At 63.5% G+C, this 115,343-nt stretch carries 86 protein-coding genes, 1 tRNA gene and 5 pseudogenes (1 of these 92 running past the window's edge); 45 read left to right on the top strand and 47 right to left on the bottom strand.

The window, feature by feature from the left end:
• Positions 1 to 33, top strand: the 3' end of a protein-coding gene (locus tag ABEA12_RS08355; RefSeq protein ID WP_210101609.1) for an alpha/beta hydrolase. Its footprint begins 939 nt before the window's first position; the window shows 33 of its 972 coding nt (coding positions 940-972); the start codon falls outside the window, past its left edge; the stop codon is at positions 31 to 33.
• 54 nt (positions 34 to 87) lie between these two features.
• On the opposite strand, the gene ABEA12_RS08350 is transcribed toward ABEA12_RS08355, so the two are convergent.
• Entirely contained in the window at positions 88 to 354 is a 267-nt protein-coding gene (locus ABEA12_RS08350) for a hypothetical protein (protein ID WP_210101610.1), read from the bottom strand.
• A gap of 105 nt (positions 355 to 459) precedes the next feature.
• Positions 460 to 1,362 (bottom strand): N-acetylglucosamine kinase, encoded by a 903-nt coding sequence (locus ABEA12_RS08345; protein WP_210101611.1) that lies wholly within the window; start codon positions 1,360 to 1,362, stop codon positions 460 to 462.
• 305 nt (positions 1,363 to 1,667) lie between these two features.
• Between ABEA12_RS08345 and ABEA12_RS08340 the strand changes: the two genes are divergently transcribed.
• The 5 genes from ABEA12_RS08340 (at position 1,668) to ABEA12_RS08320 (ending at position 12,266) form a co-directional block, all read left to right on the top strand.
• On the top strand, positions 1,668 to 4,712 hold the full coding sequence (locus tag ABEA12_RS08340; RefSeq protein WP_210101612.1) for an alpha-mannosidase: 3,045 nt from the start codon (positions 1,668 to 1,670) through the stop codon (positions 4,710 to 4,712).
• 105 nt (positions 4,713 to 4,817) lie between these two features.
• Positions 4,818 to 5,402: an SOUL family heme-binding protein gene (locus tag ABEA12_RS08335; RefSeq protein ID WP_210101613.1), complete on the top strand. Its 585-nt coding sequence runs from the start codon at positions 4,818 to 4,820 to the stop codon at positions 5,400 to 5,402.
• Between the two features lie 749 nt (positions 5,403 to 6,151).
• Entirely contained in the window at positions 6,152 to 8,080 is a 1,929-nt protein-coding gene (locus tag ABEA12_RS08330; RefSeq protein ID WP_345467594.1) for a biotin carboxylase, read from the top strand.
• A 54-nt stretch (positions 8,081 to 8,134) separates the two neighbouring features.
• Complete coding sequence (locus ABEA12_RS08325; protein WP_345467591.1) at positions 8,135 to 9,448, top strand: serine hydrolase domain-containing protein; 1,314 nt, start codon at positions 8,135 to 8,137, stop codon at positions 9,446 to 9,448.
• 82 nt (positions 9,449 to 9,530) lie between these two features.
• Positions 9,531 to 12,266: an aminotransferase class I/II-fold pyridoxal phosphate-dependent enzyme gene (locus tag ABEA12_RS08320; RefSeq protein WP_210101614.1), complete on the top strand. Its 2,736-nt coding sequence runs from the start codon at positions 9,531 to 9,533 to the stop codon at positions 12,264 to 12,266.
• A 39-nt stretch (positions 12,267 to 12,305) separates the two neighbouring features.
• On the opposite strand, the gene ABEA12_RS08315 is transcribed toward ABEA12_RS08320, so the two are convergent.
• The 5 genes from ABEA12_RS08315 to ABEA12_RS08295 form a co-directional block, all read right to left on the bottom strand.
• Positions 12,306 to 13,718, bottom strand: a complete 1,413-nt coding sequence (locus ABEA12_RS08315; RefSeq protein ID WP_345467587.1) for an alanine racemase — start codon at positions 13,716 to 13,718, stop codon at positions 12,306 to 12,308.
• Positions 13,672 to 15,336: an FAD/NAD(P)-binding protein gene (locus ABEA12_RS08310; protein ID WP_210101616.1), complete on the bottom strand. Its 1,665-nt coding sequence runs from the start codon at positions 15,334 to 15,336 to the stop codon at positions 13,672 to 13,674. Before ABEA12_RS08310 ends, ABEA12_RS08315 begins: the two co-directional genes overlap by 47 nt.
• A complete protein-coding gene (locus ABEA12_RS08305) occupies positions 15,333 to 16,331 on the bottom strand; it encodes a pyridoxal-phosphate dependent enzyme (RefSeq protein WP_210101617.1) in 999 nt (332 codons plus the stop codon). The genes ABEA12_RS08310 and ABEA12_RS08305 overlap by 4 nt, the downstream gene beginning before the upstream one ends.
• Before the next feature lie 460 nt (positions 16,332 to 16,791).
• Positions 16,792 to 17,016 (bottom strand): hypothetical protein, encoded by a 225-nt coding sequence (locus ABEA12_RS08300; protein WP_210101618.1) that lies wholly within the window; start codon positions 17,014 to 17,016, stop codon positions 16,792 to 16,794.
• Positions 17,017 to 17,219: 203 nt separating this feature from the next.
• A complete protein-coding gene (locus ABEA12_RS08295; protein ID WP_210101619.1) occupies positions 17,220 to 17,561 on the bottom strand; it encodes a carboxymuconolactone decarboxylase family protein in 342 nt (113 codons plus the stop codon).
• A gap of 406 nt (positions 17,562 to 17,967) precedes the next feature.
• Here ABEA12_RS08295 and ABEA12_RS08290 point away from each other — a divergent pair, with 406 nt between their 5' ends.
• Positions 17,968 to 18,327 carry a DUF488 domain-containing protein gene (locus ABEA12_RS08290; protein ID WP_210101620.1) on the top strand — a complete coding sequence of 120 codons (360 nt, stop codon included), beginning with the start codon at positions 17,968 to 17,970 and terminating at the stop codon, positions 18,325 to 18,327.
• Positions 18,328 to 18,392: 65 nt separating this feature from the next.
• On the opposite strand, the gene ABEA12_RS08285 is transcribed toward ABEA12_RS08290, so the two are convergent.
• Positions 18,393 to 19,196 carry a hypothetical protein gene (locus ABEA12_RS08285; protein ID WP_210101621.1) on the bottom strand — a complete coding sequence of 268 codons (804 nt, stop codon included), beginning with the start codon at positions 19,194 to 19,196 and terminating at the stop codon, positions 18,393 to 18,395.
• Positions 19,197 to 19,764: 568 nt separating this feature from the next.
• Between ABEA12_RS08285 and ABEA12_RS08280 the strand changes: the two genes are divergently transcribed.
• The 6 genes from ABEA12_RS08280 to ABEA12_RS08255 all read left to right on the top strand — a co-directional run bounded on the left by ABEA12_RS08280 (position 19,765) and on the right by ABEA12_RS08255 (position 28,280).
• Positions 19,765 to 21,492: a carbon starvation CstA family protein gene (locus ABEA12_RS08280; protein WP_210101622.1), complete on the top strand. Its 1,728-nt coding sequence runs from the start codon at positions 19,765 to 19,767 to the stop codon at positions 21,490 to 21,492.
• A 4-nt stretch (positions 21,493 to 21,496) separates the two neighbouring features.
• Positions 21,497 to 21,790, top strand: coding sequence for a cory-CC-star protein (locus ABEA12_RS08275; protein ID WP_210101623.1), 294 nt, complete (start codon positions 21,497 to 21,499; stop codon positions 21,788 to 21,790).
• Positions 21,781 to 22,749, top strand: coding sequence for an ArsA family ATPase (locus tag ABEA12_RS08270; RefSeq protein WP_210101624.1), 969 nt, complete (start codon positions 21,781 to 21,783; stop codon positions 22,747 to 22,749). The genes ABEA12_RS08275 and ABEA12_RS08270 overlap by 10 nt, the downstream gene beginning before the upstream one ends.
• A gap of 298 nt (positions 22,750 to 23,047) precedes the next feature.
• Positions 23,048 to 23,749, top strand: a complete 702-nt coding sequence (locus ABEA12_RS08265) for a class I SAM-dependent methyltransferase (protein ID WP_210101625.1) — start codon at positions 23,048 to 23,050, stop codon at positions 23,747 to 23,749.
• A 727-nt stretch (positions 23,750 to 24,476) separates the two neighbouring features.
• Complete coding sequence (locus tag ABEA12_RS08260) at positions 24,477 to 24,995, top strand: GNAT family N-acetyltransferase (RefSeq protein WP_210101626.1); 519 nt, start codon at positions 24,477 to 24,479, stop codon at positions 24,993 to 24,995.
• Positions 24,996 to 26,933: 1,938 nt separating this feature from the next.
• Positions 26,934 to 28,280 carry an NAD(P)/FAD-dependent oxidoreductase gene (locus ABEA12_RS08255; protein ID WP_345467576.1) on the top strand — a complete coding sequence of 449 codons (1,347 nt, stop codon included), beginning with the start codon at positions 26,934 to 26,936 and terminating at the stop codon, positions 28,278 to 28,280.
• A 204-nt stretch (positions 28,281 to 28,484) separates the two neighbouring features.
• On the opposite strand, the gene ppsA is transcribed toward ABEA12_RS08255, so the two are convergent.
• From ppsA to tdh, 4 genes are all read right to left on the bottom strand, one after another.
• Entirely contained in the window at positions 28,485 to 30,896 is a 2,412-nt protein-coding gene (gene ppsA, locus ABEA12_RS08250) for a phosphoenolpyruvate synthase (protein ID WP_210101628.1), read from the bottom strand.
• Between the two features lie 149 nt (positions 30,897 to 31,045).
• On the bottom strand, positions 31,046 to 31,864 hold the full coding sequence (locus ABEA12_RS08245; protein WP_210101629.1) for a pyruvate, water dikinase regulatory protein: 819 nt from the start codon (positions 31,862 to 31,864) through the stop codon (positions 31,046 to 31,048).
• A gap of 134 nt (positions 31,865 to 31,998) precedes the next feature.
• A complete protein-coding gene (locus ABEA12_RS08240) occupies positions 31,999 to 33,198 on the bottom strand; it encodes a glycine C-acetyltransferase (RefSeq protein WP_210101630.1) in 1,200 nt (399 codons plus the stop codon).
• 51 nt (positions 33,199 to 33,249) lie between these two features.
• The gene (tdh, locus tag ABEA12_RS08235) at positions 33,250 to 34,296 is read right to left on the bottom strand and encodes an L-threonine 3-dehydrogenase (protein ID WP_210101631.1); all 1,047 of its coding nucleotides are present in this window, start codon (positions 34,294 to 34,296) and stop codon (positions 33,250 to 33,252) included.
• Positions 34,297 to 34,427: 131 nt separating this feature from the next.
• Between tdh and ABEA12_RS08230 the strand changes: the two genes are divergently transcribed.
• Positions 34,428 to 35,339 carry a LysR family transcriptional regulator gene (locus ABEA12_RS08230; protein WP_210102632.1) on the top strand — a complete coding sequence of 304 codons (912 nt, stop codon included), beginning with the start codon at positions 34,428 to 34,430 and terminating at the stop codon, positions 35,337 to 35,339.
• On the opposite strand, the gene ABEA12_RS08225 is transcribed toward ABEA12_RS08230, so the two are convergent.
• The 10 genes and pseudogenes from ABEA12_RS08225 to ABEA12_RS08185 form a co-directional block, all read right to left on the bottom strand.
• Positions 35,336 to 35,548, bottom strand: a complete 213-nt coding sequence (locus ABEA12_RS08225) for a hypothetical protein (RefSeq protein ID WP_210101632.1) — start codon at positions 35,546 to 35,548, stop codon at positions 35,336 to 35,338. The two genes, ABEA12_RS08230 and ABEA12_RS08225, sit on opposite strands and share 4 nt — an antisense overlap.
• 208 nt (positions 35,549 to 35,756) lie before the next feature.
• Positions 35,757 to 36,554: a sulfatase-like hydrolase/transferase gene (locus ABEA12_RS08220; protein ID WP_425571758.1), complete on the bottom strand. Its 798-nt coding sequence runs from the start codon at positions 36,552 to 36,554 to the stop codon at positions 35,757 to 35,759.
• Positions 36,529 to 36,756 (bottom strand): annotated as a pseudogene (locus ABEA12_RS18660) (sulfatase-like hydrolase/transferase); the annotation flags it as partial. The gene ABEA12_RS08220 and the pseudogene ABEA12_RS18660, both read right to left, overlap by 26 nt.
• A gap of 136 nt (positions 36,757 to 36,892) precedes the next feature.
• Complete coding sequence (locus ABEA12_RS08215) at positions 36,893 to 38,074, bottom strand: Gfo/Idh/MocA family protein (protein WP_345467733.1); 1,182 nt, start codon at positions 38,072 to 38,074, stop codon at positions 36,893 to 36,895.
• A gap of 114 nt (positions 38,075 to 38,188) precedes the next feature.
• Positions 38,189 to 39,226, bottom strand: a complete 1,038-nt coding sequence (locus ABEA12_RS08210; RefSeq protein WP_210101635.1) for an ABC transporter ATP-binding protein — start codon at positions 39,224 to 39,226, stop codon at positions 38,189 to 38,191.
• On the bottom strand, positions 39,219 to 40,250 hold the full coding sequence (locus ABEA12_RS08205) for an ABC transporter ATP-binding protein (RefSeq protein WP_345467566.1): 1,032 nt from the start codon (positions 40,248 to 40,250) through the stop codon (positions 39,219 to 39,221). Before ABEA12_RS08205 ends, ABEA12_RS08210 begins: the two co-directional genes overlap by 8 nt.
• The gene (locus ABEA12_RS08200) at positions 40,251 to 41,162 is read right to left on the bottom strand and encodes an ABC transporter permease (RefSeq protein ID WP_210101636.1); all 912 of its coding nucleotides are present in this window, start codon (positions 41,160 to 41,162) and stop codon (positions 40,251 to 40,253) included.
• Positions 41,159 to 42,082 carry an ABC transporter permease gene (locus ABEA12_RS08195; RefSeq protein ID WP_210101637.1) on the bottom strand — a complete coding sequence of 308 codons (924 nt, stop codon included), beginning with the start codon at positions 42,080 to 42,082 and terminating at the stop codon, positions 41,159 to 41,161. The genes ABEA12_RS08200 and ABEA12_RS08195 overlap by 4 nt, the downstream gene beginning before the upstream one ends.
• Before the next feature lie 108 nt (positions 42,083 to 42,190).
• Positions 42,191 to 43,783: a peptide ABC transporter substrate-binding protein gene (locus ABEA12_RS08190; protein WP_210101638.1), complete on the bottom strand. Its 1,593-nt coding sequence runs from the start codon at positions 43,781 to 43,783 to the stop codon at positions 42,191 to 42,193.
• A gap of 258 nt (positions 43,784 to 44,041) precedes the next feature.
• Positions 44,042 to 45,271 (bottom strand): ROK family transcriptional regulator, encoded by a 1,230-nt coding sequence (locus tag ABEA12_RS08185; protein ID WP_210101639.1) that lies wholly within the window; start codon positions 45,269 to 45,271, stop codon positions 44,042 to 44,044.
• A gap of 254 nt (positions 45,272 to 45,525) precedes the next feature.
• Between ABEA12_RS08185 and ABEA12_RS08180 the strand changes: the two genes are divergently transcribed.
• Positions 45,526 to 46,200: a hypothetical protein gene (locus ABEA12_RS08180; protein ID WP_210101640.1), complete on the top strand. Its 675-nt coding sequence runs from the start codon at positions 45,526 to 45,528 to the stop codon at positions 46,198 to 46,200.
• Between the two features lie 88 nt (positions 46,201 to 46,288).
• On the opposite strand, the gene ABEA12_RS18655 is transcribed toward ABEA12_RS08180, so the two are convergent.
• Entirely contained in the window at positions 46,289 to 46,882 is a 594-nt protein-coding gene (locus ABEA12_RS18655; protein ID WP_425571757.1) for a phosphotransferase, read from the bottom strand.
• A gap of 464 nt (positions 46,883 to 47,346) precedes the next feature.
• Between ABEA12_RS18655 and ABEA12_RS08175 the strand changes: the two genes are divergently transcribed.
• Positions 47,347 to 49,110: an HNH endonuclease signature motif containing protein gene (locus ABEA12_RS08175; protein ID WP_210101642.1), complete on the top strand. Its 1,764-nt coding sequence runs from the start codon at positions 47,347 to 47,349 to the stop codon at positions 49,108 to 49,110.
• Positions 49,111 to 49,196: 86 nt separating this feature from the next.
• On the opposite strand, the gene gatB is transcribed toward ABEA12_RS08175, so the two are convergent.
• The 5 genes from gatB to ABEA12_RS08150 all read right to left on the bottom strand — a co-directional run bounded on the left by gatB (position 49,197) and on the right by ABEA12_RS08150 (position 54,047).
• Complete coding sequence (gene gatB, locus ABEA12_RS08170) at positions 49,197 to 50,711, bottom strand: Asp-tRNA(Asn)/Glu-tRNA(Gln) amidotransferase subunit GatB (protein ID WP_210101643.1); 1,515 nt, start codon at positions 50,709 to 50,711, stop codon at positions 49,197 to 49,199.
• 1 nt (position 50,712) lies between these two features.
• Positions 50,713 to 52,260, bottom strand: a complete 1,548-nt coding sequence (gene gatA, locus ABEA12_RS08165; RefSeq protein WP_210101644.1) for an Asp-tRNA(Asn)/Glu-tRNA(Gln) amidotransferase subunit GatA — start codon at positions 52,258 to 52,260, stop codon at positions 50,713 to 50,715.
• 3 nt (positions 52,261 to 52,263) lie between these two features.
• Positions 52,264 to 52,560 (bottom strand): Asp-tRNA(Asn)/Glu-tRNA(Gln) amidotransferase subunit GatC, encoded by a 297-nt coding sequence (gatC, locus tag ABEA12_RS08160; protein WP_210101645.1) that lies wholly within the window; start codon positions 52,558 to 52,560, stop codon positions 52,264 to 52,266.
• A gap of 133 nt (positions 52,561 to 52,693) precedes the next feature.
• The gene (locus tag ABEA12_RS08155; protein ID WP_345467558.1) at positions 52,694 to 53,290 is read right to left on the bottom strand and encodes a maltokinase N-terminal cap-like domain-containing protein; all 597 of its coding nucleotides are present in this window, start codon (positions 53,288 to 53,290) and stop codon (positions 52,694 to 52,696) included.
• A 232-nt stretch (positions 53,291 to 53,522) separates the two neighbouring features.
• Entirely contained in the window at positions 53,523 to 54,047 is a 525-nt protein-coding gene (locus tag ABEA12_RS08150; protein WP_210101647.1) for a GNAT family N-acetyltransferase, read from the bottom strand.
• A 316-nt stretch (positions 54,048 to 54,363) separates the two neighbouring features.
• On the opposite strand from ABEA12_RS08150, the gene ABEA12_RS08145 reads away from it, so the two are divergent.
• The 6 genes from ABEA12_RS08145 (at position 54,364) to ABEA12_RS08120 (ending at position 61,298) form a co-directional block, all read left to right on the top strand.
• The gene (locus tag ABEA12_RS08145; RefSeq protein ID WP_345467554.1) at positions 54,364 to 55,524 is read left to right on the top strand and encodes an ROK family transcriptional regulator; all 1,161 of its coding nucleotides are present in this window, start codon (positions 54,364 to 54,366) and stop codon (positions 55,522 to 55,524) included.
• 77 nt (positions 55,525 to 55,601) lie between these two features.
• Positions 55,602 to 56,963, top strand: coding sequence for an extracellular solute-binding protein (locus ABEA12_RS08140; protein WP_210101648.1), 1,362 nt, complete (start codon positions 55,602 to 55,604; stop codon positions 56,961 to 56,963).
• Between the two features lie 92 nt (positions 56,964 to 57,055).
• The gene (locus tag ABEA12_RS08135) at positions 57,056 to 58,024 is read left to right on the top strand and encodes a carbohydrate ABC transporter permease (RefSeq protein ID WP_210101649.1); all 969 of its coding nucleotides are present in this window, start codon (positions 57,056 to 57,058) and stop codon (positions 58,022 to 58,024) included.
• Between the two features lies 1 nt (position 58,025).
• Positions 58,026 to 58,865 (top strand): carbohydrate ABC transporter permease, encoded by an 840-nt coding sequence (locus ABEA12_RS08130; RefSeq protein WP_210101650.1) that lies wholly within the window; start codon positions 58,026 to 58,028, stop codon positions 58,863 to 58,865.
• Positions 58,865 to 60,364, top strand: a complete 1,500-nt coding sequence (locus ABEA12_RS08125) for a glycoside hydrolase family 3 protein (protein ID WP_210101651.1) — start codon at positions 58,865 to 58,867, stop codon at positions 60,362 to 60,364. Before ABEA12_RS08130 ends, ABEA12_RS08125 begins: the two co-directional genes overlap by 1 nt.
• Before the next feature lie 145 nt (positions 60,365 to 60,509).
• A complete protein-coding gene (locus ABEA12_RS08120; RefSeq protein WP_210101652.1) occupies positions 60,510 to 61,298 on the top strand; it encodes a glucosamine-6-phosphate deaminase in 789 nt (262 codons plus the stop codon).
• Positions 61,299 to 61,428: 130 nt separating this feature from the next.
• On the opposite strand, the gene ABEA12_RS08115 is transcribed toward ABEA12_RS08120, so the two are convergent.
• The 7 genes from ABEA12_RS08115 to ABEA12_RS08085 all read right to left on the bottom strand — a co-directional run bounded on the left by ABEA12_RS08115 (position 61,429) and on the right by ABEA12_RS08085 (position 70,034).
• Complete coding sequence (locus ABEA12_RS08115; RefSeq protein WP_210101653.1) at positions 61,429 to 62,463, bottom strand: inositol monophosphatase family protein; 1,035 nt, start codon at positions 62,461 to 62,463, stop codon at positions 61,429 to 61,431.
• Between the two features lie 74 nt (positions 62,464 to 62,537).
• Positions 62,538 to 64,892 carry an NAD-dependent DNA ligase LigA gene (gene ligA / locus ABEA12_RS08110; RefSeq protein WP_425571756.1) on the bottom strand — a complete coding sequence of 785 codons (2,355 nt, stop codon included), beginning with the start codon at positions 64,890 to 64,892 and terminating at the stop codon, positions 62,538 to 62,540.
• 83 nt (positions 64,893 to 64,975) lie between these two features.
• The gene (locus tag ABEA12_RS08105; RefSeq protein WP_210101654.1) at positions 64,976 to 66,088 is read right to left on the bottom strand and encodes a PP2C family serine/threonine-protein phosphatase; all 1,113 of its coding nucleotides are present in this window, start codon (positions 66,086 to 66,088) and stop codon (positions 64,976 to 64,978) included.
• Entirely contained in the window at positions 66,089 to 67,165 is a 1,077-nt protein-coding gene (locus tag ABEA12_RS08100; RefSeq protein WP_210102636.1) for an adenylate/guanylate cyclase domain-containing protein, read from the bottom strand.
• A 196-nt stretch (positions 67,166 to 67,361) separates the two neighbouring features.
• Positions 67,362 to 67,976, bottom strand: coding sequence for a hypothetical protein (locus ABEA12_RS08095; protein WP_210101655.1), 615 nt, complete (start codon positions 67,974 to 67,976; stop codon positions 67,362 to 67,364).
• A 172-nt stretch (positions 67,977 to 68,148) separates the two neighbouring features.
• Positions 68,149 to 69,105: a biotin--[acetyl-CoA-carboxylase] ligase gene (locus ABEA12_RS08090; protein WP_210101656.1), complete on the bottom strand. Its 957-nt coding sequence runs from the start codon at positions 69,103 to 69,105 to the stop codon at positions 68,149 to 68,151.
• A 68-nt stretch (positions 69,106 to 69,173) separates the two neighbouring features.
• On the bottom strand, positions 69,174 to 70,034 hold the full coding sequence (locus ABEA12_RS08085) for an SDR family oxidoreductase (protein WP_210101657.1): 861 nt from the start codon (positions 70,032 to 70,034) through the stop codon (positions 69,174 to 69,176).
• Positions 70,035 to 70,229: 195 nt separating this feature from the next.
• Here ABEA12_RS08085 and ABEA12_RS08080 point away from each other — a divergent pair, with 195 nt between their 5' ends.
• From ABEA12_RS08080 to ABEA12_RS08065, 4 genes and pseudogenes are all read left to right on the top strand, one after another.
• Positions 70,230 to 71,843 (top strand): acyl-CoA carboxylase subunit beta, encoded by a 1,614-nt coding sequence (locus ABEA12_RS08080; protein ID WP_210101658.1) that lies wholly within the window; start codon positions 70,230 to 70,232, stop codon positions 71,841 to 71,843.
• On the top strand, positions 71,840 to 72,076 hold the full coding sequence (locus ABEA12_RS08075; RefSeq protein ID WP_210101659.1) for an acyl-CoA carboxylase subunit epsilon: 237 nt from the start codon (positions 71,840 to 71,842) through the stop codon (positions 72,074 to 72,076). Before ABEA12_RS08080 ends, ABEA12_RS08075 begins: the two co-directional genes overlap by 4 nt.
• 90 nt (positions 72,077 to 72,166) lie before the next feature.
• The gene (locus tag ABEA12_RS08070) at positions 72,167 to 73,834 is read left to right on the top strand and encodes a DUF885 domain-containing protein (protein WP_210101660.1); all 1,668 of its coding nucleotides are present in this window, start codon (positions 72,167 to 72,169) and stop codon (positions 73,832 to 73,834) included.
• A 282-nt stretch (positions 73,835 to 74,116) separates the two neighbouring features.
• A pseudogene (locus ABEA12_RS08065) lies at positions 74,117 to 75,514 on the top strand (IS1380 family transposase).
• A 502-nt stretch (positions 75,515 to 76,016) separates the two neighbouring features.
• Here the strand turns inward: ABEA12_RS08065 and ABEA12_RS08060 are convergent.
• Positions 76,017 to 78,398, bottom strand: coding sequence for a helix-turn-helix transcriptional regulator (locus tag ABEA12_RS08060; protein ID WP_345467540.1), 2,382 nt, complete (start codon positions 78,396 to 78,398; stop codon positions 76,017 to 76,019).
• A gap of 433 nt (positions 78,399 to 78,831) precedes the next feature.
• Between ABEA12_RS08060 and ABEA12_RS08055 the strand changes: the two genes are divergently transcribed.
• The 8 genes from ABEA12_RS08055 (at position 78,832) to ABEA12_RS08020 (ending at position 88,333) form a co-directional block, all read left to right on the top strand.
• Positions 78,832 to 80,238: a dicarboxylate/amino acid:cation symporter gene (locus ABEA12_RS08055; RefSeq protein ID WP_210101661.1), complete on the top strand. Its 1,407-nt coding sequence runs from the start codon at positions 78,832 to 78,834 to the stop codon at positions 80,236 to 80,238.
• A gap of 173 nt (positions 80,239 to 80,411) precedes the next feature.
• Positions 80,412 to 81,071, top strand: coding sequence for a TetR/AcrR family transcriptional regulator (locus tag ABEA12_RS08050; protein WP_210101662.1), 660 nt, complete (start codon positions 80,412 to 80,414; stop codon positions 81,069 to 81,071).
• Between the two features lie 2 nt (positions 81,072 to 81,073).
• Positions 81,074 to 81,334 carry a hypothetical protein gene (locus tag ABEA12_RS08045; RefSeq protein ID WP_210101663.1) on the top strand — a complete coding sequence of 87 codons (261 nt, stop codon included), beginning with the start codon at positions 81,074 to 81,076 and terminating at the stop codon, positions 81,332 to 81,334.
• 9 nt (positions 81,335 to 81,343) lie between these two features.
• Entirely contained in the window at positions 81,344 to 84,580 is a 3,237-nt protein-coding gene (locus ABEA12_RS08040) for an MMPL family transporter (protein ID WP_345467536.1), read from the top strand.
• Positions 84,577 to 85,299, top strand: coding sequence for a Maf family protein (locus ABEA12_RS08035; RefSeq protein ID WP_210101664.1), 723 nt, complete (start codon positions 84,577 to 84,579; stop codon positions 85,297 to 85,299). The genes ABEA12_RS08040 and ABEA12_RS08035 overlap by 4 nt, the downstream gene beginning before the upstream one ends.
• A gap of 175 nt (positions 85,300 to 85,474) precedes the next feature.
• A complete protein-coding gene (locus ABEA12_RS08030) occupies positions 85,475 to 85,684 on the top strand; it encodes a hypothetical protein (RefSeq protein ID WP_210101665.1) in 210 nt (69 codons plus the stop codon).
• A 193-nt stretch (positions 85,685 to 85,877) separates the two neighbouring features.
• Entirely contained in the window at positions 85,878 to 87,647 is a 1,770-nt protein-coding gene (locus tag ABEA12_RS08025; protein WP_210101666.1) for an acetyl/propionyl/methylcrotonyl-CoA carboxylase subunit alpha, read from the top strand.
• A gap of 152 nt (positions 87,648 to 87,799) precedes the next feature.
• Positions 87,800 to 88,333, top strand: a complete 534-nt coding sequence (locus ABEA12_RS08020) for a DinB family protein (RefSeq protein ID WP_345467529.1) — start codon at positions 87,800 to 87,802, stop codon at positions 88,331 to 88,333.
• A 125-nt stretch (positions 88,334 to 88,458) separates the two neighbouring features.
• Here the strand turns inward: ABEA12_RS08020 and ABEA12_RS08015 are convergent, their stop codons facing one another.
• Positions 88,459 to 89,856 carry an MFS transporter gene (locus ABEA12_RS08015; protein ID WP_210101667.1) on the bottom strand — a complete coding sequence of 466 codons (1,398 nt, stop codon included), beginning with the start codon at positions 89,854 to 89,856 and terminating at the stop codon, positions 88,459 to 88,461.
• A gap of 256 nt (positions 89,857 to 90,112) precedes the next feature.
• On the bottom strand, positions 90,113 to 91,519 hold the full coding sequence (locus tag ABEA12_RS08010) for an NAD(P)H-quinone dehydrogenase (RefSeq protein ID WP_210101668.1): 1,407 nt from the start codon (positions 91,517 to 91,519) through the stop codon (positions 90,113 to 90,115).
• A 144-nt stretch (positions 91,520 to 91,663) separates the two neighbouring features.
• Here ABEA12_RS08010 and ABEA12_RS08005 point away from each other — a divergent pair, with 144 nt between their 5' ends.
• From ABEA12_RS08005 to ABEA12_RS07985, 5 genes are all read left to right on the top strand, one after another.
• Positions 91,664 to 92,473, top strand: coding sequence for a purine-nucleoside phosphorylase (locus tag ABEA12_RS08005; protein WP_210101669.1), 810 nt, complete (start codon positions 91,664 to 91,666; stop codon positions 92,471 to 92,473).
• Positions 92,474 to 92,520: 47 nt separating this feature from the next.
• A complete protein-coding gene (locus ABEA12_RS08000) occupies positions 92,521 to 94,266 on the top strand; it encodes a phospho-sugar mutase (protein ID WP_210101670.1) in 1,746 nt (581 codons plus the stop codon).
• A gap of 60 nt (positions 94,267 to 94,326) precedes the next feature.
• A complete protein-coding gene (gene deoC / locus ABEA12_RS07995) occupies positions 94,327 to 95,010 on the top strand; it encodes a deoxyribose-phosphate aldolase (RefSeq protein ID WP_210101671.1) in 684 nt (227 codons plus the stop codon).
• A gap of 48 nt (positions 95,011 to 95,058) precedes the next feature.
• Positions 95,059 to 95,307: a hypothetical protein gene (locus ABEA12_RS07990; protein WP_210101672.1), complete on the top strand. Its 249-nt coding sequence runs from the start codon at positions 95,059 to 95,061 to the stop codon at positions 95,305 to 95,307.
• A 294-nt stretch (positions 95,308 to 95,601) separates the two neighbouring features.
• Positions 95,602 to 96,027, top strand: a complete 426-nt coding sequence (locus tag ABEA12_RS07985) for a universal stress protein (protein ID WP_210101673.1) — start codon at positions 95,602 to 95,604, stop codon at positions 96,025 to 96,027.
• A 92-nt stretch (positions 96,028 to 96,119) separates the two neighbouring features.
• On the opposite strand, the gene mfd is transcribed toward ABEA12_RS07985, so the two are convergent.
• On the bottom strand, positions 96,120 to 99,734 hold the full coding sequence (gene mfd, locus ABEA12_RS07980; protein ID WP_210101674.1) for a transcription-repair coupling factor: 3,615 nt from the start codon (positions 99,732 to 99,734) through the stop codon (positions 96,120 to 96,122).
• Between the two features lie 173 nt (positions 99,735 to 99,907).
• On the opposite strand from mfd, the gene ABEA12_RS07975 reads away from it, so the two are divergent.
• On the top strand, positions 99,908 to 100,405 hold the full coding sequence (locus tag ABEA12_RS07975; protein ID WP_210101675.1) for a DUF2505 domain-containing protein: 498 nt from the start codon (positions 99,908 to 99,910) through the stop codon (positions 100,403 to 100,405).
• A 277-nt stretch (positions 100,406 to 100,682) separates the two neighbouring features.
• Positions 100,683 to 102,035 (top strand): Na+/H+ antiporter NhaA, encoded by a 1,353-nt coding sequence (gene nhaA, locus ABEA12_RS07970; protein WP_210101676.1) that lies wholly within the window; start codon positions 100,683 to 100,685, stop codon positions 102,033 to 102,035.
• 87 nt (positions 102,036 to 102,122) lie between these two features.
• On the opposite strand, the gene sufU is transcribed toward nhaA, so the two are convergent.
• The 7 genes from sufU to ABEA12_RS07935 form a co-directional block, all read right to left on the bottom strand.
• A complete protein-coding gene (gene sufU / locus ABEA12_RS07965; protein WP_210101677.1) occupies positions 102,123 to 102,572 on the bottom strand; it encodes a Fe-S cluster assembly sulfur transfer protein SufU in 450 nt (149 codons plus the stop codon).
• Positions 102,569 to 103,885: an aminotransferase class V-fold PLP-dependent enzyme gene (locus tag ABEA12_RS07960; RefSeq protein WP_210101678.1), complete on the bottom strand. Its 1,317-nt coding sequence runs from the start codon at positions 103,883 to 103,885 to the stop codon at positions 102,569 to 102,571. Before ABEA12_RS07960 ends, sufU begins: the two co-directional genes overlap by 4 nt.
• Before the next feature lie 381 nt (positions 103,886 to 104,266).
• Entirely contained in the window at positions 104,267 to 104,848 is a 582-nt protein-coding gene (pth, locus tag ABEA12_RS07955) for an aminoacyl-tRNA hydrolase (protein ID WP_210101679.1), read from the bottom strand.
• A 21-nt stretch (positions 104,849 to 104,869) separates the two neighbouring features.
• On the bottom strand, positions 104,870 to 105,451 hold the full coding sequence (locus tag ABEA12_RS07950) for a 50S ribosomal protein L25/general stress protein Ctc (RefSeq protein ID WP_210101680.1): 582 nt from the start codon (positions 105,449 to 105,451) through the stop codon (positions 104,870 to 104,872).
• 307 nt (positions 105,452 to 105,758) lie between these two features.
• Positions 105,759 to 106,739 (bottom strand): ribose-phosphate diphosphokinase, encoded by a 981-nt coding sequence (locus ABEA12_RS07945; protein ID WP_210101681.1) that lies wholly within the window; start codon positions 106,737 to 106,739, stop codon positions 105,759 to 105,761.
• A 46-nt stretch (positions 106,740 to 106,785) separates the two neighbouring features.
• Positions 106,786 to 108,258 carry a bifunctional UDP-N-acetylglucosamine diphosphorylase/glucosamine-1-phosphate N-acetyltransferase GlmU gene (gene glmU / locus ABEA12_RS07940; RefSeq protein ID WP_210101682.1) on the bottom strand — a complete coding sequence of 491 codons (1,473 nt, stop codon included), beginning with the start codon at positions 108,256 to 108,258 and terminating at the stop codon, positions 106,786 to 106,788.
• Between the two features lie 98 nt (positions 108,259 to 108,356).
• A tRNA-Gln gene (locus tag ABEA12_RS07935) sits at positions 108,357 to 108,428 on the bottom strand.
• A gap of 151 nt (positions 108,429 to 108,579) precedes the next feature.
• On the opposite strand from ABEA12_RS07935, the gene ABEA12_RS07930 reads away from it, so the two are divergent.
• From ABEA12_RS07930 to ABEA12_RS07920, 3 genes and pseudogenes are all read left to right on the top strand, one after another.
• Positions 108,580 to 109,203, top strand: coding sequence for a TetR/AcrR family transcriptional regulator (locus ABEA12_RS07930; RefSeq protein ID WP_345467513.1), 624 nt, complete (start codon positions 108,580 to 108,582; stop codon positions 109,201 to 109,203).
• A 603-nt stretch (positions 109,204 to 109,806) separates the two neighbouring features.
• Positions 109,807 to 110,692: pseudogene (locus tag ABEA12_RS07925) on the top strand (IS110 family RNA-guided transposase); the annotation flags it as partial.
• Positions 110,693 to 111,147: 455 nt separating this feature from the next.
• A pseudogene (locus ABEA12_RS07920) lies at positions 111,148 to 112,391 on the top strand (IS110 family RNA-guided transposase).
• 18 nt (positions 112,392 to 112,409) lie between these two features.
• Here ABEA12_RS07920 and ABEA12_RS07915 read toward each other — a convergent pair.
• Complete coding sequence (locus ABEA12_RS07915) at positions 112,410 to 113,768, bottom strand: sugar transferase (protein ID WP_210101683.1); 1,359 nt, start codon at positions 113,766 to 113,768, stop codon at positions 112,410 to 112,412.
• A 779-nt stretch (positions 113,769 to 114,547) separates the two neighbouring features.
• Here ABEA12_RS07915 and ABEA12_RS07910 point away from each other — a divergent pair.
• Positions 114,548 to 115,210, top strand: a pseudogene (locus ABEA12_RS07910) (IS110 family transposase); the annotation flags it as partial.
• Positions 115,211 to 115,343 lie beyond the last annotated feature (133 nt).

The raw sequence follows: 115,343 nt of genomic DNA, 5'->3' as shown, positions 1-115,343 counted from the left end.
AGTCTCGCATTCGTGCGATCACTAGCGAAATAATCTGGGGGTTTCCTGTCTTTTCCGCAGTTGCAGGCAGGAAACCAAAAGTTGTGGCTACTCGGACAGCCCCGGTGATACCGGAACGAAGCCCACTGCGTTCTTGCGGTGGATGTTGGTGGCCGGCGAGCGCGAAAAACCCTTGGCATCGAGGTTGTTTTGTAACCTGTAGTTGGCCAGTGCCGCATCGTAGTGCTCGTTCATCGTGCTCCCCTTAACCACTTCTTGGGTTCCATCGGCGAAGGTGACGGTGATGTCCACCGTCCGGGGAAAACGTTTGGGCATCCGGACATTTCCGTCGGAGTCCTGCTTGAGGTGGATCATGGGTTTCCTGCTTTCGTAAACGGGTATCCCCAGTCTTCACCACGCACGCCGTTTTTCACCGTGCGCCACCACCGTCGGCGGTCATTTTCTTGATGCGCCATGCCCTCAGGAATCCGGTTCTCCTGCGAGAAAGAGCGCACCGAGCACCGGGTCCACGTCAAGGAAGCGGAGGTCTTCCAATCCCCAGGCCGATAGCGCCGTCCTCAATCGTTGCTGGTAGACCGGCTCGTTGGCTCCCAGGCCTCCTCCGATGACCACGGGGCCCTTGATGGCCAGGATTTTCGAGACATCGCCAAGCGCCTCGAGAACATAGCCGACTGCCGCATCGATGATCCCTGCGGCCTGGGGATCTGTATGCGCGTGGGCGGCGAAGACCAACGACGCCTGCTGGGCCCAATAACGCCTGCCGGTGGGCCCGTGGAAAAGCCCGATCAGTTCATCGGGCGAGGACACATTGTTGGCTTCGAGCACGAGCCGGGCAAGTTCACCAGGGGGTTCTTCGCGGTTGAAAACGCGCAATGTGCTGCGCACCGCTTCCCGGCCCATCCAGTAGCCGCTTCCCTCATCCCCCAGCAGGTAGCCCCAGCCGCCGGCACGCGCTTCCTGCCCCGCAACGTTGATCCCCCAGACCGCCGAACCGGTGCCCAGGATCACTGCCATCCCTGCCGCGGCCCCTCCTGCGGCAAGGATGAGCCGTGAATCGTGGACCACCTGGATCAGGGCATTCGGTGCGTGGAGGGCGATCATCGCACGCAGCCGCTCGGCGTCCTGCTCGGTGTCGATGCCGCCGGCGCCGGCCACCACGCGGTCGATCGCTCCGGCATCGAGTTCCTGGAAAACCTGCGCAATACTGGCCCTGGCCTCGACGAGGCTGACGTTCTGGATATTGGCGCTGCCGGCAGTGGCCTCGGCAACGACAACTCCGCCTTTCCAACTCATCGCGTGGGTCTTGGTGCCGCCGATATCCAAGCCGACCAGTGTGCTGGCTTCACTCCGCCGAGGGGTCATGGTTTCCTTCTGTCGTTTTTCAATTGCACCACCGGCCCCCATGTTCAGGAGCCGGATCACGCATCCAAGCCGGCCACCATTACATCACCGAACAACGATCCGCTGGCGCCTTGAGGCCCGGGCACACGGTGCGCCATGGTCCGCGACTCGCTGCAGTTTTCCCCAAGCCATCGAACCTGTCTCCGCTAGTGTTGGCCCAAAGGTGGTGCTTCATCCTCATACATTTTCCTTGGAATCGTATAGTTCTTAGTCACCGGCGACATCAGCGCTACCCCGGAAGTCGAACGAACTTGTGAAAGGCATCCATGCACGACGACACAGCACTGAGCACCGCACGCGCCCGGCGGGTCCTGGACGAACGCATCCTCCCTGCCATCTACCCCTTCCGCGCCGCCCTGGAGGTTGCTTCGCACCAGCTTCCCGCAGAGCCCATCGACCCGGCCGAGGCCATGGGCCTGGGTTATGCCCCGTACAGCGTCGGCACGCCATGGGGCCCTGCCTGGGGAACCACATGGTTCCGGGTCCGCGGCGAAGTGCCCGCCGACTGGGCAGGCAAGCGGGTCGAGGCTCTCATCGACCTCGGGTTCGACCCCTCAATGACCGGCTTCCAATGCGAAGGCCTGGTCCACCGCCGCGACGGGCATACGGTGAAGTCGATCAACCCGCGCAACCAGTGGGTTCCGGTCGCCGAATCCGCCGAGGGCGGGGAGTCGGTTGAGTTCTTCATCGAGGCTGCGTCCAATCCGGTGCTGCTGGAGCACCACCCGTTCCTGCCCACAGACGAGGGAGACATCCTCACCTCCTCGCCCAGGCCGCTCTACACCACCGGGGCCATGGACCTGGCCGTCCGGGACACCGCGGTGTACGAGCTGTCGCTGGATATCGAGGTGCTGCTTGAGCTCCAGGCCGAGCTGCCCGAAGGCCCGCGCCGTGCGCGCATCCTGCAGGGCCTTGACGACGCGTTGGACGTCCTTGACCTGACGCGCATCGGGGCGACCTCCGCGGCGGCCCGCGCCGTACTGGCCCCGATCCTCGCGCAGCCGGCCGGGGCAAGCGCCCACAGGCTCGCCGCCATCGGACACGCACACATCGATTCCGCGTGGCTCTGGCCGATCCGGGAGACGGTCCGCAAGGTCGCCCGCACCACCTCCTCGATGCTCGAGCTGCTCGATGCCGACCCCGAATTCATTTACGGCATGTCTAGCGCCCAGCAATACAAGTGGCTCAAGGAGCACCGTCCCACGCTCTTTGGGCGGGTGAAGCAGGCAGTTTCCGACTCACGCTTTGTGCCGTTGGGCGGCATGTGGGTCGAGTCCGACACCGTGATGCCCTCGGGTGAATCCCTGGTGCGGCAGTTCTTGCACGGGCAACGCTTCTTCGAAGAGGAGTTCGGGATCACCTGCCACGGAGCATGGCTCCCGGATTCCTTCGGCTACTCCCCCGCGTTGCCACAGATCATGCGCCGGGCAGGGCTTGATTGGTTCTTCACCCAAAAAATATCCTGGAACCAGACCAACATCTTCCCGCACCACAGCTTCGACTGGGAAGGAATCGACGGTTCCCGCATTCCCACCCACTTCCCTCCGATGGATACCTACAACTCTCAGCTATCCGGCCACGAGGTCGCGCTGGCCTCACGCCAGTTCCGCGAGTCACGCCGGGCGACCGGTTCCATCGCCCCGGTGGGGTGGGGAGACGGCGGAGGCGGCACCACCCGGGAGATGGCGGACAAGGCAAGGCGCCTGGCCAACCTCGAGGGCAGCGCGAGGGTCGAATGGGAACACCCCGACGCGTTCTTCAAGCGCACCGGAACCGAAATGCCCGATCCCCCGGTCTGGGTCGGGGAACTCTACCTGGAGCTGCACCGCGCCACGCTCACCTCCCAGCACCGGACCAAGGAAGGGAACCGGCGCAGCGAGCACCTGCTGGTTGAAGCCGAGCTCTGGGCCGCCACCGCGGCAGTGCGCACCGGCTTTGGCTATCCGCATCAAGAGCTCGACGCATTGTGGGAGAGCGTGCTGCTTCACCAGTTCCACGACATCCTTCCCGGGACCTCCATCGCCTGGGTACACCGTGAGGTCGTGGCCGAATATGAGCGCATCATCGCCACCGCCGAATCCATCATCGCCGCCGCGCACGCTTCGCTCCTGGGCTCCGGGGCCACGTATTTTGTCCTGAACCCCGCCGCCAGCACCCGCAACGGAGTCCCGCCCGGCGGGTCCCTTCCCCTGTCCGGGCTTGGAACACCGGGCCCCGCGGTGGACGCGAGGCAGCAGCCCGAGGGCTTCGAACTGGACAACGGGCTCATCGCCATCCGGATCACGTCCAACGGGCTGATCTCCTCCGCCATCGACCTGTCCACCGGCAGGGACGCCATCGCCCCGGGCCAACACGGGAACCTGCTGCAACTGCATCAGGACTTCCCCAACAAGTGGGACGCCTGGGATGTCGACGCCTTCTACCGCAACCGCGCCACCGACCTGCGCGACGTGGACGCGATCTCGCTGTCCACCGATCCCGACGGCTCAGCAAGGCTCACCGTGGCGCGCAGCTTCTCGAACTCCACCCTCACCCAGGAACTGGTGCTCTGCCCTGGCTCGCGGATGCTCAAGATCGTCCAGCACACCAACTGGCGGGAAACTGAGAAGTTCCTCAAGGTGTCCTTCCCGCTGGATATCCGCGCCGAGCAGTCGATTGCCGAAACTCAGTTCGGATACCACCGGCGTCCCACCCATGTGAACACCAGCTGGGAAGCGGCCAAGTTCGAGACCTCGATGCACCGCTTCGTGCTTCTGGAGGAGCCCGGCTTCGGCGCCGCCCTGATCAACGACTCGATCTACGGCTTCGACGTCACCCGCGAGGTGGAGAATGCCCGCACCACCACCACCGCCCGCCTTTCGCTGCTGCGCGCCCCGCGCTTCCCCGACCCGCACACCGACCAGGGGGAACAAACCCATCGCTACGGGTTACTGGTCGGCGCGGACACCGCATCGGCCACCGAGGCCGGGATCCTGATGAACGCGGCACAGCGCGTGGTCTGCGGCGCGCATGGCTTCGACCCGCTGGTGGACCTTCAAGGCGAGGGGTTGCTGCTCTCGGTGGTGAAGCTCGCTGCCGACCGCAGCGGGGACGTCATTGTGCGTCTCTACGAATCCCTCGGGCGTCGCGCCAGCGGCACCCTTGGCATCAACGCCGACGTCGAGTCGGTGTCAACCGTCTCGCTGCTCGAAGATCCACTGTCCGGCGCCCCCCACACCAGCGCGGACCTCCTGGACCGCATCGACGGAAGGGTTGAACTGGCACTGGGCGCGTTCGAGGTGCGGACCCTGCGGCTGCGCTTGAGCACCTGAGTCCCGCACCGCAGGCGGCCCCCGTTGGCTCCGCTTCCCGGGAATCCCGGATTCCGGGGTGCCATACCGATGCCGCCAGGGGTCCTGCAGGAGTAGCGTGGTGGCATGACCGAGCAACAGCCCTACGCGATAGTGCAAAGCCATGATGATTTCGAGGTACGCCGGTATCCCGAGCACATGTTGGCGGAGGTCATCACGGAGGGCACCTTTGAGGAAGCCGGCAACCGGGCGTTCCGCTGCCTGTTTGCTTACATCAGTGGAGAGAACCGTGCGAGCCGGAAGGTTTCGATGACAGCACCGGTGGTTCAGGATGACGCCGCAGAAAAGATCTCGATGACGGCACCGGTCGTGCAGCAGGGGAACGGGGAACCAGGCGATGACCATGGCACATCGAGTTTCCGGGTGGCTTTTGTCTTGCCTGAAGGCTTCACCCTCGAGAACGCCCCGGAGCCCACCAACCCGAAAGTCCAGTTGCGAGTGGTGCCCGAGAGCCTTGCTGCGGTCATCAGCTTCGGTGGGCGCTGGAGCTCGGCAAGCTACCAGAAGCACCTTCAGACACTCAGGATCGCCGTGAGGTCCGAAGAACTCGTTACCGTGGGGACACCGCGTTTTGCAAGGTTTGATCCGCCATTCAAACCGTGGTTCCTCCGGCACAATGAGATATTGCTCGATCTTAGGGATCCCGCCTGACTTCGTCTTGGTGCCGGAAGCGCACGCGGGTGGTCGTATCGAGACGGTGCAACCGCGCACCTGGTCTCCGTTCCTTCGGCCAGCGCCTCCGCAGGCGCCGCGTTCATCGGCCGACACAGGCACCCGTCACTCCCTGGTGCCATGGGGACCCGGGCCCGCGCCAAAACGGGCGCTCCCCGGTCGCGCTTACGTGCCGGGCGCACCGGAGTCAACCGGTCGAATAGCAGCGGTAACAATCGGGCCGCTCCCCGCTCCGCCAAGGCACTGTGAAGACACTCATCGCCGGTGAACATCCACCATCCGGAAACTCGAGCGGAACCGGCGGAAGCATCCGGGGGGAGGTCTCCAGAAAATCATACGGACTCATGTCAACGTCGGTTTATGTAGAGTACGTGCCAACATCTGCACTGGGCGCTTCTGCGCAACCGGAGAACGCTTGCGCCGCCGCCGGGGCCCCGCGAATCCATGGTTCAACCCCAAACCGCACAATAGTGACGTTCGTCACGAAGCACGAGGTGTGTGCACCCTCAGCGGAAGCACAGTAGGTTGGCTGGACTTGAAGAATGGACATGGTGGATCCGAAGTGGTTGGTCCGCGGCACTGCCGCGTACCAGCCAGGGGGATTGGTGCCCACCTTGCTGCAGGGCGTTTCGGGAGCTTCCCTCTGGGGTTCGGGCTTTGGGGTCCCTGCACACGGTTTGGGTCTTCTCTGCAGGCTTCCGCCTCGTCCCGAGGTAAGGAGCAAGACGATGCCCGAACGTGCCACGGACGCCAGCAAAGAAGTTGTTCAGCCGGCCAAGACCAACAAGACGTTGGCGGCCAAGTCCGCTGCTATGAAGGAGCCTGCGGGCAAGAAACCTGAGCCGGCCAAAACCGCGAAGGGCAAGAAAACCGCCACGGCAAGCACGCCCAAGGCTAAGGCGCCAGCCCCGCGGAAATCGGTCCCCGCCACGACGGCACCGAAATCCAAGACGGCGGCGGCCGCAACCAAACCTGCCGAGGCGAAGAAGACCGCAGCCCCCACCTCTCCCGAAACGATGGCAGCACCGGCGTCGACGCCCTCGGTGGCTCCCGATCCCACGGCGACCGAACCGGCCGCCACCGAACCGGTCATGCCGCGCGCTACACCCACAGGCCCGGAAGCACCCGAGGCCACCATCGGCACGGATGCCGCCTTCGCCACCGAAGCCCCGCCCACGGCGGTGCAGCACACGGTGCGTAACATCTCCGAGCTGCGCCATTTCTTCCGCACCAACAACGTGCCGATCTTCTTCATTGGCGCCACCCCGTTCAACTTGCTGGGGCTTGACCGTTGGGTACGAAACTTCTCCTACATCAGCTACTACGACTCCTGGGACGGGGCGCACCCGCGCGTCTTCACCCCGGTCAACAAGCCCTACGTGGAATTCGAGTCCGGCGAGGACATCAACAACTGGCTGCTGCTCAATGCCGAGGTCAGGGCACGGATGAACCTGAACGTGCGCCCGGGGGTGCGACCCAAGGTCGCCATGGTCTTCTTCAACGAGGAGACCGAACGCATCTGCCGCGAGCTGGGCTACGACCTGATCCTGCCGGCCGCGGAACTGCGCCACCGCCTCGATTCAAAGATGGTCACCACCAAGCTCGGAAACGATTTCGGGGTCCCCAGCGTTCCGAACGTGCTCAGCAAGGGAAGCACGTACGCCGCGCTGCGCGCCGATGCCGATGCGGCGTCCCTGGGTAAAAACCTGGTTGTCCAAACCCCCTACGGAGACTCGGGCAAGACCACCTTCTTCATCTCCAACGAAGCGGAATGGGACAACCACTGCGAAGACATCATCGGCGATGACATCAAGGTGATGCGCAGGATCAAGAACTTGCCGGTGGCCGTCGAGGCCGTACTGACACGCTCCGGTACCCTCGTCGGGCCGTTCCTCACCGAGCTGGCCGGATACAGCGAACTCACTCCGTACCCCGGAGGTTGGTGCGGCAACGAGATGCACCCTGAGGTGCTCTCGGCAACCCAGCGCACCCGGGCCATGGAGCTGGTCAAGGCCATGGGCGACGGACTCTCCTCCGAGGGCTACCGCGGGTTCTTCGAGGTCGATGTGCTGGTGGACCTGGACACCGACGAGGTCTACCTGGGCGAGCTTAACCCGAGGATTTCCGGCGCCTCGGCCATCACCAACGTGACCGCCGGAGCCTATGCGGATGTCCCGCTTTTCCTGTTCCACCTGCTTGAGTACATGGACGTGGAATTCGAGCTGGATATCGACGAGATCACCGAACGCTGGGAAGCGCTCTCCGGTGCCGATGTGTGGAGCCAGATGATCATCAAGGAAAACTCCGACGTCGTCCAGCAGCTCACCCAAACCCCCGCCACGGGCCAGTACTACCTCGATTCCAGCGGGGCGATGGTCTTCAACCGGGCCGCGCTTGACTGGCATATGCTGCAGAACGAGTCCGAGGCGTTCTTCCTGCGCATCCACGGCCCCGGAGACTACCGGTGGCACGGTTCGGACCTGGGGGTGCTGGTCACCAAGGGCAGGTTGCAGGTCGAGGAGGGTGGGGTCTCCAAGCTCAATATCCGGGCCAAGCACTTCATCGACTGCCTGCGCGCCGGATTCGACGGGGTGCCCCTGGACGAGGACGGGCTGGCGATCTTTACCCCGGGGCCGGGAGTGAAGTCGCAGTGGTAGTGTCCCGATAGGAACACGCCGCATGTCTTTGTGCGGCAATTGAAAGGAATGATCGTGGACATCGCAAACGTAGGTTGCACGCCACCGGCCGTGGATCTGCCAGCAGTCGGGGCCCCCGCCATGGACGTGCCGGCCATGGGTATCCCGGCGGCCGGGGACATGCCCCCGACGGGCATACCCCCGGTTGCCGGGATCTTCCCGGCGGGCACGCCGTCAGTTGATACGAAGAACTGGCAACTGCCCGAGAACCTGCGCTGGTCCTTCCAGCACATCGCCGATTTCCTTCCCACCGCGGCGATCTGGCGCGGGGTCGGACCAACGGCGGTGCTGCCCTCGACCCCCACGGATCTGGACAGCGTCATGGTGCCCTCGGGTTCCCTCCACGATCCACCGACCAACGTGGGATCGATCATGGCATCCACGGACACCGACGGCTGGATGCTGATGCACCGTGGCCAGGTGCTCGCCGAGCAGTACTTCGAGGGAATGTCCCCCGCGTCCTCGCACCTGTTGATGTCCGTGAGCAAGTCGCTGGTCGGAGCCGTCTGCGGGGCCATGTTCGATGCGGGGATACTCGATCCCTCGGCCCCGCTCACCGCCTACATCCCCGCGTTGGCGGACACCGGCTACGGAGGGGCCTCGGTTCGCGATCTGCTTGACATGCGCTCGGGCATCGCGTTCTCCGAGGACTACCTCGACCCCCGTGCCGAGGTAAGGATGCTTGAGGAAGCCATCGGATGGGCGCCGGCGGCGACCTCCGGGCCCACCGGCATGTATCCCTTCTTGATGACGCTGGCGCAAAAAAGCGCCCACAGCGGGGTCTTCGAATACCGTTCTTGCGAGACCGACATGCTGGGCTGGATCTGCGAGGCAGCAGCGGGGGCCACCATGCCCACCTTAATGTCCCACCTCTTGTGGTCAAAGCTCGGTGCCGAGGCCGACGCAGTCATCGGGGTCGACCAGTACGGCACCGGGATGTTCGATGGCGGGATCAACGCAACGATGCGCGACATGGCACGCTTCGGTTCGCTCTTCCTCGGTGACGGCACCTCGCTGACCGGAGAGCGGGTCCTCTCCCCCGCATGGATCGAGCAGACACTGGCCGGAGCGCCGGACTCCCGTGCCGCCTTCGCCGCAAGCCCCGGGGACAACCGGATGCCCGGCGGGATGTACCGGAACCAGATGTGGTTCCCCTACGAGGGCAACGACGTGGTTCTGTGCCTGGGGATCCACGGGCAGATGATCTACATCAACCGGCCCGCGCAGGTGGTGGGCGTGAAGCTTTCCAGCTGGCCGTTGCCGCAGGACGCCGCAAAGCTCTTCGGCACGCTGCGGGCCTTCGATGCGATGGTCCGGACCATGTCATGACCGGTTGTCCTGCCATGGCGATTCACACCTTTTCCCGGCTCGCGGGTTCAACGCGCCCGCGCCACCTACGAAGGACGGCGATATGAAGACCCCCACCACGGCGTTCAACGACGCCAGTCACTCGACGCCCAGCAATGTGTGGAGGCTGCGCACCGACGCATGGGAATACCTCGGCTTTGCAGCAAAGCAGCTTTCCTGCGCCCTGGATGTGGATCTGGACCGGAAGGGCCTGCGCACCGAGGTCGGCCGCCAGCTGGGCATCCTTGAATCCATCGAAGCCTATTGGGCCGTGCCGGGAGAAGCCCACGTGCGCGGCCTGCGCCGGGAATTCGAGAATTCCGGATACGCAGCTGCCCTTGCCATGATCGAACCGGTCACCCGCGGATTCGCCCACTTCGCTGCGGACCTCAGCGAAAGCGGTCAGCAAGCCACCGAGCATGGCTATCACAGCGATGACCCCCAGTCTTCGCACAGCATCGTGAACGATCCGCGGTCCCGCTTCGAGGTCCTGGTCATCGATGACGTCTCCGAGACGGTACGCGAGGAATTCATCGCCGAGATGAGGCGCCAGCGACGGCACACCGACGAATTTGTCTACGACGTCAACGTCGTGCCCAGCTTCGAGGACGCAATGGTCGCTGTGCTGCTGAACCCCACGATCCAGGCATGCATCCTGCGCCCCGGGTTCACGGTACCCGCCGCGCACACCCTGGGAACGGATCTGCGCACGTTCCTTGATTCCCACATCGCACCGGACATCGGCACCTATACGCCCAAGCGGCGCATCCTCCACCTGGCTGACAAGCTCAAGTCCCTGCGCCCGGAACTGGATCTCTACCTGGTGGCTGATGTTTCCATCGAAGAACTGGCCACCTTGGTCGAGAGGCGGTTTGCCAGGCTCTTCCGCCGTCAGGAGTCCATGGAGCTGCACCTCTCGCTGCTCAAGGGACTCTCCGACCGCTTCGAAACCCCGTTCTTCGATGCCGTGCAGCAGCACAGCCGCAAACCAGCCGCGGTGTTCCATGCACTTCCGATTTCCCGCGGCGGGTCCGTATCGAGTTCCCGCTGGATCACCGACATGGGCGAGTTCTACGGCATGAACCTGCTCCACGCCGAAACCTCCGCGACATCCGGCGGGCTCGATTCCCTGCTGGAGCCCATCGGTTCCATCAGGGAAGCCCAGGAGCTGGCCGCCCGTGCCTTCGGTGCCCGGCGGTCCTATTTCGTCACCAACGGCACTTCCACTGCCAACAAGATCGTGCACCAGTCCATCCTGGCCCCCGGCGACGTGGTCCTGGTTGACCGCAATTGCCACAAATCCCACCACTACGCCCTGATGCTCGCCGGGGCACGGGTCGCCTACATGGAGGCCTACCCGCTGGATGAGTTCTCCTTCTACGGTGCAGTGTCCCTGAAGACCATCAAGTCAATGCTGCTGGACTACCGTCGAGCCGGGCGGCTTGACGAGGTCAAGATGATCACATTGACCAACTGCACCTTCGACGGGATCGTCTACGACGTCGAACGCGTGATGGAGGAGTGCCTGGCCATCAAGCCGGACCTTGTCTTCCTCTGGGACGAGGCATGGTTCGCCTTTGCGCGCTTCCACCACATCTACCGCCAACGCACGGCAATGGCGGCTGCCACCGCTTTGACGATCAAGTTCAAGGACCCCGCCTACCTGGCACGCGTGCGCAAGCAACGCGCCACGCTCTTCGATACGAAGACCGGCCAGCCTGTTGATGACGCCACCTGGCTCGCTACCCGCCTGTTGCCGGACCCCGACATCGTCCGGCTGCGCGTCTATGCCACGCAGTCCACGCACAAGACCCTTACCGCACTGCGCCAGGGATCGATGATCCACATACACGACCAGGACTTTGCCCACCACAACGGGGAATCCTTCCGCGAGGCCTACATGACCCACACCTCGACCTCCCCCAACTACCAGATCCTGGCCTCGCTGGACATCGGACGGCGCCAGGCGGAGCTGGAGGGCTACGAGCTCGTCCAGCGCCAGGCCTACCTTGCCCTTTCGGTGGCCCAAGCCATCGGTCGGCACCGGTTGCTCAAGAAGTACTTCCACGTCTTGGACACCCACGAGCTCATCCCGGCCCAGTTTCGCGAAACCACCAGGCCGATGCCGTTGCGTGACGGGCTCTCGGCCATGGACGAGGCCTGGAGCACCGACGAATTCGTTGTCGACCCCAGCCGGCTGACCTTGCACATCGGCCAGACGGGCGTGGACGGGGACACCTTCAAGCACAAGTACCTGATGGACTTGCACGGCATCCAGGTCAACAAGACCAGCCGGAACACCGTGCTGTTCATGACCAACATCGGCACCTCGCGCAGCGCCGTCGCCTACCTCATCGACGTGCTGGTCAAGCTGGCCGAGCACTTCGAGCGCAAGCGCGAGGACATGGGCCCGCGCGCCCTGCAGGCTCACCAACGCACGGTGTCGGGACTTGTTGGCACTCCCCCGCCAATGCCGGACTTCAGCAGTTTCGCCCAGCGTTTCAAAAACGACGACGACACCGTCGACGGGGACATCCGCGGCGCGTATTTCACCTCGTACAAGACGAGCAACTGCGACTACCTGATGCCGAACGAGCTGGCCAAGCGGGTGGCAGCCGGGAACGAGGTGGTCTCCGCCGGGTTCGTCACGCCCTACCCGCCGGGCTTCCCGGTGCTGGTCCCCGGGCAGGTCTTCACCAAGGAGATCCTGGATTTCATGGCGGCGCTGGACACCCGCGAGATCCACGGTTTTGACCCAAACCTGGGATACCGCATCCTCAACACGGCCCCGGATCACTAGACCGGGGCACCCCGAAACACCGAGTCGATACCGTCCGGCTCAGGGACGCAGCTCGTGTTCCCCGATCTCATCGGGCACCCAGTTGCGCCCGTCCCACAGCGCGTTGGCCGCCAGCGGCAATTGGTGCGAGGCGCTCTCCACGATGTGCATGAGGTAACCCGCCGTGTTGGGAAACGCGACGAGGTCACCCGGTGCCGCACCGTACGGGAAATCGAACCTGCGGCGCAAGATCAGCTCCTCCTCGATGCAGTAGGCGCCAACCAGGAACCCGCGAAAAGGCGTCCGCGGGGTCCGGGGTTCGGCACCCTGGATGAGGATCGGGTCAAGCAGGAAATCGGCGGAGGTGGACCGGCACTGGGTCCTGTTCATGTGCAGGCCCGCCAGCGGCACCCCGTCGCTGCGTTCCTTCACGAAGGCGACCTTGGCCAGGCTCAGCCCGCACCCGTCGAGCAGCGAACGCCCCGGTTCGCAGCGCAGTTGCAGGTTCCGTGCCGCCAGCTGCTCGGCGATGCTGCCTTGGGCCTTGTCAGGGCGTGCGCCAAGGATAGTTTCGAGCCATTGGCCACCAACCGGGCGCTGGTGGTAAGGATAGACATCCTTGCTTGGCCCGGGCCCGGTGGCCCCCAGCGAATCGGACTTCCAGGTGATTTCCTCGCTGCCGACAGGTTGCCCGGCGAGCGCCTCCCAGAAGTGTTCCCATTGCCCGGCATCATCGAGGTAGGACATCGGGATGCCGCCGCCCATGTCAATGAAACCCGGCGACTGCCCAATCCCCGTCAAGGCATCAACTAGCCGAACAGACTCGGCCAGGATGAGTGCCCGGCCTTGCGCGCTGTAGCCGTTGAGGTGGAAGTGGATCCCGGCAACTTCCAGCCCCGCCGGTTCCGCCAGTCCGCCCAGGAACTCAAGCCAAGCCGCGGCCCGCAGGCCGAAGCGCGTGGGTGGCAGCCCGGGGTTACCCGAGGCAAGGCGCAGCGCGACGCATGGTTTCAGCCCGGCCGCACCGGCCATTTCCAGCAGGTCCGCTGCCTCGTCGAGGTTGTCCAACGACACCACAACCTGGTTCTCCAGCGCCAGGCGCAGCAGCGCAGCGGACTTGACGGCCGCGGTAACGATGATCCGCCCGGGGTCAACGCCGCGGCGCAGGCATTGGTCCAGTTCGTTCAAGCTGGCCACGTCCAGCCCGCAATCGGCTCTCACCGCGGCATCGATGGCGCCGATTGTCTTGTTGGCCTTGCGCGCCAGGTACACCTGGAGAGCCACCGAGTGCTTGGCAGCTGCCGTGCGCAGCTCCTGGGCATTGCGTCCCAACGCGGAGAAGTCGTGGAGGTTCACCGGGGAACCAAAGCGCTCCACAAGCTCGCCGCAGGCAACGGTATCGGCCAGCAGCCGCTCCATCCAGGGTTCAAGGCGTGCGGTGAGCGGTGGATTGCCGTGCATCAGGGGATTCATGTTCTCTCTCCAAGGTGTTGGGCATGCAGAAGGCGGCGATGCGTTGGGCCCAGAGGCGGGGCTCGTCATGCAACGCCCGGTTCAAGGTGTCGTGGCCCAGTGTGGGTCCTTCGGTGGGCCGTCCCAGCGCCCACAGGGATTCGTTGCGGTTGCCGCCTTCATCGATGCAGCTCCCGTCTGGATCCGTCAGCAGTCCGCGTTCGGCCTCGCGCACCATGACCTCGCCGGCGGACAGAAGGCCTGCCATGAGCGAGGACATGGGCCGGCCGGCCGGCGCCGGGGCGGCCAAGACTCCCGACGGAGGTGTCACCGCATCAACAAGGATCGTGTCCGCCGGAAGCATCGCAGGGAACGGGCCCTGTTGAAGCAGTCCGTTATCGAAGAGCGCCAGCAGCTTCAGCGCCGTGCGTTCGGGAGGACCGAAGGCCAGACGCTCAAGCGACTTGGACACGCGCCCGAATTCACGGCACGCCGCTGGCTTCCAATACACCCGGGAGACCGCCTGGACCATCTCGGGGTACAGGCCGGACCACACCCGTGCCCACAGCCATTCCGTACCCGGCACCGCGTTGCCCCGGTTCACTTCGATGCTCCGGCGGATGTGTTCGGCGCTCGATCCGGTGTCGGGGCCGTGGGTCCCACGCCCGGTAAGGGCGGTGCGCCAGAACCCAAGTGGCGTGGTTGGAGCACCGCACATCCTCGCGCATTCACCGGCACAAGCCAGCAGGATCCGCCACAGCCCGGCGTAACCGGCTCCGGGCCCCGACGGGCGAGCCGCCAGATCCCTGCCCCATTGCCGGACCTCTCCGCGGTACTCTTCGAGGCACGTGCCGATCCATGCGGGCACCTGCCCCGGCTTGGGGTCCATGGGCAAGGTGCTCCGTGAGGCCATGGTGATCCTTGCTGGTTCCCTGCCGGAAGGAACATATTCCAGCCACGGACCCCCCGCACCCTCGAGCTCTTTCCACCGGCCGTCGCGACCCTCGGTCAAGAGCAGCACCGCATCGTAGGCGGTCAAGGCCGCACCGCGGATGAGGACATCACTTCCCTCAGGGAGCTTCTCCTCTCCCAACGACGCGTACCGGGCGATCAACGGGATCTTGTTGCACGCGGGGCCGCGGGGTGTTCCCGAGCCTTCGTCGGGCAGCCCATGACCGGTTGCCAGCACCACCTGGTCGTAGTACCCGGACCCGGCATCGCTGGAGACCTCCCATTGGTCCCCGGTGCGCACCACATCCGTGACCCGGGCCGGAACATGGACCAGGGAGAACCCGGCGGATTCCGCCAGAAGCCCGAACTGCGCGGACAGGTACCTACCAACCACGGCCCGGGGCGGATACTGCTCGGTGGAATACCGCGGTTCCGTCCGCGCCAACCAGTCGGCGAAGGACTCGGAGCCGGGCAAGGACGCCGCGGAGGCGTCAACGATGCGCGCTGAAACATTGAGCCGCAGTTCAGGAGGCTGGCCCGCCTGCCAGACCCTGCCGGCACCGGGCGGATAGGGGTCGAATACCTCGACGCGCAGGTCCCCGGCCGAGGATGCCGGATACCGCTCATGGAGTTCAAGCAGGGCAAACAGTGCCTTGGGTCCCGCCCCCACGAAGGCTATGCGCCTCATCTCGGACTGGTGTCCTGCATCCGGGTCGTGGTCCCTGAATCCGCTTCGGCTTCGGCTTCGAGGTTCTCGCGCACCCAGTCATCGTTGTACACGGTGTGCAGGTAGGGCACGCCCGAGTCATGGACCAGGAATCCAATGCGCGAGCCCATTTCCAGTCCCGGCAGCAGCTGCTCCATCGCCGCGACAATAGCGCCCGTCGAGGCACCCGCCAGTATCCCTTCGCGCTTGGCAAGCTTTCGGCACCCGCGGACCATGTCGATTTCCTTGATCCGGCACACCACGTCGGGATCGGCCTGCAACGCCAGCTCCGGGATGATTCCCGCGCCGAGCCCGGGGAAGCGCCGAAGCCCCGGTTCACCGCCGAAGAGCACCGACCCAAGTGCATCCACAGCCACCAGCTTGGTCTGTTTGTGGTGTTGGCGCAGATATCGCTGGCAGCCCAGAAGTGTTCCGGTGGTGCTGGTCGCCACGAACAACATGTCCAACCGTCCGTCCACGGCATCCATGATTTCCGGCATCGTGGTGGTGAAATGCGCATCGGGGTTGTCCGGGGACCCGTATTGGTTGGTTGTCACCGCTCCTGGGTTCTCGACCAGCAACCGTTGCACCCTTTCCCGCCGGGCCGCCAACCGGTTGCCGTCCGGCGGAGTAGGCACCATATCGATGCTTGCCCCGTAGGCGCCCATGACCTCGATCGCCGATCGGTTCGCCGCCTCGTCGACAACGGCAACAAACCCGATCCCGCGGACAGCCGTTTGGCGAGCCAGTGCGATGCCCAGGTTCCCGGAGGTCGATTCCACGATCATCCCGCCGGGCGCAAGGCGCCCCGACGCCAGCAGCGCCTCAATGAGGCTGTTGGCTGTGCGTTCCTTGGTGCTGCCCGAAAGCTGGAGCAGGTCAAGCTTGGCAAAGACCTCGAGGCCGGGATTCTCGAAGAGGCGCTGCAGCTTCACCATCGGGGATTGGAAAGGACTCAATGTTCCAACGGTGTACATGTTCGCTCCTCGAGCATTTTTGGATCGCTCCAACCGGCTGCGCCACCGCGGGCCGGATGGCGGCCATTGGATACTCGGTGTGCGCAACACCGATTACCAATCGCTGACCGGTCCCTGACCACGGGCAACCGCTGAAATCAGTCTAGGATCGAGGGCGAGTTCTGGAAAGGGCCAAGCGAAAACTCGCTCATCGGGGCGGGAGCGGTTGAATCACTGCGCGCTTCCGGCCGTCCGCAAGACCGTTCCTGCTGCGTTCCGCCCGCGGATTCGCGGGCCGGGAAGCCTCGACACCAAAGAGTTCGCTCGCGGTGTGGGCAACTTTGAGCAGCATGGACGTCGAGGCCGCTTCCTCCATCGCGGAATCGGATCCCAGCATCCGTCAGCCTTGGTACGGACCGTGGTCAACGGGCCCGCCATGGACGCGCATCCATCCATGAGGTGTTGGTGCCGCACCGGACCATCAGTAACCTTGGGCAAGCCCTTCCATTTTGTTCTGTTCCTGGAGCTGGACAGATCCCGTTTCGCGGAAGTGTTTTCGTTTTTGCAGTAACGGTCGTGGTGCAGCGGACAGTATCAGCAGGTTTTCGAGTTCCTTGGCATCGCCAATGACCACGGTGATTGCAAAGCGGCGCACGATCTCCTCGCGAGGCACGTTGCCACAGTTGGGTTCGGTGTGGACCTGCATGGCGCCAGGGTGTGGTTCTTGGGAGGTCCTCCCATTTCTCCTGGTGCATAAAGGTCGGGCAAACGAAATCTACCTTCATCCCCGGCATCGGCGCGGGGGTCCGGCCGTGCTCGTTGGCGGGAAGAGGTACCTGCCCACCTTCCGCGGAGATCGGGGCACAGGTACCGTCTTTTCCGTCATTTACATCTATCCCCGATCACGGATCAATGATCGTGGGGCACTTCACCGATCGCGTTGAGGGCAAGTGTGGAGTGCGCGTAGGCGCCACCTGCCCGCATCTCGGCCGCCACCCAGATGGCCTCCATGATTTCCTCGGCACTGGCGCCCTTGCGCTTGGCCAGTTTGCTGTGGCCGTTGATGCAGTAGGGGCACTGGGTCACGTGGGCGACCGCGACGGCTATCAACTGCTTGGTTTTCTCATCCAGGGCGCCCTCGGCGAAGACCGCCTTGCTGAAGGCTTCGAAGGCCTCCGTTGCGCTGGGCGTCAGTTCCTTTCGTCGACGCGCCACCTCCGGGGTGGCCTTCGGGTAGAGGTCCTCTGACATCGGCTTGTCCTTTCATCTGTGCGGTCGACGGCGGAAAATCCGGAACCCTTCAGCCCCGTTTCCACGGGCCAAGTGACCGCGGGCGCCGCGGGTATGCGGCGGTTACCCCCACTGTAGGGAGTTGGCCCATACAAAGTCACTGGTTATCGGCCAGCCGGCATCGCTGGGACGGCTCAACGCACGGCACTGCCCGTGCGAGGGAAACGACCGGATTCCAAGCCCCGGACCGGGCATTGGCCGCCCACCGCCCGGGGTATCCACGGAGGCCGCGGCAGCACCGCACAGGCGCACGGCCTTCGACGTCAAGGCCTCCACCGGAGTCGGGAACAGCTCGCGGGATGCTATACCCCGGCATGCTCACGCAGGTACGCTTCGAGGACGAGCAAAGGGACGAGAGAGGTGCACCATGGTGTTCAGTGTGTGGGTCCGTCGGGTCCAGGAAGAACCGAGCCACAACGACGGAACCCGGGTCCTCGTGGACCGGATCTGGCCCCGTGGCGTCAAGAAGTCTGACGCCGCCCTTGATGATTGGAACAGAGACGTCGCCCCGTCGACCGAATTGCGCAAGTGGTACGGCCACGACCCGGAAAAATTCGACGAGTTCTCCAAGCGGTACCATTCCGAGCTCGATACCGCGGCAGGGCGTGAAGCGTTGCAGAGACTCCGTGACAGCGTGCGCGGCAAACGACTGACGTTGCTCTCAGCCACCAAGGACATCGACCACAGCCAAGCAGCCGTGCTGGCCAAGATGCTTGACGGCTCCTGAGCGCTATTGGCCACCTGGTCCAATGGCGGCGGGTGATTGAACCGCGTATTCCTGCAGATCCGCGGCTACGGTGCAGCAGGGGCTTCCGGCACGGGGGCCTGTTGCAGCGGCTCTGGTGCTTGCTGCTGCGGCTCTGGTGCTTGTTGCTGCGGTTCTGGTGCTTGCTGCTGCGGCTCAGGGGTCTGTTGCTGCTCAGGTTCCTGCTCCTGAGGCGCCGGCTCGTTGCTCTGCTGGGGCTTTTTTTCTTCTTGCGGAGGCTGTTCCTTGTCCGGAACCCCGTCCTTCTCCGGGTCGCTGGTGCCGGAGTCTTCGGAATCATCGGTGGCGGAGTCGTCCGGGTCGCTAGGGGAAAGGCTGACCCCGGGGATCGATGTTCCACCCGTTCCGTTGGTGCCTCCGGTAAAGGAAGATACTGCCCGCCCGGTCGTCAACTCAAACACGAGAATCAGGGCCATCACGACGGCGAACAGCGCAGCGGTTACACCTATGATCCGCTTCCACGGCAGTCCGCGCAGGATCCCACGCTTAGCCATGTTCGGTGGTTTTATCGGTTCGGCGGTGAGCGTGCTTACGCGCGATGCATTGACCGTGCCCACCGGGTTTGCCTCGGTGGATGCGGGGTTCTGGGGGGTGTTGCTTGGAGACCCGGCCTTGCGTGCGTTACCGAAGCGTTCTCCGACATGGGTCTTGGTGCGTTGCATTGATTGGGCGTATATCGAACCACCGACGGTGATCGTCAAGCTACCAAGTGCGGCACCGATCAGCGTGCCACCGACACCGAGCGTGGACAGCAAAACAGCCGAGGTCACCGCTCCCAACGCCGACCCGGCTGCAGGGATCCAACTGATCTCAAGTTTTCGTTTACTCATTAGTGTCATTGTCCCTCGCTTTGCTCCCGCGCTCAAATCGCAGCAGTGTTCATCCTTCACCCAATGCTGCCTTCCACCGACCAGGACGCACACCAAGCTCCAAAGCGTTGATTCCAGGCTGGATCCTGAGCGTCACGAAGCCTGTTCGAACCAGCGCGTCGGTGATTGGACTTAGCTGCACAACCAAACCCAATCGGTACAACCATGCCCGGCCGCGCGGCGCCGAGACTCCACAGGCATGGGTTTGTCTTGGAAACATGTACCTATTTCGAGCCACGATTCTCTCGGTCCACGGAGAGATCCAGCGCGCATGGCTTAACACGTCGGATGCATTCCGGACCGGGAAACCCGGATGGAAGGAAACCCTCTTCATTGACGGCTACTTTTCCGATTTACTCGTAACCTTTGGAGGAAATATTGATTTGACCTGATAACTTGATTCCATCTATGACCGGCATCACTCTGGTCACCATCGCAAACCTGTGTCGCTTCACTCGCACCAGCGGACACAGCCGGGCTGCTTCTGAGACAGCCGTCCGCGGCGACTCAACAAGGAGGGGAGAGCCTCATGGGTTCCCTGATTCTCATGATCATCGGCCTGGCCGTCATGGCGGCCGGCTATTCGTTCTATTCGAAGTATCTCGCACGCAGGGTTTACAAACTCAACGAGAGTTTTGTGACTCCCGCGCACGAACTCAAGGACGGCGTGGACTTCGTGCCCACGAACAAGTTCATCTTGTGGGGCCATCACTTCACCTCGGTCGCCGGCGCCGCCCCCATCGTCGGTCCGGCGATTGCCGTGATCTGGGGCTGGCTTCCAGCCCTGCTCTGGGTCACCCTCGGTACGGTGTTCTTCGCCGGGATGCATGACCTTGGCACGCTGTGGGCCTCGACGCGCAACAAGGGACGCTCCATCGGCGCCCTGTCCGCCCGCTACATCGGCAAGCGCGGAGCCAACCTGTTTTTGGTCGTGATTTTCCTTGTCCTGCTGATGGTGATCGCGGCCTTCGCCGTCGTCATCAAGAACCTCCTCATCAGCACCCCGGGTGCGGTCATCCCGGTGTGGGGTGCGATCGTCGTTGCCCTGCTGGTGGGTGTTGCCGTGTACCGGCTGCGCTGGAACCTGCTGCCCGTCACCGTCGTTGGCGTCATCGTACTTTATGCACTCATCGTAGTTGGCGACAAGATGCCGGTGGTCCTGCCCGCATCAACACTCGGCATGACCCCGGCCACCTTCTGGATCGTGGCACTATTCGTTTACGGAGCGATTGCTTCCCTCCTTCCGGTGTGGGTCCTGCTTCAGCCGCGTGACTACATCAACGGCGTTCAGCTCTTTGTCGGTTTGATCCTTCTCTTCGGCTCCGTCTTGCTGGCCACGCTCTTCTCCGCAACGCCACCGAACATCGTCGCTCCGGCCATCAACATGAACGTCCCCGACGGCACGCCAAGCATGATCCCGCTGCTATTCGTGACTATCGCCTGTGGCGCCATTTCCGGTTTCCACGGCATGGTGGCCTCGGGCACCACCTCGAAGCAGCTCGACAAGGAAACGGATGCCCGCTTCGTCGGATACTTCGGTGCCGTCGGCGAAGGACTGCTCTCGCTGGGAACCATTCTCGCGGTTATCGGCGGATTCAAGTCTGTTGCCGAATGGAACGAGATCTACAGCTCGTTCGGCGCAGCCGGAGTCAATGCCTTTGTCGAAGGCGGCGCGAACCTGATGCAGAACGGTATCGGCCTTCCGGCTTCACTCAGCGCCACGGTGCTGGCAACCATGGCCGTGTTGTTTGCAGCAACCACGATGGACACCGGAATGCGGTTGCTGCGCTTTGTGGTCCAGGAAGCCGGCGAGGCCTTCAAGCTCAAGATCGGCAAGTACCCTGCGACCCTGATCGTCGTGGTCCTTGGCCTTGGCCTGACCTTCTCTCAGGGCCTGGGAGGCGAGGGAGGACTGCGCATCTGGCCGTTGTTCGGCACCACGAACCAGCTGATGGCATCGTTGAGCCTGTCGATCATCGCGGTCATATTGATCCGCAAGGGGCGCAACCCCATCGCCGCATTGATTCCGCTGGTGATCATTTTCGTCATGGCCTTCTGGGCGGCCATCGCGCAGCTTGGCAGCTTCATGAACCCAAGCGATCCGGACTGGATGCTCTTCGCACTTGACGCCATCGTCATCGTGGCCAGCGTGTGGGTCGCGATCGAAGCGGTCACCGCCATGCGCAAGGCCAGGAACATGGTTCCCGAAGCCGAGGACGCCGACGTCGAACTATCCAGTGCGCGGGAAGACGCGTAGCTAAATGGAACCATCACTGCCTGAGCAGCGCCGGGAGAAGTTCTCCCGGCGCTGGTCGGCTTTCACCCAAGGCCTGCAGGAGTTCTATGTGGGTCCGTATCGCCAGATGTTCAAACGGGAGCAGCAGGACGAGGACGACTTGTTCATGGTCGTTGTCCTGGGTGAAGCACTCGGCGTGCCCGACCCGGCCGCGTACTACACGGCCGAACTCATGCCCGCCCTCTGGGAGGACTTCCATGCCTGGCACCGCCGCGCCGGAATCCCCCGCTCGCCATTGGACTATATTGGATGCTGCTAACACTCGCGGGTCAACGGAAAGTGCTTTTCGTCGGAGGCAAGGGCGGAGTAGGCAAAACCTCCGTGGCATCGGCGCTGGCCTTGGCCCGCGCCCGGAACGGCGGACGGGTGCTGCTCGTTTCGACAGACCCCGCACACAACCTCGGACATATCTGGGATCGGGCGCTCTCGGATGCTGCCACACGGGTTTTCACGTCGCCAACTGGGTACGTTGATGCTGTTGAGATAGATCCCCAGGCCACCATCGAGCGTCATTTCACGGCCGTCGCGGCCACCATGATGAAGCTCCTTCCCGATCGGCTGCACCGCTCGGCCAAGCAACACCTTGAGCTCGCGAAAACAGCGCCGGGCAGCCATGAATCTGCCGTGCTGGAACGGATCGCCGAGCTCATCGACCATGGCCTCGAGGCCTATGACCTGGTTCTCTTCGACACCGCACCATCGGGCCATACCCTGCACCTGCTCGCCCTGCCGGCAAAGCTGAGCGGGTGGACGGAATCGTTGCTCGCCAGCCGTTCGCGATCGGAGCGGTTCGCTGCCGCGGCCCGTGGGATTGTCGGCCGCGAGGACCAGGAAGCGGCAGCGGACTCCGAACTGCGGCGCACGCTGGTCGCCCGTCGCGACCGCTTCGCCCGGATGCGCCAGATCATCACCGATGGCAGCGACACAAGCTTTGTTGTCGTGACGGTCGCGGAAAGGATGCCCGTCGCTGAATCCCTGGACATCATCAAGCAATTGCACTTCTTGGGGATCGACGTCGCGTCCATCGTCGTCAATCGCCGCTCCCCCGTGGACGCAGGCGCATTCCTCGCCGAACGCCCCGAACGCGAAGATACCTGCCTGTATGAGCTCCACGAGCACCTCGGCACCGTTCCCATGACCGAACTGCCACTGCTGGGTAGAGACATGACCGCCGAAGATGCCCTGGACGAACTCGCCGAGCTGCTCGAAACGACGTAGCGCTGCTGCACACTGCAGCACTCGACGCACGCTCTGCGGTCTGGACTGCGAGGGAATAGTGGCCCACGCTAAGCCGTGGTCCGATCGGTACGGAATTTCGCCCGGAGGAGCAGGCCATAGCCCAACCATCCACGCGAGGCACCCTCGTCGGAAGATGGAGTTTCAGGCGCTTCGAGCGGGGCAACCCCGGAGGGCAACTTGCTCGTGGGCGTTTCGACATCAACCAGTAGCGGTGTGACAAGACTGTTAGCCTCATAGAAATGCGTGCTTCCACGCTGCGCTCCGGAGGAAATGACAAATGACGCAGGACACCAATTACGACAGCTTCGCAGAGGCTTACTCGGCCGAAAATGAAACCAGTCTGATCAATGGATACTACGAACGACCCGCCATGATAAAACTCGCTGGAGATGTCCGTAGCCGCCAAATTCTTGACGCTGGTTGCGGTTCCGGGCCGCTGGCGAAGGCGCTCTGTGATCTCGGTGCCACCGTGACAGGGTTTGACTCCAGTAAAGCCATGATCGACTTGGCGCGGAAAAGACTCGGTGAGGGTGCGCAACTTTTGGTGGCTGATCTAGGCCAGCCGCTTCCGTTCGCCGATGACTCGTTCGATGATGTAGTTGCCTCGTTGGTTTTCCACTATCTAGAAGACTGGCTGGGCTCGCTAAATGAGATACGGCGCGTCCTGCGGCCCGGAGGCCGACTCATCATGTCTGTAAACCATCCGATCCTTTACCCGTGGACAAATCCCGGGGCCGACTACTTCAAGCCCACGAAGTACTCAGATGATCACACCTTCAATGGACAACTAGCTACTCTCACCTATTGGCACCGACCATTGCAGGCCATGACGGAAGCGTTTACCAAGGCAGGGTTCCAGATCGAGGTAGTCAGTGAGCCGCCTTTCTCTGCCGACGCTCCTGCGGAAATCATTCCTCCACAGTTTGAAGGCCGGAAATCGTTCCTGAGCTTTATTTTCTTCGTGTTGCGGGCACAATAACGGCGATTCCCACCCGTTCGCAGGTGAGAACAAAAATCTCCGCTGGGGGCCTGCCGATGGTGGCAACGAACCCAACCTCGTGGCTTTGAAACCTCACATCGGCGGCGCTCAACAAGGGGGATGCCCGCATGACGGTCCGCTGATGTTGGCGCATGAGAGGTCGCCTATCCACGATTGGTGATTCGCATGTAGTAGCTCCTTGGGTCAACCACGCGGAAATCAGTCAAGTTCCATGGGCGCTCGATCGGATCCTCGGCCGGCAGCCAGCCTGCCGAGTAGAACGCGTTCTCGTTCTTCTCGCACGTCGTCGGCGTCCGGCACAAGTTCGACCCCCATGGACGGCAGATTTTCCCCGGTGTCCGGTGACCGTGAGTGCTCTGATATGCCGGTCCGAACACGGTCCCGTCGAAGACTCAGATTCCCCGCGGCGTCATCTCATCGGCCGGTAATCTCGAATCCGAGAACCCGTACATAGGAGTCTGCGGTCACGTCAAGGTCATCGGGGAGGATCTCCCATTGCGAAGTCATCGGAATCCCACCACTATTGCGGGAGACGGTGCCCTAATCCAGAGCCTTTCGCCCCGCAACGGGGACCTCTTTCGCGACTGAAATTCGTTCGGGATATCTCACGGGACCCGGGTGCGGTATCACAACGCCCTGCGATCAGTGCCGCGGACTTCATCGAGTTCCTTTCGGGTCGCCCGCACTGATTGGTATGATCCTGACCATGTCCAGCTCACGATCCATCACGCTTCGTGCCCGTTCCGAAGAGGACTTCGACATGCTGTTCCAACTATCCGGTGACTTATGCACTTGGGAGGAACGGAACGCGGAATCCCCCGCTCCGCTGAATCGGCTCGCCTACAAAGCTCGGCTGGCTCACGCCGAGACCGACGGTTCCGCCAAAAGCGCGTGTTTCGTGATCGACGTCGACGGTACCGCAGTCGGCAGCGTTTCGCTCTTCGATTTCGACGAGCTCGCCCGTCATGCGGAAGTCGGAATCTCTTTGGTCGCCGACGCTCGCGGAAAGGGCATCGGGACGGCCGCCGTTTCGCAGGTTGTCGAGTTCGCCTTCGTGCGCTGCAACTTGCGCCGCGTCCACCTGCAGGTGATTGGGTCGAACCTTGGCGCGATCCGCGCCTATGAGAAGGCGGGCTTCGTGATCGAGGGGCGTCAGCGCCAACACGCATGGGTACGCGGAAAGTATGAGGATATTCTCGTCATGGGGATACTGCGCTCGGAGTAACGAGACTCCCGGGAGACAGCTGCAATCGGTGGTTACGCGTACCCGCAAGATCACCGCTCATTGGACCAATCGGCTGCGCTCGATGAATTGGTCCGGCGGAACGGACCGCGCTGGGCGCTAGTTGGCCAGAGTGCATCGCTCGGCATCTGTGATCAGGCGAATCGTGGGCGCCTGGGTGCTTGTTTCACCGCCCACTGGGCTCCTGGAAAAATTCATCGATTGCCACCCAACCCAAGGGAACGTTTCCAACAGTGGCGGTGGTGTAGGTGCCATTTCTTATCGAATCGTGAGTTCCCCATCGGCTCCCAGAACCTTGGCGTTGCAAAAATCGTCTACGTGGCCGGGAAACATGGCTCTGGCTTCGACAACGACGTTTCCAACGCCAGCATCTGCGGCGCAACCGCCCAAGGTGCAGGCAACCAAAAACACGGCCATGACTCGGATGAAGGAATGACGGTACATAGATTCAGTTTCCCTATGGGATGCTGAACCACCAGGAAGCCATTGGCGGCGGTTCCCTCCCGTGGGAGCCGCATCGGGATGGGTTGCTTGCACGGTGCCGAGAGTCTTGGGTTTGAGGGAACGAGACCGTCAGTGCAACAGCGCCTGGTCTTGACGAACACACTCCACCGCCGTGGTGGACCCTGCCGGTATGGATGACTTCGGCAGATGAGACCTTGCTTGCTCCCTAGGATGATTGATATGTCATTTGAAGATACTGCATTCATGCCGATTGGTGACGATGAGCAACTTCCAAAATGGCCTTCGGACCCAGGCGGCTCATCGCCTGTCGTCACGGCAGTCTGTGCGTGGTGCGATGTCGAACGCAATGGCGAGATGCAAGCAGGACGTAGATACTTCCCAGTGCGGATAGATGAGTTCGTTGAAATGTCCAACGGGGTTCGTATTTCAATTCGGTGGGATCGTGGAGTCACTGTATCTTGGGGTCGAGATGACGGCGGCGATGAGGGGTTGCCCGAAGAAGAGCTTCTCGGGCACCTCGAATGCGGCCTTCTTCCGGACGACGGGGAAACCGAGGATGCCGGAGAGCTACGGTCGTGGCACGAATATGCTCTGCTACTTCGAGCACGCGGGATTTTGGCAACTGCGAAATTTCTCCGAGACCTTCTTTATCTCACCGAACTCTCTTCAGGGCTATCTAGTCTATTGACCTATACCCATAATCCTCCGTCCAGGGATAGAAATGACGGTCCGTGCTGCTGAAGTCCAGCTCGTGCCGCCCACCTACTGAGCCACGAACTCGATACGGGCGGCAAGCTGGCCAACTACCCTGCCCTTCCCGGAACGCGCGTGGATTCTGACAGGCTCCTCGCTGCCGACGGATCGAAGCCACGCCAAACTCCGTGCCGCGTGCCCGACGGGATTAACCGACGGTGGCGCAGCTTCGTCCCCTACTGGCCAGAAACACCACGCCCGTAGAGCGAATGCGAGCGGGCGGCTACCGGATCCAAGGAACAAGACGCCAGCGTTCTTGGGATCCCTCAACTTTCGCGACACACGATTGAGCACGGCTCAGCACTTTCCCGAGAACCTCCCGTTGGTTGGCCCCGGACGTTCACACCGCAGCAACCACCGGCAATGACATCACATAGCAATGATGAAATTCGGACGACTTCGGGAGTGGATCATAGATCTCTTTGGCGTTGCACAGCAGCTCGCGGCCACTGGTTCAGAACAGCAGCTCGCGGCCACTGGTTCAGAACAGCAGCTTGCGCCTTCCGCACTTCGTCGTATCCGGAAGGAATTGCAACTACCAGGCACATCACGTAATCTCTACAGACGGAGAATATAAGCGTGATGCAGCCCACGCCGAGTCGGTTTCGACAATCAAGAAACATGAATTCCAGTCCGACCCCACCAAGCAACGTCGCATCAAGTTGCCCCGCAAACCATAACCACACCAAGAAAGTAGGCCCCATGTCTGCCAAGGTCCTTATTGTCGGAGCCGGCTTTGCCGGCTTGGTTGCCGCTCGCGAGCTGCAAACCGCTGGAGTCGAGGTGGAAATTTTCGAGGCACGCGACCGGATCGGCGGGCGCGCGTGGACCGAGGAACGCATGGGCCACACGTTGGAGATCGGCGCTACCTGGGTGCATTGGATGCAACCGTTTATCTGGACGGAGATTGTCCGCTACGGCCAAGAAATCTTCCCCAGCCCGGACTACGAGCGTGCCTACTGGCTCAGCGGAGGAACGGTCCATGAAGGCACCGAAGCCGACCTCGACGGCAAGCTGCAGCGGCCCCAGGCAAGGGTCTTTGAGAACTCACGCGAGTTCTTCCCCTACCCGCATGAGCCGTTGCATGTTCTCAGTGACGATTATAAGGGTCCATCAGAGCTAGTCGACCGTTTCCGCGAAGCCGACAAGGGCAGCGTGCTCGATGCCTTGCGCAACGGGGACTTCAGCCAGGAAGAGATCGACTTGGCTGACGCATATTGGTCGGCGGGCTACAACGGTCACACCGCCTCAGCCTCACCGCTGATGGCCAAGCACTGGGCGGCCTTGAGCGATCACCGTCTCTCCCTGTTGGATGAGCAAACACTGAAATTCAAGCTCAAGAACGGCATGCGCGGACTCTACGAAGCGATGGCCACGGACCTGTATTGCCCCATCCACCTGAACACGGCCATTGAAGAGATCCAGCATTCGGCCGACGGCGTGCACCTGACGACTACCGATGGCGTGGTTCACCATGGCGCTGCAGCAATCGTCACCGCCCCCTGGGGCGCACTGAAGAACCTAGCCTTCTCCCCCGAGCTTTCGGCCGACCAGCAACGGCTTGTCACCCAAGGGTCGAACTCCACCGGGTTCAAGATCTGGATCAAGGTCAAAGGACACCACAACATCATCGCCACCGCCCCGTCGGGCAACCCGTTAGCCATGATGAAGAGCGAGTACTTCTTGGAAGATGACACAACCATCCTGGTTGGATTCGGACCGGACCACGCCAAGATCGACCTGCACGATGCCGCCGTAGTCCAAGAACTAGTCCAGCGCTGGCGCCCGGACTTGGAAGTCATCGAGACCACGGGACATGACTGGGTCGCAGACAAGTGGAGCGGTCAAACCTGGTCCACCATTGCCTCGGAACAGTTCACCAACGGCTGGCACCATTTCAGCTCCACCGGCACGCGACTTCATTTCGCCGGCGCCGACTGGGCCAAAGGCTGGAACGGCGTCGTTGTCGACGGTGCGATCGAAACAGGGATCACCTCGGCCCGGACAATCCTGCAGGAAATGGGTATCCTGCCCGCCACCCGGAGCTGACCCGCCCTCGGTCCGTCATCCCGCAGTGCGGTTGCCGCACCACACCAGATGGCTTGAACGCAACCAGCCTGGCGGCCCGCCGGATCTTTCCGGCAGGCGGCCAGGCTGGCGCGGCTAAAGCTGCTCGACCACTGCGAGTGCCGAGTGCCATTGCCCCGTCGGCTTCTTTTCGGTGGCCCGAGGGGACATCACCCTGCGCTTATCTCAGAGCGGGGCCGTTTCCCTGCGTTCTTCGGACCCGCTGGCTGCACCTGCCAGAGCAAGCCAGGTCTCCACGACGGTGTCGGGGTTCAGCGAAACGGAGTCGATACCCTCCTCGACCAGCCACTGGGCAAAGTCCCCATGGTCACTGGGACCCTGCCCGCAGATCCCGACGTATTTCCCCCGGGCCTTGGCCGCTTCGATCGCCATGCTCAACAGCTTCTTGACCGCCGGATTTCGTTCGTCAAACCCGTTGGCCACCAAGGCGGAATCGCGGTCAAGACCCAGGGTCAGCTGCGTCATGTCGTTGGAACCAATGGAGAAGCCGTCGAAGTGGTCCAGGAATTCATCGGCCAGCAGCGCGTTGGCCGGCAGCTCGCACATCATGACGACCTCCAGCCCGTTTTCTCCGCGGCGCAACCCGTTTTCCGCAAGCAGGTCGATCACCCCGGCCGCTTCTTCCAAGGTGCGCACAAAGGGAATCATCAGCTTGACGTTTGTCAGGCCCATTTGGTCGCGGACAAAGGACAGCGCCTCGCATTCCAAATCAAAGCAGTCCCGGAACGCTGGATCCAGGTAACGAGAGGCACCGCGGAATCCGATCATCGGGTTTTCTTCATGCGGCTCATAAGCCGACCCGCCCAGCAGGTTGGCATACTCGTTGGACTTGAAGTCCGACATGCGCACGATCACCGGCTTCGGCGCGAACGCGGCCGCAATGGTCGCCACGCCCTCGGCCAGGCGCTTGACGTAGAAGTCGCGGGGGGATTCATAGGCACCAATCAGCTCCCGGATTTCCCCGGCGATCTCGCGCGGCTGGTCATCAATGTTTAACAGCGCCTTGGGGTGGATGCCGATCTGGCGGTTGATGATGAATTCGAGCCGGGCAAGGCCAACCCCGTCGTTGGGAAGCTGGGCAAAAGTAAAGGCCTGCTCCGGTGTGCCGACATTCATCATGACCTTGACCGGCGCCTCTGGCAATTGCGCAATCTCGGTTTCCTCGAGGTCGAAGTCCAGGAGCCCCGCGTAGATGAAACCGGTCTCGCCCTCCGCGCACGAGACCGTCACCTCGGTGCCCTCGGCGATGATCTCGGTGACTCCTCCGGTGCCCACGACGGCGGGAATCCCGAGTTCACGGGCGATGATTGCCGCGTGGCAGGTGCGCCCTCCTCGGTTGGTCACGATGGCCGAGGCCCGCTTCATGATCGGTTCCCAGTCGGGATCGGTCATGTCTGCGACCAGGACATCCCCGGTGGCGAAGGAGGCCATTTGATCGATGGACGAAAGGATCCGCACCCGTCCCGAGCCGATGCGCTGTCCGATGGCGCGGCCCTCGCACAGCACCCGGCCGGTTTCCTTGAGGCGGAACCGGCTCAGGCGTCCGGCACCGCGTCGGGACTGGACGGTCTCCGGGCGTGCTTGCAGGACGTAGATATGTCCGTCGGTCCCGTCCTTGCCCCATTCGATGTCCATCGGACGCCCGTAGTGCGCCTCGATGGCCAGTGCGTGGGATGCAAGGATCTCGACATCCTCGTCGTTGATGCTGAATTGGCTGCGCTGTGCCTCGTCCACCGCAACGAAATCGATGGTCTGCCCGACCTCCTCGTTGGAGGTGTAAATCATCTTCAGTGCCTTTTCCCCCAGTCCCCGCTTGAGGATGGACGGCTTCCCGGCGCGCAGTGCGGGCTTGTACACGTAGAACTCATCCGGGTTCACCGCTCCTTGGACCACTGCCTCGCCCAGTCCGTAGGAGGAGGTGACGAAGACCGCGTCCTGGAACCCGGATTCGGTATCCATGGTGAACATGACCCCGGAGGAACCAATGTCCGAGCGCACCATGCGCTGGACGCCGGCGGAAAGCGCGACCTCGGCGTGCTCGAACTTGTGGTGCACACGGTAGGCAATGGCCCGGTCGTTGTACAGCGAGGCGAAGACGTCCTTGATGGCCAGCAGGATGTTCTCGATGCCGCGGATATTCAAGAAGGTTTCCTGCTGCCCGGCAAAGGAGGCATCAGGCAGGTCTTCGGCCGTCGCACTGGAGCGCACCGCCCATGACAAATCCGTGAAGGAGCCGTGCTTGTCCACCAGTTGCTGGTAGGAGTCGCGGATCTGCGCCTCGAACTCGGGCTGGAACGGGGTTTGGATCATCATCTCGCGGATCTCCTGACCCGCAGCTGCCAGGGCAATGACATCGTCGGTGTCCAGGCCCTCCATCCGCGCAGCGATCCTCACATCCAGTCCGGAACCGGCCAGGAACGTGCGGTAGGCCTGCGCGGTGGTGGCGAATCCGTCCGGCACCCGCACGCCCGCCGTTCTCAGGTTCGTCACCATCTCCCCCAGCGAAGCGTTTTTCCCGCCCACCGTATCCAGGTCACCGAGTCCGATCTCCGAGAACCACAGGATGTCTGTTGCCATGTTCTTTGCTCCTTTGCAAATGCTGACACTAAATCACTTCACCACCCCGGGCCGTGTGCGTGTGCCGGGGTGGTTCTTCTCCACTGTGACAGGTCTGCCCCCGTCGTACCATGTGTCATGGGACACAGGGCCTTGGGGGAAGCCCCGTATTACTGACGCAGGCGCATGCGCTGGAGGATCGTGGCGGCCATCTCCTCCACGGAGACGCTTGCCGAGTTCAGGTACGGGATTCCGTGGGTTCGGTACAGGAGTTCGGCACTGCGCAGCTCAAATCCGCATTGCTGCAGGGAGGCGTAGGCGGAGCCGCGACGACGCTCGGTGCGGATCTGGCTCAGGCGGCTCGGGTTGGAAGTAAGTCCAAAACATTTCTCCGCAAAGGGGCGCAACGGCGCCGGCAGCCCCTCCCGGGTGAAGTCCTCCTCGACCAGCGGGAAGTTCGCCGCGAAGATCCCATGTTGCAGCGCCAGGTACATGGTCGTGGGCGTCTTGCCGCAGCGCGAGGGTGCCACGAGGATGACCTGGGCTTTTTCCAACGCCCGCAGGCTTTGTCCGTCATCGTGTTCCATCGCGTATTCCACGGCCGTCATCCGGGACTTGTACCGTTCCGCGTTGCCCAGCCCGTGCGCCTGCCCGGGCTTGCCGCTGGCCACCTTGCCCAGCGTCCGCTCAAGCTCATCGACGTAGGTTCCGATGAGGTCAACCACCATCGCCTTGCACGTGCCCAGGACCAGCCGGATATCCGGGCCCACCACGGTGGAAAAGACCAGCGGCTCAAGGCCTCGAGCGGCCATCGCGTCGATGGCGGCCACGACCGATTGGGCCTGCTCGACGTTGGTGATGAACGGGATGGTCGTCCGGTGGAAGTTGCCGTCGGGAAACTGCGTCAGCAAGGTGTTGCCCAGGGTTTCCGCGGTGATGCCGGTGCTGTCCGAAAGGAAGTAGACCGGGCGAGAATCGTTCTCTGTCATGCTCGCATTCTCCGCCAGAGGAACGCTTCTGGACCGCCGTTCCCCCAGCGAGTCCGGCTTTGTTACCTGAGCACGTCCGGTTCGCGCCCCCGAGCCCCCTGGCGTAAACGGGAGCCCGGGGGTGCACTGTGGATCTAGCGGCTGGCGATGAAGGCCTGCACGCAGGCCTCGATGTCCTCGGCAGAGTGCGCTGCGGAAAGCTGCACGCGGATGCGCGCCGCACCCTTGGGAACCACCGGGAAGCTGAACGCGGTGACGAAGACGCCGTGCTCGAGCATCTTGTTGGCGACCTCGGAGGCCTTAACGGCATCGCCGAACATCACCGGGATGATCGCATGTTCGCCATCGAGCAGCTCGAAGCCTTCCTCACTCATCCGGGCACGGAAATGTGCGGCATTGGCGAAGAGCTTCTCGCGCAGTTCGCCCGATCCCTCCACAAGCTCCAGGGCCTTGAGCGTGGCGGCGACGATGGCCGGTGCCAGCGAGTTGGAAAACAGGTACGGGCGTGCCTTTTGGCGCAGCATCGCCACGATCTCGCCGCGGGCCGAGACATAGCCGCCCGAGGCCCCGCCGAGCGCCTTGCCGAAGGTGCCGGTGTAGATGTCCACGCGGTCCGAAACCCCTGCGTGTTCCGGGGTGCCGGCACCCGTGGCGCCCATGAAGCCCACGGCGTGGGAGTCATCGACCATCACCAGTGCGCCGTACTCATCGGCCAAATCGCAGATGGCTTCTAGCGGGGCGATGAAGCCGTCCATGGAGAAGATGCCGTCGGTGACGATGACGGTGCGGCGGGCGCCTTGACCGTCGTTCAACGTGGCAACGGCCTTGAGCTGGGTTTCCAGGTCCGCCATGTCTTGGTTCTTGTAGCGGTAGCGTGCTGCCTTGGACAGGCGGATGCCGTCGATGATCGAGGCGTGGTTCAACGCATCGGAGATGATCGCGTCTTGCGCCCCGAAAAGGGATTCGAAGACGCCCCCGTTGGCATCGAAGCAGCTGGAGAACAGGATCGTGTCCTGCGTGCCCAGGAACCTGGAGACCGCGGATTCCAGTTCCAGGTGCGTATCCTGGGTGCCGCAGATGAAGCGGACGCTGGCCATGCCGAAGCCGCGGGTGTCCATGGCGTTCTTGGCGGCGTCGATGATGCGCTCGTCATCGGCCAGGCCCAGGTAGTTGTTGGCGCAGAAGTTCAGCACCTTCTTGGCCTCTGAGCCAAGTTCGCCGGCGGAAATGCGCGCGGACTGGGCGGAATCGATGTGGCGTTCGGACTTGAACAGCCCGTCGGTGCGCAGCTGTGCCAGTTCGGCTGCCAGCTCGTCCTTCATGGTCGTGTACATGTGCTTCTCCTGGGAAGTCGCTAGGGAAATATGGAAAGTGTGCGGGGAGGGTTAGAAGACGGTCCAGTCGAGCACGACCTTGCCGCCGTGGCCCGAGCGGGCGGCCTCGAAGCCGGCTTCCCACTGTGTGGCCGGCAGGTAGTCGGTGACGACCGAGGAAATGCGTTCGCGCAACACCGGGTTGGAGGTGAGCATCGCGCTCATCGCATACCAGGTCTCGAACATCTCGCGCCCGTAGATGCCCTTGAGCGTGAGCATGTGGGTGACGACCTTGCCCCAGTCGATGTCAATGGAGCTCGAGGGAAGCCCGAGCATCGAGATGTGCCCGCCGTGGTTCATATTCTCGATCATTTCCGGCAGTGCGGTTCGGTGGCCGGACATCTCCATGCCGAAGTCGAAGCCCTCGCGCATCCCCAGCTCGCGCTGGGCATCCTTGATGCGGGTCGTGGACACGTCGATGGCCAGGTCCACTCCCATGCCGCGGGCCAGTTCCAGGCGTTGCGGGGAGACATCAGTGATGGCGATCTTGCGTGCCCCGGCATGGCGGGCGACGGCGATGGCCATCAGCCCGATGGGCCCGGCCCCGGTGATCAGTACGTCCTCGCCGACCAGCGGGAAGGACAGCGCGGTATGCACGGCATTGCCGAAGGGATCGAAGATCGCGCCGAGTTCCGGGGTGATCGATTCATCGCGGTGCACCCAGACGTTGGTTTCGGGGATGACGACGTATTCGGCGAAGGCCCCGTCGCGCTGCACGCCGACCGAGACGGTGTTGATGCACATCTGGCGGCGCCCGGCACGGCAGTTGCGGCACATCCCGCAGACCACGTGGCCCTCGCCGGATACCCGGTCACCAACCAACACATCACTCACCTCGTCGCCGATCTCGACGATCTCGCCGTAGAACTCGTGCCCCGGGATCATCGGTGCCTTGATCATCGCCTTGGCCGCGTCGTCGTAGGCCTGGATATGCAGGTCGGTGCCGCAGATCCCGGCGGTCATCACGCGGATCTTCACGTCGCGGTCCCCGGTGACGGGCTCGGGACGGTCAACCAACTCGAATCCGGCGTGCGGCCCGGACTTGTACAGTGCCTTCATCGATGACTCCTCTTTTGCGCCTTTCCGGCGCGCTTTCATGGATGCTTGGCCTCCAGTCTGGCACCTGGCCGCACCCGTGGATACCTTAGAAGATACGCATGTTTCTCAACCAACGATTTAGTATTGACTACATGGATGTCCACCAGCTTCAGATCCTGCGCGAACTCGGCGACCTCGGTTCCGTGAAGGCCGTGGCCAGCGCCATGTTCGTCACGCCCTCTGCCGTTTCCCAGCAGCTTGCCCTGCTCCAACGCAACATCGCGGTGCCATTGACGCGCAAGGAGGGGAGGAACCTGGTGCTCACCGAGGCCGGCGAGGTGCTGGCCGCTGCCGGGGCGAGCGTGATTTCCTCGCTGGCCGCCGCACGTGCGGCCATCGGCGACTTCCAGGAGAGCTCATCTGCACCGGTGACCGTCGCCGGGTTCCACTCGGTGGGCCAGGTGCTCTTCGCTCCGCTGCTGGGCAAGCTTGCGGCCCCAGGCTTCCCCTGCCCGCAATTCTTCGACGAGGACGTCGCCCAACAGGACTTCCCTGCGCTGACCGCCCGCTACGACCTGGTCCTGGCTCATCGGATGGACCACACCCCGGCCTGGCCCTCCGACAAGGTCCTGGTCACCGCTCTGGCCCACGAACCGCTGGACATTGCCTTGCCGGCCAACCACCGGCTTGCCTCACGGACCACGCTTCGCCCGGCGGATGTGGCCAACGAGCGCTGGGTCGTCAGTCGCGAGGGATTCTCCCCCGCCGACGTTCTTGGCTCCATCAGCGCTGTCTCGGGCACCGCACCGAAGATCATCCACCGCATTAACGACTACGCCACCGTTACCGCGCTGGTGGCTGCCGGGGATGTCATCGGCATCGTCCCGCGCTACACTGCCGGGGCAGCCGTGGGCCCGGACGTGGTGCTGCGCGAACTCGAGGGAATCGCCAACCGCCGCCGCATCGACCTGCTGGCACGGCCGGAGTCGATGCACCGGCGCAGCGTGCAGTTGGTGGCCGCCGCCATGGCCGAGGCGATGTCCGAACTGACCGGCGAACCCTAGGAACGCGCCGGATCCACGGCCGAATCCACGACTTGGGCCCGCCATCGCCCATAAAGAGCGGCCAACCGCTCAGCGGTGACGGGATTATTGGCAGCCACCTCGATGGTTCCTACGGGGTCCGGCTCAAAATCGTAGAGCCGCAGTCCCAACCCCGGCTCCGCCTTTTCCACGTCGCGCAATCCCTGGGTGTGCGGGGAATCGGCATCCACCCCTGGAGAGTTTCCACTTCCCGGCACGCACCTCCCACTGGAACCCGTTGTCCCAATGCAACGCATCGTGGGTCCCGGGATCGGTGCCGCGCAGCAAGGGCAACAGGTTCATCCCGTCACTGTGCGCGTAGGCTTCCGGCTGCGTCCCGGCGGCGGCCAGCAGCGTCGGGTACAGATCAAGTGCGGACACCGGCCCATCGAGCAGCTCTCAGGCAGGTATTCCGCCGCCGGGCCAGCGCAACAGGCAAGGAACCCTGATCCCGCCATCCCAGAGCGTGTATTTTGTTCCGCGCAGCGGCGTGTTGTCGGCGAAGTTGCAGTTCGAGCCGCCATTGTCACGCAGGTACACCACCACGGTGTCATCCGCGATGCCTTGTTCCTCGAGGCTTTCAAGCAGCCCAGCGACCTTTCGGTCCATCAACTCGAGCTGGGCCACGTCGTTTTCCCGGTCGTGTTCGAGGTTCGGGCTCACCTGTCCGTCGTACCGCCCCAGATAGTCTTCGCTTCCGTCCCGGTAGTCCGGGTGGGTGGGCAGGTTGCGCTTCTCCAGTTCCTCGGCCGGCAGCTGCCAGCAGAAGTTGTGCACCGCGTTGAAGGCAAGCATCAGGAAGAACGGCTGGCCATCCGCGGCGTTCTCGCTCACGAAGGCCCTGACCCTGACCCCGAGTTCATCGGTGAGGAAACCCTCGAGCTCCACTTCGGTTTCCCCCTCGAGCATGGGCTGTACTGCACTGGTTGTCGCCCCGAATTGGCCATACTCCGCCACTGCTGCGGCGCAGTGGCGCAGGTAGTTGAGCCGGCCTTTCTGCTGTCCGGCCACGCCGTAGTAGGTCGTGTCGAACCCGTGGTGCGGGGGCGCCCCGGCGTCGCCGGCGCCGTCCTGTCCGTAGTGGACCTTGCCCAGGTAGCCGGTGGGCGCAGCCCAGGTCCTTGAAGCGCTCGGCCAACGAGGGCGTGTGCTCGGGGAAACTGCTGTCCCCAAACCGGTGCGCGCCCCAGCGTGCATGGTGCTGCCCGGCGATCAGCACGGCCCGCGAAGGTGAACAGATCGGGGCGGTGACATAGGCTTCGGTGCAGCTCACCCCCTCGTTGGCCAGCCGGTCCAGGCCGGGGGTGGCCAGGTCTGCGTGGATCCCCAGCACGCTGCGGTCGGAGTAGCCGTGGTCGTCGGAGAGGATGAGGATGACGTTGGGGCAATCGTTGGCCATGGGCGTATTCCTTGGATGCGGTGCTGGTCGAAGCGAAGCGGGGCTGCGTTCCCGATCGTCCATCCTACGGCCACCGCCGCCGGCGGTCCGTGCCCGAGGCAGTAGCCCGGGGTCACGGACCGGCGGGTGTGGCTGCCTAGGCGTACACGCGTTCCTGGTTGGCCGCGAAGTAGGCCAGCAGGTCTTCGCCCAGTGCCGGGACGGTCTTGGCCGATCCGTCGGTGCGCAGCGACTCGGTGGCCAGCACGCCGGCGGCAACCGCGGCACGTGCGGCAACCGGGGAGGTCTGTGTTTCCCCGCCCTGCGCGGCGAAACGCAGGAATTCGGCGATCAGCCGCGGATCGGCGCCTCCGTGGCCGCCGTCCGCTGCCTGGATTTCCACCTCGAGGTCCGCCGCCACATAGCCGTCCTGGCTGCGGGTGTTCCACACCTTGATCATGTCCCCGGCATCGTCACCGAAGTTTTCCAACCGTCCGGCGGTGCCGATGACTGTGTAGTTGCGCCAGTAGTCGGGGGTGAAGTGGCACTGCTGGTAGGAGGCCAGCACACCGTTGTCCAGCCTCATCTGCATCATGGAAATATCCTCCACGTCGATCACCGGGTTCAGGTCGCTCTGTTCGGCCGGCGGCCAGTTATCCAGCGAGAACCAGTCCCCCATGCGCCGATCGGTGTTGTCCCGGCGCGAGGAGACATCCCCGTAGACCGCCAGGTCCCCGACGGCGGAGACGGTTTCGGTGTAGCCACCGGCCAGCCAGTGGATCACGTCGATGTCGTGGGCGCCCTTTTGCAGCAGCAGGCCCGTGGTGTTCTTGCGTTCGGCGTGCCAGTCCTTGAAATAGTAGTCCCCGCCGTTGCCCACGAAATGGCGGCACCACACGGCCTTGACCTGACCGATGGCACCTGATTCGATGATGTCGCGCATCTGGCGGATGACCGGCATGTGGCGCATGTTGTGCCCGACGTAGAGCTTGGAGCCGGTGTTGTAGGCCGTTTGAAGCAGCTCATCGACCGCCTCCAGGGTGACATCCAGCGGCTTTTCGCAGAACGTCGGGATACCTGCGGCCAGGGTGCGCTTGGCCACCACCGCATGCTGGTTGTCCGGGGTCAGCACCAGCACCGCATCCAGGCCGGCAGACAGCAGCTCCTCCAGATCTGCGGTGATCGTTGCCTCGGGCAGCTTTGCCGCCGCATCGGCGCGGCCGCGTTCGGAGGTGTCGCACACCATGGTCACCACCGAACCCTCCCCGGGTCGGTGGGCATGCTTGTACAGGCCGGCGCGCAGGCCGAAACCTACGACACCTACTTTGAGATCCACGATTTTACTCCTTGTTGATAAAAAATTACGGGCGCAGCGAGCACTCTGTTTCGGTGCGGGCTGTACATGTGTGTGGGGGTTGGCTGCCGGTTCCCCGACGATGATGCGGTGCGGTGGTTAGCCGGCCGAGACATCCAGGGCGAAGTGGCAGCGCGAGACGTGTGTGTCGGAGATCTTGATGAGTTCAGGTTCCTTGGTGGTGCAGATCGCTTGGGCCATCGGGCAACGGGTGTGGAACCTGCAGCCGGCCGGCGGGTTGATCGGCGAGGGGGGATCACCCTGCAAGACGATCCGTTCCCGGTCGCTCCCGTCGTTCTTGCGCAGCTCGGGGGCCGCGGAAAGCAGGGCACGGGTGTAGGGATGCCCGGTTGCGTCGTACACATCGGCGTAGCCGCCCAGTTCCGCCACGCGTCCTAAGTACATGGTGGCGACCCTGTCGGAGATGTGCCGAACGATCTGCAGGTCGTGGGCAATGAACAGGTAGCTCAGTCCCAGCTCTTTTTGCAGGTCATCGAGCAGGTTCACCACCTGGGCGCGCACCGAGACATCAAGGGCGGAGACCGGTTCGTCGCAGATGAGCATCTGCGGGTTCAGCGCGATGCCGCGGGCGATGCCGATGCGTTGCTGCTGGCCGCCGGAGAAGTTGTGCGGGTAGCGGTCGCCGTGGTCGGGATTCAGCCCCACCATTTCCAGCAGCTCCTTGATCTTCGCCTTGCGCCCTGGCTTCGGAGCGACCTCCGGGTGGATCTCGAAGGGCTCGCCGACAAGTTCCTGCACGGTCATCCGCGGGTTCAGCGAGGAGTACGGGTCTTGGAAGATCAGTTGGATGTTTCGGCGCATTTCGCGCCTTTCATCGCCCTTGAGACCGTTGATGTCCTCGCCGCGGAAGAGTACCTTGCCCTCGGTGGGTTTCTCCAGCCCGGACATCACGCGCGCCAGCGTCGACTTGCCGCAACCGGATTCCCCGATGACGCCCACGGTTTGCGCGGGTGCCACGCTCAAATCCACGCCGTCCAGGGCCTTGACGAAGTTGCGCGGGCCGATGGGCAGGTGGCGGTGCACCGGATAGTGCTGCTTGACCCCCCGCAGTTCCATCAGCGGGGCGAGCACCGGCTTCCCTGTTCCCGGGGCGGATTGGATAGTGGTGCTAGGCATTGGCATGGGCCATGACCTCCGAGGTATGGAAACAGGCACTGTGTCGTGCGGTGTCGATTTGTTCAAGCCCGGGTATCTCCTGCAGGCACTTCTCGGTGGCAAAGGAGCAACGGTTGGCAAACGAGCAGCCCTGCGGAAGGTGCAGCAGGTCCGGGGGCGTACCCGGGATCGCCGGCAGCTTCTGTCCCTTGAGTTCTTCCCCGGCGATCGATGCGGCCAGCCCGCGCGAATACGGATGGCCGGGGCGGGCGAGCACGTCCGCGGTGGGCCCGTGCTCGATGACACGTCCGGCATACATGACCGCGACCTGGTCGGTGACCTCCTTGACCACGGAAATGTCGTGGGTGATCAGGATCAGGCCCATGTTCCGCTCGACCTGCTGCTCTTTGAGCAGTTCGAGGATCTGCGCCTGGACGGTGACATCCAGTGCCGTCGTCGGCTCGTCGGCAATCAGCAGCACCGGGTCAAGGGCCAGCGCCATCGCGATCACGATGCGCTGACGCATGCCCCCGGAGAACTGGTGCGGATAGTCGTTGACCCGCGAGGCGGCGGCCGGGATCTGCACCTTCGCCATCATCTTGATGGCTGCGGCCCTGGCATCCCTGCGGGAGTAACCGCGGTGCACCCGGTACAGCTCGCCGATCTGCCGGCCCACCGGGTGGACCGGGTTCAGGGCTGTCAACGCGTCCTGGAAGACCATCGAGACCCGGGAGCCGACCAGCTGGCGGTGCCGCTTGGGGGTGATCGTGAGCAGGTCCTCGCCCTCGAGCAGGATCTGCCCGCGAGGGATGTGTGCCGGGGGCATGTCCAAGATTCCCATGATGGCTCTGGCGGTCACGGACTTGCCCGAGCCCGACTCGCCCAGGATGCCCAGTGCCTGCCCGCGGTTGACATCGAAGTCCATGCCGTTCACGGCAGTGGCGACGCCTTTGGAAGTGTTGAACTCGACCTCCAGGTCCCGCACGCGCAGCAGCACCTGCTCCGTCGGTTGCCCATGCGGGTGTTGGGGTTTCGTGGTGCTCACTTACTTGCCTTTCGGGTCGAACTCATCGCGCATCGCTTCGCCGAAGAGCACGAAGCCAAGCACGGTGATGGTCAGGAAGATCGCCGGGAAGACCAGCAGGTGGGGTGCGGCGGAGATGTACTCGCGGGCCGCCGCCAGCTGCAGGCCCCAGGAGACCGAGGGCGGGGTCAGCCCGATGCCGATGAACGTCAGTCCGGCCTCGGCGGAAATCACCCCGCCGATGCCCAGGGTTTGGAGCACCAGCAACGGGGTCAGCGAGTTGGGGATGATGTGCTTGGCGATGATCCGGGTGTTGCTTGCACCAAGCAGCTTGGAGGCCTGGACGTATTCGCGGTTGCGCACCTCCATCACCGAGGAACGCATGAAACGCACACCGCCGGGCCAGCTAAATAGCGCCAGTGCGAAGATCACGGTCCACACGGTGCGTTCGCTGAACAGCTGCAGCACCACGATCGCGGCAAGAATGAACGGCAGGCCGAAGGCCATGTCGCAGGCGCGGGAAATGATCGTGTCAACCCACCCGCCGAAGAACCCGGCCAGGGAGCCCAGGATCGCGGAGAGCACGAACGAGATCGCGGTGACCACGATGCCGACCAAGATCGAGGCCCGCGCCCCGTAGATCACGTTGGTGTAGTAGTCACAGCCCTGGATGTCGACACCGAAGATGTGCTCGGCGCTGGGTGCCTCGTTGGTGCGCATGATGTCGCAATTCGCCGCCGGGTTCGATCCGAACCCGGCAAAGAGCTGCGGGAAGGCCGCCATGAGCAGCATCAGGGCCACGATGGTTCCGGAGATCAGGAAGCGCGGCTTGAGCCAGATCGGCCCGCGGTTGATTTTCTTGGCCGGCTTGCGGCCTATGGCCACCGGGGTGGCGCGCACGGAGGGGGTTTCTTCCTGGGTACTCAGACTCATATCCGCACTCTCGGGTCAATAATGCCGTAGAGCAGGTCTACCAGCAGGTTGAATACGAGGTACACCAGAACCAGCATCGTGGCGATTCCCACCACGACGGTGCCCTCCTTGTTGTTGATGGCCGCGACCATCAGTCCGCCGATGCCCGGGATGTTGAAGATCGCCTCGATGATGACAGCGCCTCCGAGCATCCCGGCCAGGCTCAGCCCGAGGTAGGTGACCACCGGGATCATGGCGTTGCGCAACGCGTGGCCCCAGATGACCCGGCTCGGGGAGAGCCCCTTGGCCCGTGCGGTGCGCAGGTACTCGGCCCGCAGTACGCCCACCAGCGAGGTGCGGGTCAACCGCGCCAGCCCGGCGGAAGCCTCCAGGGCCATGACCAGGGCCGGAAGGATGAAGGCCAAGGGCCACCCGGCGCGGATGCCGGCCGGATCGACCCAGCCAAGTTGCACGCCGATGATGTTTTGCGCTCCCAGTGCGATCACGAACCCGGGGATGCCTAGGAAGACGACGGTGAATACCAGTGCGAAGTGGTCCCCCGCCTGTCCGTTGCGCAATCCGCCGTAGACCCCGATGGCCAGGCCGATGATCATCTTCAGCACCCAAGCGGTCAGCGCCAAGGCAAAGGTGACAGGGAGGCGCTCGAGGATGAGACCGAGCACGGGCCGGCCGAAGAAGTCGATGCCGAAGTTGCCTTGGACCAGGCCCCAGATGTAGTGGCCGTACTGGACAAGGAACGGGTCATCGAGCCGGTAGGCCAGGCGGATCTGCTGGACGGTTGATTCGGGCAGCGGCCGGGCACCTGTCAGTGCAGCGACCGGGTCCCCGGGCATCAAAAACGTGAGGGCATAGATGATGAAGGTGGCGCCAATGACCACCGGGACCATCTGCAGGATTCTTCGTACTGTGTAGCCAAGCATGCAACTGCTTCCTTTCGCTGCCCGGTGCGGGGCCGCATCGACATGGTGTGAGGGGTGTGCCGGTTTGTGGCCGGCGCACCCCCCACGCCATAGACCTGGTGTGCTTGGTTAGCAGCCGTACCCGGCGCGGTAGAACTGCAAGTCACCCTGGGCGTCATTCATCACGGCGCACTTGGACTGCAGGCCGAAGTCGGTCGGGATGAACAGCGGGATCGAAGGCATGTCCTTCATGATCAGCGTCTCGGCCTGGGCGTACTGCTGCGCCGCGGTCGCTTCGTCCTGCTCGCCGCGGGCGGACTTTAGGAGCTTGTCGACGTCCTTGTTCGAGTAGCCGGTGGTCGCGTTGCCGTCACCGCCGGTCTCGTACTGGCTCAGGTACTGGTCCGAGCTCTTGTATGACCAGCCCCAGAGGCCGAAGACCGCGCCTTCGAGCTTCTGGTTGTTGCGGCGGGATTCAAGCTCGGTGCCCAGCATCGGCTTGAGCGCGACCTTGATGCCCAGGTTGTCCTGGATCTGCTTGGAGATCGCTTGGACCAGTTGCTGGTCGGATGCCGAGTTGTGCTCGATGACCAGCGTGCCGTCAAAGCCGCCGGCCTTCTTCAGCATGTCCTTGGCCCCGGAAGCGTCGAAGGTGCACGATTCGCAGGAGCCTTCCTTGTAGGAGTCAAGGGATGGCGGGACCAGCGAGTCCGACCCGGTGGCGTAGCCCTGCAGCAGCGAGGCGGCAATGGACTCGCGGTCGATCGACATCGAGATGGCGCGGCGCAGGTCCGGGTCCTCAAGGCCCTTGACGTACTCGGGGATCTGTAGGGTGTACTGCTTGGAACCGGTCTTGACCTCGTAGAGCGATTCCTCGCCGAGCTGCCCCTTGGCCTTGGAGACCATGGTTGCCGGCACGTTGCGGATCATGTCCAGGTTCTGCGCCGTCATGTCGGTGTAGGCAGCGTCGACGGCGGTGTAGATCTGTCCCACGAGCTTGTCGGCGCCACCGGAGAAGCCGTCGTCGCCCTTGAAGCCGTCCCATTTTTCCAGCACGACTTCCTGGTTGTGGTCCCAGGAAACGAACTGGTACGGACCGTTGGAGACCGGGTTCTTTTCATAGGCGTCCGGGTCACTGAATGCTTGCTCGGGCAGAGGGCACAGCGACGAGGTGCTCAAGAGCTTGGGGAAGTCTGCGTTCGGTGCGGTGAGGGTGACCTCGAAGTTGTTCTCGTCGATGACCTTCACCCCGGAGAGCTCATCGGTCGTCGGCTTGGAACCGTCGGTGGGGTTCAGCTCCTTGTATCCGGCGAAGGAGGCGAAGTTGCCGTTGCCCTGCCAGGCGTTGGATCCCGTGGCTGTCTTGGCCCAGGCCTTCGCGAACGAATCGGAAGTCACCGGGGCTCCGTCCTGGAAGGTCCAGCCGTCCTGCAGCGCGATCTTCCAGGTGGTTGCGTCATCGCTCGTGACGGACTTGGCAGCCAGCGGCTCCAGTTCCTGGGATTCGACGTTGACCTCCATCAGGTTTGCGCAGCTGGCCATGGCGACCTGGCTGCCCGGGTCCTCGTGCGGAACCAGCGATGTTGGCTCGGTCAGCTGGAATGAAAGCTTCTTCTCACCATCCTGGGCACCTTCGGCGCCGGCTCCGGTCGCACAACCGCTGGCCGACAGCATGAACGCTGCCGATGCAGCCACTACGGCAATCATCTTCTTTTTTAACATGATGCTCCTCCAGTACAAATGACCTGTGTTACTTCCGGCGCCACGGCGTCGGTGTAAGCCAGGTAACCACACCCTGTGATTGACCTCACCACTTATTTCACGCTCTAAAATAAATCAGACCTGCTCGTGTGTGTCAAAGATTTCTCTCCATTTGGCCGCAAGTTTTGTCTTCCGGCCCGCGATCTGTACCATGATGGCGTCACTGGCGGGCACGTGGCCGCGCCGGTCGCTGCCCTGGTAGCGCCAACCCATCCCTGACTAGAGGCCCGACGGGCCCTCGGAGTGCGCGTGGGCCAATGGATCGGCCAGGACCGCATCGACCATGGTGGAAGCGGCGAAAAGCGACAGTGAGAAGATGTGGTCCGAGGACAGCACGACCCGGCCGGCTGCCCCGGCTCCGCCGTGGGCGGTACGGGCCACCTCGGCAACCAGGGACGCGAAGACCGCCGGCGTTTCGGCGGGGGTTCCGGCAACCACCAAGAGTTCGGGGTCGTGGATGTCGATCAGCTGGCTTGCCGCCCGTGCCACATAGCGGTTGCGCTGTTCAAGGACGGCGATCGCCAGCTCGTTGCCTTCCAGGGCGAGCTCGAGCACATGGTCAATGTTCTCGACCTGGCCCAGCCCGCGCCGGACTGCTTCGACCGCCACCGCGTCATCGGACCCCATCACCATCAGGCATCCGGTCTTGCCGCAGGAACACCGCACCGCCCGGTCGCTGACGCGCAGGTGGGCAATCTGGCCGGCCGTTTGGCTGAATCCTGCACGAATTCGGCCGTCTGCCACCATCACCGAGCCGATATCGGCGGTGATCACCATCAAGACGAAGTCGTTGGTCCGCTGCCCGCTGCCATAGAGCAGCTCCGACTGGGCGGCTGCGCGGGCGTTGTTCTCCACGATGACTGGGCACGGCAGCCGTCCGCCCAGCAGATCCATCACATGCACATCACGCCACCCGGCGCCCGGATTGTCGATGATCACCGCAGCGGGCCGGTCCACGATCCCGCCGGTGGCGATCCCGGTGCCCAGCAGTTGCCGCCCGGTTGCGTCTTCCGCCATCAGCCGTTGCGCCGCAGCAACCACCAGGTCGATCGATTCACCCGGGTCCTTGCCTGCATGGGGCACCAGCACCGAGGCCTGCTCCCGCCCGTCCAGTGACATCAACACCACGCCGCTGGTTCGCGGACCCAGGTGGATGCCGAGCACCAACGAGGACTGGGTGTCGATTTCCAGTGGCACCCGCGGCCTGCCCTGGGCGCCAACCGGCGAGGGAAGTGCCCTGAGCAGTCCGGCTTCGAGCAACGTGGAGGTGATGTTGGTGACCGAGGCCGCGCTGAGCCCCAGCTCGGCGGCTATTTCGGACCGGGAAAGCCCCGGGTGGCTAAAAACGTGTTTCATGACCGCGGCGGTGTTCAGGCGGCGCATGTCATCGCCACGGTGGGCGCGCCCGTTGCGCGGACCGTCCCCCGCCGACCGTTCGGGCTTCCCCATGCAGACACACTTCCTCGTTGGACTCGGCTCCTGCCCGGTGCTGGCCCCATCCAGCCCGGCCCCGGCACGCCCATAGGTGGCGCCGCAAGATCACCACCGTGCCATGGCATGCCGCAAGAGCACCGCGACACCGGTAGACCACCTGACCTTACCCAGCAAATCCTCCTGAACCGAAATCACCCCCGCCGCATGAAAGAATTGCCATGCGGCCGCGTAACCACCGCGCCATCGACCGGCAGCAAGGGAAGAACCGCATGGATAATTCAACACCGCAGGACCCCTCGTGGCAGGTTTCCCCGGAACACCGGCACCCTCCCCGGCACGAGCTCTCGTACTGGCTCGATCCGCGCACCGCCTCGGCGCCACCGGTCCTCGCTGGCACCGCTCTGCGCTCCATGGCGCAAAACCACGGCGCCCGGCGCGGCGCCTGCAGCGTCCCGATCGGGTTGGGTGCAGCCTTCGGGCTGGCATCGGTGACCAATCTGCTCACCTCCATCACGCCCCCCGTTCCGGGACTCTGGATGGGACTGCTTGCCGTGGCACTGCTTGTCCTGGGTCGCTTCCTCTGGCGCCGGGCCTGCGCCACGCCGAAGGCCCGGTACCTCTCCTCCGGCCGCGGCAGCACCAGCATCGGGGGCGCTCTGATCATGCTGGTCGTTATCGGTGTGCCGTTCTGCGCGATGGCGCACATATTGCTCGCCGGCCAGCTTGATGGCTCCGCCCGGGGACTGGGCGCCTACGCCGGATACCAACTTGCGCTGGTCCTCGGCGTTGTCAGCGTCTTCTTCCTGCCCGGCTACTTTGCCCAGCATGCCCGCCGTGACCTGCGCAGGCTCATCGAGTCGAATCCCGGCATCCGGTCCGAGTTCGAGGACCTCTCGCTGTCCTGGGTCGACCCGGTGGGGACCGAGCCCTTCGGTCCGCTTTAAGCTCCCAAGAGCAATTGTCCGATGCGGTGAACCCCTATCTCGTGCAACGGGTGGGCGGTCGGCAACGCGGCCATCAACACCGCATGGCTTAGCGCCCATGCGCGGGCCCGAGACCACGTCCCCGGTGGGTACAGGCGGTGGGCCTAGAGCTGCGCGAAGAAAACCATCCGGCCCGATTCGGTGAAATGCAACCACACCGCCGCCAAATCACTTGACGGGTCACCGGCGGTCGGGTCACCGAAGTCGACCACCGCCCCAGTCTGGCATTCGCCGCACCTGCCGCCGCTGCCATGGGCATGTTGTGCGGATGCGGATCCCCGTGTAGCCACAAACGGGGACCGAGGTGCTCCACCTCGCAAAGCCCGCGTTCCCAGATATCCATTGGCGCCGCACGCCGTGCGGGCCCCACTGTTTCAAGGCGTGCACGCACGGCCTCGTTTTGCTCGCTCAGCGGCACCGCGCGCACCGGATTGCATGGCGCATCCGCCGGTGCCGGCACATGCATGGGCCCGAAGAACGCCGCCAACTCATAGGCGTAACCGTCCCGCGTTTCTACAGGCATCTGTGCGGCACTGACCCCGGGGAACCACGGAACGATCGCCCAGTGATAGGGGTACCCCTGGCCCGGTTTCCCCCGATGCAAGGGCAACGGACCAGACAGCGGCAACCTTGGCGCCAGCAACGGCAGTCAGCACATCTCCCCGAGCAACAACGCGCGCGCACACTGGCGGCGCGGCAGTCGCACGGCAAGATCTTCTCCCGGCCTGTAGATCGCGTTGTTCCAGCCCTCGTCGGCGAAATCAAGCCGAAGTTCCGCCAGTTCCGGATGCTGTACGCAGCAAGGCAAGGACCTGGCCCTGCTCGATGCGTACATCGGAAACAGGCTTGTGCGTTGGCGGAACGTGGCTCATGCCCCTGGGTCCATCCTGTTCGCTACGTCACCGCAATGTTTCGATCCCATGCTCCGCTTCCCTTCGATGTCCACAAGGACCGGAATCCACGGGCCGACGGCGCCACCTCGCTCTTTCCGGTTCCTGGGTTAACGCAACCGCCCTCCATCCCGTCAAGCCCACGGCACGGGCCCGGGTTTTCCACATCCCCGCGCTCCAGCTGCCGGGCCCGCCTGGCCGGGCGCATCCTTGGTCCATGAACGTCGCAGAAATCGTCAACCAGCTCACGGCCAGCCGCGGGGATCCGGGGCACCACTTGTCACCGGATGATGAATTGTGCGCTTACACGGCCCTGGTCATGGGACTCGAGGAGTTGGCACCGCGCATTGCCAGTCACACCAACTCCCCCACCCGCGCTGACTACTTCGTGCACCTTGTCGAACGCGCCCATCGCGCCACCGGGTACGCGCAGCTCACCGCCGCCGACCTTGCCCAACGCACCCTGGTCCATGAGCTCCCGGCCGAGACCTTGGCCAAGGTCAACGACTGTCTTGCCGATACATCTGCGTACATCGACGGCACCCTTGGGCTGCCCAATGACCCCGCAACTCCGCCCTCGGGACGGCCGACGTTCAAGAACACCACCGAGTTCCTGCAGAACGCGCTGCGCATCGGCTTCGTCGAGGCACGGGACCGTGTGCGGGCAGCAGGACGATTGCTCCCCCACACCGATATCCACGGCATTGACCAGCCCGCGCCGTTCCCACTGCTTGCCGAGCAGCTCACGGCCGGGAAGGCATCCGCGCGCCAGCTTGCCAACGCCGCAAGGAAGCTTGAACGGCTGCAACCAGAAATCAAGCAGTACCCGGATTCCGACGCACTCGCCTCCCGGCTGGAGGCGCAGGTCGCCGAATCCGTGAGCGACGAGGACCCACGCACCACCAACCGGTTGCTCAACTCCATCGAGGTCTGGCTGCAACAAGGCGTGAAGGAACCCTCCGAGGAGGTCCTGCGCACCAAAGTCGGCATGTTCTACCGTGGCACCAACGCCGGGATCTCCGAGTTCTTGCTGCGGACCAGGGCCACCGACGCGGAGATACTCTTCTCGCTCTGCGCACAGACGGACAATCCGCGTACCAAGGCCGGGGACCGCGAGGCACTGTTCGACCAGTCAGGCTTCGGCACCGAGTACGAAACCGGATCAAGCAAGGAAGCAGGGCCCAACGGGGCTGGTGCCGGAAACGCCGGGGCGAAAGCCGCCTCCGGCATCGGCGCCCATGACTTTCCCGATTTCCTCATCGACCCGGCAACCGGCCAACCCGTGGCCGACGCCGCGGAAGCCCACAAACTTGCCATGGATCCGCTTGATCCACCGGCCGCCGTCTTCGGGACAGACAACGGCACCACCTACGGGGAAGACGGACTCACCCCACCCCAACGCCACCTCCAGGGCCTGATGAACCTGCTCAAGAGCAACGGCCGGACCGGACAAAAAACCAAGACCACGGGGCTTCCGTCCCCGGAATTATTCATCGTCACGACCTTGGCGGAGCTCGAAGGTCGCGCAGTGGAATCCGGCCTCACGCGCCATGGCCAAAGACTCACCCCGCAGGAGCTTCGCCAGCAACTATGCAACGGCCGCGCAATCCCCATCGTCATGAACGGTCAAAGCCGGATCCTGGACCTTGGCACCGAAGAGCGGTTCTTCCCCGACTACATGCGAGCGGCAATCCTTGCCATCTACGGCGGCTGCTTGGTCCCGGGTTGTACTATCCCACCTGAGCACTGCGAAATCCACCACTTTGACCCCTTCAGCAGAGGAGGAAAAACCGAGATCAACCTCGGCTTGCCTGCCTGTTCCAACCACCACCACGGTCTTCATGCAGGAACCTTCACGGCAGTCCGGCACACCGACGGGCTCTTCAGCATTCTGCTGCCCCGGTTCATGGACCCGGAACAGAAACCCTGGCGAAATGCCTCCTGGAGACAAGGATCCGTCCTCTCCGCACCACTGTTCTAGGCCTCGCCTCCACCGCCGTTAACAAAGCCGAGCCCCGGCCAACCCCATCAGGGGCGTACCGGGGCTCGATGCAGCACCACGAGGAATTAGCCCTCGATGCCGAGCTTCTCGAGAACCAGCTCGCGCACACGGCCGGCGTCGGCCTGTCCGCGGGTGGCCTTCATGACCGGGCCCATCAGCGCGCCAATGGCCTGCAGCTTGCCGGCCTTCACCTTGGCAACCACGTCGGGCATGGCCTCCATGGCAGCGTCGATGGCGGCGCCCAGTGCCGAGTCGTCATTGACGATGGCCAGCGAACGTTTCTCGACGATCTGAGAAGGAGTGCCCTCCCCGGCAACAACAAACTCGAGGACCTGGCGGGCGATCTTGTCATTGACCTTCTTGGACTCGATCAGGGAGTTCAGCTCGACGATGGTTGCCGGGGTGACTCCCAGTTCGACGATCTCAACGTCTGCGTTCTTGGCCAGACGTGCGATCTCGCCCATCCACCACTTGCGGGCCACCGCTGCGGTGGTGCCCGCGGAGATGGTCTCCTCAATGGCTTCGGTGACACCGGCATTGATGACGTCGCGGAACTCCGCGTCCGAGTATCCCCAGTCTGCTTGCAGGCGCTTGCGGCGCTCCGCCGGCGGCTCGGGAAGGCGGGCACGCAGCTCTTCGATCCACTCGGGGGTGGTCACCACTGGAACCAGATCCGGTTCCGGGAAGTAACGGTAGTCATCCGCATCGGACTTCGGGCGGCCCGAGGTCGTAGAGCGGGTATCCTCGTGCCAGTGGCGGGTTTCCTGCACGATGGCCGCACCGGAGTTCAGCACCGCGGCGTGACGCTCGATCTCGAAACGCACCGCGTGCTCGACGGCGCGCAGTGAGTTGACGTTCTTGGTCTCGGTGCGGGTTCCCAGTTTTTCCGCGCCCTTGAGCATCAGCGAGACGTTGGCATCGCAACGCACGTTGCCGCGCTCCATCTTCGCATCCGAGACGTTCAGCGCCTTCACGATTTCGCGGATCGCCGCGACATAGGCCTTGGCCAGTTCCGGTGCGCGCTTACCGGCGCCCTCGATGGTCTTGGTGACGATCTCCACCAGCGGCACGCCCGAGCGGTTGTAGTCCACCAGCGAGTAATCGGCACCCTGAATGCGTCCGGTGGCCCCGCCCATGTGGGTGAGCTTCCCGGCGTCCTCTTCCATGTGGGCGCGTTCGATCTCCACGCGGAAGACCTCCCCGTCCGACAGCTCGACGTCCAACCAACCGTCGTAGGCAATCGGATCGTCGTACTGGGAGGTCTGGAAGTTCTTCGGGGTGTCCGGGTAGAAGTAGTTCTTCCGGGCGAAACCGCACCGCTCGGCAATCTTGCAGTTCAGCGCCAGGCCGATCATGATCGCGTATTCCACGGCGGTCTTGTTAACCACCGGAAGCACGCCAGGCAGGCCCAGGCACACCGGGGTCACGTTGGTGTTCGGCGTATCGCCGAACTCGTTTGGCGCCGAGGAGAACATTTTAGTCTTGGTGTTCAGCTCGACGTGCACCTCAAAGCCCAGTGCCGGGTCGTATTTTTCCAGGGCGACGTCAAAGTCGACAAGTTCATCGATGTGTGAAGCCATCTTAGGCAACCCCTCCAGTGGTGGCGGCGGACAGTTCTGGTGCCTGGTCCAGCAACCGGCCACCCCACTTGTCCTCAAGCAGTTTTTCCAGTGCCGCGCCGGCACGGTACAGGCGGGCGTCCTCGCGGGCCGGGGCCAGGAATTGGATGCCGACCGGCAGACCCTCCGACAGTCCGCCGGGCACCGTGATGCCAGGAATCCCTGCCATGTTCGCCGGGATCGTGGCGACGTCGTTGAGGTACATCGCCAGCGGGTCATCCGTCTTGGAACCCAGTTTGAAGGCGACGGTCGGTGACGTCGGGGAAATCAGCACGTCGGCCAGCTCAAACGCGGCATCGAAGTCACGCTGGATCAGCGTACGGACCTTCTGGGCCGAACCGTAGTACGCATCGTAGTAGCCTGCCGACAGGGCGTATGTTCCCAGGATGATACGGCGCTTGACTTCATCGCCGAAACCGGCGGCACGGGTGGAAGCCATGACTCGTTCGATGGTCAACGGGCCGGACTCGGGCAGCACGCGGGTGCCAAATCGCACGCCGTCGAACTTGGCCAGGTTGGAGGAGACCTCCGAAGGCATGATCAGGTAGTAGGCGCCCAGCGCGTACTTGAAGTTGGGGCAGGAAACCTCGACGATTTCCGCTCCGGCTGCACGCAGCGCCTCAAGCGATTCATCGAAGCGGGCCTGGACGCCGGCTTGGTAGCCTTCGCCCTGCAGTTCCTTGATGACGCCGACCCGGACACCGGTCATGTCCCCGGAGGCACCGGCCTTGGCGGAGGCGATGAGCTCCGGCACCGGTTCATCCAACGACGTGGAATCCGCGGCGTCGTGCCCGCCGATCAATTCGTGCAGGTAGGCGGAGTCAAGCACGGTGCGTGCCACAGGGCCGATCTGATCCAGCGATGAGGCCATGGCGATCGCCCCGTAGCGCGAGACCCCGCCGTAGGTCGGCTTCACCCCGACGGTGCCAGTGACGGCGCCGGGCTGGCGGATTGAACCGCCGGTGTCGGTGCCCAGTGCCAAGGGTGCTTCGTAGGCTGCAACGGCAGCGGCAGAACCGCCGCCGGAGCCGCCCGGGATCCGGTCCAGGTCCCACGGGTTGCGGGTCGGACCGTACGCAGAGTGCTCGGTGGAGGAACCCATCGCGAACTCATCGAGGTTGGTCTTGCCCAACATCGGCAGCTTCGCGGCCCGGATCTTGGTGATCACGGTAGCGTCGTAGGGGCTCATCCAGCCTTCAAGCATCTTCGATGCAGCCGTGGTGGGCTGGCCCTTGGTGACGATGAGGTCCTTGATGGCGATCGGGACACCGGCAAGTGGGTGCAACGCTTCGGCTTCGGCACCGCCGGCAGCGCGGATAGCGTCGACTTCGGCGGCGACTGCCAGTGCTTCTTCAGTGTTCACATGCAAGAAGGCGTGGATTCCGCGCTCTCCGCCGTCAACTTCGGCGATGCGGTCCAGGTGCGCCTGCACGGCGGCAACCGAGGTGACCTCGCCACTGCGCAGCTTGGCCGCGAGTTCGGTGGCGGAAAGGTGAATAAGCTCGTTCATGAATTACTCCCCATCCAAAATGGCCGGAACCTTGAAGCGGGTGTCCACGGAATCCGGCGCGTTCATCAGCGCTTCCTCTGCCGAAAGCGTCGGTCCCACGACGTCTTCGCGGAAGACGTTCGTCAACGGAATGGGATGTGAGGTGGCCGGAACATCGATCGAGGCGGCCTCGGAGACCGATGCGATGGATTCGACGATGACACCGAGTTCGCCGGTCATTTTATCCAGCTCGGCATCGCTCATCTCTATGTGGGCCAGTTGCGCCAAATGCGCAACGTCCTCACGACTGATGGCAGACATATATCTCCCTAGGTGGGCGGATGGGGTTTCCCTCCTAGTCTAGTACGCCCCGTCCCCGCGAATCGCCCCCGGCGGCCCGCCGGCAACCGCATTTCCCGGAGCATCTCGCCCCGTAAAATGCGGCACCAACTTGTCAGGAAAATTCGATGACGGCCCCTCGCACCGGCTGCCCGGTTTCGAGCCACGGGGACGCCACCCACGACGAGGCGCCCGAGGATGCCGTCCCCTCGGCAACCGGGCGACGGATCACCCTGACTTCCTTGCTTCCGGCACCCTGGTCCACAACCACTGCATCGGCCTCATCATCGGAGAGCCCCACGGTAACCAGCGGTTCGAGGGTATGCGAATCGTTCTGGTGCTGGGCCTGCACAGTCCCGGCCAAAAAGGCGCGGACCTGCTCCTGCCACACCGGATCTTCCGGGCCGTCATAGATCCAACGCGTGCCCAGTACGCTGTGCTCGCTGGTGCCCAGCAACGCGGATTCACCCCCGGGCAACGCCGCGCCGCGGTAGGTGAGCGGCACGTGGTAGATCACCGGTTTCTGTGGCGCGTTGTCAACGACAACAATGAATTCCATGCCCACCGCGTCTGCCGGATCATCCAGCCGGAAACCCCCGACAGTTTCCAGCACGGGTACCTGCGCTCCCTGGAACCACTCCTGGCGCGGTAGCCACGCTGCTATGAGCTCGTTCTTGGTCGGATTCATGATGGCGTCATAGATTACGCTCACGTTGTTCTCCTGCTCGTCATCGAGGAATGGAACCTGCGGCAGCCCCGGCGTCGCCTGCTGTGCGGCAACGCCCAAGCCATTGACACCAACCCTATCCAATCCGCAAATGCAACAGGCTTCGGTTAAGCGGAAGTGTCCGCTTAACCGAAGCCTGTGCCCCGTCGATCTCCGTCCATGCCCGCTTGCTTGCCAAGGGCAAGTCCGGACAATGAGCCTAGAGAGCCAGAAAAATCTAGAGTGCGTAGGTGTAAACAACCAATACGATCTCGGTGTCCGGTACGTACCAGTCACGCTTCGCAACGTGGGTGAAGCCATCGGCTTCATAGAGTGCACGGGCCGCAACCCAGTGCCCTCCGGTGGTCAGGGAGACGGTGTCCACGCCCTCGATCTCGCGTGCGCGGGCAATGACCGCGTTGAGCATAGCCCGTCCTGCACCTGAACGCTGTACGGCGGGATCGACCACCAACATCCGGAATTCCAGTTCGCCTTCCAATGCGATGTCGGCATATTCGCTTCCCGGTCGAACCAAGGTGACCGATCCGATGACCACTCCGTCGCGCTCGGCAACCATGATCTCGGAAGCCGCGTGGCGCTCGGCAACCTGCTGCACGAACTGCAGGTACTCGTGGTCCGGGTCATCAAAGTGTCCCGCGTCCAGGTAGGAATCCACGGTGATCCGTGCGATGTTCGGGTAATCGGCCGGCGTGGCCGAACGGATCTGCAGGGTGCTTGCTGGTGCCAAGGTTGCGGTAGTCATCACCCTCCAGTCTGCCAGCCCCAGTGCTGCTGTGGTCCTCGAGGACCGCGAGCTGTTGCCAAGATCACGTCGAGGGGCGTCGAGGTCGACCCTTCGAAACCAGATTCGGACCACGCGTCGTAACCAAATTGTGACCTACACCTCTTGTGTGGACTTCCGCCGCGCTTCACCCGGCAGAAAAGGCCGAAACCATGCGGATCCGGGTACGTCAGCAATCGAATGGTGATATCCGAAAACTGTGCCGCGCGTCTTCGTCGCTGAAAATAGTTACTCCGACCTATGGTTTTCTATTTGTTAGTAGAGTTTACTAACAAGCATGACCAGCACACGCACCACCCCACGCACGATGGCCAGGATGACCAGGGGAAGCATCCAACTTCCCTCCCATGGTCGTGCGCACAACCTTTCCTTGGTGCTGCAAACGCTGCATTCATCCGGGCCCATGAGCCGCGCGGATCTCTCTCGCACCCTGGGCCTGACCCGGGTGACGGTTTCTGGACTTGTCGCCGAACTGCTGGAACGGTCCCACGTCATCGAGCTGGGCCATTCAGAGAACATACGACCCGGAAAGCCAGCCATCATGGTCGACCTCAACCGCCACGGACTGCAGATCGTCGGCCTCGACCTTGCCGAGAACTCCGTGCTGAAGGCCGCCGTCATGGATCTTGACGGCAACATCCTGCACCGCGTGGAGAGCCTCGTAGGAGAAGAGAAGGGCGAGGAGGTCACCGCCCTCGTGCTCGACCTCGCCACCCGCGCCGTCGATTTGGCCACGGCCCCGCTGCTGGGCATCGGTGTCGGAACCCCGGGCATCGTGGATGCCGACGGAATGGTACTCACCGCACCCAACCTCCATTGGCAGGACGTGGCGCTGCGCGAGCTCATCCAAGAGCACACCCGCCTGCCGACCTTGGTCTCCAACGATGCCGATGCGGCCGTCCTGGGGGAATTCACCTTCGGCGGCAGAAGCGACGACATGATCTTGGTGAAGATCGGCCGCGGTGTAGGTTCAGGGTTGATGGTTGATGGCCGACGAACCCGCGGCGTGCATTTCGCGGCCGGGGAAATCGGCCACGTCGTTGTCGGCACGGACGGCGGGGCTAAGTGCAAGTGCGGCAAGTTCGGCTGCCTGGAGACATGGCTCTCGGTCCCTTTCGTGGAACGCGGACTGGCCGCCGCCGCAGCATCCCCGGATCCGGAAGCGGCCGCCAAAGACGTACTGAGGACTGCCGGCGAGCGCCTGGCCGTCGCCTTGGCCCCGATCGTCGGTGCCTTGGACCTTGCGGAGGTAGTCCTCAGCGGGCCCGCCCACATCCTGGAAGACACCCTACTCACGAGCGTCAAGGAGACCCTCGCGCAGCGGATGCTTCCCTATAGACCACCCCTGATCGAAATTCGCTTGGCCAAGGAACCACAGGACGTTGTCCTGCGCGGCACGGCGGTGATGGTTCTGTGGAACCAGTTGGGAGTGGCCTGATAGCCCGCAACACGTATTCACACTCGCAGGGGATTGCCTCCCGCAATCCCGTTCAGCATCTTCCGAAAGGACCCCTCATGAAAAAGCACCTGAGTATCGCGGCCCTCACTACCGCCGCTGCACTGACCCTGGTCGGCTGCGGCTCCGGCAGCACACCTGCCGCCTCCAACGCCCCGTCCACCGACGCTGCCTCCAACGCGGACAAGACCATCACCCTGTGGCTGGCCGGTGGCGACACCCCCGATGAACTGCGCACCTACCTGAAAGACACTTTCAAGGAAAAGACCGGCGCATCGCTGAAGATCGAGGAGCAGGGCTGGGGCGATCTGGTCACCAAGATGACCACGGCCCTGCCCGATGCCAACAACACCCCGGACATCGTGGAAATGGGCAACACCCAGTCCCCGACGTTCACCAACATCGGCGCGTTCCTTGATATCTCGGACATGTTCCAGGAGCTGGGCGGGGACAAGCTGATCCCGTCCTTCGTCGAGGCGGGCTCCGTTGACGGCAAGAACTTCACCTTGCCGTACTACGCCGGATCACGCTACATGTTCCAGCGCGCGGACCTGTGGAAGGAAGCCGGCATCCAGACGCCGACCACGCTGGATGAATTCAATACCGCGGTGAAGACCATCACCAAGAAGAATCCGCGCGACATCAAGAACTTCTCCGGTTTCTTCCTCGGCGGCCAGGACTGGCGCAACGGCGTCTCCTGGATCTTCGCCAACGGCGGGGACCTGGCCAAGAAGGACGGTGACAAGTGGGTTTCCACGCTCGCGGACCCGAACACGCTCAAGGGCCTGGAACAGTTGCAGGACCTGTACAAGAGCGCTTCCAAGGCACCGGCCGACGCCAAGGACGCCACCCCTTGGCTCTACATCAACGACGCCGATAAGATCCTGGACGACGAGGGCAAGCCCACCGGCAAGACCTCGCTGGCAGCGGCAACCATCATGGCCCCGGGCTGGGCCCACTTCTCGATCGGTGACCTGGCCAAGAAGGACGGCGAGGACGTGCGCGAGTGGAACGATGAGAAGTTCTCCTCCTTCGTGCTGCCGGGCAACGACGGCAGCCCCGCACCGGTGTTGGCCGGCGGATCGAACATCGGCATCTCAGCCAAGTCGCAGAACCCCGAGCTGTCCAAGGAACTGATGAAGATCATCTTCTCCTCGGACTACCAGGACATGCTGGGCAAGAACGGGCTGGGTCCGGCAAACTCGGACAACAATGCTTCGCTGGGCGATGACCAGTTCGCCAAGGCGTCCATCGACTCGGCATCCAACTCCAAGCTGACCCCGGCAGCGCCGGGTTGGGCAGCAGTCGAGTCCTCGATGGTTCTGGAGGAGTTCTTCGGCAAGATCCGCGACGCCGCCGACCTCGAAGCACTCGCCAAGGAATACGACGAGAAGATCACCCCTCAGCTGAACCTGAAGTAGCACCAAGCAGCCGGCCGGGGTAAGCGACCCCGGCCGGCTGCCCACGCGGCAGCCAGTTCTGCCCCTGCCGTCTCGAAAGGCCCGACAAGCACATGACCACTCGCGCTCCGGCTCCGCCGACCGGGCAGCAACTCCCGGTTGCACCGCCCCCATCCAGAGACCACATCCCGTTCGTCAAGAAGCGCAAGTCCAAGGCTCCGCTGCTGCTGATCGTTCCGACGCTGGTCATTCTCATCGCCGCCCTGGGCTATCCTGTGGGCTGGCAGATCTACACCAGTTTCCAGGAATTCGGGCTGCTGCAGCAGTTCGGCGCCGACCCTGAATTCGTTGGCCTTGCCAACTACACGACGCTGCTCGCTGATCCAAGCTTCTGGGTTGTGCTTGGCCGGTCCCTGCTTTTCTGCCTGCTTGCCGCTTCGATCACCGTGCTCCTTGGGTTCGCCTTCGCGATCCTCATGAAGCGCGTGGGAACACTGGCCCGCACCATCTTGCAGATCTCGATGCTGCTGGCTTGGGCGATGCCGATGGTCGCTGCGATGACCGTCTGGGTCTGGCTGGTTGATTGGCGCCGCGGGGTACTGAACTGGATGCTCGAGCGCTTGGGTTTCGATGCCCAGGGGCACAACTGGCTTGCCGATCCCACCACGTTCTTCATCATCGCCTTGGTCATCGTCATCTGGATGTCTGTCCCCTTTGTGGCGCTGAGCATCTATGCCGGGCTCACCCAGATCTCCGAGGAGATGCTCGAGGCCGCCGCCATGGATGGCGCCACCGGTATCCAGCGCATCCGCTTCATCATCATGCCGCTGATCGCCCCGGTGCTATCGATCGTCCTGCTGCTCCAGCTGATCTGGGACCTGCGCGTCTTCACGCAGATCAAGCTGCTCCAGGACGCCGGCGGCGTGGCGAACGAAACACACCTGCTGGGTACCTACATCTACCAAATGGGCGTCGGCTCCGGGGATTTCGGTGCCGCCAGTGCCGTGTCCATCCTGATGCTCCTGATCACCATTGGAATCAGCTGGTACTACGTACGTTCGCTGATGAAGGAGGAAAACTAGGATGCGGATTAAATCGATCTCCACCAGCGTCTGGACGCTCGTGGCGCTGGCCGTGGCGGCAGTGTGGGCCTTCCCGGTCTACTGGATGTTCAACTCGTCCTTCCTGCCCAACGTGGTGCTCCAGTCCACCACCCCGACGTTCCTGCCCTTCGGCGGATCGCTGGCCAACTTCGCCGCGGTGTTTGACGATGGCAAGTTCCTTGCCGCACTGGGCATCTCGGTGACGGTCACCCTCGCCACCGTCGCGATCGCACTCTTCGTCGCTTTCCTTGGCGCGCTGGCGATCAGCCGTTTCAAATTCAGGGGCCGCAAGTCCTTCATCCTGGCGTTGTTGCTGATCCAGATGCTGCCAGCCGAGGGCATGTTCATCGCGCAGTACAAGATGATGAGCTCGGTGGGGATGCTGAACAACATCATTGGTCTCACGGTGCTCTATACCGCCGCGGTGGTGCCCTTCACCATCTGGATGCTGCGCGGGTTCGTCGCCGGCGTTCCGGCCGAACTCGAGGAGGCCGGGATGATCGACGGGCTCTCACGCACCCAGGCCTTCCTGCGCATCACCTTCCCGCTGTTGGCCCCCGGCTTGGTGGCAGCGGGCGTCTACGCGTTCCTGCAAGCCTGGAATGAGTTCACCGTCGCGCTGGTGGTGATGACCGAGGACCAGATGAAGACGCTGCCGCTGTGGCTGCGCGGCTTCGTACAGGCCTCGGCAACACGCGAAACCGACTGGGGAATGGTCATGGCAGCCTCGATGCTCGTCGCCATCCCCGTGATCATCTTCTTCATGATCGTGCAGTCCAAGATGTCCTCGGGCCTGGTCGGCGGGGCGGTGAAGGGCTGATGCGCCGCACCGCTGCCGAACCGCGCTTCGGTGCGCACCTCTCCAATCCTTCGCTGCCCGAGGATGCGCAGCTGCGCAGACTGGCCGCGGCAACGTTGATGCCCGGGTTCACCGGCACCTCCATGCCGGGCTGGATCGCCGATGCGCTGGCCGAAGGGGTGGGGTCGGTGTGCATCTACGGGACCAACATCTCCTGCCCAGTACAGCTCGCCGCGCTCATGAAAGAACTGCGCGCCGCCTCCCCGAGCGTGCTGCTGACCCTTGACGAGGAGGGCGGGGATGTCACCCGCCTGCATTACCTCACCGGGTCCAACCAGCCGGGCAACGCGGTGCTGGGGCGGTTGGACTCGCCCGCCACAACTTCCGCCTGCGCTGCGGCCATCGCCGACGAACTTGCCGAGCTGGGTTTCAACCTGAATCTGGCCCCGGACGCGGACGTGAACTCGACGGCGACCAACCCGGTCATCGGGGTGCGCAGCTTCGGCGCCAGGGCCTCCCACGTCGCGGCACACACCGCGGCCTGGGTAACCGGGCTGCAGAACGCCGGGGTCGCCGCCTGTGCCAAGCACTTCCCCGGCCACGGGGACACCGCCACCGATTCGCACCTTGAACTCCCCACGATCGAGGTTGACCTTCAGACGCTGCGCGAGCGAGAGCTGGTGCCCTTCACCGCGGCGATCGCCGCCGGAACCGCCAGCATCATGACCAGCCACATCATGGTCCCGGTGCTCGATGCGCAGAACCCTGCAACCTTCTCCACGGCGATCCTGCAGGATCTACTGCGCGAGGAACTCGGATTCACCGGGGCGATCATTACCGATGCGCTGGATATGGCCGGGGCAAGCGGCGAAACCGGAATCGAGGCAGCCGCGGTGCGCGCACTGGCGGCGGGGGCCGACCTGCTGTGCCTGGGATCGGAGACATCGCCCGAACGCTACGAGCGGATCCTTGCCGCAATCATCGACGCGGTGCATGCAGGTCACCTGGATCCCACGCGCCTGGAGGAAGCGGCCTGGCGGGTTGCCGTGCTTGGCTCGGCATATCCACCCGGTTCCTGCGGCACCCGTGGCCCGGACACGGCCGCTGTGGCCAAGGCCATCCCGGATGCGGCAGCCATCACTTCGGCCTTCGAGATCTCTCCGGCCGCCCGAAGCTGGATCTCGGATCCGTCACCGACAGCGCTGGTCCAGATCGAGACCGAGGCCAACATGGCAGTCGGGCGCGTGCCCTGGGGCCTGACTGCGGCCGGGATCGCAGACACCATCGAAGGTGCCGGTCCAGGGGCAAAGATAGCGCTGGCCGGCCGCGGACTGGATGCGGGGCATCCGGTCTGGCAGCTTGCCGAGAGGCTGCGCTCTCACGGGCGCAACCTCATCGTCGTTGAATGCGGGTGGCCGCGCGGGGGCGCGGACATCGTCACCTTCGGAGCCTCAGCCAGCGTCTCTCGCGCACTTCTGGCACTGTTGGACCCAACCCGTGCGCACGATGCCGGCAGCTGAAGCCCCGCCCGTGCGCCTCCCGCCCCGGCGCGGGATGTGCCGGTTGGGCCGCCCGGGGCCGAACGGGTTAAACTCTAGATCGACGTACTTCTCCCGTTTTGCCGTACCGGTGAAAATTCTTGGATCCACTTAAAGGAACACACACATGGAAGTCTTGATCGCCGCAAACGCCGAAGAAGCCGCGAAGCTTGCCGCAACGGCGGTGCTGGACGGGCTGGCCATGCGCACCTCCGGGAACAATGTCCTGGGCGTTGCCACCGGCTCCACCCCGCTGGGCCTCTACGCGGAACTGGCCAAGGCAGTGGCCAACGGCAAGGCGGACTTCACCAACACACTGGCCTTCGCGCTGGACGAGTATGTAGGTCTCGAAGGCACACACGAGCAGTCCTACCGCCAGACCCTGGTCCACGAGCTCTGCAAGATCATCGGCCTGCGCGAGGAGAACCTGAACACCCCGGACGGCTTCGGCGATTCCGAGGCACAGATCCGTACACAGTCCGCGCACTACGACGCGGCGATCACCGCCGCGGGAGTCGACGTCCAGATCCTGGGCATCGGGGCCAACGGCCACATAGGTTTCAACGAGCCCGGCTCTTCGCTGCGCAGCCGCACGCGCATTAAGCGGCTCTCGGCCAAGACCCGCCAGGACAATGCCCGCTTCTTCGACGGGATCGATTCGGTTCCGACCCACTCGGTGACCCAGGGCCTGGGCACCATCCTGGATGCTCGCCGCCTGGTGCTTGTGGCCACCGGCGCCCACAAGGCCGAAGCGATCGCGACCGCTCTTGAAGGCCCGCTGTCCTCGGCATGCCCGGCCTCGGTTGTGCAGCTGCACCCGGACGCCGTGGTTGTCCTGGACGAAGCCGCCGCCGCCGGGCTGAAGAACCGCGGGTACTACGACGACTGCTCCTCCGGCCTGCAGTTCGGCATTTAGCGTTCCTACGCTTTGGCGCCCGGGAACCCAGCCGTCCCTGGGCACCGAGCGCAAGGGCCGGTTGGTCGGTGGTTCATCCACCGACCAACCGGCCTTTGCGCGTTCGCGCAGTTGTTGCGCAGCTACGTAACTACTTCTTTACTTGCTTCGCCGGCTTGACCACGGTGGCTTCGGCTTGCTCGGACGGCAAAGCGTCGAAATCAAGGTGGCCGGCGGCCTGCCATCCAGGATCGGTGCGCGGGCGCAACACCGGAAGCCCCGTCTCCGCGACAATCAGTGCACCTGCGGCCCAATCGAATTCCTGGGTGCCGTACTCCGCATAGCCATCAAGGGTGCCATCGGCTACCAGGCACAGATCAAGGGCTGCCGAGCCGATCCGGCGCACATTGGCGAAGGAAGGCATCAGCCCCAGCAGCGCCCCCACCTGGAACTGGCGGCGGTCCGCGTCGTACCCGAAGCCGGTGGCCAGCAGCTTGCCCTCGGCGTCCTTGTGGGCCCCGTGCAAGCGCTGGGCCCGCATCGCCCGGCCTCCGCGCCCGGCCACCGACCCGGTGGGCTGCGTTGAATCCACCAGCCAAGCGCCGTCGCCGGCGGCTGCGTAGTACTCGGTGCCCAGCGCCGGCGCGTTGATGGCAGCGGCCAGCCATGCGTGGGTTCCCGCGTCCATCGCTGCCCCGTCGGCGGCAAGCGTGTGTCCTGCCGAGGCACCGGGCTTCTGCTTCGCGGCAGCCGGGGCCAGAGCTTTTTGTTCCGCGGCATCTCCAAGCGGTCCGAAGACAGCGACCGAGGTGCAATAGTAGACGATGCCACGCACGAAGTTCGCCGTGCCGTCCAGCGGGTCGATCGACCAACGGTAGCCCGAGGGGCTCGCCGGGTCGGTGCGCCCGTATTCCTCCCCGCTGATCGCGTCGTTGGGGCGGGCCGCGGCAATCACCTCACGCACCGCGGTTTCGGCGCGGCGGTCAAAGTCTGTCACCCAATCCCCGTCGGCGCTCTTGGTGTCCGTCGCGACCCGGCCCCTGCCGCGTTCGGCCAGCACCGCGGCACCCGCCGCCGCAGCCTCGCGGGCCACGGCCAGCAGCTCCCGAGGCAGAGCAGCGTCCTGGCCGGCCCTTGTTCCAGCTTCTTCGCTTGCCGCATGCAGGTGTTTTGGATTGGTGCTCATGTACTGCTCCTTTGTGGTGGGGAAGTCTGTGGCGCGTACCCGGGCATTGGGCCGTGCGTTGCTTGTCTGCTCTCTCAGGCCCCGGGGTTGGGGCGTCCTTCGACGGACTCGGGCCCAGAGGCAAGCAACAGGTCGAAGCCTTCCTCGTCGAGCACCGGCACACCCAGTGCCACCGCTTTGTCCAGTTTGGAACCAGCGGCCTCCCCCGCCACCAGGTAGGAGGTGTTCTTGGAGACCGAACCAGCTGCCTTGCCGCCGCGGATAATGATCGCTTCCTTGGCTGCGTCGCGGCTGTAGGTCGGCAGCGTGCCGGTCACCACGATGCTCATCCCCGCCAGGTGCTTGAGGATCGATTCGTCCTGCTCGTCTTGCATCCTCACGCCCGCTGCAGACCACGCCGCAATGATCTCCTGGTGCCAGTCGATCTGGAACCACTCGATCAGCGCGTCGGCGATGATCGCACCCACCCCGTCGATCTCAGCCAGTGCTTCCCGGGCGCCGGCGGCACCGATCGCCTCGATGATTGCGACCATCGAGCCGTACCTGTTGGCCAGCGCACGCGAGGCGGTGGGCCCCACATGCCGGATGGACAGCGCAACCAGGACCCGCCAGAGGTCCTTGGTCTTCGCTTTTTCCAGCTCGTCGAAGAGCTTGAGCGTGGTCTTGGTTGGACCCGATTCCTTTTTTGCGGTGGCCTTGGAGTAGAAGTACGGCACCAGCGCGAACTTGCCCGTGCCTGAGCCCTTGGAACGGATCTCACGCCACACCTTGACTTCGGCCAGTGCCTGGCGCAGGGTTGCGTCGGGGTTGCCGGCTGCCAGGTCGAAGACCTGGGATTCGTTGCGCAGCGTCCCGGGGCCGGCCGGAGTGATGACCCCGTGGTTTTGCTCCGGGTCCGGGCCATGGCCGATGGTCAAGGCCTGTGCTGCCTCGTAGCCCAGCGCCTCGATGTCGAAGGCGCCGCGCCCGCCCAGGTGGGCGACGCGCTCGGTGAGCTGGATCGGGCAGGATCGGGCGTTGTTGCAGCGGATGTCCACATCGCCCTCTTTGGCAGGAGCCAGCGGCTCTCCGCAAGAGGGGCAGTGGGTGGGCATGATGAATTCATGCAGGTTTTCCTCGTTGCCGGCACGCAGGGCCATGACGGGTCCGACGATTTCGGGGATGACGTCTCCGGCTTTGCGCAGGATCACGGTGTCCCCGATCATCACGCCCTTGGCCTTGACCACGTCCTGGTTGTGCAGCGTCGCGCGGTTCACCGTGGATCCGGCGACCAGCACCGGGTCCATGATGCCAAAGGGGGTGACGCGCCCGGTGCGCCCGACCTGCACCTGGATGTCACGCAACACGGTGTTCACTTCCTCCGGCGGGTATTTGTAGGCCACGGCCCAGCGCGGCACCCGGGAGGTGAAACCGAGGTTCCGCTGGATCTCGAAGGAGTCCGCCTTCACCACGATGCCGTCAATCTCATGGAGCAGGTCGTGGCGGTGCTCTCCGTTGTCCTTGATGAAGGACAACACCTCATCCAGGGTGCCGACGACCCTGGAATACGGGGATACCGGCAGACCCCAGGACTCCATGAGCCCATAGGTCTCCGACTGGGTCTTGGCCTCCAATCCCTGGCGCACGCCGAAACCGTGGACGAACATCTTCAGTGGGCGTTTGGCGGTCTCGGCCGGGTCCTTCTGCCGCAGCGATCCGGCCGCGGCGTTGCGCGGGTTGGCCAGCGGGGCCTTGCCTGCCTCGATGAGCGCCTCGTTGTAGGAGGTGAAGTCTGCCGAGGGGATGAAGATCTCCCCGCGGACCTCGACCTCCTCGGGCCAGTCTTCACCGGCGAGCTGCGTGGGAATGACCTTGATGGTGAGCACGTTGTGGGTCACGTCCTCACCGGTGGCCCCGTCCCCTCGGGTCGCCGCGCGCACCAGCTTGCCGTGGCGGTAGAGCAGGTTCACCGCCAATCCGTCGATCTTGACCTCGCAGAGCCACTTGAGCTCATGGCCGGCGGCCCGCAGTGCCGCGTTGGCCTCGGTTTTCCGCCCCCAAGCGGTGACCTCCTCGAGGGAGAAGACATCCTCCAGGGAGTACATGCGCGAAAGGTGCTCCACCGGCGAGAACGCGGCAGAGACCTCGCCGCCGACTTCCTGGGTGGGTGAATCGTTGGCGACGATCGCCGGGTGCTGCGCCTCGATCAGTTCCAGGCGCGAGTACAGAAGATCGAACTCGGCATCGGAGACCAGCGGTGCGTCCTCGAGGTAGTACGCCGCACGGTGCTTGCGGACCTCGTCGATCAGCTGTTGGTATTCCTGGCGCAAGGCATCCTCGGGAACCGCCGAGCCGGGGGCTTCGACGGTCTGGGTTCCCGCGGAGGCGGGCGCCGTGCCCGGGACGGGCAGGTTCGGGACAGGATTCGGTGTCGGTTCTTCGGGGTTCACCACTCCATTTTGCCCCAGAAACCTCCTCCGGCGGTGCCGGGAGGCGATGGGCGTGTGGCGGGTCGCAGCGTGGGCGCTTCGTTTCAGGCGCCCGGCGCAACGATATCGACGATGACCACCGAGATGTTGTCCCGGCCGCCGCTGGCCAGTGCCTCGTCGATGAGCTTGCCCACCGCTTCGTCGCGATCCGGGAACTGGTCAAGGATCCGCTGAATCGCCGCGTGCTCGACCTCCCCGGTGAGCCCGTCGGTGCACAGCAGGTAGCGGTCCCCGGGACGCGGGATGTGGAACTGGGTGTCGGGGCTCGAGTTCCCGCCGGTGCCAAGGGCCCGGGTGATCAGGTTGCGTTGCGGGTGGATGCGCGCCTCGGCCTCGGAAATGATCCCGGAGTCGATGAGTTCCTGGACGGCTGAGTGGTCCCGGGTGAGCTGGGTCAGGACCCCTGCGCGCAGACGGTAGCCGCGCGAGTCCCCGACGTTGAGAAGCATCAGACGCTCGGTGCCATCTTCAGGTGCCGTGCCGGGCGAGGGCAGCGCGGTGACCTTGTCGGAGGTGTTGGCCACCGGGTTGACGCCCGTGCCCGGATCGGCGGCACGTGCTGCATCGATCACGGCGCGCGGCATCACATCGGTGCTGGGTTCGACGTCGTGTCCGGCCCCGGGTTCGTCCTCCGATTCCTGGGTGCTGTCCAGGTAGCGCGGTTCGCCAATGGCCGCGATCTGCGGGTGCAGGGCCTCGGTGCGGGTCGGCACCGGCGGGGTCGGCGCAGATGTTGCCGGCAGCGCAGAGGTCTCGGGACTCGATGATTGGGACCGGGGCCACGGGCTCCCTCCGTCCTCTACGCGCACCAGCGCCAAGGCACACAGCGTGGTTCCGCCGCGCGAACCGATGGCTTGACGAATCCGTGCATCGGCGGTTGTCACCGCAGCCAACACGTCGCGTGCGCGAGGCAGCAATGCCGGTACGTTGCCGGGCCGCCCGGAAACCGTTTCCGACGTTGCATGCCCGCCGAGGGCGAGCTCGTTCAGCGACTGCAGGCCCAGCGACGAGGCCAGGTCACCGGCTTCGTGCCCGCCCATGCCGTCGGCAACGGCGAACATGGTCCCGGCATCCAGCACCGCGTCCTCGTTGACGGCGCGGCGCAGCCCGATGTCGGTTGCCGCCGTGCCCCGAAGGTACCCAAATCCATAGCGCATCTAGTCCAGCACCAATCCTGATCCGGTTCCCGGGGCCAGACGGACCGGGGTGACGTCCCCGAACCCGCGAACCGCCGTGGTCTCCTGGGGGTGCAACACGAACCTGTCATCCCCTGCCAGCGTGGAGGCGGTGAGTTCGTCGGTGAGCACTGTGCCCGGCTCGGCAAGTGCCGTCAACCGCGCGGCAAGGTTCACCGTCGGTCCGTAGATATCGCCCAGCCTCGAGAGGATGCGGCCCCAGACCATCGAGACCCGGGTGTTGGGCAGCAGGTCGTCGGCGGCGAACTCCTTGGACATCGTCAGGGAGATCTGGGCACCGGCCTGCGGGGTCTCTGCAACGAAGAGCACCTCGTCCCCGATGGTCTTCACCAGCCGCCCGCCGCCGATGGAGATGATTTCCGCGCACTTGGATTCGAAGCGTTGCACCAGCTGGGCCAAGGTGCGTTCGTTCATCCGGCGCGAGAGCGAGGTGTAGGAGACCAGGTCGGCAAAGCCGACGGCCCGCGCCAACGGCAACGGTGCGTCGTCCTCGGATCCGTCGCGTCCCTCCGCGGATGCCGCCAGGCCAGTCTCGGCGCGGATCGCCAACCGGTGCACGGCAGCGTTCAGCTGCCGACGCCAGGAGTAGACCAGCAGCTGTTCGAGCGGAGCGATGAGCTCGGGCAGCAGGTTCACCAGGTTGCGCCGGGCCTCGGGATCACTCATCTTTTGGTTCTGCACCATGTCCTCGACCAGCGCCTCGACCTGCCAGACGACCATGCGGTCCGTCATTTGGCCGATGGAGCGGGTCAGCGAGATCGCTGTTTCCTCGGTCAGCTTCCCCTCACGCACCATGTCGATCATCAACTTCAGTGCGTCCTGGTCCACGGTCGTGAAGAAGACCTCTTCGTCGCCCAGATTGGGGAATCCAATGGCACGCCACAGCTTGCGCGCCGAGAGCAGGGAGACTCCGGCGCCGGCGGCCGTTTCGCGTTGGCGCATGGTGCGTTCGGCACCCAGCAGGCGGCGTTCCAGGTCGTGGACCGCGTCCCGTGTCGATCCAGGTGTACTCTCATCGGCCTGTTCGGGCCGACGCATGGCCTCGACCAGGTCCGCCAGCGGGTCGGCGAGCGCCGGCTCGATCTCGGTTTCCGGCGGCGCGGGCGAGGTGTGCGGGGAGCCGCTGGAGTCAACGGGCTGGGTCTCGGAGGTATCTGCCGGATGCCGCAGGGCGCGTGCCGCATCGCGGGCAGCGGTGGGCGCGACGGGTTGGGTGTCCGTCTCGGGCGACCGCTCACTCATGCTCAGTCCATTCTGATTGTTCGGGGGGCTGCTGGTGGCGTGCCTCGTGCATTGGATCCATCGACGGGTCTGCGCCGCCTTCTTCCATGTTTACACCATCAAGCCGTGGGAAGTGTGGCAGGGCGGTGATCGCCCCGATGCAATAACCCCGCATGAGGGCGACCGCAGGAACGTGGGGGATGTTGAATCGTTGTTCGGCCATCACCACCGCCAACGTCCCGGGGGCTTTTTCCGGTGCGTTGGCTCTCACCCCAGCAACAATATCGTGAATTGCGTATAACCCGATGGATTGTTGTCGTCCGAGGCTGCGTCCGCGCTTGGTCACGATGCGTTCGGTGGTCAGGAACGTGTAGCTGTTGGCCCAGCGCAGCCAGGGGCGCAGGCACCAGATGAACAGCAACACGGAAAACACGCTCAGCAGCAGCGCCAGGAAAAGGGGTCGCGCTTCATTTGCCCACGGGTCCAAGTCGGTGCGCAGCAACCATCCGCCCAGGTAGCAGCCGCCTGCCAGCAAGACGAGGAAACCAAAGAACGGCCCGCGCAGCGCCCGTCGGTGCGCACGGGTCTTCACAAGCACTCGCTCGCGCTTCCCCAATACCAATTTCACGTCCCGGCTCCTTCAACCCACACACCGGTTATGCGTGCCGGCCCTACCTCTTCAATCCTAAAGCCAGCGCCCCCATGTTTTGGGTCCGCACACAGCACATGGATACATGGGTTTCCCGAAACCGGCCCTGTTCCCCGCAACGTTCCGGCATGCCAGCGGCCCCGGAGCCGGCTTACGCGTAGGAGCCGTCGGAGCGCCGCAGGTGGTAGACGTCCCCGGCGAGCACGTTGTGCAACGTGCCGCTGGGCTCGCGGACCGTCAATGAGCCCTCGGTGTCCAGGTCCACGGCGGTGCCGCTGAGCACATTGCCGTTGGGCAGGTGCGCATCGACCTGGTGTCCGATCGTCACCATCACCGAGCGCACCAGTTCGCGCAGCGTGGCCGCGGTTTCTTGGCCTTGTGCCGTGCCGGTGCTCGCGCTTGCCGGTTCCAGTCCATAGCCGGCGTGTGCCGATGCGTTGCCCCCTACGCGCTCGAACGCCCTGAACAGGTGGGCCACCCGGCGCAGGTAGCCACCAAGCAGCAACGTCCGATCCAGCGTCTGCGAACCCAGCAGCTCCAGGCTCGAAGCCGTCTCCACCGGCAGTTCCCCTGCAGTGAGGCTGACGTTCAATCCGGCGCCGACAACAACCACCGGGCCGGCATCGGTCATGACCAGCTGGGCCAGCAGTCCGCAGACCTTCTTGCCGCCGGCGACCACGTCGTTGGGCCATTTCAGCCCGGCCGCCAGGGATGCATCCTGGCGCAGGGTTTGTACCATCGCCGTGGCGCAGAGCATCGAGAGCCAGGCCAGCCCCGATTGGTCGAAGCCCGCCACCGGACGGAAGTAGATACTGGCTGCGAGCGCACTGCGAGCCGGCGCCTGCCAGCTCCGCCCCAGGCGCCCGTGGCCCTGCACCTGTTCCTCGGTGATCTCCACGGACAGGTTGGCCAGCGCCGCCCTTGCGGCACGGGCAGCCAAGTCGTCGTTGGTGGATCCTGTCTGTTCACTGGTGAACAGCTCCCCCATCTGCGCATCATCCATCACCCGGCGCAGCGCCGAGGCGTCCAACGGTGCGCGCAGGCCGGCCGTGGCGGCGTGGGATGTTGGCGGTGTTGCTGCCGGCTGGGGGTTTGGTTCGTTGCTCATGCCCCCAGACTATCGATCCATCCGCGTTGTGCCACAAGTGCCGGGGCTTTGGGCTGCCCGCTCCGCTCCTAGAGGAAGATGTCCGGGACCAACCGGGATTCAGGGGCGCCCATCGAATACCCGGAAAGGTCGCTGACCCCGGTGGAAGCCAGCACCGCCTCGTCGGTGAAGAAGTTCCCGCTGCAGCTTCGCGCGTCGCTGGTGATGATGGCGTGGGCGGCATCGGCCACGATGCGCGGCGAGCGTGCGGCCTTGACCAGCTGCTCGCCGCCAGGCATGTTGCGGATCGCCGCGGTGTCGATCAGGGTCGCCGGCCACAGCGAGTTGGCACCGATGCCGGTGCCGCGAAGTTCCTCGGCCAGCCCCAGGGTGGTCATGCTCATCCCGTACTTGGCCATCGTGTAGGCCAGGTGCTCCCCCGCCCACTTCGGATCCAGGTTCAGCGGCGGGGACAAGGTGAGGATGTGCCCGTTGGTGCTTTTGCGCAGGTGTGGCAGGGCAGACTTGGACAGCAGGAAGGTGCCGCGGACATTGATGTCCATCATCAGGTCATAGCGCTTCATCGACACGTCGCCGGTCTTGGACAGGTCGATTGCCGAGGCGTTGTTGACCACCACGTCGATGCCCCCGAAGCGCTCGACGGTCTGCTCGACGGCCGACAGCACGTCATCGTCGTTGCGCACATCCCCCACGATGGCCAGGCCTTGGCCGCCGGCGGCGGTAATTTCATCCGCCGCGGTAAAGACGGTACCTTCGAGGTTGGCCTGCGGTGTTGCGGTCTTGGCCATAATTGCCACGTTGGCACCCTCCGCCGCAGCCCGCAGCGCGATGGCCAGCCCGATCCCGCGGCTGCCTCCGCTCATCAAGATGGTCCTGCCGCTCAGCGACTTGGAGTTGGCGGCGATTACGTCACGGTTCGATTCACTCATGTGAGCCACGTTACTGGAACCCCCGCCACTTAAGCTACTTGTCAGTAACTTGTTTTATGGATGAGTCGACCCCCAACACGGCACGATCTTGTAGCTTTCCTACACACATTTGGGCACAAAGCCTCATTAGACTGGCCAAGGTGGCATTCTCGTTGTGCCTTTCCTACTACGTAACTACTTCAAGGGAGCCATGGGATGACCCAGAGCAGCATCGCTGACGCCACGGAATCGATCGACCTGTCAACCACGGCAGGAAAGATCGCAGAGTTCCGTCGCCGCGAGGCCCTCGCCCAGGCGCCCTCGGGCGCCGAGGCCATCGAGAAGCAGCATGCCCGCGGCAAGCACACCGCCCGCGAACGCATCGAGATGCTCCTTGACGAGGACTCCTTCATCGAGTTCGATGCGCTCGCCGTGCACCGCACCTCCGCCTTCGGGATGGACAAGAAGCGCCCGCTGGGCGACGGCGTAGTCTCGGGCTACGGCACCGTGGACGGACGCCAGGTCGCGGTCTATTCCCAGGACTTCACCGTCTACGGCGGCTCCCTCTCCCAAGTCAACGGCGAAAAGATCGTCAAGGTCCAGGAATTCGCGCTGCGCAACGGATGCCCGGTCGTGGGCATCAACGACGGCGGCGGCGCACGCATCCAGGAGGGTGTTGCCTCGCTGGCGATGTTCGCCGACATCTTCCGCAACAACGTCCACGCCTCCGGCGTGGTCCCGCAAATTTCCCTGATCATGGGCCCGTGCGCCGGCGGCGCCGCCTACTCCCCCGCACTGACCGACTACGTGATCATGGTGGACAAGACCAGCCACATGTTCATCACCGGCCCCGACGTGATCAAGACCGTCACCGGCGAGGAAGTCGACATGGAGACCCTGGGCGGTGCGCGCCAGCACAACGCCACCACCGGCACGGCCACCTACCTGGCTACCGACGAGTCCGACGCCATCGAGTTCTGCAAGGAACTGCTTGAGTTCCTGCCCTTGAACAACATCTCCGATGCACCCACCGTGGAATTCGACGAGGAGCTGGAGCCCACCAAGGAGGACCTCGACCTCGATACGCTGATCCCCGACTCGGCCAACCAGCCCTACGACATGCGCACCGTCATCGAACACATAGTGGACGACGGGATCTTTTTGGAGATGCAGTCGCTCTATGCACCCAACGTGATGATCGGCTACGCCCGCGTCGAAGGGGCCACCATCGGCATCGTTGCCAACCAGCCGATGCAGTTCGCCGGCACCCTGGACATCGCCGCGTCCGAAAAAGCAGCGCGCTTCGTGCGCAACTGCGACGCCTTCAACATCCCGATCCTCACCCTGGTCGATGTACCGGGCTTCCTGCCCGGCAAGGACCAGGAGTTCCAGGGCATCATCCGCCGCGGCGCGAAGCTTCTCTACGCTTACGCCGAGGCCACCGTGCCCAAGCTGACGGTCATCACCCGCAAGGCCTACGGCGGGGCGTACATCGTGATGGGCTCAAAGAAGCTCGGCGCCGACATCAACCTGGCCTGGCCTACCGCGCAGATCGGCGTGATGGGAGCCCAAGGAGCGGTGAACATCCTCTACCGCCGCGACCTTGCGGCCGTTGCCGCCGAGGGAGGGAACGTGGAGGCACAGCGCACCGCGATCATCGAGGGTTACGAGGCAGAACTGCTCAACCCCTACCAGGCAGCCGAGCTTGGCTACGTCGATGCCGTCATCGCCCCCTCCGAAACCCGCCTGCAGATCGTTCGCGGCCTGCGCGCCACACGGGACAAGCACACCGCCCTTCCGGCCAAGAAGCACGGGAACATTCCGCTGTGATAGATAACCAGCACGCCGAACTTGCCTCCGAAGCCGCCCCGGCGTGCCTGCAAGTCACCCACGGGAACCCCACGGCCGAAGAACTCGCCGTGTTGGCTGCCATCGTCTCCGCGCTGGGCTGCCAAGATAGCACCGATCCGGCGCCCTCGGGCACCGAGATACGACGCGGACGGATCCGTCGGCGACGGGAGCTGAACGGGGCCCCGCTGCCGTGGAAGGTCGGGCGCCACTAGCGGCACGCCCGGTGCGTCTTTGACGCCCGGGCCAGGGAAAACACCGCCAAGTTCTTCAGTAACGCTTTCAGAAGCGCCTAGGCTGGTGTCATGACCAACTCCATACCCGTGCGCACCCCCAGCGCCATTGACGCCGTCGCCAACGAGTACTTCACCCGCCTGCTCGAGCTCGTTCCGGAATTTTCCACCGAGCTCGGGCTGCCGGGCAACGAGGCAGCCTACTCGGACTATTCACCATCCGGGGTTGCTGCCATGACCGCCGCTGCACGCGAGGCACTGGAGAAGCTCGAACCGCTTACGCCCGTGGACGCCATCGACGAAACCACCCTTGATGCCATGCGCGAGCGACTCGGCCTGGATATCGAGATCGCCCAGACGCGTTGGACAGAGCTGAACAACATCGCCTCCCCCGCCCAGGGCGTGCGTGCCATTTTCGACTTGATGCCACAGGAAACCTCCGAGCACTACGGGTTCATTGCCCAGCGGATGCACAACGTGCCGGCAGCGCTGGACGGATACATCGCCTCATTGCGCGACTCCGGCGCCCGCGGACTGGTAGCCGCCGAGCGCCAGGTCTCGATCGTGATCACCCAGGGGCGCGACTACGCCAAGGACGGCGGCTTCTTCGATTCCCTCGCCGAAGCCGGCAGCGCGGTGGATCCTGAGCTCGGCGAGGCCTTGGCCGTCGGCGCTGCGGCCGCCAAGGCAGCCTACCTGCGCCTTGCCAAGGTCCTTGAGCGCGAACTGCTGCCGCTTGCGCCGGAAAAGGACGCGATGGGGCGCGAATACTATGCATTGATGTCTCGCCGATTCCTGGGCGCAGCCGTGGACCTGGATGAGACCTATGCATGGGGCGTGAACGAACTGGCCAGGATCATCGCCGAACAGGAACGCGTAGCGGAGCAAATCCTCCCCGGTGCCTCCATCGAGGAAGCCAAGGAAGTCCTGAACCAGGATCCCTCCCGCCAGTTGTCAGGGACAGAGGCGTTGCAGGTGTGGATGCAGGAGAAATCCGATGCGGCGCTGGCAGCCCTGGGCGGCACCCACTTCGAGATACCCGCCCCGATGGATAACATCCAGTGCATGATTGCCCCCACCCAGGAGGGCGGCATCTACTACACCGGACCGTCGGATGACTTCAGCCGTCCGGGTCGCATGTGGTGGTCGGTGCCCGAGGGCGAAGACCAGTTCACCACCTGGGCCGAACTCACCACCGTCTATCACGAGGGGGTTCCGGGCCACCACCTCCAGATCGCCACCGCGGTCATGGCCCGCGACACCCTCAACAATTGGCGCCGGCACGCGTGCTGGGTCTCGGGCCATGGCGAGGGGTGGGCGCTTTACGCCGAATCCCTCATGCACGACATGGGCTTCCTCTCCGATCCGGGCGACTTCATGGGCATGCTCGATGCCCAGCGCATGCGTGCCGCCCGAGTCGTCTTCGATATCGGTGTACACCTGGAACTCGAGATCCCCGAGGCATGGGGATCCGGGACCTGGGACAGCGAAAGCGGCTACGCGTTCCTGGAAAAGAACCTGGACATCTCCCGCGGGCAACTGGACTTCGAGTTCACCCGCTACCTCGGCTGGCCGGGCCAGGCACCCTCATACAAGGTCGGGCAGCGCTTGTGGGAACAGATCCGCGATGAGCGAGCCGTCCGCGCCGGGGAAGACTTCGACCTGAAGGCCTTCCACACCCAGGCGCTGGGTCTGGGCTCGGTGGGTCTTGACACCCTGGGAAAGGCCCTGCTCGCCTAGTCGAGAACTTTGTGTACGGCACCGCGGGCACCGTCTGAACAGATGGTGGCCGCGGTGCCCCTGCCAACACTCCAACGCCAAATGCCAAATGCCAAATGCCACGATATCTGACTAGCCGTTTTGCATAATACGGGATCACTCCCGACGCGTTTGTCCATTCCCATAGCCTTAATCCACCGAAGATTTTGGGTTTCCGGCGGTTTAAACACGAAATGCCCGTCTTCTCACGGATCGTTGGACTTACCACAGAACAACTTTCCAAGGAAAAACGGCACCTCGTAGATGCAAGCTTCCCGCCATCCCTCAGCTGTGTCAGGTTCCTTCGATGAACCGAACCACGTCTCCACCGCAGGACTGCTACCGGCCATGACCCAAGCAAGCAAGGCACAGCTGCATGAGTTTGGCCGGCAAACAGTTGAGCGTACCCACGGACAAGGGCGCGAACGCCGGGCTGAAGCTCGTTTCCCTTGTCGCCGGGATGCTCGCCGGTGCCGATTCCATTGACGGCTCGGCCATGCTTCGCCACGGAGCCATGAAGAAGATGTTCACCGCCTGCTACACACGATCGACCCTGGGATCCTTCCTGTGCTCCTTCACCTTCGGGCACGTGCGCCAGTTCGACACGGTGGCATCCCGCTTTCCGTTGGATCTGAACCGCAAAGCCCCGCTGCTGGGAGACGTTGCCACTGATCAGTACGTTTACCTCGCCGCGGACAACACAATCCTTGTGGTCCACGGATACAAGTAGCAGGGCGTGGGTTACGGATACTCCGGTGTTCGTGGACTCAACGTCATGCCGGCCAGCGTTTCCACACAGGACTCGGTCCCGTTCATCGCGGCCCGACGCTTGCGCAAAGGAACGGCGAACTCGGCATGCGGCTCCAAGAACCTAGTTGCCGAAGCAGTATGCACAGTGCAGCGTTGCCAACCGGGTGCCCCAATACGCTGCCGTTTCGACTCCGCCTATTACGGCTACGCTCCGATATCGGCAGCCATGGCCGCCGGTGCACAAATCTCGGTGACGGCCCGTATGGACCCGGCGGTGAAACGAGCCATCACCCAGACCCCGGCCAAGGCGTGGAAAATGACCCACTCCACCGATGCAATCTTTGACGAGACCACCAAAGCCTTGGTTTCCATCGCCGAATAAAGCCGAAATCGATTTCACCGCCTTCTCCTCCCCCTAAGAAAGCCGAACGCGTTCCTGGACGTTTGGTGGTGCGTCGGATCCCGGAGCTGAACCCCAGAGCCGCCCCGGGCCAAGGAACACTCTTTGACGATCACTGCTTCCACGCGTTCTTCACCACCATCGGTGCAAAGGCCCTGGACACCGTCGCAGCGGATAAAACCCACCGCCAGCACGCAGTGATCGAGCAGATCAACGCGGATTGGAAGGACAGTGCCGTGGCACATATGTCCTCAGGACATTTCGGGGCGAACAGGTCCTGGTTGGTTGCGGCGGTCATGGCCTGGAACCTCGCCCGCGCCACCGAGATCCTCGCATCAGGAACCTTGACCAAGGCCAAGAACGCTGCGGTGCGTCAAAAGCTCGTCGACGTACCGGCTCATATCGCGACAAGCGCCAAGAAAACTAGATTCCCCATGCCGGTGAACTGGCCCTGGCAACCCGCATGGGAACGGCTCTACACCGCCTTCCACGCACCACTCCAAGTCGCATAGAAACCGTCCAACCAGCTGTCACCGGCGATACCAAGAAACCATCATGGAACACCCCACTCACCGGCAGTGAGGTCAGCAAGATTTCCGCGTCCGAAGTCGAAACCGCCCCTGACCGCCGAGAACAAACAACGGTCAGAAGCGGATCGGTGGATTCAGGCATAGGTTTTAGGGTGAAGTCAAGGGTGAAAGGGCACTCCAGGACTGAATTCAGAACAGGATCCTGCGATAGTTATACGTGACACTAAGAACAACGTTGATGTGACCAATACCCGGGAAATCGGAAACTCCACCTCGCGTACTAAAGCGTTTATCGCCTGAGAAGTTCGAAGTATGGCACGGATGCAATGCTTGGGGGCTGCATCACTGCCGAGATAGGGACTATTCCGAGTCAGGTTTGGTGGAAGACCCCTTCCTCGAGGCTCATCGAGTGCCACCGCAACCGCGCACGAAGCGCACCGATCGACGCATCGTGCGACGTGTCCGGAATCCCGCTGAAGCACAACTACTCGATGGCTTCAAACTCCTTGATGGTGAACAACCCTTGGACCCGTGCCGCTTCCAATGCAGAAGCCCTGTCGGAAACCTCCAGCTTGCGGTAGATACTGCGCAGCTGGCTCTTGACAGTATTGATCGACACGAATTGCCGTTCGGCGATTTCCGCTGTCCTTCCGGTGGAAAGCAGCTCACCCAGTACCGCAAGCTCCCGCGAGCTCAGCATCGGACCGCCCAGCCCTCCGGGGATGTTCGAGGTTATTCGCTGGTCGATGTTGAGGTTGATGCCCAGCTCCTTGGCCGCAGCCAGAACCCGCTCCAGGTCCGGTCCCGGCAACAGATTCAGGGACAGCCCCAATCCGTATTCCCGTCCCAGTGCTGCGACAGTGAGCAACGCCTGTGCCGCAGCCGGGGCGTTGCCCAGCTGCAACGTCGCACCCAACACCAAAACTGCCTGTTGGAATCGCGTACGAGGCTGCACGGTGGACCCCAGCACCGTGCACAAACGCAGTGCCTCCGCCGCTTCACCGCGAGCCAACCGCACCCGAGCCTGCAGCAAAGCCCGCGAAGTTTCTTGACCGGACTTCGCGGCGATCTTCAGCGCAGAAGCGGAATCGCCCACCGCAAGGTTCAACAGACAGGAGGCAGAAATAAGCATTTGCTTGCCGTTCTTCTGCACGACCGGCTGTTCGCGTTCTCGAACCAGGTATCCCTGCATACGCACCAACGACGTCGCCGTCTCGCCGCTAATGACCGCGAGCAAAGCATCTGCCCATCGAATGACCGGCCAAAATTCGTTGTTGTGTTCATCGATGCGCAGCAACTGCGCCCATCTGGCCGCATCATCAAAACGCTGCCCTTCAACGGCACATATAAACGAAGCAATCCGGAAGGGACTGGCGAAGTAGGCGTTGGTCTCCGGATTGGACCAATGCTCAGGCAAGGATTCAGCCAATACGGCGGAAGCCCTGTGGATGTCCCCGCCCATGGCATGGAGGTAGGCCTGGACCGTCGCCGCATACCTGTCACTCTCCGTCCTGTTATGCCGATGATCCGCCGAGACACCCATCTCCGAAGCGGTAAGTGCCTCGTTGACAGCGCCGGCGGCGTGCAGGCTCAACGCCAACTGCACTAGCATCGGCCCCTCAAACGATCCGAGTCGGTCACGCTCCTCGGGACTCATCTCCCGATACATCGCCACGCCGCCTCGCGCTGTGCGCAGCGACAACTCACCTATCCCGCTAAGCCTGGATGCCACCGACTCGATCACCACCATGAAGAGCCGATCGACGGGCGGCATCTTGCGCCCCACCGTGCGGGCACCGGCGGCCGCCAAAGCCAGCAGTTCCAAGGTCTTGAGCTTAAACTTTCCCGTGGCACTGTATGCGATAGCCAAGCAGATGGCCAGCAGCGGGAACCTGGCCAGCACTGCCATCGGGAGCTCGTCGAGCAACGGGGCACTTCGGATGCCAAATTCACCCGTGATGTACTCATCGAGATGCATGCGCAAGACATCGGACGCCAGTTGGTGGTCGGGGATCGCCAAGGCATGACGCAGGGCGCGAAACGCGGACCCTTGATCCATCTCGAAGCGCGCACAGATGCGCTGCAACGACTTCAGCCGCTGGGCATCCGAGGCCATGTAGCTCTCCAACAGCACCTGCCGAAGCACCGGGTGCAGGGCGTATTCCGCATCCACGTTTCGTGAAGACCGGAAGACCAAACCTCGGCGTTCCAAGTCCGGCAACCAGTTCCCCGAGCGATTCGGTGCGATCAAGGGCAACAATTCCGAGGGCACCTCCGTGGGCACGGCGAGCCGCGCCAGGAAGTCAAGTTGCCCCGGAGCCAATGCCTCGGCATCCAACATCATTTTCACATCACGGGCCACGGCCCGGCGAACACCTGAGAGGTAGGACTTGGACTGCGGATCGATTTGGCCCAGCCCAACGCTTGGCGAAAGCAGGGGCGAAGCCGGCTCGTCGGTTTTTTCCGAAGCCCGGGCAGGAACCGGACGCTCCATCGTTTCGGCCCGCAGCTTGGCAATACGCATCAGCTGCGGCGTACCCCCCAGGTCCTTGGCCAAATGCATGGCGAACTGTTCCAAAGCGGTCCCGCGGAAATACGCCGCCGCCTCCTCCGCGTTGAAGCTGAACTCATACGGTGGAAGCACCGTGACCCCAAATGGCAGCAACGTGCGTCGACGTTCAAGTTCCAGATACTCGCGGGTCATCATAAGCAACCGGCGTCCGGGATGCTCCCGAACCATTTTTTCCAGGATGCGCTTGAACGGGCCTTCGTGCCGGACCCCGAACCCGGAGAGCACCACCAGGTGCGAGTCCGGATCCGTGGCATCGACAAAGTGGCGTTGCAGTTCGGCTTCCAAGGACTCCACGGAGTCATCGCAATCGATCCAACTCCAGCTATGGTCCCGCGGCTCATTTCGGGAAAGCCATCCGTGAACAGCCACCCGTTTGCCGGCACCGCGCGGCGCCCTGGCAATGACCAAGGGGGATGCCACCGCATGATCGAGCAGTCGGTCGAGACGCTTTCTGGTCAGCCCATCTTTGGCCCTCCCCCAAACCATGCGTTTCGTGCCTCCGTTGCCCGTCAGGTCTTCCGCGGGGCCCGCGGGCCACGTCGCGCATGCGCGAAGAAGTGCCAGCACGCATCGATTGTGTGTAGGTGGCATGGCCAGCTTAACACCGGGCGGCCGAAATGTGTGATGGCCCACAAACCCCCCATTCCAAGGCAGTCCCAGGGCCTCCTTCGTAACATGGCTCAATGCTGACTGTCCTTCGCCGGGCTTGACGACCTAGCTTCGTTACGTGACTACCTCAAAATCAACGCCCAAGAGGCGCATCCCCGCTTGGGCCACGGCATTTGGCCCGCAGATCATCATCGCCCTGATCGTGGGTCTTGGCCTTGGCCTGCTGGCCAAGTACACCGGCCATTCCAAGGACACGCCCACAGGCCTGGGCACCACTCTGGCTACGCTGGGCTCCAGCTACGTCTCGCTGCTCAAGGCAGCGGTGATCCCCTTGGTCTTCTTCGCCGTGGTGGCATCGATCGCCAACCTTTCCAAGGTGACCAATGCCGCGCGGCTGGCCTGGCAGACGATCCTCTGGTTCGCCATCACCTCGCTGATCTCCGTGGTCATCGGCATGCTTTTGGGCACCATCCTGCGCCCTGGCGCAGGCACCGGGCAGAGCACCCCGGAGGAATTCACCGGACGCACCGGCGACTGGTGGGCCTTCCTGATAGGCATCATTCCCTCCAACTTCCTGGGACTCGGCGCCACCTCTGACGTGGCCGAAACCGGTGAGGTGAGCACCTCCTTGAGCTTCAACGTCCTCCAGGTGCTGGTCATTGCTATCACCGTGGGCATCGCCGCGCTCAAGGTCGGCGAAGCCGCCCGGCCATTCCTAGACTTCTCCGCAGCCACCCTGGCCGTGATCCAAAAGATCCTGTGGTGGATCATCCGTCTTGCCCCTCTGGGCACCGTGGGCTTGATCGGCAATGCCGTGGCTTCCTACGGCTGGGACACCATCGGTGCGCTGGGCAAGTTCTCGCTGGCCATCTACATCGGCCTGGCCCTGGTGCTCTTCGTGCTCTACCCGGTGCTGGTGCGCCTGCACGGGTTGAGCATCAAGCAGTACTTCTCCGGTGTTTGGCCCGCTGTGCAGCTCGGCTTCGTGTCGCGTTCCTCCATCGGCACCCTGCCGCTGACCCAGCGCGTAACCGAACGCAACCTGGGCGTCCCCTCGGGCTACGCATCCTTCGCAGTGCCCTTGGGCGCAACCACCAAGATGGACGGCTGCGCGGCAATCTATCCGGCGATCTCCGCGATCTTCGTCGCACAGTTCTTTGGCATCGACCTCGCGCTCACCGATTACCTGTTGATCGCACTGGTCTCCGTGCTGGGATCGGCTGCCACCGCCGGGACCACCGGGGCCGTGGTCATGCTGACCCTGACACTCTCTACCCTGGGCCTGCCGCTGGCCGGCGTGGGACTCATCCTGGCCGTCGACCCGATCCTGGACATGGGCCGCACCGCGGTCAACGTCGCCGGGCAGGCATTGGTTCCGACCATCGTCGCCAAGCGGGAAGGCATCCTCGATGAGGAGCTCTACAACGCCCCGCGGAACGGGGACCCGTTCAGCGATGAGTCCAAGGCTGATGCCCAAGCCGCGGAATCCAAGGAACGGCACCCCGACCCGGCAACAGTAGGCTAGCACCGCAGCCTTGGGATAGTCACGGCAAAATCATGGGTGGGCCGCTTGGTTCCCGGGAGGCGCAAGCTCCCGGAAAACCAGATGGCCCGCCCATTTTTGTCTCCTCCTCAACATCGACAACCGGACCCAAACGAAGTTGCACCCAATGCAAACTTGCACGTAGTGTAGAGCGAGTGATCACCTCCCCTGCGCCCTCGCGACGCGAAATCAACAAGGCCGCCACACGCCAGGCCATCGTGCACGCCGCCTTCGATCAACTCGAATCCGGCGGGTACGACGCTCTGACGGCCGAATCGATTGCCGATGCCGCCGGGGTCTCGCGCCGCACCTTCTTCAACTACTTCCCCTCCATCGAAGCCGCGCTGAACGAGCCGACCAAGCTCCTGCTAGAGAACGCCGTCGCCGTGCTCGATGAACTTGACCCGGAACTCGAGCTGCTTTCTGCCGCGGTGAGCATCGTGGAATCCCTCGTGGACCCGGCCCTGCTGGAGCCCATCGCGAGCCTCTACCTGCTGGTTGACGAGCACCCGCAGATGGCCAGGATGCAGCTCGAGGCGTGGAACGACTGCGCCGAGGCGCTCACCGCGATCATCACTGCGCGCACCCCGCATGGCACGCCGCTGGCAGCCACGGTCTTCGCCCATTGCGTCGTGGGAGCCGGCAAGGCCGCCTTCGCCCAATGGTCCCGCGAACTTTCCGGTGACTCCGATCCCGCCGATCCGCGTCGCACCAAGATGCTGCGCGCCACCCTCGCCGAGGCCATCGCCCAAGTGCGCGACGGTTTCCCCTCCCTGCGAGAACGTGCCCCGCACCAGCGAAAGGCCCAGGACTAATCGTGGCTTCATTCCTCTACCGCCTTGGGGCCCTGGCCTACCACCGTCGCTGGATGGTGCTGGGCATCTGGACAGTGCTGCTGCTGGCCATCGGGCTCAGCGCGGGCGCCTTCATGGGCAAACTCACCAACACCTTCTCCATCCCCGGAATCGAGACCCAACGCACGCTGGACCGGATGAAGGTGGAGATGCCCGAGCTGGCCGGCGGCACCGGATCCATCGTCTTCCGCACCCAGGACGCCATGGGCTTCACCACCGCGTAGCGCGATGCCGTGGAGTCCTCGCTGGCTGATCTTGCGGGGCAGTCGGAGGTCACCGAGGTCGCCAAGCCATTCGAGGTGCAGGACCAGCTCGACGAAGCCGACGCGCAGCTCACCGAGGGACAGGCAACCCTTGACGAGGCAGCCAAGAACCTCGAAGAAGGCAAGAGAAAGCTCCCCGAGGGCAAGAAAGCGATCAAGAAGGCACAGGCCAAGATCGATTCAGGCCGGCAGCAGCTGGAGGCGGCCAAGACCGAACTCGCCGACGGCCAGGCCCAGCTCGATGCCGGGAGGGCCAAGCTCGATGACTCCGCCAAGAAGCTCGCCGCCGGGTCGGCAACGCTCAAGAGCGGGCAGGGCCAGTTATCTGGCGCCCAAAAGGACTGGGACGCGGGCAACAGCAAATACCAGGCCGGCGCTAAGCAGGTCACCGACGGGCACAAGGCACTGGCTGCGGGCCAGGCCGAACTCGATGCAAACGCCAAGAAGATTGCTGCCGGCCGGGCCGAGCACAAGGCCGGAATGAAGAAGATCCTGGGCGGCCAAAGCCGCGCCACCGTCGAAAAGCAGCTGGCCCAGGCCAAGAAGGAAGCCACCACGGGATTGGCGCAGGCCAATGCAGGACTCAAAAAGATCAACGCCGGCATCACACAGGCCGAACAGGGGCTTGCCACCTCCGAGGCTGCGCTCAAACACATGCTCGCGCTTCCCCGGGACCAGCAGGACCCCCAGGTGATTGCCACGCTGAAGGCACAGATCGCGCAGCTGAAAACCACCCTGGACGGCAAGGGCGCCGATCCCGGGCTCTACGCACAGGCCAAGGTGGTGCTCCAGGCCAAGGGCCAGTCCGAGGCCGGACTCAAGCAGGTCGCCCAAGCCACGGAGGGCCTGAAAACACTGGACTCGGCCAAGGCTGAGCTCGACGCCGGGGCCAAGAAACTTGCCGGCGGCCAAAAAACGCTGAAGTCGCAGCGGGCCGAACTGGACGCGGCTGCCGCCAAGCTGCCGGCGGCCAAGAAACAGCTCGATGCCGGTGCCAAGGAACTGGCCACCAACCGCGCCAAGCTGGAGGCCGCCGCTTCCAAGATCTCCGCCGGCGAAGCGCAGCTGCGTGCCGGCCGTGCCGATCTGGAGGCAAACGCCGCCACGCTGGTGGCCGGCCAGCAGGGAATCGATGAGAACCAGGCCAAGCTCGACGCCGGGCAAAAGTCCCTCGACGAGCAGTCCGCGGGTCTGCCCGATGCCGCGAAGAAGCTTGAACAGGGCACCAAGGACATGGCCGCCGGACAGTCCGATTTGGAATTCGCCAAGCGCCAGGCCGGCGCGTCCACCGGCATGCGCTTTGTCTCCGCCGACGGTTCCACCGCGGTGGCCCACGTGACATTCGTGGGCCAGACCGACTCCCTGACCACCGAGCAGCGCGCGGACATCCAGGCCATCGCCGAGGGGCCGGAGGCAGCCGGCGTCGAGGTGCTCTTCTCCAAGGAGATCCTCCAAGACCTTTCCTCGATCTTCGGTGCTGCGGAAATCATTGGACTGGCGGTTGCCGCGGCGGTGCTGCTGATCATGCTTGGCACCCTCGTTGCCGCGGGCCTTCCGCTGCTGATGGCCGTGCTCGGCGTGGGGGCCGGCGTGGGTGGAACCCTCGCCTTGTCCTCGGTGATAGAGATGGCATCGATCACCCCCGCCCTGGCGCTGATGCTGGGACTGGCGGTGGGAATCGACTACTCGTTGTTCATCGTGCACCGGCACCGCCGCCAACTTCTCGACGGGGTTCCGGTGGGTGAATCCATCGCCCGGGCCACCGGGACCAGCGGAAACGCCGTGGTCTTCGCCGGGCTCACCGTGGTCATCGCGCTTTCGGCGCTCGCCGTCCCTGGCCTGCCGTTCCTGAGCGTGCTGGGCCTCTCGGCAGCATTCACCGTGATGATGGCGGTGCTCATCGCCATCACCCTGACCCCGGCGCTGCTGGGATTCATCGGCACCAAACTGATCTCCAAGCGGGCATGGAACCGTGCCGGGGCCGGCGGGGGCGAGCCGCAGGCACCGCGCAATGATGCGGGAAACCGCGGCTGGGGCGCGAAAGTCACCCGCCGCCCGTGGATCGCGACGATCGCCAGCATTGCGGTACTCGCTATCGTGGCCCTTCCGGCCATGCAATTGCGCACCGCACTGCCCGACGGAAGCGCCGAACCGGTGGATTCGGGTGCCTACAAGGCATACGAGCAGATGAGCGATGCATTCGGCGCCGGCTTCAACGGCCCGCTGCTGGTGCTCGCTGACTTGCCGCCGGACCTTGATGCACGCGGCGCCGATGAAGCCAACCTGGATGTTGCCGATCAGCTGCGCGCCATGCCCGGCGTGGTGGCCGCGATCCCCGTGCGGGTCAACGACGAAAGGAACCTGGGCGCCATCCAGGTCATCCCCGCCGAAGGCCCTTCCAGCGCCCAGACCGAGGAGCTGGTGCACCAGCTGCGTGACGCTGCCGGGCCCATCGAACAGGAGACCGGTTCGCACATCGCGGTCACCGGCCAGGTGGCCGCGCAGGTGGACGTCTCGGAGAAGCTCGCCGAGGCTCTGCCGCCCTACATCGGGATCGTGGTGGGCCTCTCGCTGATCCTGCTCCTGCTGGTCTTCCGCTCGGTGGTGGTTCCGCTGCTTGCCACGGCCGGCTTCTTACTCTCCTTGGCGGCTGCATTCGGTGCAACCGTCGCGGTCTACCAGTTCGGCTGGCTAGGCAGCGTGTTTGACGTGAACGTGCCCGGGCCGATCATGAGCTTCTTGCCGATCCTGCTCACCGGGATCCTCTTCGGGCTGGCCATGGACTACCAGGTCTTCCTGGTCGCCGGGATGCGCGAGTCCTTTGTGCATGGGGAAGCGGCGCGCGCCGCGGTGCGCTCCGGGTTCGCCCACGCCGCTCCGGTGGTCACTGCGGCCGCGCTGATCATGACCAGTGTGTTCGCCGGGTTCGTGTTCTCCCACTTGACGATGATCCGCGCGATCGGGTTCTCGCTGGCCATCGGCGTGCTCTTTGACGCTTTCATCGTGCGGATGACGTTAACACCGGCCATCATGCACCTGCTGGGGCATCGTGCCTGGTACATCCCGCGCTGGCTGGATCGGATCCTGCCGGACGTGGACGTGGAAGGTTCGAAGATCGAGGCTCTGCCCGATGCGCACGGTGCCCGGGACAACCAGGATCCCGGTGGCCCGCATCCTCCCTCCGCCCGGGATACGGTTGATGCATGAGTCAAAACCCGAAGCACAGCGCCACCACCATTTCCCCGGCCACCGATCCCCGCGGGGAGATCGAGAACCCCGAGGACCTTCCGTTGCTGGTGCTGGCCTCGGCTTCCCCGGGCCGCGCCAAGGTGCTCACCGACGCCGGAATCGACTTCGCCATCCAGGTCTCCACGGTGGATGAGGACATGGCGCTGGCTCGCGCCGTCGAGCGATTCGGCGAGCTTGGTCCGGCGGATACGGCATTGCTGCTGGCCAAGGCCAAGGCCGAAGACGTGGCGGGGTTGGAGAGCACCGACGGCGCAGTGGTGCTGGGTTGCGATTCGGTGTTCGAATTTGAGGGAGCCGTCTACGGCAAGCCCTACACCGCAGAGGCAGCCACCGAGCGTTGGTCCGCCATGAGCGGGAAGTCCGGCATCCTGCATACCGGACACTGGCTGGTCGACAACCGCTCCGAGGAAGACGAGGACGGCGGCAGCGGGGCGACCATCGGCGCCGTTTCCTCCACACGCGTAGACTTCGAGAACATCGGCACCGAGGAAATCGCTGCCTACGTCGCGACCGGCGAGCCGTTGCCGTGCGCCGGCGGGTTCACCCTTGACGGACGCGGGTCCGCCTTCATCCGCGGCATCGAGGGCAACCCGCACACCGTGATCGGGCTGAACGTCGCCACTTTGCGCGAGCTTCTCCACGAGGCAGGGCTCTCGATCACCGACGTTTGGCTCTGAGCAGCAACTCGCCTCGAGGCGGGTTCGTCATCGTCGCCGGTTTCCGGACCCGCCGTTGCCAGGTTCCCCCTGCCACACCGTTACACCGGACGAATGGTTCCTGGTTCATGAAAAGTACTTACATAATTGGAAAGTAGTTTCTACGCTGAATGAATACCACGACGTAGGAGGAACAATGAACACCCCGAACCGCACCCCCGCCAACGGCTCACAGTCCGCTTGGCTCGGCTTCGCGATGGGAATCGCATCCATGGCCGCCCTGTTCATCTACGGACTCACCAGCCACTCGCAAGGAATGCTCGTGATGAGCTCCTCGATGGCAGCACTGCTGTGCGCAGTGTGGGCAACAACCAGCGCCGTCACCCGGAAGAAATCGCGCAACTAGCAGCGATGCGCGCTGAGCACCCGCTGCAATGAGGCATCCACGGACAAGGAGCGAGGATCGCGACAAGTCCGTGAGTTGTAGGAGTCCTACAAAGAAACGGTGACTTAGTGACGACACAGGGGGCTTTGGGGGTATATATCCCACAAGCGCGGGTAGGCTCCACAAGAGCATATTTAAGGAGTTAACCCCTGCCATGAGTCAGTTGACGAAGGTTCTCATCGCCAATCGCGGAGAAATCGCCGTACGCATCATCCGCGCAGCCCGCGACGAGGGCATCGGTTCGGTTGCCGTCTACGCCGAACCGGACCGCGAGGCGCTGCACGCCCGTCTGGCCGACGAGGCCTATTCGCTGGGTGGTTCCACGGCCGCGGAGTCGTACCTGGACATCGAGAAGATCATCGAGGTCGCCAAGCGTTCAGGTGCCGATGCCGTTCACCCCGGCTACGGTTTCCTGGCCGAGAACGCCGGGTTCGCCCAGGCCGTGATCGATGCCGGGCTGATTTGGATCGGCCCGCCACCGGCAGCCATCGAACAACTCGGCGACAAGGTCCAGGCCCGCCACCTGGCCAAGAAGGTCGGAGCCCCGCTGGTACCCGGCACCAAGGACCCGGTGGCCTCTTCCGAGGAGGTGCTGGCCTTCGCCGACACGCACGGGCTGCCTCTGGCCATCAAGGCTGCCTATGGCGGAGGCGGGCGCGGCATCAAGGTGGTGCGCAACCGCGAGGAAATCGCGGAGGCCTACGAATCGGCGGTTCGCGAGGCCGTTGCAGCCTTCGGCCGCGGCGAGTGCTTTGTCGAACGCTTCCTGGATGCACCTCGCCACGTCGAGACCCAGTGCCTGGCCGATGCCCACGGCAACGTCGTGGTGGTGTCCACCCGCGACTGCTCGCTGCAGCGCCGCAACCAGAAGCTGGTTGAGGAAGCCCCAGCCCCGTTCCTGACGCAGGAACAGAACACGCGCCTCTACGAGGCCTCCAAGGCCATCATGATCGAGGCCGGCTACATCGGCGCCGGCACCTGCGAGTTCCTGGTCTCTCAGGATGGCGTCATCTCCTTCCTCGAGGTCAACACACGATTGCAGGTCGAGCACACGGTCTCCGAGGAGATCACCGGGATCGATCTGGTCCGCGAGCAGTTCCGCATGGCCCGCGGCGAGGAACTTGGATACACCGACCCCGAGATCCGCGGCCATTCTTTCGAGTTCCGGATCAACGGCGAGGACGCTGGACGCGATTTCATGCCCGCCCCCGGCACGATCACCACGATGAACCTGCCCACCGGGCCCGGGGTACGCGTGGATTCGGGCGTCGAGGCCGGGGAGACCGTCTCCGGGAACTTCGACTCGATGATCGCCAAGCTCATCGTCACCGGCGCCACCCGCGCACAGGCGGCCCAGCGGGCCCGTAGGGCGCTGGATGAGTTCCGCATCGAGGGAATGCCCACCGTACTGCCCTTCCACCGCGCGGTCATGGCCGATGAGGCATTCACCCCCGAATCCGGTCCGTTCTCTATCCATACCCGCTGGATCGAGACAGAGTTCAACAACCAGATCCCCTCCTGGGACCCTGCCACCGCAGGAACCCCCGAGGAGGACGCCGGACGCAATGCGATCACCGTTGAAGTCGGCGGCAAGCGCCTCCAGGTCGTGCTTCCCGCATCCCTGGGTTCGCTGGGATCGGGATCCAACGGCAAGACCCGTAAGAAGAAGCGCCCGTCCTCGCGATCCTCTGCGGCAGCCGGTACCTCGGGGGCCGATCTGGCCTCCCCCATGCAGGGCACCATCGTCAAGGTGGCCGTCGCCGACGGGGACACCGTCTGCGAGGGAGACCTCATCGTGGTCCTGGAGGCCATGAAGATGGAACAGCCATTGACCGCGCACTGCGACGGCGTGATCTCGGGGCTCAGCGCGGTACCGGGCGACACCGTTTCGGCCGGCACCGTCTTGGCGTCCATCGGCGAGTAGCCGACCATCCCATCAGTACACGTCCCAAGGGCGGTTCAGCCATCTTATGGTGGCCGGGCCGCCCTTGGTCCCTGCCGCCAGTGCCTTCCTTTGCACACCCCGGGATACCGCCGGATGACCGGCCACGGGCCAAAGGTCCTAGGCTGGTGGACATGGCACCGGAAATGTTTGCAGAGGGCACCGACCCGCGGCTAGATCCCCCGCCGTGCGGGTCCGAGTTCGAAACGCTGATGGGGTTCCTGGACTACCAACGACAAACCCTCGAGGCCAAGTGCTCCGGTCTCGATGCCGATGCGCTGGCATCCCGCTCCGTGCCGCCTTCCGAGCTGTCGCTGTTGGGACTGGTGCGCCACCTGAGCGACGTGGAGCGTTTCTGGGTCAGGTGTTCACTCATGGGCCAGGACGATGCCCCGCTGTATTGGCTGGATGACGGATGCGACACCGACTTCGATTTCCCGGAACTGGATGCCTCCGGTGTCCAAGCCTCGTTCACGGCATGGAAGGACGAGGTGGTATTCAGCGATGCGGCCCTCGGCAGCGAGCCGCTGGGTCGCTCGGTCCTGGTGCCGCTCCACGGCGAGGTGTCTGTGCGTTGGATCCTGGTGCACTTGATCGAGGAGTACTCGAGGCACAACGGCCATGCCGATCTCCTGCGCGAGAGCATTGACGGCCTCGTCGGCGAATAGCCGGTCGAACCCGGACGGCAACGGCGCTTTAGTGCGTCCGGTGCCCGCGCTCCTTCAAGAGGTAAGCGGGCGCCGGACGGTCCTAGCTGGTCGCCGCGTTCAGCGCGACCGGTTGGGCATGTGCCTTAAGCGACATTGTTCTCGTAGTCGACGTCGGTGGTGTCCTTGGTCAGGAACAGCGCCACGAGCGTGAGCACCGCGGCGCCGGCCAGGTAGATCCCCACCCAGGTGGTGTTGCCACCGCCGAACTGCCACAGCGCGATCGCCACGAACGATGCAGGGGCGGCACCCAGCACCGATGACAGGTTGTAGGCGACGGCCGAGCCGGTGTAGCGAACATTCGAGGGGAAGAGCTCGGGAAGGTAGGCGGCCATCGGACCGAAGGTCAGCCCCATCAGGGTGAAGCCCAGGATGAGCCCGGCCATGGCAGCACCCTTGCCCGGGCCGAACATCAGTGCCCAGGACGCTCCCAGTGCCAAGATGCCGAAGGTGACCCAGATCAGGAACTTGCGGCGGCCGAACTTCTCCGCCAGCGGGCCCGAGACCACGGTGAAGATCCCGAAGAAGACGACGCCGATGATCAGCATGGTCAGGAACTCGGGGCGGTCGATGCCCAAGCCCGGGGCGAAGGCAGCCTCCGCGGCGGAATCGAACACCTTGCCCTTTGCTTCCGCGGCTGCGCGCGCGGCTTCCACGGTGGCCGGGGCGGTGCCGTAGGTCAGGGTGAAAGAGGTCATGAGGTAAAAGAGCACGTAGGTGGCCAGCATGATGAATGTTCCGGCCAGGACCTGGCGCCAGTGGTGCGTCATCGTTGTCTTGAACGGGGACTTTGCCACCTTATCCTGCTCCACAACCTTCTGGAAGGAGACGGATTCAACGAGCTTCAGCCGCACCCACAACCCCACGGCAACCATTACCGCGGAAAGAATGAACGGGATCCGCCAGCCCCAGGCCATGAACTGCTCCGGAGTCAGGCCAATCTGCAGTCCCACGAAGATCAGGTTGGCGATGATGAAGCCGATGGGCGCGCCAAGCTGCGGGAACGTGCCGTAGATAGCGCGCTTGTTTGCCGGGGCGTTCTCCGTGGCCAGCAATGCGGCACCGGACCATTCCCCTCCAAGGGCCAGGCCTTGGGCGAAGCGCAGCAGCACGAGCATCAGCGGAGCCAGGACCACGAAGTTGCCTTGCGCCGGGGGCAGGAACCCGATCAGGAACGTCGCAATGCCCATGAGCAGCAGCGAGGCCACCAAGGTACCCTTGCGCCCGATCTTGTCGCCAAAGTGCCCGAAGAGCACCGAACCCACGGGGCGGGCCACGAAGGCCACGCCGAAGATCGCGAATGAGGAAAGGATCGCGTTGACGTTTGACGCGTTGGGGAAGAACAACGTCGGGAAAACCAGGACCGATGCCGTGGCATAGGCGTAGAAATCGAAGAATTCAATGGTGGTGCCAATGAGACTGGCAAACAGCACGCGTCCGCGTGTGTTTTCTGTTGGTGCTGTAACCGCGGTCTTGTTCGACATGGGCTCGTGATTCTCTTGGTGGGTTCATGCGAGTTGTTATCTGACAAGTTTAGGTTGCACGTCCACTGCGTGGACACTCGTTCCATTATTTGGACAAGTGTGCTGGATGTCTCACCAAATACGCAACCTTATCCTCTGGTGTGCCGTCCAATCGCGGCTTAAACGCAAGTGCCGTCGCGGGCCGCACCGGTAGGGATGCGACCAGCGACGGCCCATGCGCGGTGCCGCACCGGTAGGAGCGCCGGTGAAAAAGTCCCTAGAGGTGGACGTGGAGGCGGCGCGCCGCCTCTGAGATCGACCCGGAGAGCGATGGGTAGACCGAGAAGGTTTCGGCGATGTCATCGACGTGGAGGTTGTTGTGCACGGCCATGGCGATGGGGAAGATCAGTTCGGAGGCACGCGGGGCAACCACGACACCGCCGATGACCGTTCCGGAACCTCGACGGGCAATGATCTTTACGAAGCCCTGGGTCACGTTCATCATCTTGGCGCGGGCGTTGGTGGCCAGATTCAACTTGATGATGTCGGCCTGGTACTTGCCGTCCTCCACCATGCGCTGGGTGACGCCGACGGTGGCGATTTCAGGCGAGGTGAAGATGTTCGCGGAGACCTCGGTGAGCTTCAGCGGCTTGACCGAGTCGCCCAGCAGGTGGGCCATGGCGATGCGGCCCTGCATGGCCGAGACCGAGGCAAGGGCGAAGACGCCGGTGCAGTCACCCGCGGCATACACGTTGGTTGCGGTGGTGCGCGAAACCCCGTCGACCTTGATGTGGCCGGACTCGGTGAGCTTGATGCCCGCCTCTTCCAGCCCGATGCCTGCTGTGTTGGGGATGGAGCCGACGGCCAAAAGGCAGTGGCTTCCTTCGATGACCCGGCCATCGCTCAGGGTGACCTTGACCCCATCATCGTCACGGACCACGGCTTCAGCGCGGGACTTGGCCACCACGTTGACGCCGTTGAGCTTGAAGGCCTCCTCGAGGACTTCTGCAGCGTCGGCGTCCTCGCCTGGCAGCACGCGGTCGCGCGAGGAAACCAGGGTCACCTTGGTGCCCAGCAGGTTGTAGGCCGAGGCGAACTCGGCACCGGTGACGCCGGAACCGACGACGATCAGGTGCTCGGGGACTTCCTTGAGGTTGTAGACCTGGGTCCAGTTGAAGATGCGTTCACCGTCGGGAATCGCGGTGGGCAGTTCGCGCGGATGTGCCCCGACGGAAACCAGCAGGGCGTCGGCGTCGATCTTTTCGATGCTGCCGTCGGCGCGAGTCACTTCGACGGTTGAGGCATCGAGCAGCTTGCCGTCGCCGATGACCACCCGGACGCCGACCCGCTCAAGTCCCATGTGGATGTCGGAGGACTGTTCCCGGGCCAGTTCCAGCAGTCGGGCGTTGACCACGGACAGGTCGGCGACCGTCTCGGTGTCCCTGTCCCCGACCATGACGCCGAAATCCCGTGCTCCGGACACCCTGCGCATGGCATCGGCCGTGGCTATCAGGGTCTTGGACGGTACGACGTCGGTCAACACCGCCGAACCGCCCATTCCTGCTCGTTCGACGACGGTGACCTGTGCGCCGAGCTGGGCGCCTGCTATCGCGGCCTCGTAGCCACCGGGGCCACCGCCGAGAACTACGAGTCTGGGGGAATTGATATCGCGTTGTGCACTCACGATCCCCCATTCTTCCCTACGGCGCAGAGAAGTGCACAACGCACGGAGTTTGCCGCCACTCGGATCAGTGGGTTTCCCGCTGCGCGCATCGGGCCGCAAGCCCGTCACCTGACAAGCAGTGCTTCCACCGGTAGGTTTAACCCCGTGATCGATAACGCATCTGCCCCCTTTGACCTGGCCACAGCCGCCGCCGAGAAGATCGCCGAACTCACCGGCGTCCCGAGACATGACATTGCCCTGGTGCTCGGCTCCGGGTGGGGTGAGGCGGCAAACCTTATCGGTGAGACCACCCACCGCATCGATGCCACGGAGCTGCCCGGCTTCCATGCCGCAGCCGTACCCGGGCACGTGGGCACGATTTCATCGGTGCTCACCTCCTCCGAAAAGCGCGTGCTGGTGCTCGGTGCCCGCACCCACTTCTACGAAGGCAAGGGCGTGCGTGCCGTGGTCCATGGCGTACGCACCGCCGCTGCCGCCGGGGCGAAGACCATGGTGCTGACCAACGGCTGCGGCGGGCTGGACCCGGCGTGGACCCCAGGCACCCCGGTGCTGATTTCGGACCACATCAACCTCACCGCCACATCCCCGCTGGAGGGCGCCACGTTCGTCGACCTCACGGATCTATACTCCTCGCGCATCCGCGCACTGGCCAAAGAGGTGGACCCGTCACTGGATTCCGGGGTGTACGCGCAGTTCACCGGCCCACACTACGAGACCCCGGCCGAGGTGCAGTACGCCAAGGTGATCGGTGCCGACCTGGTGGGCATGTCCACGGCACTCGAGGCCATCGCCGCGCGCCACGCCGGCATGGAGGTCTTCGGGATCTCACTGGTCACCAACTTGGCGGCCGGCATCTCCAAGGGCGCCTTGAGCCACGCCGAGGTCATCGAAGCAGGCCAGTCCGCGGGCCCGCGTATCTCCGCGTTGCTGGCCGGCATCGTCGCCAAGCTCTAGCACCCACGCCCTGCACCCGTTTTCATCGCGCAAAGGACTTAACGACCATGAGCACCCCCGACCAGGAACCCGGATTGCTTCAGCGTGCCGCCGATTGGGCTGCCCAGGACCCCGATCCACGCACCCGGGCGCAGCTTGAGGCCCTCTGCGGCAAGGTCCGGGGCGGGGACGACGCCGCGCTGGCGGAGTTGGAGGATCGATTTTCTTCGTTCCTTGCCTTCGGCACCGCCGGGTTGCGGGCCGAACTGGGGCCGGGTCCCAACCGGATGAACTCGATGGTGGTGCGGCGCACCGCGGCGGGAATCGGCCGCTTCCTGCTGGCCAAGGCGGACGGAAGCTACACTCCCAAGGCCGTCATCGGCTTCGATGCGCGGCACAACTCCGATGTTTTTGCCGACGAATCCGCTGCGGTGCTGAGCGCAGCGGGCATCGAGGTCCAGTTGCTACCAACCGCGCTGCCGACGCCGGTACTGGCCTGGGCCGTGCGCGAGCTCAGCGCCGAGGCCGGGATCATGGTCACCGCGAGCCACAACCCGCCGGCCGACAACGGCTACAAGGTTTACCTCGGCGGACGTGTGGAAACCACATGGGGCCAAGGCGCCCAGATCGTCAGCCCTGTCGATGCGCAAATAGCCGCACAGATCGACCATGACGAACCGATCGCTGGAATCGCGCTGGTCAAAGAAGGCTGGGAAGTACTGCCCGGTGCGGGGGAAGCCGGAGATATCGAGGGCGCCTACCTGCGGGCAATTTCCTGCGTCGTTCCCCCGGCTATGGGGGCCGGTGGCGACGACCTGGCCGCCGCCCGGGAGAAACTGCGGATCGTCCTCACGCCCATGCACGGGGTCGGTGGGCATACCATCTCCCTCGCGCTGGGCAGCGCGGGCTTTTCCCGGGTGCGATTGGTGGCTGAACAGGCCGAACCGGACCCTGACTTCCCCACCGTGTCCTTCCCTAACCCGGAGGAACCCGGGGCCCTCGACCTGGCCCTGGAGCTGGCGACCAAAACCGACGCAGACCTCATCATTGCCAACGATCCCGACGCGGACCGTTGCGCAGCTGCGGTCAAGTTCCCCGACACCGGATGGCGGATGCTGCGTGGGGACGAAGTGGGATGGCTGCTGGGGGCACGCTGCGCCGAAAACGCCGCGACCGGTGCGGTGCTGGCAAACTCGATCGTCTCCTCACGGATGCTTGCTTCGATTGCCTCGGCCCATTCGCTGGCGCACGAAAACACGCTGACGGGCTTCAAGTGGATTTCCCGCGTACCGAACCTGGCTTTCGGCTACGAGGAGGCACTGGGCTACTGCGTGGCCCCGGGCCTGGTTCGCGACAAGGACGGCATCTCGGCGGGGTTGCTGCTGGCCGATTACGCGGCGGAGCTCACGGCCGCGGGTTCCTCCCTGCCTGCGGTGCTCGACCAACTTGCGTTGGACCATGGACTGCACCAAACCGACCAGCTCTCGGTGCGCGTGACGGACTTGGCTAGGTTGGACACCATGATGAGGTCATTGCGGGCTACCCCGCCTGCGATGCTCGGAGGAGAACCCGTCGCCGAACTAGAAGACTTGTCACTGGGTGCGAACCTTCCGCCGACTGACGGAATGCTCTTCCTGACCGAGGCCAACACCCGGGTGATTATCCGGCCCTCGGGCACCGAACCCAAGCTCAAGTGCTATCTCGAAGCCATCGCACCGGTAGCCACAGCCGGGGACCTGCCCGCAGCCCGCCTTGCCGCCACGAAGCAGCTCGAGCGGATCAAGGGCGAACTCGCCTCACTGCTGCAGGGCTAACAGCGCACCATGTACCCTTTTCATCATCTGCCTTTCGACCAGGAGCCTGATCTGAACCCCATGAGCACCAACGAGAACAACATCGCTTCGTACATCGACCACACCATCCTGAATGCGGATGCCGGGCTGGCGGATATCCAGCGCATTTGTGCCGAGGCCGCGAAGTACCGGTTCAAGTCCGTCTGCGTGAATCCGATTTGGGTGTCCACCGTGAGCGAGGCGTTGACCGGTTCGGGCGTGCTGACCTGTTCGGTGATCGGTTTTCCCTTCGGCGCGACACCTACCGCCACAAAGGTCTTCGAGGCACGCGGGGCGATCGCCGACGGCGCCAGCGAGATCGACATGGTCATCAACATTGCCGCGGCCGCCGCAGGGAACGAGGAGTCGTTGGTGGCGGACATCTCCGCCATTGCCGACGCAGTGCATGAGGCCGGAGCGATCTTGAAGGTCATCATCGAAACCTCCATGCTCGAGGAGACGGCCAAGATCCTGTCCTGCCGCGCCGCGGTGCGTGCCGGAGCAGATTTCGTCAAGACCTCCACCGGCTTCGGCGGCGGGGGCGCAACCTTGGAAGACGTCGCATTGATGCGCGCAACGGTAGGCCCCGACCTCGGTGTCAAGGCCTCCGGGGGGGTCCGCTCACTGGAAACAGCCCGCGCCATGATCAGCGCCGGCGCCACGAGGCTCGGATCGAGCTCGGGTGTTGCTATTGTAGAGGGTGAACAAGGCACCGAGGGCTATTAGTCTTACCCTGCACGTGCACTGAAATCTGATCACTTTAGGAGAATCGCTGTGTACTCGAACGGCAAGAACTTAGCTCATTCGGGCCAGGGCCGCGGGGCCGGTAACACCATCGCTTTCGTGGTGTTCTTCGTCCTGTTTCTTGGCTGCCTCTACTCGCTGTCGTTCTGGACGCTGGAAAATGCTTGGTGGCCGGGTATCTCCTGCTTCGTACTGGCGATGCTGGCATTCGGCGTCCCACAGCACATCTTGGGGATGTCTGACAAGAACCCTGCCAAGACCGCCACTCAACAGGACTAGCTTTTCTGGCTCGGGATTTTCCCGGGTGGAGGCGGCGAGCCGCGCTCGGCTTTGGATACGCAGCTACTACAGAGCGCCTCCGGGACAGCGCGTAGCTCACCGACTTCTTTTGTTTAACCCTTCCGGGCAAACGAGCCTTGAGGCAGGATCTTCGGCGCCGTGGCGTTAATGTCATTCCGCAACTTCTACAAGCAGTAGAAAAGGTCTGGTCGGCAAGGGTATGATGATTCCAACAGGCTCCTACGGGAGAACCTTGGATCAGGCTTCCCCGATTGAGGAAATGAGCGCTTCACCATGGAAAACACCCCACGCAGCAGGATCGTTGTCGGCATTGACGGTTCAGCACAGTCCATCTCCGCACTGCGCTACGCAGCAACCCTTGCCTCTGCGCTCGGTAACGAGCTGGTGGCCTTCACCTCTTGGCTTCCACGCGTCGCGCTCGAGGACTACACCCCGGATTGGGCACCTGAACAGGACGCCCGCGATGCCCTGGAGAAGTCAATTGTCCAGGCGTTCGGCGATGACATCCCGGAGAACCTTGAGCGTGAGGTAGTCATGGGCCCGGCAGCCCCCAATCTGATCGAGGCCTCCAAGAATGCGGTCATGTTGGTGATGGGCACACGCGGCCGCGGCGGCTTCACCGGCCTGGTCATGGGCTCGGTCTCCAGCTCGTTGGCCGCGCACGCCAAGTGCCCGGTTCTGATCCACCACGGCGAATAGCCGCACCCGCATAGACACCGCCACTCGGATGCCGGGTGCTTTTCCGCATTGCGGTCAAGCACCCGGCATCCTTGCTTGGTACGCCTTGGCGTCTACACCCTGGAACGCGGGGCCTCGACCTCGAAGATGTTGGTCAACACCCCGGAAACCCATTCCAGGATCTTCTCGTCCACGAGGTCCCGACCGCCGATCGGAGAAGTCTGTGGCTTGGGGATCACGATGGCGTCCAAGGTGGGTTTGTCGGCCGCTCCCTTGTACATCCTCGCCAGACGCAGCTGGCGCGAATCGGGCAGGTTTGCAATGGCAGCAGGCGCGAACTTGATGCCGTTGCCCATCATCGCAACATCGGTCAGCCCCAAGGCGCGGGCCCTGATACGGATCCTGGCGACCTCCAAGAGGTTCACCACGGGCGCCGGCGGCTGTCCGTAGCGATCGATGAGCTCGGCCAACACATCGTCGAGCCCCGCAAAGTCAATGGCTGCGGCGATCATCCGGTACGCCTCCAGGCGCAGCCGCTCCCCCGGCACGTAGTCGTGCGGCAGGTGCGCATTGACCGGCAGCTCGATCTTCATCTCTGCCGCTTTTTCAACCTTTTCACCCTTGAAGTCTGCAACTGCCTCTCCCACCAAGCGCAGGTATAAATCGAACCCGACCCCGGCGATGTGCCCGGACTGCTCACCGCCGAGCAAGTTGCCGGCCCCTCGGATTTCCAAATCCTTCATGGCCAGCTGATAGCCGGAGCCCAGTTCGTTATGCGCAGCCACGGCCTTGAGCCGCTCGAGCGCAACCTCGCCCAACGGCTTTTCGGCGTTCCACAGGAAGTAGGCGTAGGCGCGCTCGCGTCCGCGACCCACCCGTCCACGTAGCTGGTGCAGCTGGGACAGCCCGTAATTGTTCGCGCGGTCCACGATCAATGTGTTTGCGTTGGAGATGTCAAGACCGGTTTCGATGATGGTGGTGGAGACCAGCACGTCGAACTTCTTCTCCCAGAAGTCTTGGATGATCTTCTCCAGGCGGGATTCGCTCATCTTGCCGTGGGCGACCTCGACACGCGCCTCGGGAACAAGGTCGCGCAGCTCGGCGGCAATCTTGTCGATCGAGGAGACCCGGTTATGCACGAAGAAGACCTGACCGTCGCGCATCAGTTCGCGGCGGATGGCGGCGGAAATCTGCTGGTCGGTGCGCGGCCCGACGTAGGTGAGCACCGGGTGGCGCTCCTCCGGCGGTGTGGCCAGCGTGGAGGTCTCGCGGATCCCGGTCAGCGACATCTCCAGGGTGCGCGGGATCGGGGTGGCCGACATGGAAAGCACGTCCACGTTGGTCCGCAGCTTCTTGAGCTGCTCCTTGTGCTCGACGCCAAAGCGCTGTTCCTCATCGACGATCACCAGCCCCAGGTCCTTGAACGCCACGGTGTCCGAGAAAAGCCGGTGCGTGCCGATGACAACGTCCACGGTGCCGTTCTTCAGGCCCTCGATGATCTCCTTGGACTCCTTGGCGCTCTGGAAGCGCGAGAGCGTGCGCACGCGCACCGGGAAGCCCGCATAGCGTTCGGTGAACGTCTGTTGGTGCTGGGAGGCCAGCAGGGTGGTGGGAACCAGCACCGCAACCTGCTTTGAGTCCTGTACCGCCTTGAACGCCGCACGCACCGCAACCTCGGTCTTGCCGAACCCCACGTCACCGGAGATCAGCCGATCCATCGGGATCTCGCGTTCCATGTCCGCCTTGACCTCGTTGATGGAAGTCAGCTGGTCGGGGGTCTCCACGTAGGCGAAGGCCTCCTCGAGCTCGGCCTGCCACGGGGTGTCGGCGGCAAAGGCGTGCCCGCGGCTGGCCATGCGCGCCGAGTACAGCCGGATCAGGTCCCCGGCGATCTCCTTGACGGCCTTGCGTGCCTTGGACTTGGTGCTTGACCAGTCCGAGCCGCCCATCTTGGACAGGGAGGGCGCCTCCCCGCCGACGTACCGGGTGATCTGGTCAAGTTGGTCGGTGGGAACAAAGAGCTTGTCTCCCGGGGCCCCGCGTTTGGAAGGTGCGTATTCCAGGACCAGGTATTCGCGCTTGGCGTCCTTGCCGCCGGCTATCTTGCGGGCCATCAGTTCGACGAACCTGGCAATGCCGTGCTGCTCGTGGACCACGAAGTCGCCCTCGACCAACGTCAACGGGTCAACGGCGTTGCGGCGCTTGGCTGCCAGCCGCTTGGCCCCACGCGGCGCATAGGCGCCGGATCGGCCCAGCAGATCCGCCTCGGTGAGGAACCCCAGCTTCAGGGAATCCAACGCGAACCCGCGCCCGGCCTCGGCGGTGGTGATCTCGATCAACCCGTGCGTCGGCTCGTCGTCGAGCGAAGTGATGCGGTGCGTGGGGATCTCTGCATCGTGGAAGAGTTCGGCCAGGCGCTGGGCCGGGCCGGGTCCGTCGGTGGCCACCACGATTGACCAGTCGTCCTTGATCCGCGAGGAGATGAATTCGAGCATTTCCGCCACGTCGCCCTGGTAGCCACGGGGTTCGCGGGCGTCGATGCGGATCGAGTCGGCTTCGGGCAAAAGATCGGTGTCGGCACCCAACGAGGTCAGTGACCACCACGAGACAGCGGCGGCTTGGGCATCCAAGAGGGTCTGGGCCAGGGACGTGAAGTTCCCGGCTTCGAGCTCAGCTGCGGCAGCCTGCGCTTGGGCCTGGGCCAGGTCAAGGGGCGCTGCCCCGCCCTCGGAGGCCGTGGCCCATGCAGCTGCAAGAAACTCCGCGTTGGTGGCTTCCAGGTCGTGCGCGCGCGCCCTGACGCGTTCGGGCTCCATGACCACGGCTATGGATCCGGCCGGAAGCGTGCCCAACAGCGGCACCATGGAATCGACGAGCACCGGTGCCAGGGATTCCATGCCCTCGACGGCTATGCCACCGGCGATCTTCGAAAGCATGTCCCGTGCGGCGGGCATCTGTTCCTGTAGCTTCGCCGCACGGGACATCACCGAGGGCGTGATCAATAGTTCACGGCACGGAGGGGCCTGGATCGCCTCGGGTGGTTCGTTCTCCAGCGAGCGCTGGTCCGCGATGGAGAAGTAGCGCATTGCCTCGATCTCGTCGCCGAAGAAATCGATGCGCACCGGGTGGTCGGAGGTGGGCGGGAAGACATCGAGAATACCTCCGCGCACGGCAAATTCGCCACGGTGCGTGACCATGTCGACGCGGGCATAGGCGGCATCGGCCAGCGCCCTAACGACGGAAGAGAATTCGTATTCTTCCCCGACCTTCAAATCCACCGGTTCCAATTTGCCCAGTCCGGCCACCAACGGCTGGATGACGGCGCGGATCGGGGCGACGATGACCTGCAGGTCCGGGTCCCGGGTTTCGAGCCGACGCAGCACCTGCAGGCGCCGTCCCACGGTGTCCGATCGAGGGGAGAGCCGCTCGTGCGGGAGGGTTTCCCAGGAAGGGAACTCAACCACGGCGTCCTTGGGCAGAAAACCGTGCAGGGAGGCCACCAGCTCCTCGGTTTCGCGTCCGGTTGCTGTCACCGCCAGCACGATCCCGCCGGAAACCTTGGCACGAAGCGCTTCGACGGTCTCGGCGGTGATGACCGCGCGCATCCCCGCCGGGGCCGCGATCTCCAGCTCGTTGGCCCGGGACTCGTACGTGGTCGAAGCGTTGAATCCGACGCGGGTAAAGGAGGTGTCGTGTCGCAATGCTGCGCGCAGGCCGTGAAGCGCCATCGGCTGGGGTCCTTTCCGAAGACCTGGTAGGCGCACAACACAAGTACCCGAGATCCATGTGGATTCCCGGGGTGCGCCGTTCAAGCTTACCGCCGTGGACGGGCACTCCCGGTAAGCTTGTGGCGTTGCACGAAGATTTTGCCTGGCCAATCAATTTTACGGAGTCCTGCCCCATGGCCCTTAACGCCACCACAGATTTGACCCACGCCCCCGAAACCGTCATTGCGACGCTGGCCGACCGATCCTTCGCCGAACACCTGACCGGGATCGTCTCAGGAACGCTCAAGAGCTTCGAGGTCGCCGGGGACACCGCAGCGGCGTTCACCCTGACCACAGTGCGCACCTTGCCCACCGACAGGGCGCCGGAGATCGCGCGCAAGTTCGTGGGCCAGACAGTGGACGTCACCCAGGTCGAATCTTGGTCGGCGCCTGCAGCCGACGGCAGTCGCGAGGCGACCTTGAAGGTCACCGTCGGTTCACTGCCGGTCTCGGTCTCCGGCACCGAGTCTTTGACGGCCACCCCCACCGGATCCGTCCTGGGCCTCGAGGCGACGGTGTCCTCCTCCATCCCGTTCGTGGGCGGCAAGATCGCTTCGGCCGCTGAGCCGTTCATCTCCAAGGCATTGGCCTTGCAAGGGGCCAAGGTCTCCTCCTGGATCGAACGCGGCTAAAGCACCCCCCGGCGTCCATGGCCTGGATAGTTCGGCAGAAGTCGTGCCTGCACCGGTCGGGTGGATGGCCGCCACGTCCTGACACCTTGGTCGCGGATCCCACGGCATGTTAGGTCCGGCACCAGGGCAACCGGCAGCGAAAATTACGCAGCGACTGAGGTCGTGACGTAACGCAAAAGTGCGCAGGGACACGTTTAAGCGTTAGTGTGGTTTTTGGTGTGCCGGGAAGTCTGGTCGGCGATAACTTCAGCCTCCCTAAAAAGAATCGAAGAAGACCATGAACCAAACACCCCCACCAGCCAACAAACCCAAGACGGTTTTTGGCCCCGGGAGTTACACCGAATCCCTCCGAATCGGAGAGATTCTCCGCAAGGAAACGGTCGGCGGGCTCGTCCTGATCGTTGGCGCGATCATCGCGCTCGTCTGGGCCAACTCACCGGCATCCGACAGCTACTTCGCCCTTCGTGATTTCACCATCGGCTTCGAGGTCTTCGGTATCGACCTGAACCTGTCGCTCGGCCACTGGGCCGCGGATGGGCTCCTGGCAGTCTTCTTCTTCCTGGTGGGGCTGGAGCTCAAGAAGGAATTCGTCGCCGGGGACCTGCAAGACATGAAACGCGCCATTGTTCCGGTGGCTGCAGCGTTTGGCGGCGTACTGGTTCCCGCATTGATCTTCGTTGCCCTGAACGCTTCGACCGGCGGAGAAACCCTGAGGGGCTGGGCCATCCCCACCGCCACGGACATCGCCTTCGCCGTGGCTGTGCTGGCCGTCATCGGATCGAACCTGCCTTCCCCCCTGCGCATCTTCCTGCTGACCCTCGCGGTGGTTGATGACCTCATTGCCATCGTGATCATCGCCTTCGTCTTCACCGACGAGCTGCGCCCTCCGTACCTGTTGATGGCCTTGGTGCCGATCGGTGCCTATGCGTTCATCTCGCACAAGTGGCCGAAGTTCTTCGCCGCCCGACGCTGGGCACCTTGGCTCATCCTGCTGCCATTGGGCATGATCAGCTGGGCCCTGGTCTTTGGCTCGGGTATCCACGCGACAATTGCCGGTGTGGTCCTGGGCTTCTGTGTCCCCGTCCTGCGCAAGAACAAGGACGAGGTGGAAAAGCCTGGCCTGGCCGAGAAGTTCGAGCATCGTTTCCGCCCGCTCTCCAGCGGTTTCTGCGTCCCGGTCTTTGCGTTCTTCTCAGCCGGCGTTGCCATCGGAGGTCTCGAGGGCTTCTCCTCGGCGCTGGGGGACCCTGTGCTGTGGGGCATCGTCTTCGGCCTGATCTTCGGCAAACCCATCGGCATCCTTGGAGCCACATGGCTGGTCACCCACACCACGAAGGCGAATCTTGCCCCGGGCACCAAATGGAGCGACCTGCTGGGCGTGACGCTTCTTGCCGGGATCGGGTTCACCGTCTCGCTGCTGGTCTCCGAGCTTTCCTTCGGGCTGGCATCGCCGCACTACGACCATGCGAAGGTCGCGATCCTGACCGGTTCGCTGTTGGCCGCCTTCCTCGGTACCTTGTGGCTGCGCCCGCGGGACCGTCGCTACCGCAAGCTCAACGAGCAGGCCGCGATTGACGCCAATGACGACGGCATCCCCGACATCTTTCAGGATCCGGACCAAAACATCTAGCCCAACGTCAGCAAGAACAGAGGCCGGTTGGCTTGCCCCTTAAATTCCACGGGACAAGCCAACCGGCCCCTGCCGTGCCTATGCTTGTCAGCTGTTCGCGGCCAACAGGGCAGCCTCCGCAGCGACCCAGGAGAGCATGGCGCACTTGACCCGCGCGGGGAACTTGGAAACCCCTGCAAAAGCTGCGCCGTCGCCCAGGATATCCTCGTCCCCCACCTTGCTCCCACGCGAGCGCATCAGTTCACGGAACTCATCAAGGATGTCCATGAACTGATCGCGCTCCATCCCGGTGGCCATCTCGCTGAGCACCGAGGCCGACGCCATCGAAATGGAACAGCCGTCGCCCTCCCAGGAAACGTTTTTCAGCACCGTGCCGTCGAGCTGGACCCGTAGCGTGATGTAGTCCCCGCATACGGGGTTGTGTTGTATCGACTCCCCGTGGGCCACTCCGGCCGGGGCCTCGAGCAGCCCGGCACCGTGCCGCTCCCTGGCGTGGTCGAGGATGATCTGCTGGTACAACTGGTCAAGGTCGCTCATTTGCCCACCCGGAAGTATCCGCGCACATCGGAGACGGCATTGAGCAGGGCGTCGATGTCACTGGTGGTGTTGTACAAGTAGGTGCTGGCCCGGGTGCTGGAAACGATGCCCAGCGCACGGTGCAAGGGCTGCGCACAGTGGTGGCCGACCCGCACGGCAACACCGCGTGAGTCCAGGAATTGGCCAACGTCATGCGGGTGCACGTCCTCGATGACAAACGGTGCAGTGCCGATGCGCTGCGCTCCCCCCGTTGGGCCCAGCACGCGCACACCGGGGATGGATGCCAGTCCGCTGAGCATCCGCTGGCCCAGCTGCGTCTCCCAGGCAGCAATGCGCTCCATGCCTACCTCGCGCAGGTAGGCCACAGCGGTGGCCAATCCATGGGCCTGTGAGATGCGTTGGGTGCCGGCCTCGAAACGCATCGGGGAGGGCAGGTATTCGGCTTTCTCCATGGTCACCGAAGTGATCATCGACCCGCCGGTCAGGAAGGGCGGCATGGCATCGAGCAGCTCGCCACGGCCATAGAGCCCGCCGATCCCTGTGGGGCCCAGCATCTTGTGCCCCGAAAATGCCATGAAATCCACGTCGAGTTCCTTGACGTCAACCGGCAGGTGCGGGACCGATTGGCATCCATCCAGGACGGTCAAGGCGCCCACGCTGCGGGCCAGCGCAACCAACGCTGGCACATTGGTCACCGTGCCCAGCACGTTCGAGACATGCGTGAACGCCACGACCTTGGTGGCAGGGGTGATAATTGAACCCGCCAGCCCCATCCGCAACGCCCCTGCCTCATCGACGGGTATGAACTTCAGCGTGGCGCCCGTGCGCAGCGCCAGTTCCTGCCACGGGATCAAGTTGGCGTGGTGTTCGAGTTCGGTGACCACGATCTCGTCGCCGGGGCCCAGGGCGAATTTCCTGGCGGCTTCCCCGCCAAGGCCTGCGCTGGCATTGCCAAAGGAATAGGTGATGAGGTTCAGGGCTTCGGTGGCGTTGGAGGTCCAGATGACCTCGTTCTGCCTGGCGCCGATGAAGCTGGCAAGGTCGGAGCGTGCCTGCTCGAAGATGTCGGTTGCCTCAACGGCTAGGGAATGCGCGCCGCGGTGAACGGCTGAGTTGAAGTTCTCGTAGAAATGTTGTTCGGCTTCGTAGACACACGTGGGTGTCTGCGAAGTGGCCCCCGAATCAAGGTAGATCAGCGGAGCCCCGTTGACCCTGCGCTCCAAGATCGGAAAATCTGCGCGTAGGCGCGCGACTTCCACGTCATCAAGTTGATGCGGAAGGGTATCTTGCGTCGTGTGCGATGCGCTGGACACGTTGGGTTTCCTCCGAAGGTTGTTCCATGCCGACGGTGCCTCGAGTGCTCGGCTCCACCGGTCGGGGACTGGACTCGCGGACCGCAGTTAGATTACGGCATCATTTGCTTCGCTAATTCTCCCACGTCAAGGCGCCCATGGCACATAAGTCCACCCTTACCGTTACGGCCCGCGTCGGGACAAGGGCACAAAAGGGGCCGTTAATGAGATGGGGATGCCCAGACCTCGACGGCCGTCCGCTACCGGTCCGTCCCTCGGGGCCCGAAATGGGGCAAGAACGATCCGCTGCCTGCGGCATCAATGAAAACCAAGAATTTTCAGTGGATCGAGCCTGCCGCACGATGGAGGTACCGGTGGAGCCCACTTGGCCTCACGTCCTGCCTATGCGAGGTGGAATTTACGGTGCGCGGCCTCGAGCCCGTTCTTCATCAATTCCTCGACGGCATCAGCCGCGGTGTCCACAAGGAACGGAAGGTCCTTTTTTTCGTCCTTCGAGAAGTCCTTGAGCACATAATCCGCGGTTTCCATGCGGCCAGGGGGCCGCCCCACGCCGACGCGCACCCGCAGGTAGTCCTTGGTGCCCAACGCCTTGGAGATGTCGCGCAGTCCATTATGGCCGCCCTCGCCGCCGCCGAACTTGATCTTCACGGTGTCAAAAGGGACGTCAATCTCGTCGTGCACGGCGATGACATGCTCGTTGCCGACGCCAAAGAACTTCGCCAGGTTGGCCACGGGGCCACCGGAGAGGTTCATGAAGCTCATCGGTTTTGCCAGGATCAGCCGGGGCCCTCCGATTCCCAGGCGCCCTTCAAGGATCTGGGCGCGGGAACTGTGGGTCTTGAACTTTCCACCGGTGCGTGCAGCAAGTTCATCGACGACCATCTGGCCAATATTGTGCCTGTTATGCGCGTAGCCGGGCCCGGGGTTTCCGAGCCCGGCTACAAGCCAGGTTTCGCTAGTCATGCGAGAACCGAGAAGAAATGACTACTCGGCGGAAGCTGCCGAAGCCTCTTCCGGCTCTGCGTCGACGGTGGCCTCGTCGATGGTTGCAACGACAACGTCGGCTTCGATCGCCAGGGCGGTGCCGTCTGGGAGGATCAGGTCCGATGCGAGGATCTGGCTGCCTGCCTGCACGCCGGAGATGTTGGCGACGACGTATTCCGGAAGGGCCACGGCTTCTGCCTCGACGGCGATGACCGGCTGGTCCAGTGACAGCTGGGTGCCTGCGGTGAGCTCGCCTTCGATGTGGACGGAAACGTCAACGATGACCTTCTCGCCCTTCTTGACGATCAGGAGGTCGAGGTGGTCAACCGTCTGGCGCAGCGGGTGGCGCTGGATGTCCTTTACCAGAGTGGTGGTGTTTTCACCGTCAACCGAGATCTTCAGCAGTGCGTTGGAGCCACGAACGGCGAGGGTGGTTGCGGCGATCGGCAACAGGATGCGGACTGGGTCGGTGCCGTGGCCGTAGATGACTGCCGGGATCTTACCGGCGCGGCGGGCCTGGCGCGCAGCACCCTTGCCGAAGTCGGTGCGAAGTTCGCCGTCAAGCTTGATGGTCTTAGCCATGTTGTTCTCCTTGTGGAAGATGATTAATTGGTTCCTGCCCCGCTCGGGCCTAGAAGCATCATCATCCGATTCCCGCTAAGGAGTTGAACGTTAGTGCGGTTCTAGCCTCGTCGATAACGGACCTCCACCGAAATGGAGTTCCCTCGCCTGGACACAATCGATAATTTTAGCAGGACTTGGCCGCCTGGCAGAAATCGGCGGCAGCCGACCCGCTCCCGGCCGAAACAACGTCGGGCCCTTCGGCCATTCCGCGGGCGGAAGACCAAAGGACCCGGGAACGGACGCGCCGTTTTCGCTACAGGACGCTTTAGGCGTCGCCGTCGAAGAGGCTGGTGACCGATCCGTCTTCGAAGACTTCCTTGATGGCGCGGGCCAGCAGGGGTGCGATCGACAGGACTGTCAAGGTCTCGAAGCGCTTGGACTCGGGGATCGGCAAGGTGTTGGTCACCACGACTTCCCGTGCGCCGGACTCGGCGAGTCGCTGCGAGGCAGGATCCGAGAACACGGCGTGGGTGGCGGCAATGATGACGTCCTTGGCTCCTGCGTCCTTGAGCACCTTCACCGCGCCGGCGATGGTCCCGCCGGTGTCGATCATGTCATCGATCAGCACGCAGGTGCGGCCCTTGACCTGGCCGACCACAGTCTTGGAAACCGCCTGGTTCGGGACGGTCAGGTCACGAGACTTGTGCACAAAGGCCAACGGAGCCCCGCCGAGGCGCTCGGCCCACTGCTCGGCAACCCGGACGCGTCCGGTATCCGGGGAAACCACGGTGACCGGATCATCGCCGACGACGCCGCGGATATAATCCGCCAGCAGCGGGATGGCGAAGAGGTGATCGACCGGCCCATCGAAGAAGCCCTGGATCTGTGCGGTGTGCAGGTCCACACTCATGATGCGGTCCGCTCCGGCAACCTTGAACATGTCCGCCACCAGTCGGGCGGAGATGGGCTCGCGGCCGCGGCCCTTCTTGTCCTGGCGGGCATAGGGGTAGAAGGGTGCAACCACGGTGATGCGCCGGGCCGAGGCACGTTTCATGGAATCAACCATGATCAGCTGCTCCATGAGCCAGTTGTTCAACGGTGCCGGGTGTGCCTGAATGACGAAGATTTCCTTGCCGCGCACGGATTCGCCGGAGCGGACGTAGATCTCTCCGTTGGCAAAGTCGTAGGCGCTCAGCGGAAGCAACTCGGTCCCGAGGGCGGCCGCGACCTCTTCAGCAAGCTCCGGGTGCGCACGCCCGGAGGCCAGCACCAGCTTCTTGTCGACGTTATGGATCAGTTCACTCATGGGATCGCTTTCTGGCTCGAACGGGGATCGGAGATGATTTGAATTGTTACTTGGCCTGATCCGTGGATGCGGCGTTCTCGCCGGAATCCAGTGCGGACTTGAATGCGGCCTCCGCGGCAGCGGAACCGGGGCGCTTGGACATCGTCCAGCCCTCCGAGTTGCGTTGCGGAGCAACAGAAAGGGCAAGTGCCCCTGCCGGAACGTTCTTGCGCACGATGGCGCCGGCCCCGGTGTATGCACCGTCCCCGATGGTCACCGGTGCGACAAACACGGTATTGGAGGCCGTGCGTACGTGCGAACCGATGAGAGTACGGTGCTTGTTGACCCCGTCATAGTTGGCCGTGATGTTGCCGCAGCCGATGTTCGTGTATTCGCCGATCTCGGCGTCCCCGGCATAGCCGAGGTGCGAGAGCTTGGAGCCTCGGCCGACAACGATGTTCTTCGTCTCGTAGAATGCGCCGATCTTGGCGTCCGGACCCAGGTTGGTCTTGGGTCGCAGGTAGGCGAAGGGTCCTACGGAGCCGCCTTCGGCAATCGTCGAATCGGTGACATCCGACCTGGTGATCCTTGCGCCCGGGCCCACCTGGGTGTTCGTCAAGGTGGTGTCTGGGCCGATGACGGCGTCCGTGCCAATGGCGGTGCTTCCCAATAGCTGCGTTCCCGGCTTGATGGTCACGTCGTTGGACAAGGCAACCTCGACATCGATCCAGGTGGTTTCAGTGTCGATGATGCTCACCCCGGCGCGCATCCACTTTTCCAGGATGCGGCGGTTCATCTCCTTGCCCAGCGCGGCAAGCTGCACCCGGTCGTTGGCTCCCTCTACCTGCCAGGGGTCCTCTGTCACCACTGCGGCCACGCGGCCACCGGTGGACCTGGCGATGCCCAGGACGTCGGTCAGGTACATTTCGCCTTGCGCGTTCTCGGTGGTGACCTCGGCCAGCGCCGATCGCAGCACCTGCGCGTCGAAAGCGTAGATCCCGGAATTCACTTCCTTGATCGCCCGCTCTTCGTCACTGGCATCCTTGTGCTCGCGGATTCCCAGGACGGTTCCGTCCTTGGCGCGCAGGATCCGGCCGTATCCGGTGGCGTCGTCAAGCAATGCGGTGAGCACGGTGACGGCGTTGCCCTCGCGATCATGCGTGGCGACGAGTTCGGAGAGCAGGTCGGTGGTCAGCAGGGGGACATCGCCATAGGTGACGACGATGGTGCCTTCGAGCGTCGGATCCAGCTGGTCAAGGCCCTGCTGCACGGCGCGCCCGGTGCCCGGGACCTCGTCCTGGTCGGCGATGACAACGGCAGGGTTGATTCGCAGGAGATGCTCAACGACGCGTTCGCGCTCGAAGCGAACCACGGCCACGAGCTGCTGGGGCTCGAGCCCCTCCGCCGCTGCAAGTGCATGGCCGATCATTGACCGGCCACCGATTTCGTGCAAGATCTTGGGTTTCGCCGACTTCATTCGTGTTCCCGCACCTGCAGCGAGAACGATGACAGCGGCTGGTGCGTTTGCGTGAACGCTCAAGATTGGTACTCCCCTGTACTTAGGTTAGCCAGACCGGCGGGGCCAGGCCTCATCATCCTATCCCGGGAAAAGTTCCGGGATTTCAATGAAGTGATGCGTTCCGCCCATAGGATTCGAACCTATACTCCACAGCTCCAAAGGCTGGGGTGCTGCCATTACACCAGGGCGGAATGTGCGTTGAACTTGCCTCGTCGGCACAGTGAACTATTCTGCCACGACTGGGCCCAAGGATGCGACTTCAGGATCGAGGTCGCGCCAATCCCCCTCTCATACCGGCGATTGGACAGCGTTTGGGCCGTATCTGTGCTTACCATGAGGATCATGAGCCCCACCCCACGCCCGCGCACCCGAATGACCGGCGTCCAACGACGATTGCAGCTGATCGATGTCTCACGACAGCTTTTCTCCCTGCGCGGAGTCGACGGCACCACGATCGAGGAAATCGCCCGGGCCGCCGGTGTGTCAAAACCTGTTGTCTACGAGCACTTTGGTTCCAAGGAAGCGCTCTACATGGAGGTGGTGACCAACGAGTATCGGGAGCTGCTTGCCCGCATCACCGAGTCGCTCTCCGGCGATGATTCCTCGCGGGTACTGCTGGAGAAGGCCGCCCTTGCGATCCTGACTTATATCGAGGAATGCACCGAGGGTTTTCGCATCTTGGTTCGCGATGCTCCCCCGTCCCAGCCAGAAGGCACATACTCCACGCTGCTGACCAAGGTGACCGAACAAGTCGAACACATCCTTGCCGATGAATTCGCCCATCGCGGTTTTAGCTCGGAAGACGGATCGATCTATGCGCAGATGCTCGTGGGCATGGTCGCGATGACCGCGCAGTGGTGGCTCGATGCACGACACCCTGACAAGCGGACGGTTGCCGCCCACGTGGTGAACCTTGCTTGGTATGGATTGACCGGCTTACGCAAGGAACCAGGGCTAAGCTGGTGACTTGAGGCGATAGCCTGATTTCCAGTGCTACGAACTCCTTCCAGAATGGCACCGTAGTCCCACCTGCGTAATCATCCTCGTACCCACGTTACCTTTTAAGTAGCCTCTTAAACGGACTCGCTGAGGAAGAACTGAGGTTGCTGGCCTGTTGGTCCCGGCATGATCCACTCCCCCGTTCTTTCATGATCTCTAATGATCTAGGCGGGTCTGGTACCTGCTGGCAGGATGATGCCAACCCACCAAGGTGTGACACGTTAATGATCTGGCCGTGGCCTATCCATGTGCCTTGCCCCAGACCTGTCCATCTTGGTGGAGCGGCATCATCCTGACCCTTCGCCCTGGCTTGATAAAAGGTTGGCCGCAACTACAAGGTTGCGTGCCTCATTAGAGATTTGCCAGACAAGATTTCAATACCAGCCCGATGCCACCAATAACGGTACCCGACTGGAAAGAAGGATCACCGTCATGCCCATCGTGGCAGAAGAATACGACTACGTTACCGGCATCGACACCCACTCGCGCACCCACACCTACGCGATCATCAACACAACTACCAATGCCGGTGTGGGCTGCGAATCCTTCCCCGTCATCAAGCCGGGAATGGACCGGGCCATCGTCTGGATCCGTAGGACCACCAGCGGTGAAATCTTGGCAGCCATCGAGGTCCCCGAAGAACAGGACACAGAGCTCTCGATGCTCTGCGGATTCGATGATGACCTCGCCAAACAGGGAACCGCGACCTCCAACCGCATCCGCGGTCTGCTCACCTGCGATCCACCCGGCCCTGGAACGGGTCATCGGTGAGCACCTTGACCATGTGGCCATGGCCAAACTGCTGGCCAAATACCCGACACCAGCAGCCCTGCGCCGGGCCGGAGAAGCCCACATCGGTGCCCTGCTGCGCAAGTATGCACCCCGGGCTTGGAAGGGCTGGGCCCATGAAATCATCGCTGCCTTGGCTGCCCAAACCGTGGTCGTCTCGGGCACCGAGGCAGCCGGCATCGTCCTGCCCGGACTAGCCCGCATGCTCTCCCAGAACAGGACAGCCCGCGCCAACGTGCTCAAACGCGTAGAGGAACTGGTCACAGAGCACCCGCTGCATCTGATGCTAGATTCCATGCCAGGGGTCGGGATCCGCACCGAACCACGGATCCTTACCGAAGTCACCGGCAAGGACTTCGCCACCGCCGGGCATCTGGCTTCCTATACCGGCTTGGCGCCGGTGACGTGGAGATCCGGGACCTCGATCCGAGGTGACCACTCTTCGCGTAAGGGCAACAAGGTCCTCAAGCGGGCTTTGTTCCTTTCGGCTTTTGCTTCGCTCAAATGCAGGGACTAGGTTTCGCGGGCCTACTACGACCGCAAACGCGCCGAGGGCAAGAAACACAACCAAGCGGTCATTGCTTTGGCTCGTGGACGTTGCAATGTCCTGTTTGCGATGCTCCGCGATGGCAGCATCTATGAAGCCCCGGTAGCCCTCGCGGCCTAATCCATCATGCTTACGGCCCCGCATCCCGGCTCAACGTATCCGAACCGGGCCACGTAGCCTTGCCCAAAAAACGCAGGCCAAAACGTTTCCAGAATAATTCAGGAAAAACCCGAAAAGGACTTGCGAAAAGGATAGGGGCACCCAGCTGTTTCAGTGTCAACGGTCGACCTAGCGTTCCAGCGCCGCTGCGCGCCGTGGAGATCGAAAATCTTGGCATGCTTACCCCCAGAACTGGTGCTAGGGGACCCGTCGGAGAGATGATGGGAATGCTTGCCGTGTCCGACGCCGATTTTTCCTTGGTGCCGTAGTTGGTCCGTACATGAGCGTGGTGCGGGGGGTTCCACGGGAACCGTAGATTGTTGCTGAGAGCACGCGTATTAGAGTCCTGATTTGATTCCGCCCTCCACACGGCAGGCACCATCACCCATAGAAACAATGAGTTCAGGAGGTGTCCCGTGGATCTGGTTCATGAACGTGCCGCGGGTCTTGATATTTCCAAAAGCGACGCGAAGGTCGCCATTCGTGTCCCGGGCAAGCGCGCCGGGACCTTCCACACCGAGGTCACCACCTGGGGCTCAACCACCAACCAGATCCTCGCCCTTCGGGACATGCTGGTTGCCGCGAAAGTCACCACCGTGGTCATGGAGGCGACCAGCGACTACTGGAAGCCGTTCTACTATTTGTTTGAAGACGTCCTGCCGGTGATGCTGGTCAACGCGAAAGCGGCGCGCAACATCCCTGGCCGCAAGACCGACGTTTCCGATGCTTCTTGGTTGGCCCAGTTGGGAGCCCATGGGCTGTTGCGTCCCTGTTTCGTTCCGCCCCCGCCGATTCGGGTGTTGCGGGATTTGACGCGGGCACGCACCATCGCGACCAATGATCGGACCCGTGAGGTCCACCGGCTGGAGAAGTTTTTGGAGTCCACCGGCATTAAGCTCTCGGACTACGTCTCGGAACTGATGGGGGGTGTCCTCCCGGGCCATGCTCGAGGCCCTCATCAAGGGCGAGCGGGACCCTCAGGTGTTGGCGAGCCTGGCCAAGGGGCGACTGCGCCCACGGATCCCCCAACTCGTCGAGGCCCTCACCGGAAGGATTCGAGGAACACCACGCATTTATCTGCACCATGCACCTTGAACGCATCGACTCGATCACCCGGTGGGTCGAGGAACTCACCGCGCGGATCGAGGTGGCAATGGAACCCTTTCAGGTAGCCCGGGAGTTCCTGAGCATCATTCCGGGGGTCTCCATCCTCGTTGCCGATGTCATCGTCGCCGAGACCGGGGCGGACATGTTCACCTTCGAGACCCCGGGCCGGCTGGCCTACTGGGCGGGTTTGAGTCCGGGGTCCAACGAGTCTGCCAGCCGGGTCAAGTCAACCAAGACCCGACCGGGGAACCGCTACTTCAAGGGCACCTTGGGTATCGCTGCCCTGTCCATTGCCGGACATCCCAAGGACAGCTACCTCGGGGCACGCTACAAGCGGATCGTCGTGCGCCGCGGCAAGATGAAAGCCATCGTCGCCATAGAGCATTCCATCCTCACCGCCATCTGGCACATGCTCGCCGAGGGTGAGTGCTACCACGACCCGGGATCGGACTTCTTCACCCAGAAGGACCCCACCCGAACCAAGAACAACGCCGTCCGCCGCCTTCAGGAACTCGGCTACAGCGTCACCCTCAGCACCCGGGAGGCAGCCTGACCCAACCCTATTTTCGTATTAGTACGCTCCCCGAGGTTGGATCATGGCCTTGAGAGTGTGCCACATGATGATGCAGTCTCCCACAACCGACCAATTCTCGACATAATAAAGATCCAGGCGCACGCTGTCTTCCCAGCTCAGGTCACTGCGGCCGTTTACTTGCCATAGACCAGTTAGTCCTGGACGAATCAGCAGACGACGGAAGGTATGGTTTTCGTAGCATTCAACCTCAGTCCGAAGTGGCGGGCGAGGCCCAACCAGAGACATGTCGCCGCGAAGTACATTAAAGATCTGCGGCAGTTCGTCAAGTGAAAGCTTACGCAAAACCCTACCCACACGCGTGACACGCGGATCATTCTTCAGCTTAAACAGCGGACCGGCGCCTTCGTTTTCATGCTGTAGGGCCTCTAGCCGATCTTCCGCGTCTTCCGACATTGTCCGAAACTTGAACATGACGAAGTCCCTACCAGTTTTACCTACACGACGCTGCCTGAAAACGATCGGTCCCTTCGAATCGACACGAACGGTCAGCGCAATGGTTGCAAAAACCGGGGCCAACAGCACAAGTGCGCAACTAGAAAGCCCAATATCCAGCGCGCGTTTGGCCCACATTCGAGCCCCAGAGAACACGGGAGGCTCGACATGCATGAGAGGCAGCCCTTCCACGGGCCGCATCTTGATACGAGGACCTGCGACGTTTGTCAGGCTGGAGGCCAGAATCAACTCCGTATCCGATTTCTCAAGTTCCCAGCTCAAATTCTTTACAGCATCGGAACCGGAATGCAGGGATCCAGCAACCATGACAGCGTCCGCTCCATTGACCCTGATCAAGTGGTCCAGGTTTTCAATGCCGTGCAACACCGGGATATCGCCGATGACGAGCCCCTGGCCGGTGTCCTCGACTATAGCAACGACGTGAAAAATGCTTGCAGACTTCTTTTTGATCTGGTCGACCAGGTATCGAACGTCAGGGGCCCCTCCAATAACGACTACGCGTGAAAGCGTAGCCCCCTGACGAGCCCGGATGTGCAGGATACGGCGCAAGATCCAGCGTGTGAACAACAATGCGACAGTACCGGGAAGGATGCCGAAGATCACCAATTCGTATGGAATTACGCCATGGGAGATAACGGTAGCGATAGCGACGAGTCCGGCACTGAGAATGCTTGCCTCAAGCACCCTTTTGTACTCATCAGAACCCACCCCTAGAACCTGTGGCTGACGAGCCCCTTTCATGCTGAGCATCAGCAACCACAGCATCGCAGCACTAAAAGCAATGAGCACATCAACGCCCTGCAGTAGCGTTCCGATGTTCAGCTGAACTGCAAAGATCAAGCCCGACACTACAAGAGTGTCAACGATCATCAGGGTCTTCACCCAATGCTGCCTACGAACGCGTGCGGGTGCCGCGTACACCGACTTCGTCGGCGAGTTTCGATATGTCCAAGGCATCCCAAATGCCGTTGGACCGGTGACGATAGGTTCCCCGACGCCTGTTGCCATGTATGCCACTCCCCCGTGGATCACGTTTTGAACGAGTCATCACCAGCATTGGATTCTGCCGGCAGATCAGAACTGGAAGATCCCACTTCTGTAGCCCGCGGGCGACCCCAAGATTGCCCGAACTCAGTTCAACACTATGAAACATTCCGTTTAGGTTCACGAGTGGTACATACTCTATTAAGTCGCTATTCATGCGCTCGAGGCAATGCCGCAGTACTTGTCACTACTTGTTCAGACAGCTAGCACTACTTAGTCCACTCCTTCGACACACAATCGCTACCGAAAGCCCCGGCTGGAGGACCATCCGCATCGATCCGCTCCATTTCGTCCAAGAGCCACCAACGCTATGGAGACCGTGCGGCGCTCCGATTGGCAATAGGACCGGCCACTGCCCCCCCCCGTTACCTTTTAAGTAGCCCCTTAAGNGTCTCGGCATGATTCACTCCCCCTGTTCTTTCATGATCCGGGGGGTGCTGTCACCGAGATTCGAGAGGCACCAGGGATATCGCTTATAGGGGCCGGATCCGGATAAGACAGCACCAGTCCAATTGTCGGTCGTAACGTGGATGCCGAGCCGTGGAGCCGTAAGGACGAGCCAGCACTGTTTCATCCGATGCCACCACCCGTTGGTGGCCTGACGATTGAGGTGCGCCATGATCAACGAACACGAAACCATCGACGTTTTTATCGGCGTCGATGTCGGCAAGTCCAACCACCATGCAGTGGCCCTGAACAAGGCCGGGAAGAAGCTGCTGGACAAGGCCCTGCCCCAAGACGAGGCCAAGCTCAAATCCCTGATCAAGTCCCTGTCCAAGCACGAACGGCTGCTCTTTGTGGTGGACCAGCCGGCCACCATCGGTGCGCTGCCGGTCGCGGTCGCCCAAGCGGCCGGAATCCAGGTTGCCTACCTGCCGGGACTGGCGATGCGCCGCATCGCTGATTTGCATCCGTGCGAGGCCAAAAGCGATCCGCGAGACGCCTATATTATTGCCGACGCCGCTCGCACCATGCCCCACACCCTGCGCACCGTCGAGGTCACCGAAGAGCAGGTCGCAGAGCTCTCGATGCTCTGCGGATTCGATGATGACCTGGCCAAACAGGGAACCGCGACCTCCAACCGCATCCGCGGTCTGCTCACCCAGATCCACCCGGCCCTGGAACGGGTCATCGGCCCGCACCTTGACCACGTGGCCATGGCAGAACTGCTGGCCAAATACCCGAGCCCAGCAGCCCTGCGCCGGGCCGGAGAAGCCTGCATCGGTGCTCTGCTGCGCAAGTTTGCACCCCGGGCTTGGAAGCGCTGGGCCAAGGACATCACCGCGTGTCAATGGCAGTTTGAAATTGCCCATCGGCGGCCAACGAAAATGACCAGTGGCGGCAGCCCCTTGACCACCAGCGGCAATACGAATTGACCACTGGCGGCAACGGAATTGACCAGCCGAACGGGAC

The sequence above is a fragment of the Paeniglutamicibacter antarcticus genome, from assembly GCF_039544305.1.
GTDB classification, from domain to species: domain Bacteria; phylum Actinomycetota; class Actinomycetes; order Actinomycetales; family Micrococcaceae; genus Paeniglutamicibacter; species Paeniglutamicibacter antarcticus_C.
The sequence above is the reverse complement of the archived record's forward strand: the minus strand, read 5'-3'. Positions and strand labels throughout refer to the sequence as shown.

Coding starts and splice junctions, on each gene's coding strand:
- ABEA12_RS08310 (WP_210101616.1), bottom strand. CDS start 15,336: ATGAGGCGCATAGCCTTCGTGGGGGCGGGACCCAAGGCACTGTTTGCC.
- ABEA12_RS08140 (WP_210101648.1), top strand. CDS start 55,602: ATGAAAAAGCACCTGAGTATCGCGGCCCTCACTACCGCCGCTGCACTG.
- ABEA12_RS08120 (WP_210101652.1), top strand. CDS start 60,510: ATGGAAGTCTTGATCGCCGCAAACGCCGAAGAAGCCGCGAAGCTTGCC.
- ABEA12_RS08105 (WP_210101654.1), bottom strand. CDS start 66,088: ATGCGCTATGGATTTGGGTACCTTCGGGGCACGGCGGCAACCGACATC.
- ABEA12_RS08260 (WP_210101626.1), top strand. CDS start 24,477: ATGTCCAGCTCACGATCCATCACGCTTCGTGCCCGTTCCGAAGAGGAC.
- ABEA12_RS08150 (WP_210101647.1), bottom strand. CDS start 54,047: ATGACTACCGCAACCTTGGCACCAGCAAGCACCCTGCAGATCCGTTCG.
- ABEA12_RS08335 (WP_210101613.1), top strand. CDS start 4,818: ATGACCGAGCAACAGCCCTACGCGATAGTGCAAAGCCATGATGATTTC.
- ABEA12_RS08330 (WP_345467594.1), top strand. CDS start 6,152: ATGCCCGAACGTGCCACGGACGCCAGCAAAGAAGTTGTTCAGCCGGCC.
- ABEA12_RS08015 (WP_210101667.1), bottom strand. CDS start 89,856: ATGTCGAACAAGACCGCGGTTACAGCACCAACAGAAAACACACGCGGA.
- pth (WP_210101679.1), bottom strand. CDS start 104,848: ATGACTAGCGAAACCTGGCTTGTAGCCGGGCTCGGAAACCCCGGGCCC.
- ABEA12_RS08125 (WP_210101651.1), top strand. CDS start 58,865: ATGCGCCGCACCGCTGCCGAACCGCGCTTCGGTGCGCACCTCTCCAAT.
- ABEA12_RS08085 (WP_210101657.1), bottom strand. CDS start 70,034: ATGAGTGAATCGAACCGTGACGTAATCGCCGCCAACTCCAAGTCGCTG.
- ABEA12_RS08195 (WP_210101637.1), bottom strand. CDS start 42,082: ATGCTTGGCTACACAGTACGAAGAATCCTGCAGATGGTCCCGGTGGTC.
- ABEA12_RS08265 (WP_210101625.1), top strand. CDS start 23,048: ATGACGCAGGACACCAATTACGACAGCTTCGCAGAGGCTTACTCGGCC.
- ABEA12_RS08090 (WP_210101656.1), bottom strand. CDS start 69,105: ATGAGCAACGAACCAAACCCCCAGCCGGCAGCAACACCGCCAACATCC.
- ABEA12_RS08135 (WP_210101649.1), top strand. CDS start 57,056: ATGACCACTCGCGCTCCGGCTCCGCCGACCGGGCAGCAACTCCCGGTT.
- ABEA12_RS08130 (WP_210101650.1), top strand. CDS start 58,026: ATGCGGATTAAATCGATCTCCACCAGCGTCTGGACGCTCGTGGCGCTG.
- ABEA12_RS08280 (WP_210101622.1), top strand. CDS start 19,765: ATGGGTTCCCTGATTCTCATGATCATCGGCCTGGCCGTCATGGCGGCC.
- ABEA12_RS08175 (WP_210101642.1), top strand. CDS start 47,347: ATGAACGTCGCAGAAATCGTCAACCAGCTCACGGCCAGCCGCGGGGAT.
- ABEA12_RS08350 (WP_210101610.1), bottom strand. CDS start 354: ATGATCCACCTCAAGCAGGACTCCGACGGAAATGTCCGGATGCCCAAA.
- ABEA12_RS08340 (WP_210101612.1), top strand. CDS start 1,668: ATGCACGACGACACAGCACTGAGCACCGCACGCGCCCGGCGGGTCCTG.
- ABEA12_RS08180 (WP_210101640.1), top strand. CDS start 45,526: ATGGATAATTCAACACCGCAGGACCCCTCGTGGCAGGTTTCCCCGGAA.
- ABEA12_RS08210 (WP_210101635.1), bottom strand. CDS start 39,226: ATGCCTAGCACCACTATCCAATCCGCCCCGGGAACAGGGAAGCCGGTG.
- ABEA12_RS08020 (WP_345467529.1), top strand. CDS start 87,800: ATGGCACCGGAAATGTTTGCAGAGGGCACCGACCCGCGGCTAGATCCC.
- ABEA12_RS08290 (WP_210101620.1), top strand. CDS start 17,968: ATGGTGTTCAGTGTGTGGGTCCGTCGGGTCCAGGAAGAACCGAGCCAC.
- sufU (WP_210101677.1), bottom strand. CDS start 102,572: ATGAGCGACCTTGACCAGTTGTACCAGCAGATCATCCTCGACCACGCC.
- ABEA12_RS08285 (WP_210101621.1), bottom strand. CDS start 19,196: ATGAGTAAACGAAAACTTGAGATCAGTTGGATCCCTGCAGCCGGGTCG.
- ABEA12_RS08185 (WP_210101639.1), bottom strand. CDS start 45,271: ATGGGGAAGCCCGAACGGTCGGCGGGGGACGGTCCGCGCAACGGGCGC.
- ABEA12_RS08255 (WP_345467576.1), top strand. CDS start 26,934: ATGTCTGCCAAGGTCCTTATTGTCGGAGCCGGCTTTGCCGGCTTGGTT.
- ABEA12_RS08245 (WP_210101629.1), bottom strand. CDS start 31,864: ATGACAGAGAACGATTCTCGCCCGGTCTACTTCCTTTCGGACAGCACC.
- gatB (WP_210101643.1), bottom strand. CDS start 50,711: ATGGCTTCACACATCGATGAACTTGTCGACTTTGACGTCGCCCTGGAA.
- gatA (WP_210101644.1), bottom strand. CDS start 52,260: ATGAACGAGCTTATTCACCTTTCCGCCACCGAACTCGCGGCCAAGCTG.
- ABEA12_RS08230 (WP_210102632.1), top strand. CDS start 34,428: ATGGATGTCCACCAGCTTCAGATCCTGCGCGAACTCGGCGACCTCGGT.
- ABEA12_RS07945 (WP_210101681.1), bottom strand. CDS start 106,739: ATGAGTGAACTGATCCATAACGTCGACAAGAAGCTGGTGCTGGCCTCC.
- ABEA12_RS07950 (WP_210101680.1), bottom strand. CDS start 105,451: ATGGCTAAGACCATCAAGCTTGACGGCGAACTTCGCACCGACTTCGGC.
- gatC (WP_210101645.1), bottom strand. CDS start 52,560: ATGTCTGCCATCAGTCGTGAGGACGTTGCGCATTTGGCGCAACTGGCC.
- ABEA12_RS07975 (WP_210101675.1), top strand. CDS start 99,908: ATGGCCCTTAACGCCACCACAGATTTGACCCACGCCCCCGAAACCGTC.
- ABEA12_RS08025 (WP_210101666.1), top strand. CDS start 85,878: ATGAGTCAGTTGACGAAGGTTCTCATCGCCAATCGCGGAGAAATCGCC.
- ABEA12_RS08315 (WP_345467587.1), bottom strand. CDS start 13,718: ATGAATCCCCTGATGCACGGCAATCCACCGCTCACCGCACGCCTTGAA.
- ABEA12_RS07930 (WP_345467513.1), top strand. CDS start 108,580: ATGAGCCCCACCCCACGCCCGCGCACCCGAATGACCGGCGTCCAACGA.
- ABEA12_RS08240 (WP_210101630.1), bottom strand. CDS start 33,198: ATGTACACGACCATGAAGGACGAGCTGGCAGCCGAACTGGCACAGCTG.
- tdh (WP_210101631.1), bottom strand. CDS start 34,296: ATGAAGGCACTGTACAAGTCCGGGCCGCACGCCGGATTCGAGTTGGTT.
- mfd (WP_210101674.1), bottom strand. CDS start 99,734: ATGGCGCTTCACGGCCTGCGCGCAGCATTGCGACACGACACCTCCTTT.
- ABEA12_RS08295 (WP_210101619.1), bottom strand. CDS start 17,561: ATGTCAGAGGACCTCTACCCGAAGGCCACCCCGGAGGTGGCGCGTCGA.
- ABEA12_RS08115 (WP_210101653.1), bottom strand. CDS start 62,463: ATGAGCACCAATCCAAAACACCTGCATGCGGCAAGCGAAGAAGCTGGA.
- ABEA12_RS08080 (WP_210101658.1), top strand. CDS start 70,230: ATGACCCAGAGCAGCATCGCTGACGCCACGGAATCGATCGACCTGTCA.
- ABEA12_RS08305 (WP_210101617.1), bottom strand. CDS start 16,331: ATGTACACCGTTGGAACATTGAGTCCTTTCCAATCCCCGATGGTGAAG.
- ABEA12_RS08190 (WP_210101638.1), bottom strand. CDS start 43,783: ATGTTAAAAAAGAAGATGATTGCCGTAGTGGCTGCATCGGCAGCGTTC.
- ABEA12_RS08220 (WP_425571758.1), bottom strand. CDS start 36,554: ATGCACGCTGGGGCGCGCACCGGTTTGGGGACAGCAGTTTCCCCGAGC.
- ABEA12_RS08000 (WP_210101670.1), top strand. CDS start 92,521: ATGAGCACCCCCGACCAGGAACCCGGATTGCTTCAGCGTGCCGCCGAT.
- ABEA12_RS08035 (WP_210101664.1), top strand. CDS start 84,577: ATGAGTCAAAACCCGAAGCACAGCGCCACCACCATTTCCCCGGCCACC.
- ABEA12_RS07985 (WP_210101673.1), top strand. CDS start 95,602: ATGGAAAACACCCCACGCAGCAGGATCGTTGTCGGCATTGACGGTTCA.
- nhaA (WP_210101676.1), top strand. CDS start 100,683: ATGAACCAAACACCCCCACCAGCCAACAAACCCAAGACGGTTTTTGGC.
- ABEA12_RS08300 (WP_210101618.1), bottom strand. CDS start 17,016: ATGCAGGTCCACACCGAACCCAACTGTGGCAACGTGCCTCGCGAGGAG.
- ABEA12_RS08270 (WP_210101624.1), top strand. CDS start 21,781: ATGCTGCTAACACTCGCGGGTCAACGGAAAGTGCTTTTCGTCGGAGGC.
- ppsA (WP_210101628.1), bottom strand. CDS start 30,896: ATGGCAACAGACATCCTGTGGTTCTCGGAGATCGGACTCGGTGACCTG.
- ABEA12_RS08320 (WP_210101614.1), top strand. CDS start 9,531: ATGAAGACCCCCACCACGGCGTTCAACGACGCCAGTCACTCGACGCCC.
- ABEA12_RS08145 (WP_345467554.1), top strand. CDS start 54,364: ATGACCAGCACACGCACCACCCCACGCACGATGGCCAGGATGACCAGG.
- ABEA12_RS08345 (WP_210101611.1), bottom strand. CDS start 1,362: ATGACCCCTCGGCGGAGTGAAGCCAGCACACTGGTCGGCTTGGATATC.
- deoC (WP_210101671.1), top strand. CDS start 94,327: ATGAGCACCAACGAGAACAACATCGCTTCGTACATCGACCACACCATC.
- ABEA12_RS08070 (WP_210101660.1), top strand. CDS start 72,167: ATGACCAACTCCATACCCGTGCGCACCCCCAGCGCCATTGACGCCGTC.
- ABEA12_RS08200 (WP_210101636.1), bottom strand. CDS start 41,162: ATGAGTCTGAGTACCCAGGAAGAAACCCCCTCCGTGCGCGCCACCCCG.
- ABEA12_RS08100 (WP_210102636.1), bottom strand. CDS start 67,165: ATGCGTCGGCCCGAACAGGCCGATGAGAGTACACCTGGATCGACACGG.
- ABEA12_RS08275 (WP_210101623.1), top strand. CDS start 21,497: ATGGAACCATCACTGCCTGAGCAGCGCCGGGAGAAGTTCTCCCGGCGC.
- ABEA12_RS08030 (WP_210101665.1), top strand. CDS start 85,475: ATGAACACCCCGAACCGCACCCCCGCCAACGGCTCACAGTCCGCTTGG.